We start from the raw sequence: 92,376 nt of genomic DNA, 5'->3' as shown, positions 1-92,376 counted from the left end.
AATGGGGTCAATTTTGCACGCCGAAACACAGTCTTCAGCATGATTCCGATTGGAAACCAACCACGGGACCCGCCAGAGGGGGTTGTCATCTCGCCAGAGGCACCACCTACCAACGTCACCCCGCCAGAGGACGTGGAATAAGCGGGTGGCTAGTCAAGTTAATCATGGCCGCTCTGGCTATGCCGTCCGCCTGTAATGGACCGGCGGCAAATGCACCCCAACAGCAGGAGCGAGCAGCACCATCGCCGCGAAGGTCAGGTAGATCCGCCGCAAGTTCTGGCCTTGTATGCGGTTTATCATCACCATTCCTCCGATTACAGCTTGCGTCTCAGACCGAGATACCGCGATTTCAAGGAACCGCTACTCCGCCCAAACGCTTACCAGCTGGCGCTGTCTCACTGCATGCCTTTGGCGCACGCGTGGGCGAACATATTGAGCCGAGCGTTTCTAGGACTGGCATGTTGACCCGAGGTACATCATGAAGACACTTCTCATATCGACCTTGCTTTTGCTGGCCACCGCCTCTGCCGGCTCGGCCGAGCCTCCGATAACCGAAGAAGCCACTATTGAGCTGATCGGTCAAAAGCTTGCTGAACTGAGCGAGACGAATGAGATGATGGCTTCCGCTCTTGGGACCTCTAACGTGGCGGATCTTACGAAGAAGGCAATCACGACGGTTAAGGAGCTCAAAGAGACACTATCAGCGAACCCCTTCATCCGGGTCGGTGGCTTCACGGTAGGTATCCCCGGCGGCGCATCCGTTGACTTCGAGTTCGTTGACGGAAAATAATCCCTGCCGCTAAACTCTGGCTTGCTTCAGCTTCTGCCCTTTGCAAGAACTTGCGCTTAACGGTTCAGGAGTCTTCCGATGTGGATTATCGTGATGCAGGCGTTGCTAACGCCAATCATCGCGGCTGCAGTTGCATGGATTGCATGGCAGCAATGGCAGACAGCTCGCCACAAGGTCATGTTGGACCTGTTTGATAGACGCTTTGCCGTTTTCATGGACGCACGCGAGATCGTTAGCCATGGCGGGCAGCGGGATCGCCTCAAAGATCCTGGCCTTCCAAACGACATTGTCGCTCGCGGCCGGTTCCTGTTTGGTTCGGAGATACTGGACCAACTCGAAGAGCTACATCGCCTCTGCACCCTCGTCGAAACCGGGGATAAAGAAGCTTTCGGCAGATTGGATCCTTGGTTCAAAGGATTTATCCAGAGCCTGAAGCCATACATGAACTTCGGCGGAATGAAGTCCTGAACTAAGGCAGCCGCCACCAGGTTGGCAACCGATGGGTGGAGCTGTTGGCGCCGCTGAGGTGACCACAGCTGCGAAGGAACGGGGAAAGAAGCTCCTTTGAATGTATTGCCGCCTTCACTCTGTAGAGCATTGTAGTTGCAATACGCCTCTGCGTGGCTCAGACGGCGTGTGCCCAACCTTTTCATTTGCCCAACTGAACCCCATGTCAGAAGCTTCGCATATCTCAGGATTGGCCCCCGAACCAATGACCAAGACAGTCACCGACACTTTGACAGGCATGTACTTCACCCTCGACGATCCCGACGGGAGCTACGCGAGCGGGCAGATCATTCGCCTTGCGGCTGAAGGCGTCTATCTCGTACGGTTCGATGGAAACGAGGTGCCTTTGCCTCTTGAGCTGGTGTCGCTCGGTGAAATGCTGGGAACGACAGAGGAAGAGTACAAACTCTGGCGGTTCTTCGACACGATCGAAGAGAGAGATAAGTGGATCGAGTGGATCGATACACCGTCAACACCCCGTGTCATTTCGCTTGTACGACCCAGTAAGTAGTCTGCCGTGTCCAACTGCTCCGAGGTTCACAAACGACCTGCCCCGCAACTGCTGAAATAGCTCACCATGGGGAACTTCAGTGCCGCGCGCTCGTTTGAGGAGAACTCAAAATCGAGAGGCGGAGGATTTAGTCATGAACCGTAACGTAATCATCGGAATTGTTGTCGTTGTGGTGCTGATCATCGGGGTAATAATGTTCATGCCCGGTTCGAACGAACCTGCTGGCGATGCGTCGGCCCCAGCCACTCCGCCAGCGCCAACTGAAACGACACCACCCGCGACACCGGCACCAGCAAATTAAGAAGACAAAGCAAAAGATACGCTCGCCCGATCTTTTGAGCGAGCTGTCCGTGCTTCCAATCCCTCTATGGCCAAATTGGCGACACTGCCCGCTACCCGGGATGCTCATCAGTTTCTGAAAAGAAGACGCAGTAACGGCCTGCACTGAAAGCATCTGTTTCAGCAAGCCCGGGCCGTCGAGTATTCCCTTTGCTCATTGCAAGGTCCGACTGCACACCCAAATCACGCAGCTGAATATAAGGCCATGGAGCTTGCTCGGCAAGCCTCTATTTCCTTGTCCATAGCTTTCAACTCATTGAGAATGATGAGCACCTGCTGACGGCTTGCGGGCGCCAAGCTCTCGATCGCTGTCTCGGCCATGATCCGAAGGGGGACGTTCTTCCGACGGCCCTTTGGGAATACCAGACCGAGCCGCTTGTTGAGGACGTTGCGGCGAAAGCCTTGAGCAGTAACGAGCCGTTGCTCCCGCTCGCGCTCCCATGTCTGCTGTGCCTGGAAGTCCGCAAACATCAGCGATCCGATGTCTGTATCGCGGAAGGCGATCGGTCCGCGATCTGGCGACGGGCGCATGAAGCACATCACCCCTTCAACGCCCCTCACCTTCTCGAAGTCCCGCTGCGGGATGTTAACGAAGGCGTACCCGACTAGGAGCGGGAAACGCTTCTCGCTCATCCTGTTCGTCCGCTGGTGCTGTGTGATCGTCCAGAAGGAAGGCATGTAGACGTCAATGCCCTCGTTGCGGAGGTTGCGCTCGAGGACGCTTTCGCCCTTCCTCCGTTCGCGGGACGCCTTCTGCTCCTCAGTCTCATCGTTTGCAGGCTCGATGGCCCTCGCCATCCGCTGTGCGCCCGGCACAGCTCGAACCGCATACCAATTAGTGTCCGCCATCATCATTCCCTCGTATGTCGAGCGGCCGCTCGGTTACCTGTTCTGTCCCATGATCGCCTGAGCGGCTGCCGCGGCCTTTCGCTCGTCGCACCTGCCCATCTGGAGGCGCCGGGTTTTGTCGCACCAGTCGCACATTGGCTCGGCGTCGTGTGGAGCATCGCCGGCAGCTGAACCCTTGATGAACTTCGCCTTACGGGTCTCGTAGGCCCCGCAGACGCACCGGACGACCCAGTTCTGACCGTTGGTGGAGATCACTTCAGCCGCGATGCCCATCACCGTCAGCCTGCCGATCCTGATCCCCTTCAGGTCGACGAAGCTGGGCTGGCCGAGCTCGTGCTTGTTCGGCGGGCGGACGGCGATCGGGTCTCCGGAGTGAACCTTCCCGCCGAGCGCCGGCTCCCAGTGGAAGTGCTCTCCCCTCGCTGCCACGCGGCCGGCAACCTTGTCGCCAGGGAGGAGCGGCGCGACGGCATCCATGTCCACGCGAGCAAAACGCGTCATGCCTCACCTCGCATGTGTTTGATCTTCCGAATCGAGTGCAGGACCGTGGTGTGGTCACGTCCTCCAAACCAGCGACCGATCACGGGCAGAGATAAAGTCGGACGCTCTTTCCGGACGGCGTACATCGCGGTCTGACGGGCAAGGCAGAGGCCGCCAGACCGCCTGGAGCTCTTGAGGTCCGCGACGGTGAAGTCCGGAAAGTCCTGCAGCACCTCATCCACAATCTGCCTGATTGAGCGCTGCCGTGTTGCCAGAAGCTGAACCTCGCTTTCCGCCTGCATCGTCCTCATGTGGAGGGCGAACCGATAGGCGACGACGTGCTCGTCGACTACCGTCGGCGCCAACTCCCAGCCAGGACGTGTCCGACCGATGAACCGTGGCCGGGGCACCGGGGCGCTGATCGGAATGGGTTTGGCGGCCGGCTTCACTCTCGGATTGAAGCAGCTCTCGCGAACTGCCGCGGCGTTCGCGAATATGTCTGCCGCTGATGTGAACTCTCGTGCTGTGATCATCTGAAGCTCCTCTCGGATCTGGCCTGCTCGGCGGCGATGTACTGTTCCCGGGTTTGAGGTTTCTGCAGGTGGGCAAAGCCGACTGCTGCCTTAGGAGGAGGTTTGTCTGGAGGTTTCGCCGGCACGTCCTTCCAGCGGTCCTCGGATAGCCACTTGACCGGGTTGCACCACTGGCGATCGTCGGTCTTGGCCGCATAGGCTCGGGCACCAGCGACGATCTCGTCGAGGCTGGCGCGTTTGAGGGCTTTGGAGAAGGCTGATCGAGCCGCAGGCTCTCCGACCTTGTTGGGGTAGGCTGCCCAAAATCGATCGAACCCTGAAGAAGGCTCGGGCGCGCGCGCGTCTTCCGAAGGAAGTCTGGTTATGGTATCTGGAAGATGCTGTGGCGCAGGCATGGCATTTGCCACGCGCGCTTCTTTATCTTTCAATGCCTTAGCTCTTCCACCCTCTGCCCCTGCGGCGCTCCTCGATTGAGATTTACTCTCGCTTTTCTGCAGCTCTTTCGTCAGGCGGTTGTGGCGAATGCTGTCGTCGTCGGTCTCGAAGAACGGCATGAGATCGTCCGAGATCGCCTTCCACTTCTTGAGCGACATGCGGGTAACCCGGGCGAGCTTCGTCTCATCGGCCGGGAGTTTTCCGCCCGCATTCCACATCGCCATCAGCAGCAGCATGTAAGCGCCGATCTGCTCGGTGGAGAGGTGCAGCGTGTCCCCTATAAAGTCGGAGACATAGAGCTGCATGAACGGACGCTCGCTCATGCTGGCCTCCGTGCACGCAAGTCACGCAGGGACGTCCGGAGGCGCCCGTTGTACTCTCGGCGGCGTTGGATGCAGTCACTCTGGCGACGGCGGTCCATCTCAGCACTGATGAAGCGATCGGCTTCATGCTCTGGGATGTCCAGGGCCTCGCTGATGGCGATGGTGTCAGGGCCATAGAGGTCGTAGGCTTCGGAAAAGGTCATGCCGCCTCTCCGAACTTACCCGCTTCATCGCCCCAGACTGTCCAGCCCTTGCGATCGGTGCGGCTGAATAGCTCGAGCCGGTTGGCCTTCGGCATCAGCTTCTCTGCTTCGCGATAGCCCTCCTCCGGCTTGCGGGAATGCTCGCGGACCATACCGGGGAAGGATGAGCGAACAGACCTCGAGGTCTTTGGCTCGCCGCGCTTGCCGATCAGGATTGGCTCGTTGGATGTGCGGAAGATGTAGCCGGTGCCAAAGGCCTGCTTGCCGTGCCGGGTGGTCTTTATCCAAGATCCGGCAGTGGCGAACGTGAAGCCCCAGGCGTTCAACACCTCCAGCGCTTGCGGCAGCATCGGGTTGGTTGCCCATAGCCAGAGGAGGCAGTCCGGGGCAGCGAGATCCAACACCGGCAGAGCCTTGATCTCCTCAAGCGGCATCAGCCTATATTTCGACTGAGTGGACTTGGACTTGTCGCCGTTGTCCGACCACTCCTGCATTTTCCACGGTGGGTCAGCCATGATGAAATCGAAGCTGTGCGGCTGGAGATCTCCGAACGGCCACAGGTCTGCAAACAGCCTCATTCCCGCACCTCCCCCGGAACAGAGCACCAGCAATCTTGTTCTTTCGTCACGCGGCACCGACTGCCCGTACGGAGAGGAGATCTGGAATGCACGGAGTGGACTGGCCGGAGCCTGTGGTGGTGGAGCACAAAATGCCCAACCCCATTGTCGTCTGGAGCATGGCCGAGGCGGTCAACTATCTGATGGGTGACTGGCCCACCAAGGGGGGCGTCCAATACCACGAGGCATTGAGAACCCTTATGGTTGTGCTGGACGGTAGAGGCGAACCGGATGAGGCCCGGGAGGCATTCAAAGCCGCGGTCCTTGAGGCCGGCTACTCGGTGCACGAATAGGGTCATGCGGCGTGCTCCCTCTTGGCCAGGGCCTTGAGGTACGCGCCCTTGATTTCCTCGAACCGAGCGATGTCGTATTCCTTCGCCTCGATCTCGTGATCGGGACGTGGCCGCTTAGAGCGGCGGCCGTGGTCGGCGAGCCAGGCCTCGGCGCTGGCAAGGCGACGGTCGAGCCATGCGATCATTTCGGACGGATCGGTCATGCCGCCTCCTTAACCGTTGGGAAAGGGGCGCCATTGATAACTGCACTGGAAGAGTGTGGGAGGTTCGAATGTCGTTCAGAGTTGGTGAGATCTACAACCGTACAAAGGACATCCACAGTGTCTACAATGGGCAGCGCCGGAGTGGCATCATCACACCTGCAGACGCCCCCGTGATCTTCCTGATCAGCGGCGAAGAAGGACACGAGCACGGTTATGTCGACCGATGGCGTCCTGACGGTGTCTTCGAATATTTCGGCCAAGGTCAAGAGGGACCAATGGAGATGAAGTCCGGTAATCGCGCCATCGTGGAATCTTGGAAGTCGGGGGAGGCCATCCACCTCTTCACATCGGTCATCGGTGGACTGAGGTACGAAGGCGAGATGGTCTATGATCGCCATCACATCCGGCGTGCGCCGGACACCAAAAACAGAATGCGAGATGCGATTGTCTTCGAACTTCGAAGGGTTGGTGATGTTGCCGATCACATCGAAGGAGTTGACCCAATCGTCCCAAACGAGGAGATCGATCTCGAAGAGCTCCGCGTGAGGGCGTACGAGGCCGCAGAGCCAACGCCCGAGCGCGCACCTGAAAGTCGCTCCGTCTTCGCACGAAGCCTGGCTGTTCGCGATTACGTTTTGGCTCGAGCTAAGGGAGAATGCGAACACTGCCGACGCAACGGCCCATTTAAGCGACCTGACGGCACATTCTACATCGAGTGCCACCATGTTCATCGTCTGTCCGATGGTGGTCCCGACAGCCCCCGCAACGTCATTGGCGTATGCCCGAACTGCCATCGCCACGCTCATTTCGCGGCTGATCGCAAAGAGTTCAACCAGCTTCTTATCGATGATCTTCGCAGGGTGGAGCGTCGTCGACGTCCAAAGCGGAAAACTCCTAAGTTCTCTGAGCTGCACTTGGCAGCTGCTTCGTAACTCTGGAAATCGCCATAGAGAAAGGTGGTTGGTCGGCTGCATTGCTGACCTCACATCAAAAGAGGCTGCACGGAGCCGTCGGCGAAGACAGCATCCATTGGCGTGTCGGCGGTCGGCTCATCGCCGTCCCAGCCGTTTGGCCACATGCGGAGAGAAATCAGCTCGCGGATCCGCGCCTCTTCCTCGCGGTTGATAATGTCGACCAGAGGCCTGTCGAGGCGAACCGCCTCGAGGTTGATCTCTGACTGGATGCTAAGAATCCGGTCGAGCGCCATCAGTCTAGCGTTGAAGGTGAGCGGCCCCATGCGCTGCTTGTTCTTCGCAGTGGCGATGTCGCCGTTATCGTCGATGCCGGTCTTCTTCAGCCGGTGACGGGGTTCGCGAAGCTCGCGATAGAGCGGCTTCAACCTGAGCAGCGGCGCAATATAAGACCAGTACGGAACGGCGATAACGGTCATCAGTCCGAGATCGCGAGCGGCAAGTGGGCAGCCAATGCAGCCTGTCCTAGCGTTGATCTCCTGCGCTTCGTCACCGCCATAGGCATCAACGACTGCCGCCGTGTCCCAGGCGCCGTACTCTTCCATTCGAGCGTAGATCTTCAGCCAGTCGAAAACGTTGCAGACCCGCCAGTGCAGGATCGGCGCTAGAGTGGCTATGCGGCCTTTGATGCCTTTTGTCTCAGGTACTACCTGCTGGTACCACCCCTGCCCGCACTCAGCGCCGTCTTTGCCGCATGACATAGCGATGCGGCCATCGCGGATGGCGCTTTCGCCTTGGCGAACTCCGGTGATCATCAGGATTGAGCCGTCGAGCTCGTTGACCCGACGCTCGAGGGCGGCCGTCATCGGCTCGACCTTGATCTGCCTGGTGCACCACCTGAAGGTGTTGTTGTTCGGCGGAGGGACGCCCCGACCCAGCATGTAGACGAGGAAGCGCTGATCCATCGGCGCATAGACCGTTTCGCAGTAGATGCCGCGGGCCCGCAATCTCTCGAGAAGCTTTGTCGCAGCAATCGACAACGGAGTTAGCTCCATGCGGGTGTCGGCATAGAGGACGCTGATCGTCTTGGGCATCGGAAGCCGGCCGGCGTCGATCAGGTGAAGGACCACCGTCAGGGTCGCTGTGCTGTCCTTGCCGCCGGAGAAGGCGAAGACCCAATGGTCGTGCGTCGGCCCATAAGCCTGCATCGACTGGAGCGTCATCTCGACGGCTTCGTCGTAGACGAGGCGTTTGGTGCCCTCGAACAAGGTTGGCTGATGGATGGTCATGCGTCGCCCTCCCCCTTCTCGTCCTTAAGCTCTGGAGCCAGCCAGTATGCGAGCTGCTTCGATGAGCGCATGAGCCAGCGTCCGAGGGCTATGCGCCTGCATTTCCACCAGGAGCGCAGTGGCTCGACCGATCGCTGCATCAAGGTCTCGTGCTTCTTCTCGGCCATATTCGATGCCTGCCTTCATCTCGATTTCGCGCAGTTCTTCTCCGTCGATCGACACACGAGGATCGGCGTACCAGACGTCTCTTGTTCTTGAGACCGACCAGCCCATTTCGCGGGCGGCTACGGTGATGCGACGCTTGACGCTGCCCAGCGAGGGCGGAGCGATCCGCGTCTTCAGTGCTTCTTGGCAAAAATCTACTGTGCTCATTTTCGGATTTTTCCGATGCTTTTTCCGCATTTTTCCGACGACCCCTGTGGTTGGATGCTCGTGTTCAAGGAGCAGGCCTATGGAGTCGAAAGACACTCAGATCGAAAAACGAGACGGCGGTGATCGCCTTGCAGGGCTTTCGCCCGCCGTCTCCGGTCCGCCTGGGCCAACCGTCATTCGGTTCCCTCGCCGACCCTCTACCGCCGCATCGGGAGGGTTGGTCGCTGGTGGCGACCCCTCGCCGCCACCAGCACCGTTCGACCGCCTCGGTGGGAGTGTCCAAGCCGTCGTGATGAGGCTCAAAGGCAATCCTGTGAGGTTGAAGGTGCTGGCCCCGGCCCGGGAGGAGGAGGAAGACCGGGACCAGCGTTGACGGGTGGGAGGAGATCCCCGTCAATCTTGTTTCAGGCCGCGCCCGATTGGATTTCGCTGTGTCGATGGGTGATGTTGAGACCGCCGTCGGAACGCAGGTTCCGGAGCGCTTTGCGCCGGCGGACCTCAGCCTCAGCTTCTTCCATCGATCGGGCGGATACCTCGCCAACCTCGGGATCGATGATGATGCAGGTGCCGTCTTGGGTGATGACCGAGCTCATGCCAGTTCCCTCTCTCGCATCGCGGCTTTGCAGCTATGACAGTGGTTAGATCCATGACCGGCGCAGCTATCTGGCCTGAGACAGTTCGGTCGAAGGATGAAGGTGGTCGACGGGATATGTTCGACGAGCCCATCGGCATTTTGTGTTGCGGCGTGCTTGACGTCGTCTACATGACCGCCTCCTGTGTTGGCGGCGGCGCTGCTTCCATCATCGAGACTTACGCTCGCGGCGCTGGGGGCCTCGGCTTCGCCATGAGCGGCCGGAGCTATGGGGGCGGACGACGACGGTTCAACGTCAGCGACGTTCGCCAGTCGGGCCTTGCCCTTCACTGCAGCGATTGCGTCGTCATCCGATGGGGAATGGGCTGCGGCACTCTCTCCGCCCGTCACGCCTGCCTTTTCGGGGCCGCTGACGTTCACGCCGGGAAACTGCCCGGTCAGAACTGGGATCATCTCAGGTTGCCCCGATACTCCAGCCTCAGCCTCAGTCGTAATGACGTCGACCAGGTCGGACGAGAATGCCTTGTCCTGGGTTACGGTCCTCTCGGATACCGCCTCCGCCGCCTTACGCGGGGATTGCAGAGCCATTGCTGGCTGTCTTTTGGCGACTGGCGCTTCCTCGTCGTCAAAAAGCTCAATCTGCGGGATCATGCCGAGCGCCTGGAGGTAGGTGTCGAGGATCAGCTCCTCTTCCGTCCGCTCCTGCTCGTCCTTCTTGCGAAGAGCGATGACCTTTTTGAGGATCTTCGTGTCAAAGCCCATGGATTTGGCCTCTCCGAAAACATCCTTTATGTCGTCGGCGATGATCTTCTTTTCCTCTTCGAGGCGCTCGATCCGCTCTACGAAGGCTCGGAGTTGATCTCGGGCTACGCCGTGCGCGTCACTCATGCTGCAGTCTCCATCACGGGAGCAAAATCAGTCGGTCGGATGTCTAAGCCGCGATCTTTCGCTGCTTCGAGGATGGCCGGCACATGCCAGTGCGGAACCACGCCGCCGGTCCCGCCTTTGGCCTTCGGCATCCGCCAGCGCATGACGGTATGCGGCTGGACCCGCGTCACCTCAGCGAGAGGCTTCAAGCCGTTGAACTTCTTGATGATCGTGTTAGCCGGTTCGCATCTCATTCCGGCAATGTATGATAAACGTACAGTAATGGCAATAGCCATTGTACGATTTTGCTAAATGCATGTTTCAGTGCGCTGTGCGAAAATTGTACAATGATTGACGCGCCGAATGACATATACCTGGACTGGATCCGAGACGCCCTGAAACAGCCGGGCAAAACACAGGTGGGCCTTGCTGCTCACCTTGGCATTGCACATCCCCAGATCACCCAGCTCCTAAAGGGAAAGCGCAAGCTCAAGGTTCACGAGATCCCGAAGATTGCCGCATACCTGGAGGTCGACCCGCCGGGGTCCGAGCTGTCACCGTCCACGGCAAAATGGGTGCAGGCGCGCAAGGCTGGCGTTGTGGCGGCCGGCCTGTTCCGAGAAGTCGACGAGTTTGATCAGTCCGAACCGGAAGAGATCAGCGTTCCGCGCGATGAGAACTTCCCGAATGCTCGCCAGCTGACCTTCGAGGTTGAAGGCGACAGCATGAACGAGCTGCGCCCTCGCCCGATTCTTCCCGGCGACACCATTGTAGCCACAGCCTATGAAGACATTGCCGATCGCGTTGTTCTTCGAGACGGGATGGTTGTCGTAGTCCAGCGGTCTCGCGACGGGGGTCAGATGCGGGAATGGTCCGTCAAGCAGATCGAGATATACGAGGACCGGACAGAATTTCACCCGCGATCGAGCAATCCAAAGCACAAGCCGATCATCGTACAACGCCAGTTCGACGCTGACGACGGTGCGTCAGTTGAGGTCATCGCCGTCGTGCGTATGGTGCTGAATACGATGCCAGGATATTGAAGCTGCGTGCGAGCAAAGTAGGGGTACATTCGAGTGGACGAAGACAACAGCTCAATCGACGAAGGCACCGAACAACTTCGGGCTACACTACTGGAGAAGCTCGGGCGATCAAACCGCCCAGCCACTGTAGGTGAGCTGGCCGAGATTTATGCTTACATGCTGCTAATGAACGACGTTGTCTCAGAGCTGTTCGATCTAGGAGCTTCCGACGACTTAGAAGAAAAAATCAATGCCATGCAAAGGCTGAGACCTTTGATATTGGCGATTAATAAAAATTTCGCTGATGCTGTCAAAAAGACGGTGAAGATGCAGACTGACTCCAGCACAACAGAGGGCGGACAGAGCGGTGAATCCTGAATCGGCAGAGATCGTTGATCTTTTGAACCGCTACAAAAGCAAGCTTCCCTCGAAGCTGCGTGATCCCGACAATTACTTGCAACATGGTGGCGGAGGTGGCACATCAGGAGGTATGGACGTAGTTGATGCTAAAATCGCGGCTGCTGAAGCGCGCACCGATGCGAAGTTTGCCGAAATGATGGGGCAACTTTCGCTAATGCGTGCTGAGATAACCGGCCGACTAGATACGATGAATGTCAGGTCCGCGCACGTGGAGAATTCGACGGCTGGGATCAAAATGACGGTCATCCTGACCGCAATTGCCGCGCTCGGCCTGACAGTTGCCGTGATGGCATTCGGCTCTCAATGGTTCTCTCTCGGGATGGATGCTCAGCAGGTCTCACAACGGGCCGCGCAAACCGCAGTAGACAGTTCGAAAACACGTATAGATGACCTCGACAGAAAGCTTGATCAACTGCTGCAAGTGACGCGTCCAAGGCCGACATCACCTTAACAGTAGATATTCACTAAAGCGGCAAGCTAAGCTTCCCCTTTGAGTCAAAAGCCGCGCATGCGATAGAAACCTCCTGCAGCAGCCAGCGCCTTGGCTCCTCGCACATATAGCTCTTACCGTCATCGCCAAGAAAGTTCATGACCGGCAGGACGGAATTCTACGTCGTCTCCCAGTGGTGCGAACGGCCCGATCTTGAAGCTGTAGCCTGGGAGCTTGCGCCCCAGGTAGTCGGCCAGCCCCTCCTTGGCTGCCGCAACCTCGGTTCACCGCTCATACGGCGGCACGATGATGAACTCCAAGATTTCCCTCTCAGTCGGCATAGCCCTTCCCTCCACTGATCGCGAACAGCTTTCCAATCGAGCTGTCGCAATGGACGCAATAGAATTGGACGTTGTCTAGGTAGCCTTCGGCCGCAAGATCCTGCGCGTCGTTCGGCAAATCGACTTCCGCCGGCACCTCCAACAGCTTCGAACTCTCCCGCAGGCAGTTCTCGCAGCGGAGGTGAAGCCGAAGCGGGGGTTGCGATTTCATCATTGCAACAGCCATTTTGTTCTCCTTTCGTTCTTATGAAGCCAGAACGACAAGAGAGAGTCCAGACTGATTCGGCAGTTCGAAAAAGATTCTCTCCCGCCTGCACAGTGTACGTTTTTCATACAGACACTATTGACGCATATGTGTGATTTGCATACATTTGCCTCATCAACCGATGGGGAGCAGCAATGCAGACCACAGCAGACATCACCGCCGACGCACTGAGGATCAACGTCGCTGACCTGAACGAGGTCATCACCAAGATCCGCCGCCTGCACCTTGCTGGCAAGAACGCTCCGAAGGCTTCCGCCCGGTACCTGCAGTACGTCCGCAAGTGCCATGAGCTGCGCGAGGCTGGCATCGCCAAGGCCGCCAAGGGCCCGCTATTCGATCTGATGGACCCCATCCCCTACCGCGACCAACTCGTCGGTTACTCGGCTGAGCAGCGCAAGGCTCTGGAATGGAAGGGTGTCGCCGACGGCTTCCCGTTCTCCGCCTCCGTCCCCTTCCACTACTCGATCGCAGCGGAGTGAACGCCATGAATGACGCACGCGTCTTCGAAGCCCACCATCATGCTCATGGCTTGAGCGATTTCCTTTTCGCTCTCGCATGGTCCGACACAGATCGAGACAAGAAGCTGTTCGAGGCAAAGGCTCGCGGCCACCTCGAAGATATTGCCCGGATCATGGGTTATCGGCTTGAAGCTGCGGCCCCTGCTGCAGTGCCTGTTCTTGAGGCTGCAGAATGAGCGCGCCCTGCACCACCCGCGCCTTCAACGGCTGCGCCTGCCCTACTGGTCAGTGCCGCATCGAAACCCGCCGAAAGGAAGACGAGGCCAAGCTTCGTCGGATCATCGCCAAGCGCAACGCGAACACAGCGCTGATGATGTTCGGCGCCTCGCTCTCGATGGCCGCCGTCATCGCTTCCTTCTTCTTCATCGCCATCCCGGAGAGCCAGAAGCTCGCCCGTGCCAACCAGGAGAACATCTATGTCCAACGATAACGCATGGAAATGGTGGCAGGACGCCCTCGCCGGCAAGCTCGGTCCGATCCACGACAGCGATCCGCAGCAGGGTTACTTCCGCACACGCTTCAAGGATAAGCCCTGGGAGCCCGTCGCGATCTGGTTCGAGGACGGCGAATGGCACGCCATGCGAGGCGAGCGCGCAATCAGCGCTGCTGACATCTGGACCTGGTGCTGCCGGAACCCGATCACCTACGAAGCCTACACCAAGGCCATCGAGGGCGGCGGATGGGACGATGAGCCAGAAGCTCCAGCCATCGGGCATAACCTCCCGGCTGACCCGTTCGAAGCCCTGCAAATCGAGTTCGAAGCCGAAAAGGAGCAGGTCTCTGCATTCCTCAAGAAGCCGATCACAACACAGACCGACGCCGACCGCGCGGCTGTCTGGGCGAAGCGGCTATCGACAATCGCGAAGAAGGCAACAGACCTGCACAAGGTCGAGAAGCAGCCGAGCCTCGACGAGAGCCGGCGCGTCGACGACAAGTGGCGCGGACTTAAGGAGGATCCTGCCGACCTGAGCAAAATGCTCAAGCGTCACATGGATGCCTACCTGCAGGAACAGCAGCGGATCGAACTGGAACGCCAGCGCAAGGCCCGCGAGGAAGCTGACCGCATCCAGCGAGAAGCCGACGCCGCCCGTGTCGCGGCAGAGCAAGCCGCTGCGAAGAACGACAATCAAGAGACGGCAGACGTCGCAGCGATTGCCGAAAAGAACAACCGGATCGCGGAAGCAGAACGTCTTGCCAGACAGGCTGCCGACGCTGAGCGGGATGCTCAGGCTCGAAATGCCAGCGCCGGCCGCACGGGTGCCCGCGTGGCTCTGCGTACCTTCACCTATGCCGAGATCCTCGATTTCGAGAAGCTGCTCCTCGCGCTGAAGGACCGGCCGGAAATCCGCGAAGTTGTCGAGACACTCGCCAACCGCGCCGCCAGATCCGGCGTCGAACTGGCAGGCATGGCAATCCGTTCAGAACAGAGGGCTGCGTGATGACCGAAGCCAATCCCCTCACCGTCGCCGCCGTCAAGTTCAAGTGGCAGAAGGACGACAAGGCCTATGACTACTTCATCCCGAACGGCTTGGCTGCCCTCGTCGAGGTTGGCAGCAAGGTGGTCGTTGAGACCGCGCGAGGCGAAACGACTGTCGAGGTCGTCGCGATCAAGGACGATTCCGAGAAGGCTCAGAAGTCGATCCTTCGTATCGTCGAGCCCGAAGCCACCAGCGAAGGAGAAGCGGCATGAACGCTCATATGCCAGCGCTCTCTGGTGGCGGCCAGGTTATGGCGATCGTTCCTCAGACCTTCGAAGAAACCTTCCGCATGGCGCGAACAGTCGTTGCCTCTGGCCTTGCCCCTTCTGCCCTGATTGGGAAGCTCACCGGTGACGACGCCGCCAGCGCGGTTGCGGTTGCCATCATGTCCGGCGCTGAGCTCGGCCTCAAGCCGATGGTTAGCCTCCGTAGCTTCACGGTCATCAACGGCAAGCCGGCGCTCTACGGCGACGGACTGATCAATGTCGTCCGCATGTCTGGCAAGGTCGCCTACCTTCGCACCGGCTGTGACGAGGTCGGAGGCAAGATGGTTGGCTTCTGCGAGGCAAAGCGCAGCGATACCAGCGAAGAGAAGCGCGTCGAGTTCAGTCAGGAAGATGCTGTTAGGGCCGGTCTGTGGCCGACAAGCGCGACTGTTCGCCGGAAGGTGTGGGAAAACAACCAGCAGGTCTGGAAGGATGTGCCAAACGATACGCCATGGGCTCGCTTCCCGCAGCGTATGCTTGCGTGGCGCGCGGCCGGCTATTGCCTCCGCGAACTGTTCGGCGACGTCCTCGGCGGCATCCGCGACGAATTCGAGGCTCGCGAGATAGCAGAAGCGGAAGGCATGCGCGACATCACGCCGCCAGCTGCCGAAAGCAAGTCGACCCCGCCGAGACCTCCTAAGCCGCCTGCGCCACCATCCGCCAAGACGGTCAACGCCGAGCCGGCTCAGTTCGAACAGCCGCCGGAAAGCGAATTCGACCTTGGCGGCTTCCTCAGCGAGATCGAAACGGCCGTCGCCGGCGCGAAGGATGAAGCCGACGTCGAAGAGATCTGGAATGACTTCGACGCCCCGGCCACTCTTGAGACTGAAGGTCACGCCGACATGATCGACGCGGCATTGTCGATCAAGCGCCGACGGTTGGCGCAGCTATCGCCGTTGAATGGTGGCTGACCATGAGCCAACAACGCCAGAGGTTCATCCTCATCAACGACAAGGTCCGCGCCAACGCCATCGAGGCGATCAAGGCGGCAGAGGAAGGCAGTGCCGTATCTCTTGGGCCGAAGACCCGTAGCGTCGACCAGAACGCCAAATTTCACGCGATCTGCACCGACATTGCCAACTCCGGCCGCAAGTGGGCCGGGAAGGCGAGAGACGCCGAAGCGTGGAAGGTCTTGCTCGTGTCTGGGCATACCGTGGCGACGGCCGGCGAAGTCGAGATAGTGCCCGGCCTTGAGAACGAGTTCGTCACCATCCGCGAGAGCACGGCTCGCATGTCGGTCGGCCGTGCCGCCAGCCTGATCACCTATGCCCTCGCCTTCTGCGACACGCACGGAATCCACCTGACGGAAACGATCCGTGGTGGTTTCTACGAAGGCGCCAATGATCGGAGGGTCGCATGACCAACCGTCAGCAACGTCTCGCCGCGCGTGCGATCGAGCGCAAGGGTCTGAAAGGCGACTGGGGCCCGTGGCGTGTAACCAACTTGCCGGGCGGCATACCCGGCGGCAACGGGTGGTGCAAGCAGGTTCGCCACGTTCAGGCGAACAACCTCTATGTCGTTCTAATCCGCCCGTTCCTCGACGAGCAGGGTAACGAGGTAGATCACCTCGCCATCCGTACCGCCTCGCAGCTGGAACCACCCTGGCGCGACATGCAGCGGATCAAGAACGAAATCTGCGGAGAGGAAGCGACAGCCGTGCAGGTCATGCCGCCGGCGGCTGAGCTCGTCGACGAAGCCAATATGTATCACATGTGGGTGCTGCCGAGCCGCCTCCCCTTCACCCTTGCCCCGCGCAGCAACCTTGAGGTGGCAGCATGATGACCCTCGTTTTCATCCGTCGCGCCCTCGGCCCCTGGCTGGCCTGGAAAGGCGCTCAGTCCAACGCCCGGTTCGTCGCTCGGCAGCGGAGGGCACGCTAATGGCTATGCAGATCCGCAAAGAGGCAGCCATATCGTTCCCGAAGATCAAGCCGTCGAAGAACAAGGGCTATCTCTCGTTCATCCATAAGCTGCCATGCGTGGTGACGGGGCGGTACGGAGTTGAGGCCGCGCACCTGTCGATGGCTGCCCCGCAATTCGGGCACTATGGTCGGGGAAAGGGCCGCAAGGCTCCAGATCGCTGGGTTCTGCCCCTCAGCCGGGAATCCCACTACGAGCAGCATCAGGACGGCGAGGAACGGTTCTGGAGCCGCACCGGCATCAACCCACATATTCTCGCGCTCACCATCTTCGGCCTCTACTCCGACATGGGAGACGATGCGCAGCCTTTTGCGACAGCGATCATCAATCAGGTGCTGGCGAATGCCGGACGCCTTCGGGAAAGGGGACAGCCATGACAGACCGTCAACGAGCGGCCGGAGTGCATGAGAACTTCGCCTCCTGCGATTGCACGAAGGTGGAGCAGGACGAGACTTGCCCTGTCGGCTATCCCTCGCTGCTGTGCGACGTGTGCGACGGGAAGGGAGTTTTGCCGGCCACCCCCGCTCCCCGGTCACATTTGTCAGTGCCCGCCGGCCTTGGAGACGACGTTCATCAACAAAACGCCCACAATGATGAATCCCATCCCGATGACGGCCGCCAGGTCCAGCTTCTGGTGAAACCAGAGTTGGCCGATCAATGCGACCAACACCACCCCGGCACCAGACCAAGTAGCATAGGCGATGCCGATCGGGATTACCTTCAGGGTGAGCGAGAGGAAAAAGAAAGCGATTCCGTAGCCGATCACAACGATCAGGCTCGGAAGCAGCTGTGTGAAACCTTGCGAAGCTTTCAAGGCGCTGGTGGCGACCACCTCACCGACGATAGCAATTCCGAGAAAGACAAAATTCAGCATGGGTGGCTCCGGGTTGGATCCTCCTTTAAGCAACAACCGAAAGGAGGGTCACGCACAACTGTTCGTGATGAACGAGCGCCACCGCCCCAGGCGAATATGCGGTTACCTGCGGACGATGTCGCTGCAACGGGCGGCACCAGTGTCAAAGTACTTGGAGAGATCCGATTCGAACGTATCCTGGGAGACCAGGATGGTGGGAGAGATGGAGGAGGCAACACTGACGGTTGCGACGTGGTTGCCCTGCTCGTCACAGATCTCGATCGTCTGAAGCGTGAGCTCCTCCCCAGCCGCTATATGCTCGGCCACAATGTCCCGAATGGCTTGGCGCGATTCGTCCCTAGCTGCATTGAGATCTACGAAATTGGCACCTTCGAGATCCCGGATAAGGTCATCACGCTCTCTCAGGTGCAGGAAGTATTTCGGCATCAGAGATCCTCCGCATCAACTCTGGCCGAACCGTGCGTTGCTGCCGAAGGTTCCTGTGCAGAAGCGTACATTTCCCAATCCAGTTTGCGACGCTCGGCTGGTCAAACTTCGACGGCCCGAAGGTCGCAAGCATCAGTGTTCGCGGATGTGACGAGCCGGAAGCTCCGGCACCTTCAAAGGGAGGGAGGTTACTCGTGATGCTGCTCCTTAATTTCCTCAGCGTCCTTGAGGATCGCTCGTCCCCAGGTTTCGACCGCTACTGCGAAATCTCGCGAGATGTCGGAAAACTGGCTCAGGCAGACCATCAGAAACTGGTTAGCCCACTCCGGCTTCTCCGTAGGATTGAAGAGGGCGGCAATTTCACCGGTTTCGGGCATAACGAGAAGCACCTGATCCGCCCACTCCCGGCAGTCGCCGACAATTATGGTCAGCGTGGCATCGAACAAATGCTCGCAGTCCGAGATGAGCGAGTTTGTGAAGAACTCCGCCGCTTTCTTCGCCGTGAACATAGCATGCGCAAGGGTTCGGGAGTTGGCAGGCGTCCAAAGCGGCTCGAACTCGTTGGTGAGCTCAACGTTGGGAATCGTTGCAAGGAACCGATTGAGCTGAAGCGGCGTGATATCGATCAGCCGTTCGACTCGCGCAACATCATTCCGCAGCAACTGCCTCATCTCGCGGCGGTGTCGCCGCTCTTGCTCCGCATCCGTCCTACGCATTGCTCGAACCGTGATGTACGCAGCGAATATAGCAAGAGCTCCAGCTATCAGGCCGTTGAATTTGGCCAGCCTGTCGTAGAAGGTGTCTGGCCCTGGGTCTCCGGCAATAACGATAAATACGATAACAAAACTAACCGTCGGCACGAGGTCGAAGAGCATCTCTCTCGTCCGCGCCGGCAATCTAAATCCCTCGTTCTTCATCCTACCGATTATCCTTCGACAGCCGCATGCTGCTACGACAGGAGCGCACGACGGCCATCACGTCAATTACCGCCAACAACAACCCACTTGAGGAACATCACCGCTTTCCACAGGCCCGCTGTCACGCCTCGTTTGGGAGGCGAAAGCAACACGACCAAGTCTCCGCCCGCGCCCCAATTGATTTTGGTTGGGAGTGAGGACGGCGATATTCCGTGTGATCGGTGCTCCGGGACCGGGAACCTTATCAAGGATTGGGACCGCTACGATTCCGCCAAAACAACGGAAGAGATCGAGGACTGCGAAAGCGATTGCCCCGATTGCAGCGGCTATGGACGCTTCAAGGCTGAGGCCCCACCGCCCGCACCGAGGGAGGTGGGGGTGCGGCCTGTGGATAACCGGACTGTGGATAACGGGGAAAGTGGGGACTAATGGCGAAGGAAGCTTACATTCCCACGGGTTGCTGGCCTGCTGTCCTACGGGACGAGCTTGCGGCCGCTTATGCTGGCGAGAAGACGGTTGATGCCTTTATCAGCCGCGTTGGGACGGTCTGGCCGCGCCCGTTCATCGAGACAGGCACCGGCAAAGGAAAGTTCAGGGCGTGGCGGAAGAGCGATCTGGACAAAGCGATCGACCCGGAAAGCGCTCACGGCGGCGGAGATCCGGTTCCGTTGTGATGATACCTGTCGAGATGCCCCGCTACACGTCATTCCGCAAGCTGGCCGATGGTTCCACCGGCTACTATTGGACATGCCCTACCCGCTACCGAAAGCGCAATTGCCCGTATCTATCTGCTGCACTGGGAGCAAACCTGAGCGAAAAAGAGCTGAGGGAGGCCGCAGCACTGTGGAACGAGCGGCTCGACGGATGGCTGAAAGAGCAATCGCCCTTCTACGTCGCCGACACGTCAAAACATGGAACGTTGGAATGGCTGGTCAACGCCTACCTCCGGCACGACGCGTTCCTCGAGCGGGTTGCTGAGTTCAGCCGGCCGGACTACCGCCGGATCCTCGATCGCGTCTGTGCTATCGAGCTCGACGTCCCCGGTGGAAAGAAGATCCGGGTCGGAGATGCCAAGATCAACCTGATCGGCGTCAGCACCGCGACAAAGATCTATGCCGCCTTCCACACAGACCAGGCCGCCGCCCGTACAGCCGAGAAGGCCGTGACCTACTGCAAGGCCATGTGGAAGCGCATGCGGCACCACCACCCGGATCTGTTCCGGGCCGATACGCCGAATCCATGGGAGGGCGTGGTGGTCAAGAAACGGGAGAAGGCCGTGAAAGGGCACGCGGACCGCATGACGGTCTATGCCTTCGCGGAGAAGGCCATCGAGAAAGATCGGGGTGAGCTGGCCGCAGCGGCTGTGCTGGCCTTCGAATGGCTCATGCGCCCATCATCGATCGGGGCCGGGTATGCGGCCTGGAGCGGATACCGGGGCGAGAGCGCGCCGGACAAGATCATCATCGGCCACAGGAAGACCAAGGAGCGCGCTGAGCACCCTCTGGAGTATGTCGACGAGGACGGAGCCGTCGTCGCGCTGTACGCGGAAGCTGAGGCGATTTTGAAGAAAGTGCCGCGGTACGGGCTATCGATCGTCTGCCAGAAGAGCGGGAAGCTCTTCGGAGACGGAAGCCGTCTGTCGCAGGAGGTCAACGAGTTCGCCGGCAAGAACGGATTCCAAGGCTTCACGATCGACAAGGCGCGGCATGGCGGGATGACGGAACTGGAGGAGATGGGCCTCACCGAAGGACAGGGACGCGCCCTGTCGAAGCACCGCACCAGCAGCGCTTATCGAGGCTATGCCAAGGAGACCGAGAAGCGCGTCCTGGAGGCGACGAAGCGCCGGATGGGTGGTTCTGAGGGAACGCAATCCGAACAGGCGTTCAGAACGAAAAAAGGACAGCGTTCAGAATGAACCCTATTGCGCTCTATGTGGATTCGTTCTAAATCGCCGCCACCACACGCTTTTATACCCCCGGACGGCCTCGTGGCGGAGTGGTGACGCAGAGGACTGCAAATCCTCGTACCCCGGTTCAATTCCGGGCGAGGCCTCCAATTTTCCTTCCATTCTCGAACAGACACCGTCGACGACGCACGACAAAGCGCCTGATGCATCGGCATATGTTCTTCGCTGTGCGTGGGAGCTGCCTCATCAGCAAGATGCGTTGCGCTCGGGAGACGCTTGGCTCGAAGCCCGATGCGCCATACGGATTGTTGATGAGGCTACCGGCTTCATGAGAGGTAAGGCATACTGCGGATTGCCTTTCCGGGTGTCAGAGCGGCAAGCGTGGTGGAAATCCGGATGCACCGTGCGTACCTCACCGATCCGCAGATGTCCGGATAGCCAAAGACAGATTGCGCAGAAGGATTATGATGTTCAGATCAACCGGCCCAGGAAGCAAGAAGCCGGACAGAACCGACTCACAGGCCGAACACGCGGACGAGAACGCACCGCGCCTGATGCAGATGGTTCGAGGACATGACCTGAGGAGTGGATGGACCGCGAGGATGTTCACGGCTCTCTGTCTTCTGGGCGCCGTGCCCGGCGCGCATGCCCAGTCTGTTGAAGTGGAGAGCTTCGAGTACCTGTATGCTTCCGGCAGGGTGGTCCGGCTGACGGACATCGGATCGTCCCTGCCCAGCCCCGCGACGGCGTCCAGGCTCCAAACGCAATATCCCGACATCGGCCCGATCCTCCTGTTCTGCACAGAACTCTCGGGTCCGCGCTTCGCCTATTTCGGCGGCGCCTTCTACAAGCTCAATGAAAAAGCGAGGCGGGAAGACGCGCGCGTCGTCACCAACGAAGGCCCGCAGGGGCTTCTGGACATCGACGAGCCACCCTCCCCCCTGGCGGGAGACTTCAGGATGATCCTGAACCTCGTGCGGGATGCGGGCGAAGGCTGCTGACGGCACACCCTGTGCCGTTGCCCTAGAACCGGATGACCGAGACGAACGGGACGGTGGCAATGATGGTGTCGTCTTCCGCGGTGATCTCGAAGGCCCTGCCGTCGATGATCTCGTCGCGCAGAACCGCCTCGGCAACCATTTCCCGGGCAGACGACATGGCTTCCTGCTGGGCGTCCTCGTGACACGCGAAATCGGCGCCCTCGATGTCCCGCTCGAGGACGCCTCCTTCCCGAATATGAAAATAATATCTGGCCATGGTTTCGCAGAACCACGATCCTCTCTGGAGGTTCCTGCGTCGAGGACATCTTTGGAGGCAGCGTCCGATCTAAGTCCTGCTCGCACAGCAGCAGGCAAAACGGCGGATCAGGCGGGCCAGTAGATGTCGGACCGGAAGTCGGGCGGGATCGTTGCCAGCCCGCCCAGCGTCTTGGCGACGAACTCGATCTGGAGGGCGCGGTAGTGAATGTCGCGGGGCATGGGAATGCCGGTTGCCATCTGCCGGCCTCGCCAGCGGTCGTAGCCCAGCCGGCGCAGGCGCCGCTCCGCCTCTCTCTCGACATCGGCCCGCTGTGGCGCCTGCAGTTCGAAATCCGCGTGGAGGGTCGCCAACCCGCCATCGATCACTCTCAGGTTCATGTCCGTCCTCTTCACCCCGAAGGCAGAGTCGGTGATTCGTTGGCGTGGCGGCAATGGCGAGTTCTCACCGGTGAAACTTGCGATGGACCGTAAACCTGCTAAAATCGGGCATCGATCGGCGGGGAGGACTGCGGATCGGCCAATTGCGGAGGAGGAAGCCGCGATGCACTACCTGGAATTCGTGACGGCGCTCAATCCGTTCGTGCTCGCCATTCTGGCGCTCGCGATCGTCTGCGGCTGCTATGATCGGTGGCTCCTGCCGAAGTAGGAGATCGGCAGAAGCCGGTGATCGGCTTTGCCGGAGCCATCAATGCTGCTATTCATCCACTCTCCGGAGACGACAGGAGTGTGGACGTGCAGGACGGTTTGGAATTCAAAGACAGCTCGGCCTCGCTGAGCGAGACGCTGAGAGGCGTGATCTCGAAAATCTCGGGCTCATCCGTGACACTTCGCGCCCTGATGGCGGAGGTCGGCGAGCACGGCCTTCTGCTGATGTGCGCTCTGGCCTCCCTGCCCTTTCTGATCCCGGTTTCGATTCCGGGCGTCAGCACGGTGTTCGGCTTCGCCATCATCCTGATCAGCCTGTCGGTCGCCTTCAATCGGCTGCCCTGGATGCCCCGCCAGATCCTCGACCGGAAGCTGGACACCACCAAGCTGGTCCCGGCGCTGGAGAAGGGCGCCGCTCTCGTGTCGCGGCTCGATGCCTACCTCAAGCCCCGGATGTCGGGATTCGTGGCGGGTGCCGTGATGAACCGCATCAATGGCCTGGCGATTGCGTTCGGCGGTGTGCTTCTGATGTTTCCCCTCGGCCTCATTCCGCTCTCCAACACGCTGCCGGGGATTGCGATTCTGCTGCTGACGACGGGAATGATCCAGCGCGACGGGCTGATCGTCGCGGCCGGATATGGTTTTCTGGCCATCACGGTGATCTATTTCGTGGTGCTCGGCCTGATGGCCTACGGCGCCGGTCAGGGCCTCGCCGCGATGTTCGCCTAGCCGTTTGGCTTTTGGCGGCGGCGCTGCCACCAGATCGTCGCACGCCGCCGCCGGCGCCTGACGAAGTGCAGGTCATGCGACAAGACGATGATGCCGAGCGGCAGCATCCAGAATCCGAGGATCGGCAGGAAGCCGAGGGTGCCGCCGGTGATCAGGCCGGTGCCGATCGCAATGCGCCCGACGCGCGACCGGGGCATGGGTATGTCCCAGGAGCCAAGCGCGAGCTTGCCGCTCTTGGGATCCATCCCGAAGCGCATCGATTTCCGTTTCGTCGTCGTCAAATCCGTCTGCCTCGCAACTCAAGCCGTGCCGGCTCCAGATGGGGCGATATCCCGCGCAAAACAAGCAAGCAGAACTTTTTTAGAAAAAGCGCTTGGCAAACGGTCAAAGCATTTGTATTACCCCGCTCGACGCCGCCACCGAGCGGTTGTTCCCTGGTAGCTCAGCGGTAGAGCATTCGACTGTTAATCGACAGGTCGCCGGTTCGAATCCGGCCCGGGGAGCCATATTTTCTAGAAGCGTCTGTTTCTGTTCAGAAATGCGAGACAGGCGCTTTCTTCCCCACTTCTCCTCCCCACTTTTGATTGATGGCTGCCGGTGCCGGCAGAGCGCGACGGGCCGCTTCTGACCCAATCGCTGTCTCCGCGCATCCCTCGCACGCTCGGCTTCTCTTGGCATCAAACGCCTGCGTCGGCTCCAAACCCTTGGAAACGCGGGCGCGAAACCCACATGGTGTTGCCGAACAGGAGGAATCGAGATGGGCTTATTCGACGGACTGCTCGGCCATGGATCTACGGTAGATCCCGCCGACCTCAACAAACGCCTCGACGGTGTCCTGATCGAGGGCGAGACACCGCAGCTTGCCTTCAAGATCATCAGGGACTTCTTCGTCTTCACCCAGCACCGCGTCATCCTCGTCGACATCCAGGGCATGACCGGCAGCAAGGTCGACTACACCTCGATCCCTTACCGCGCTGTCACACGCTTTGCCGTGGAGACGGCCGGCACGTTCGACCTCGATTCGGAGTTGAAGATCTGGGTCTCGGGCACGAGCGAGCCGATCAGCAAAACCCTGAAGAAGGGAACGGATGTGCGGGGCATTCAGCGGGCGCTGGCGACGGGCGTGCTGCGGTAGGCGGTGCGTCAACTTGTCAGATGTCAAGTTCAAGGGGCGCTCCCCATCTAGCTAAGGCCGCTGGCGCACTCCTCCTCCCAGTGCCCGCGGCATCGATTGGCGCCGCCCTTCCTCCCAAGCCGCCAATTACCATCAAGCCCGGTGCCCCTCCCGCACCGGGCTTTTTTTCACCGAAGCCATGGCGCGCTCCACTGAAGGGGCCGGCACCGTCTCGAACGTGACCGGCCCGGCCATTGTCCGGGCGGACATTTCAGCCTCCTGCAAGGGCCGCCAACGGCAGATGAATGAGCAAGATCTACATTAGCAGGAACAAGTTTCCTCGCTGACGGTTAGATCGCCGTACTCAACATCAGGCCGAATGCACGGCCATCCTCGGAGGAATAAGAATGTTTGCCAAGCTTCTCACCGTCTCTGCCTTCACTCTCGCTCTTGCCTCAGGCGCGCTTGCCCAGACGAACAGCGGCGGGGGAAGTGATTCCAGCGGAGGCTCGACAGGTGGTGGGTCCACCGGTGAGTCTTCCAGCGATACGGGTGGATCCGGAAGCAACAGTGGCTCTACCGATGGTAGCTCCGCCAATAGCGGCACCAACACCAGCAACAGCAACAGCACGTCGACCCGTGACGACGATCGTTGCACCGAAACGAGCGCGGAAAAGACCACGTCCACCCCGAGCGGGACGATCCCGGAAGCAGCTTGCCCCGAGTGATCTGGGGACAGACTGATGTGAAAAGGCCGGTGTCATCACCGGCCTTTTTTCTTTCTCTGGAGACATCCAGACGCAGGAGGAGAGAATTTCCGCGATCGGGTGATAACTGAGACAGCTATTTCTTGTCGCCGACCGCTTGTCCGCAGAGAACACGGAATCTACATCTAGCCCAACAGAAGGCTTCATCATGACCCTCGACACCTCCGTTCTCGGTACCATCGGCAACACACCGCTCATCCGCCTGAAGAAGGCGTCGGAAGAGACAGGCTGCGATATCTTCGGCAAGGCGGAGTTCCTCAATCCCGGCCAATCCGTCAAGGATCGCGCGGCTCTGTTCATCATTCGCGACGCCGAACGCAAAGGGCTGCTCCGGCCCGGCGGCATTATTGTCGAGGGAACCGCCGGCAACACCGGCATCGGCCTGACGCTGGTGGCGAAGGCTCTCGGCTACCGCACCGTGATCGTCATCCCCGAGACCCAGAGCCAGGAGAAGAAGGACGCGCTGCGGCTCCTGGGCGCCGAACTGGTCGAGGTCCCGGCGGTCCCCTACAGGAACCCCAACAACTACGTGAAGGTGTCGGGACGCCTCGCGGAGGAGTTGGCGAAGAGCAATCCCGCCGGTGCCATCTGGGCGAACCAGTTCGACAATGTCGCCAACCGCGAGGCGCATGTGGGGGCAACCTCCACCGAGATCTTCGAGCAGACCGACGGCAAGGTGGACGGCTTCATCTGCGCCGTCGGCTCCGGCGGCACGCTTGCCGGCGTTGCCCAGGGTCTGCGGGCCAGGAAGCCGGGTGTGAAGATCGGCCTGGCGGATCCCGAGGGCGCTTCGCTCTATGAATATTACGCCCATGGCGAGCTGAAGTCGGAAGGCTCCTCGATCACCGAAGGCATCGGCCAGGGCCGCATCACGGCAAACCTGGAGGGCTTCAAGCCCGACTATGCCTATCGCATCTCGGATGCCGAGGCGCTGCCGCTGATCTTCGATCTGGTCGAGCACGAGGGCCTTTGCCTCGGCGGATCATCCGGTATCAACATCGCCGGTGCGATGCGCCTTGCGCGGGATCTCGGACCGGGGCATACCATCGTCACCATCCTGTGCGACTACGGCAACCGCTACCAGTCGAAGCTCTTCAACCCGGACTTCCTGCGCTCCAAGGGACTGCCGGTGCCGGAATGGCTGACGACGAAGACCGAGATCGCAGTTCCGTTCGAGACAGTCTGAGACCCCATGCCCGTTGCTGCCCTCTTCCGAGACGATTTCTACCTGAAGACCGTCGAAGCCACCGTCACCGCCGTCCACGAGGATGGCGGGATAGAGCTCGACCAGACATGCTTCTATGCAACCTCCGGAGGGCAGCCCGGGGACACGGGTCATCTGGAACGCGCGGACGGGACCCGGATCCAGCTCGGACAGACCAGGCACGGCGCCAGCAAGGACATCATCCTCCACGTGCCTCTCGACGGGCAGCCGCAGCCCTTCGTCGGCGAACGGCTCAAGCTCGCCATCGACTGGGATCGCCGCCACCGCCTGATGCGCATGCACACGGCCTGCCATCTCCTGTCCGTGGTCTGCCCGCACCCGATCACGGGCGCTGCCGTCGGCGAAGATGATTCCCGCGTCGACTTCGACATGAGCGAGACGATCGACAAGGACGCGGTGACGGCGCAGCTGATGGCGCTCGTGAATGCGGATCATCCGGTCTATCTCCAGTGGATCACCGACGAGGAGCTTGCAGCCAATCCGGGCATCGTGAAATCGAAGAACGTACGCCCTCCCGTCGGGCTCGGGCGCGTCAGCCTGGTCTGCATCGGCGACAACTCCAGCGTTGACAGCCAGCCCTGCGGCGGCACACATGTGGCCCGGACCGGAGAGATCGGCGCCATCCACATTGCCAAGATCGAAAAGAAGGGCAAGGAGAACCGGCGGTTCCGCATTCGCTTCGGCGAAGCTCCGGCGGAAATCTGACGCCAATCAAATGAGGATGCCCATGACCCAGTCCAGCCGTTTCGTCGTTTCGTCCGAATGGCTCGAGGGGGAGCTCGGCAGCCCCGACCTGCGAATCGTCGACGCCTCCTTCTACCTCCCCGCCCAGAAGCGGGATGCGGACGCCGAGTATGCGGCGGGCCATATTCCGGGCGCCGTCCGTTTCGATCACGACAAGATTGCCGACCATTCCACCGATCTGCCGCACATGGTGCCCTCGCCCGCGGCGTTCGCGGAGGCGGTCGGCAAGATGGGAATCAGCGAGACCGACCGGATCGTCATCTACGATGGACCCGGCATCTTTTCCGCCCCGCGCGGCTGGTGGCTGTTCCGCGTCATGGGCGCCCAGAACGTCTTCGTTCTCGATGGCGGCCTCGATGGCTGGCGGCGCGAGGGCCGACCGCTCGAAACAACCGTTCCAACGCCCGAAGAACGCCTCTTCACGCCGGCCCTGCAGCCGGAAAAGGTCATCGATCTCGACACGATGAGACTGATCGTCGATGCCGGTACCATACAGATCGCCGACGCTCGCGGCGCGGCGCGCTTCGAGGGAACGGAGCCGGAGCCGCGTCAGGGGCTTCGGTCCGGACATATGCCCGGCGCCCGCAACCTGCCGTCCAATCTGTTTTCCGCCGAGGGCAAGCTGAAGCCCGTGCCGGAGCTGCGCGCGATTCTGGAAGGCGCCGGCCTCGATCTCGACCGTCCGGTGGTGACGAGCTGCGGCTCGGGCGTCACGGCCGCGATCATCACGCTTGCGCTCCACTCCGTGGGGCACGAGGACAATGCACTTTATGACGGGTCGTGGACGCAGTGGGGTGGACACTCCGACACGCCGGTCGTCACCGGTCCCGCAGCGGACAGGACCTGAACGCATGGCCAAGATACCCACGCCCCTGACGGCGCATGTCACCCAGCTCGAGATGACGGCGCCGCCCAAGGCCTCGCTTCCGGTGCCCGTGAACCTGCAGACGGCCGTCATCCGGGCGCCGGACATCCCGCTGCATTTCTACCGCTATCTCTACCGGCAGGTCGGCAAGCGCTGGCACTGGTACAACCGGCTGAAGATGACCGACGAGCAGCTTGCAGCCATCATCCACAACCCTCGGGTTTCGGTGACCGTGCTCTACGTCAACGGCGCGCCGGCCGGCTTCTTCGAATTGTCGAAGGAAAACGGTGACTGGACCGAACTCTCCTATTTCGGCCTCTTCGAACATGCCATCGGGCTCGGGATCGGCAAATGGTTCCTGCTGCAGGCGCTCTACGCCGCCTGGCAGGACATGCCGCAGAAGGTGACGGTCACGACCAACACGCTGGATCACCCGCGGGCGCTGCAGCTCTACCAGATGATGGGCTTTCAACCCGTGTCGACCAGCGAAGCCATCGTGCAGCCGATGACCGACAAAGAGCTGTTGAAGGTGCTCGACGGCTAACATCGCAGGAATCGGGTGGCTGGTCCGGTAGCAATCATGATGGATGAGCGGGTCCAACACGGAGACCGCCCATCATGCCCCCGCTGATCTTTACCGCCATGCCCGCCGAACATGCCCATGCGCTGCAGTCCGGAGCCGATGACGCCTATGGGCGCCGGCCGGAGCGGATGGTGTCACCCGGCGGCGGCATGCCGTGCCGCCACTGCCTCGACCATATTGCGGAAGGCGCGGATATGCTCGTTGTCGCCTACCGTCCGTTTCCTGCGCTGCAGCCCTATGCGGAAACGGGGCCGATCTTCCTGCATGCGGAAGCATGCCCGCGTTACGCGGCGACCGAAGTGCCGCCGCCGATCCTCACCACCAGTCCCGACTTCATTCTCCGCGGCTATGGCGCCGACGACCGCATCGTCTATGGAACAGGGGCAGTGACACTTCAAAAGAACATCGTCTCCCGTGCGGATGAGCTGCTGGCGCGGGCGGATGTCGCCTATGTCCATGTCCGTTCGGCGCGCAACAATTGCTATCAGTGCCGGGTAGACCGGGCCTGACCGACGTCAGCCGTTTGAACTCCAACCCGCGATCTGCTGCGGCAGGCAGGGCGGCCGTCATCGCAGCCGCCCTGCCCTCCCCAACCGTCAGGCGACGGCCAGCAGGCTCTCCGGGGCATGCGCCTCATATCCCAGCGCCTCGGCAACCGCCGCATTGGTGACGCGTCCCCGGTGGACATTGAGGCCATTGCGCAGGTGCTTGTCCTCGGCAAGCGCGCGAAGCCCACGGTCCGCCAGCGCCAGGCCGTATTGCAGCGTCGCATTGTTCAGCGCATGCGCCGACGTCACCGGCACCGCGCCCGGCATGTTGGCGACGCAGTAGTGGACGATGCCCTCGACCTCGTAGGTGGGGTCCGAATGGGTCGTGGCATGGGAGGTCTCGAAGCAGCCGCCCTGATCGATCGCGACGTCGACCATGACCGCGCCCTGTTTCATGCCCGACAGCATGTCGCGGCTGACAAGCTTCGGTGCCGCAGCGCCCGGGATCAGCACTGCCCCGATCACCAGGTCGGCTGCAAAGACCTCCTCTTCCAGGGCATCGATGGTGGAGTAGCGTGTGTGGACGCGGCCGTTGAAGATGTCGTCCAGCTGGCGCAGGCGCGGCAGCGAGCGGTCGATGATCGAAACATCGGCCCCCAGGCCGACCGCCATCTTCGCCGCATGCAGGCCGACGACGCCGCCGCCGATCACCGCAACCTTGGCCGGCAGCACGCCGGGCACGCCGCCGAGCAGGATGCCGCGGCCGCCGTTCGCCTTCTGCAGGGCAGTGGCGCCGGCCTGGATGGCGAGCCTGCCGGCAACTTCCGACATCGGCGCCAGCAGCGGCAGGCCGCCGCGCTCGTCGGTCACCGTCTCGTAGGCGACGGCCGTCACGCCGGATGCGAGCAGCCCCTTCGTCTGCTCCGGGTCGGGCGCCAGATGGAGATAGGTGTAAAGGATCTGCCCCTCGCGAAGCTGCGCCCATTCCTGCGGCTGCGGCTCCTTGACCTTGACGATCATGTCCGACCTCTCGAACACTTCCTTCGCCGTGCCGACGATCCGGGCGCCGGCGGCCACATAGGCGCCGTCGTCGGCGCCGATCCCGGCGCCGGCCTTCGTCTCGATCAGCACCTCATGGCCGTGCGCCACATATTCGCGCACCGCGCCCGGCGTCAGGCCGACACGATATTCATGGTTCTTGATTTCCTTCGGGCATCCGACACGCATGCAGCGTTCCTCTCCTCTGATGGCATTCCGCCAGTTGTTCTGAGGATGAAACCAGACCAAAAAACGCAAGCAATGTCCTTGCGAAGGTGGATTGGCTTCCGCCGGATTTTCGTGGATATTTGCAAGGTGACGCCAGCTTTCCGGAGATACTTGCAAGTGCAGCAGCCAGACTCCATCGATCTTGCAATGATGCGGATCCTCCAGCAGGAGGGACGGATCTCCAACGCAGAGCTTGCCCAGCGGGTCGGGCTGTCGCAATCGGCCTGTTCGCGCCGTCTGGCGGCACTGGAGTCCGACCAGATCATCAGCGGTTATCACGCGCGCCTTTCCAACAAGGCGCTCGACTACAAGATGATGGTCATCGTCCATATCTCGCTGTCGGGGCAGTTTGCCAAGACGCTCACCGAGTTCGAAGCGGCGGTGAAGCGTTGCCCCAATGTTCTCGTGTGTTACCTGATGTCCGGCGAATACGACTACATCCTGCGCGTGGCCGCCAAGGATCTCGAAGACTACGAGCGCATCCACCGCGACTGGCTGTCGGCGCTGCCGCATGTGGTCAAGATCAACTCGAGCTTTGCCCTGCGCGAGATCATCGACCGTCCGAACGTGGGGCTCTGAGCACACCCTCACCGCCCGCAGGACCTACAACCGGGCGGCCCGAACATTTTTAGCGGTCGTCGTAGGCCTGTTTCAATTTTTGTCAGTTACCAATCGAGGCAGAAGAACAACAGCAGGTGTGATCCATGCCGTCGCCGATCCTCAGCATGAAGGTGCGTTCCGCGCCACGTCGCAAAACGCGCGTTGCCGGCACGGTGAAATATTTCGGCCAGACCGCCGAGGGTCGGGTCGTCGACCTCTCCGCCGTCGGCCTGGCGCTTGATCTTGCGGGTCCTTTCCACGCTGCAAATGGCAGTCCGGTGAAAATCGAGAGCGAAGAACTCGGCGTTCTGGAAGGTGTCGTGAAGTGGTGCCACGCCGGTCGCCTCGGCATAGAGTTCCGCCCGAATTCGAACGCCGCCGCGCAGGTCTCCGCCTATTTTCGATTCTTCCATCGGGACATCAAACCGATCCTGGCCCGTTAGCCAGCTTACCTTTGCTCCGCCTCGATGCTGAAGTTATAGGGCTTAACATCGCGTGCACCAAAGGATCTGGCGAGGTCGTTCCAGTAGCTCCTGTTCACTCCGACGTCCAATGTCACAGGTCCTTCTCCTGCCACACGGGATGTGTCCAACTGCCTCAAATCCAATTCTGCCGGGTTCGTCGCTGGCCCCTTGAACAGAAGAACCTCAGTATCGTCAGGCACCGAGAGCGCATTCGGCGAAGAGGGCACTAGCGGCTCGATCGCAATCGGCCTTCCGTCTGCCCCCAGGAAGGTAACGGAGCAATCCACGCACGCCTGCCCGGGGAAGCTGCCGTCCAGTTTCAGTTGGACATCTGGAGGTATCGCGCCAGACTGGGCGTGCGCCGTGCCGATAATCCGAAATTGAACTGCGTCGGCCACCTTCAACTGGCTCGGTTCTTGCTGCGCACCGCTCACATAGGTGAGAATGGATGCCGGTGCTCCAAGACCGATCAACAGAGCCTTCTGTGCGCTCTGGCTTTCGTAGACGGCAGCCATCAGCGCTCCGATCACGAAATAGATGATCATCGGCACGCTCGCCACGAGGATGGCGATCCAAATGTTCGGGGCGGTCATGAGCCATATGGCGATTATGCCGTTGTTCCATGCCTGCGACTTCTCCTGCAGGCTCGGCAGCAAGCCGCCAATCCCACCCACCAAGATGATCTTCCACATGACGACCCCCAGTTGCAGTTGACGCTCCACCTTACACAAGGTTGCATAAACCATCAACACACTCATTAGCTGCGCTGCGATGTAGCGGAACTGTCACTTTCCCGGTGTACTTGGCTGTAATTGCGCCTAATCTCGCCTTGGCAAACCGTCCCTACCGGAGTTCCCCATGTCGTCGTCCCCTCTCCTCCCGATCACCCGCCGCTCCCTGCTCGGTGGCCTTGCCGCCACCTCGGCGCTCGTCGTGCTGCATCCCTTTGCGGCACGCGCGCAGGCCAACCAGGCGCATCTGCGGATCATGGAAACCACCGACATCCACGTCCACGTCTTTCCTTACGACTATTACGGCGACAAGCCGAACGACACGATGGGTCTTGCCCGCACCGCCTCGATCATCGATTCGATCCGCGCCGAGGCCGGCAATTCGATGCTGATCGACAATGGCGACTTCCTGCAGGGCAATCCGATGGGCGATTATATCGCCTACGAGCGCGGCATGAAGGAAGGCGACCGGCATCCGGTCGTCAAGGCCATGAATGTGCTCGGCTACGACGCCGGCACGCTCGGGAACCACGAGTTCAACTACGGCCTCGACTTCATGTTCAAGGTGCTCTCCGGCGCCGGCTTCCCTTACGTCTGCGCGAACCTCACCAAGGGCCAGCTGGCCTCCGACCCGAAGCAGGACGACCTGTTCTTCAAGCCCTATGTGATCCTCGAGAAGGAGATCCGCGACGGGTCCGGCGCCACGAGCCCAGTCAAGGTCGGCTTCATCGGCTTCGTGCCGCCGCAGATCATGCTGTGGGACGCCAAGCACCTCGAAGGCAAGGCACAGACGCGCGACATCGTCGAGGCCGCCCAGGCCTGGGTGCCGGTGATGCGCGAGGAAGGCGCCGACATCATCGTCGCGCTGTCGCACTCGGGCATCGACGGCTCGGGCATGAGCGAGCGCATGGAAAATGCCTCGCTCTATCTTGCCGGCGTCGACGGCATCGATGCCGTCTTCACGGGGCACCAGCATCTCGTCTTCCCCGGCCCGAAGGATTTCGAGGGCATTGCCGGCGCCGATGCCGTCAAGGGCACGCTGATGGGCAAGCCCGCCGTCATGGCCGGCTTCTGGGGCTCGCACATGGGCCTCATCGATCTGCTGCTGGAGAAGGACGGCAACAGCTGGAAGATCGTCGACTTCGCCACCGAAGCGCGGCCGATCTACCATCGCGACGCCGATCGCAAGGTCGTCGCCGACGTCAAGGACAAGCCGGAAGTGCTGGCCGCCGCCAAGGAGGATCACGAGGCGACGCTTGCCTATGTCCGCCGCCCGGTCGGCAAGACCTCGGCACCGCTCTATTCCTACTTCGCTCTCGTGGCGGACGATCCCTCGGTGCAGATCGTCGCCAACGCGCAGGTCTGGTACATCAAGGAGATGCTGAAGGACGGCGAATACAAGGACTATCCGGTCCTCTCCGCCGCCGCTCCCTTCAAGGCCGGTGGCCGTGGCGGTGCGGAATACTACACGGACGTCCCGGCCGGCGACATCGCCATCAAGAATGTCGCCGATCTCTACCTCTACCCGAACACGGTACAGGCGGTGCTGATCACCGGCGAGCAGGTGAAGAACTGGCTGGAAATGTCGGCCGGCATGTTCAACCAGGTCGAGCCGGGTGCCAAGGATGCGCCGCTGATCAACTCCGGCTTCCCGTCCTACAACTTCGACGTCATCGACGGTGTCAGCTACCAGATCGACCTGTCGCAGCCGCCCCGCTTCGACAAGGACGGCGCGCTGGTGAATGCGGGCTCGCACCGCATCGTCGACCTGCAGTTTGACGGCAAGCCGATCGATCCGGCGCAGAAGTTCGTCGTCGCCACCAACAACTACCGCGCCGGCGGCGGCGGCAAGTTCCCGGAGATCGCCGGCGACAAGGTGATCTTCGTGGCGCCCGACACCAACCGCGACGTGGTCGTCCGCTACATCATGGATCAGGGCACGATCAATCCGTCGGCGGACGCCAACTGGTCGTTCAAGCCGATGGAAGGCACGACGGCGATCTTCGAGACCGGGCCGAAGGGCCGCGAGTATGCCGCGGAGATCAAGGGTGCGACGATCGAGGACGCCGGCGACGGCGCCGAGGGATTCGCGAAATTCCGTCTGGTGCTCTAGAGCGAGCACCAGACGCCGCAGTTGCAATCCCAAGGCCGCCGTCAGGCGGCCTTTTTCGTCGGGCCTGCCAGCTTCTGCAGAAGCAGTTTCAGCTCCGGCGGCGGTGCCTTCTCAAGGCGACGATAGTCGCTGCCGTCGCGGTTCCTGCGCATCAGTCCGAGATCGACGAGATCGCGGCGCAGGAGCGCCGCATCGCCGAACAGATGAAACCCGTTCAGGAGATCGCCGATCTCACGTTCGGAGAAGCTGCGCTTCGGCGGGATCCGCGACCAAAGCGACCACAGGCAGAGCTCCTGCTGGGAACGCTTGCTCGGCCAGCGGATGATCCGGCCGTCCGTGTCGAACACACGAAGGGTCCTGGCCACGCGCGTCTCGTCGGCCGGCGGCGGCGCTTCAACACCTGCGACACCGTCCGGGAACGCAACTGTCGTTCCGGCGCTGGATCGGAAGTGCTGGTAGTTGCGATAGCCGCCTGCCCTGCTCAACAGGTTGAGCATCTCGACATGGCTCGGGGCATGGTCAAGCCTGGCGATCTGGTCGCGCAGCGATTTGGCGAAGGCCGACAGGTCGGCGACTTCCATCGGGAAGATGGTTCTGGTCATCTCTTATCCTCGACGTGCCGGTCCATTTTAGGTGTCGATGGTCGCCGTCTTGTCGAGCAGGCACGGGATAAGTGCTGATGATCTCTTCTAATGCAGGTTTAGCTTCCCTTGCGGGACGGCGACGCCTCGGTGAACTGCTGACCGGTGGGGGATTTGTAGCCGGACCACCGCCGTCCGTCAATCTGCCGCTCCACCAGCGGCGGCCAGCCCGAGGTTTTAGTCCCTCATAAATCGGAGCGCGTCGCTTAAGTAAAATTTACGTTAGCCCTCCAATGTCGGATCTCGCCACAACAGGGGACGGGGAAATGTTCGGGAACTACTCAGCAGGCAAGTCGCCCAGCGACGATATGGCAGCATTATCCCGCTCTCAGGCGCTGATCTGGTTCAGGCCGGACGGGACGGTCCTCAAGGCCAACGAGAACTTCTGCAAGACGCTCGGCTACGACAGCAAAGAGATCGTCGGGAAGCATCACCGCGTCTTCTGCGAGGACGCCATCCGCAATTCTCCCGACTACGCGCAGTTTTGGCAGGCTCTGGCAGAGGGGCGGTTCCAGCAAGGCCAGTTCCGACGTCAGACCAAGGATGGCAACGATGTCTGGATCGAAGCCAGCTACAATCCCGTCTACCATAGTGGCAAGGTCGTCGGTATCCTGAAGATTGCCTCCGACATCACCACGACCAGGATTGCTGCGCTTCATGACGAGAATCGCCTGCGTGCCATCGACAAGTCCCAGGCCATCATCGAGTTCGAGCCGGACGGCACAATCGTCCAGGTCAACGACAACTTCCTGCACGCCATGGGCTATGCCGCGGCCGAGGTCGTGGCGCAGCATCACAGGATGTTCTGCGACAAGTCGTATGTCTCCTCCGTGGAGTATGCGAAATTCTGGGAGCGCCTGCGGGCCGGCGAATTCATCGCCGACAATTTCGTGCGCGTCGGCAAGGGCGGGCGCCAGGTCTGGATCCAGGCCGCCTATACGCCCGTGTTCAGCTCGCGCGGCGTGGTTTACCGCGTCGTCAAGGTCGCTACCGATATCACCGCCCGCATGGTCGCGGTGGAAACCATCGGCAAGGCGATCTCGCAGATGGCGCATGGCAACCTGACCATCTCGATCGACAAGCCGGTGGACGCGGCCCTGGAGCAGACCCGCGCCGACTTCAACATGGCAGCACGGGCGCTGGAGAAGGCGATGCTTGCCATCCGTGTCTCCGCCGAATCGTTGAATGCCAACGCCAATGTCGTCAACTCGGTGTCCGACGATATCGCCAAGAATGCCGAAAAGCAGGCGGCCTCCGTCGAGGAGACGGCATCGGCGCTGGAACAGATCACCACGACGGTTCGCGACTCCAGCCAGAGAGCGAACGAGGCCAGCCGGCTGGTGGCCGCCACCCGCAGCAGCGCGGAAACCTCCGGAAAGATCGTCCTGCAGGCCACGACCGCTATGCAGGAGATCGCCCAGTCCTCCCGCGAGATCGAGAACATCATCGGCGTCATCGACGGCATCGCGTTCCAGACCAACCTGCTGGCCCTCAACGCGGGCGTCGAGGCCGCTCGTGCCGGCGATGCCGGGAAAGGCTTCGCCGTCGTCGCGCAGGAGGTGCGCGAGCTGGCGCAGCGTTCCGCCAATGCCGCCAAGGAAATCAAGGGGCTGATCTCATCGGCAGCACAGGCCGTGCAGCACGGCGTTTCCCTGGTCGACCAGACCGGGGACGCGCTCAAGCAGATCGTCCTGCAGGTGCAGGAGGTCGACGAGAACGTTCAGGCGATCTCGGTGGCATCCCGTGAACAGGCTCAGGGCATCGGCGAAATCAACAATTCGATCAGCGTGCTCGACCAGGGCACTCAGAAGAATGCGGTCACGGTCGAGGAGGCCAATGCCGTATCGCAGACGCTGGCCCAGGAGGCCCAGAGCCTCTATGCGCTGGTGGCGCAGTTCCAGGTTTCCGGGGAAGAGGTGGCCAACCAGCGCCAGACGTTCCGGCGAGCCGGATAGGCCGTTTGGCAATGTCGCACGGTTGGGCAACCTGTCGCTTGCGACATCCTGTCAGCTCGCCAGATCCACGGTTCTGACCCGTTCCGCAAACGGGCGATCTGCACCGGCGGCATGACAATTCGACAGCGTCGCCCGAAAGGCATCGATCAGCCAGGTCCCCGCGGGGCCTGGCGGATTGGATACCTTGCGAAGCGCATAGATCGGATATTCCCCCTGCTCGTAGGCGTCGAGTTTCAGCGCCACGAGCCGGCCGCTCTGCAAGTCCTCGCGGACCAGCGAAGACGGCAGGCCGCCCCAGCCAAGACCGCCGCGAATGAGCTGATGTTTCGTGGCAATATCGCTGACCCGCCAGGTCTTGTAGGACAGGACGTTGAAATTGCGGCCATCCGTCAGGCCGGACGCATCGGTGACCACCAGTTGCGTCTCCTCGCGGACGTCGGACAGGGTCAGCGGCCGGTCGATCCGCCCCAGGGGATGCTCGGCGGCGGCGACGGGCACCATGTAGGAATGGCCGATCTTTTCCGCGACGATCGTGTCGTCCTGCTTCAGCAGTGCACCGCCCAGTCCGATCCCGGCCCGGCCGGTGGCGACCATGTCCATGACCATGCCGAGTTCGCCAACGTTGAGGTTCAGGGCAACCGTCGGGAACCGCCTGCCGAACTCCCGCAACTCATCGACCACGACCTCGGCCGGCACCATGACGCTGATGGCAAGCGAAAGCTCCGGCTCCAGCCCTTGCTTGAAGCTCTTGGCCCTCGCCCGCATGACCTGCAGGTCGGCGACGATGCGGCGCGCATCCGGCAGCATCGCGCTGCCCGCGTCGGTCAGCCTCGGCTGGCGCAGGCCGCTGCGTTCAAACAGCGGTGCCTCGAGCTGCGCCTCAAGGTTGGCGATCGTGTAGCTGATGACCGATTGCGCCCTGTTCAACGCGCGGGCGGCGGCCGAAAAACTGCCCGTCTCGGCGACGGCGAGAAAGACCTGCAACTGGTCGAGGGTCGGATTGGCATCCATGCATCTATCCAATCAATCGATATGAACCTTCTAGATTATCAAGGTTAAATCGATGGGCGGCAAGACTTATCTGATGGCTGACGGCGACCGATGCGTCGCCCACGACCTCCCAAGTCGACCACCGATCAAGCCAAGGAAGATTGCCATGTCATCCATCCTTCTCGTTACCTCGAGCCCCCGCGACGATTCGCTCTCGACCAAGGTCGCCTCCGCCTTCGTCGACAAGCTGACCGCCCGCAAGCCGGAGACGGCTGTCGTCCATCGTGACCTCGGCAAGAAGCCGATCGCGCACCTCGACACCGTCACCACCTCCGCCATCCGCAAGCAGGCCGCCGACCGCAATCCGGAAGAGGCCGCCGCCGCCGCCGAATCCGACGAACTGGTCGCAGAACTGATGGCGGCCGATACGGTGGTGATCGCCACCGGCCTCATCAACTTCAACATCTATTCGACGCTGAAGTCCTGGATCGACAATGTCGCGCGCGCCGGCATGACCTTCCGTTACACCGCCGAAGGCCCAGAGGGTCTCGCCACCGGCAAGAAGGTCTATATCGTGCTCTCGGCCGCCGGGATCTATTCCGAAGGTCCTGCCATGGGCATGAACCACGCCACCCCCTACCTGAAGACGGTGCTCTCCTTCATGGGCATGACGGATGTCGAGGTGGTCTATGTCGAAGGCACGGCCTTCGGACCGGAAGCCTTCGACAAGGCGCTGGCGGATGCGGACGCGGCGATCTCTCGCCTGGCGCTGGCCGCCTGAGCCTGCCCGTCATTCAGATGCATAAACGGCCGCGGCAATCGCCGCGGCCGTTTTCGTGTGGATCTGCCAAACTTGTAAACGGCCTTAGGCCGAGCGGGACTTCTCGCCGTCGGCAAACAGCGAGGGGCCGTTCTGGTCGATGATCTGGCGCGCCTTGCGGAAGGTGCAGTCGACCGCCTCGTCCATCGAGGTGAAGACGTCGGCACGGATGAAATTGCGCACCAGCACCTCGCCGCCGACCTCCTTCTCGATGCGTCCGGCCAGCCGCAGCTGGTTGCCCTCGCGCAGCGGCGTCGCGAAGATCAGGCAGTCGCCATGGGTCTGGGGCTCGGCAGCGGGGGCCGCCGGAGCCTCCGCCCTGGAGCCGCCGGAGAAGATCGAGAGGATGCCGGAAAGGAAAGAAGCCATATGCGCTACCTATCATGATCGGGGGGTTGGAGAAAGACCTCGGCCGGCGTCACCGGCCGGTGACGCGCCTCAGATGATCAGGTTGGCGAGAATCTCGTTCTCGGTGATGTCCTGGTAGCCGAGGTCGGCGGCTTCGAAACGCGCCAGCAACCCCTCAAAATTGCGGGGGTCCCGGGTCTCGATCCCGATCAGGATCGAGCCGAAGTTGCGGGCCGATTTCTTCAGGTATTCGAAGCGCGAGATGTCGTCTTCCGGGCCGAGCAGGTTGAGGAAGTCGCGCAAGGCGCCGGGGCGCTGGGCCAGCCGCAGGATGAAGTATTTCTTCAGCCCTAGGTGGCGCATCGCCCGCTCCTTGACGTCCGGCAGGCGCTCGAAATCGAAGTTTCCGCCCGAGACCACCGCGACGACCGTCTTGCCTGCCAGGCGCTCGGGGCCGAGCATCTCGAGCGCCGTCAGCGACAGGGCGCCCGCCGGCTCCAGCACGAAGCCCTCGATGTTGAGCATCTCGGTGATCGTCACGCAGATGGCGTTTTCCGGTGCCAGCAGCACCTGCTCGGGCGCAAACCCCTTCAACGCCTCGAAATTCAGATCACCGATCCGGGCCACCGCGGCGCCATCGACGAAATTGTCGACCTTGGAAAGGCGCACCGCCACACCGGCCTCAAGGCTGCGGCGCAGGCTCGGCGCCCCCTCCGGCTCGACCAGCACGAAGCCTTCCGGCGGTATCTCGCCACGCAGATAGCCGGTGATTCCCGAGGAGAGCCCGCCGCCGCCGACCGGCAGGACCATCAGATCGGGCCGCACGCCGTCCGGCAGCTGTGCCATGATTTCGGCGGCGACCGTCGCCTGGCCCTCGATGATGTCGGCATGGTCGAAGGGCGGCACCATGTAGCCGCCGGTCTCCGCCACATAGGCGTTGGCGGCCGCATAGCACTGGTCGAAGATATCGCCGATCAGCCGGATGGTGATGAACTCGCCGCCGAACATGCGCGTCTTGTCGATCTTCTGCTGCGGCGTGGTCACCGGCATGAAGACGACGCCCGGCACCTGGAAATGACGGCAGACGAAGGCAAACCCCTGGGCGTGATTGCCGGCGGAGGCGCAGACGAAGGTCCGGTCCTTGCCGCCGGTTGCCATGACCTTGCGCAGGAAGTTGAAGGCGCCGCGGATCTTGTAGGAGCGCACCGGCGAGAGGTCCTCGCGCTTCAGCCAGACATCGGCGCCGTAGCGGCGGCTCAGATGCTCGTTCAACTGCAGCGGCGTCTCCGGGAAGATCTCCCGCAATGCCACGCTTGCCTCATCCACTGCCACTGTGTTCACGTCTGCTCCGTCCATTGAAATTCCAATGTCTTCCCGCTATGCCATAGCCAACCGCGAGAGACCAAATCATCTTTCGGACCACACGAGCAACCGGGTCACCATTTTGAACGCCAGTCTCCTCCGGCCGGCCATCTATATCGCGGCGCTCTGTGGCCTCTATCTGGCAACGGCCATGTTCCTGCCGGCGATGATGGATCTCTATTACGGGCACGACGACTGGCAGGTGTTTGCCCTCTCGGCCTTCATGGTCGGCGGCATCTCGCTGATGACGGCGCTTGCCACCCGCGGCGCGCCGCCGGTGTTCACCAAGCGGCTCGGCTTCCTGCTCGTCAACCTGCTCTGGGTGATCTTCTCGCTGGTGGGCGCGATCCCGCTCTATCTCGCCGATCACGACCTGAGCTTTGCCCAGTCGATCTTCGAATCGATCTCGGCGATCACCACCACCGGCTCCACGGTCCTCGTCGGCCTCGATGACCTGCCGCCCGGCATCCTGCTCTGGCGCTCGCTGCTGCAATGGCTCGGCGGCATCGGCATCGTCGCACTCGGGCTCTTCGTCTTGCCGTTCCTGCGCGTCGGCGGCATGTCCTTCTTCAAGCTGGAATCCTCCGACACCAGCGACAAGCCCTTCGCGCGGCTGGCGAGCTTCACGCGTGCCTTCATCGGCATCTATGTCGGCATCACGCTGGTCTGCGCCATCTGCTACGCTTGGGCGGGCATGAACCGCTTCGACGCGCTGAACCACGCGCTGACGACGGTCGCCACCGGCGGCTTTTCCACCCACGACGCATCGTTCGGCTATTTCAACAGCATTCCGCTGCTCTGGATCTCGACGGTATTCATGACGATCTGCAGCCTGCCCTTCTCGCTCCTGATCATCTTCGTGGTCCGCCGCCGGCTCGATTCGCTGCGCGACCCGCAGATCATCGTCTTCGTCGGCTATCTCTTCGTGTTCTCCGTGGCGCTCGGCGTCTATCACCACCTGAACAACGACGTCGGCCTCGGCACGGCGCTGGCGCATTCCTTCCACAACATCTCGTCGATCCTCTCGACCACCGGCTATGCCAGCACCGACTACACCGCCTGGGGACCGTTCGCCGTGGCGCTTGCCTTCTTCGCCACCTTCATGGGCGGCTGCACCGGCTCCACCGCCGGCGGCATCAAGGCCTATCGCTTCGTCGTGCTCTTCAACATCGTCGGCACCGGCCTGAAGCGGCTCGTCTATCCGAACGCCGTCTATTCCGTGCGCTACGGCAAGGCGGTGATCGAGCCCGAGGCGCAGCGCGGCATCTTCCTGTTCGTCGCGCTCTACATCTTCCTCTGGGCGGTGGGCAGCCTTGCCATGACGCTGCTCGGCTATGACTTCCTGACCTCGGCCTCCTCGGTCATCACGGCGCTCTCGAACGTCGGCCCGGGTATCGGCGACATCGTCGGCCCCGCCGGCAATTTCTCCACCATCAGCGACCCCGCCCTTTATCTGCTTTCGGTGATGATGCTCGCCGGCCGCCTGGAAATCCTGACTGTGCTCGTTTTGCTCACCCCGCTCTTCTGGCGCCAGTAGGGCGTCCTGACGCAGAGCGGCTGCGTACGGTGATGTCACGGATGGTGCGGACGGCGGGGGTCGAACCCGCATGACCGAGGCCGAGGGATTTTAAGTCCCTTGCGTCTACCAGTTTCGCCACGTCCGCGTCGGTGTTTCAGTAGCTTCCAAGGGCGGGAAATGGAAGGGCCGGGAAGAATGAATTGCTGATACCTGCTTCGGCCGCGGCGATCATACGATCACCGTAGCCCGGTCCGTCACCGCATGAAATGAATGTGTGGCCGCGCGTGATAGGGCGATGCCTCGATCCGGCCGTCGACGCGGAAGACGGTCTTCAGCAGGTCTTCCGTCATCACCTCCTCCGGCGTCCCTGCCGTCACGACGCGGCCCTCCTGCATGATGATCAGCTGGTCGCAGAACATCGCCGCATGGTTCAGGTCGTGCAGCGCGATGATGCTGGTGATCGAGAGGCTGGAGATGAGGCGCATCAGGCTGATCTGGTGCTGGACGTCGAGATGGTTGGTCGGCTCGTCGAGGATGAGTTCCTGCGGCGCCTGGGCCAGCGCCCTGGCGATATGCGTGCGCTGCCTCTCGCCGCCCGAGAGGCTCTGCCAGGGGTCGTTGCGCTTCTGCGTCATGCCGGCACGCTCCAGCGCCTCGGCCACGGCCGCGTCGTCGGCAAGCGTCCAGCCGGAAAACATCGAGCGGTGCGGAAAACGGCCGAGCTTCACCACGTCGACGACCTTGAGGCTGGCGTTCGTGGTGGCATGCTGCTCCACGAAGGCGACGCGACGCGCAATCTGGCGGCGGTCGATGCCTTTCAGGTCCTGGCCGTCGAGCGTGATGCGGCCGGCCTGCGGGCGCTTCAGCCCGGCGAGCAGGCGCAGCAGCGAGGTCTTGCCGGAGCCGTTGGGGCCGAGAAGGCCGAGCATCAGGCCCGGCTTCACCTCCAGCGAGACGCCGTCGATGATCGTCTTCTTGCCGATCCTCCAGACGAGGTTTTCCGCCCTGATGCTCATGATGCGCGCTGGAACCGATAGAGGATGACGGAAAAGACCGGCACGCCGACGAGCGCCGTCACGACGCCGATCGGCAGCACCTGCTGCGGAATGAGCGCCCGGGAGGCGATGTCGGCCAGCACCATGAAGATGGCGCCGAACACGGCACAGGCGGGCAGCAGCCGCACATGCAGCGGGCCGACGACGAAGCGTGCCGCATGCGGCACGACGAGGCCGACGAAGCCGATGGTGCCGACCATGCTGACGATGGTCGCCGTCATCACCGCCGTCAGCGCAAAGAGCGCGATGCGGGTGCGACCGACGTCGACGCCGAGTGCGGCGGCCGATTCGTCGCCGAAGGCGAAGGTGTCGAGCACCCGTGCATAGAAGAGGCAGATGACAAGTCCGAAACCGACGACGACGGAGACCAGAGCGAATTCCGGCCAGCGCACGCCGCCGAAGCTGCCGAGCAGCCAGAACATCACGTCGCGCGCCTGCTGGGCGTTGCCGGAGGTGGTGACCACATAGGAGGTCGCGGCGTTGAAGAGCTGAGAGGCGGCAACGCCGGCCAGGATCGTACGGTCCGCCCCGCCGCGCGTGCCGTTGGACAGGAGCGCCACGAAGAGGAAGGCGGCGAAGGCCCCGGCGAAGGCTCCGACGGAGAGCGTCACCGCGCCAGCCCCGACGCCGAGGATGACGATCGCCACCGCGCCGGTGGAGGCGCCGGCGGAAATGCCCAGCACATAGGGTTCGGCCAGCGGGTTGCGCAGCAGCGACTGCATGATCGCGCCCGAAAGCGCCAGGCCGGCGCCGCAGCACGAGGCGACCAGCGCCCGGCTCAGCCGGTAGTCCCAGATCACCGTCTCATGGATCCGGTTGAGCTCGACGGCGGTCCAGCCGAGGCGGTTGGTCACGGCGGCAAACGTCGTCGACAGCGGGATCGGCAGGTCGCCGATCCCGACGCTGATGCCGACGACGACGGCGATCAGCGCGAGGGACGCCAGAACTGACGCCCCGAGGACCAGCAGGCCCTGTATGGAACGTCCCGTCTCTGTCACTTCAAGAGACCGAGCGCCTTCATCTGCTCGGCCACCTGTTCGGCGCCGTAGATCGTGCGGATCGTCGGGTTCATCGCCTGGCCGTCCATCACCACGATCGCCTTGTTCTTCACCGCCGCGATCTGGCTGACGGCCGGATCGCTGTTCAGGAACGCGATCTTGGCTTCCGGCTTGTCGAGCTCCCAGCGGTTGCGGTCGAGACTGGCGACGACGATGACGTCGGGATTGGCGGCGATGATGCTTTCCCAGCCAAGCGTCGGCCATTCCGCTTCGGAGTCGATGGCGTTCTTGCCACCCAGCACGTCGGCGATGAAGCCCGAGGCGCCGTTCTTGCCGCCGAGATAGGCGTCGGCCGAGGGCGCGGGGCTGGAAAACCAGAAGACGTAGGACAGCGGCTTGCCGTCGGTGGAAACGCCGGCGCGCAAGGCTGCTTCACGGGCCTTGAAGTCCGCGATCAGCGCCTGGCCGCGGTCGGCGACGTCGAAGATCTGCGAGAGCTCGTCGATCTCCTGATAGAGAAGGTCCATGTTCCACAGTTCTTCGCGGCTGCCGTACTGGTCCTTCACCTCCTCCGTGCTGAGGCAGGTGCTGGGCGACAGGTAGGCCGGGATCTTGAGCCGCTCGAAATCCTCGCGCTTGGCGACCTTGCTGGTCGGGCCGATCAGGCTCGGCAGAGCGGCCGCGACGAAGTCGGGGTCCTGTGCCAGGATCGATTCGAAGGTCGGAAACTCCACCGTCAGCAGCGTCACCTTCTCGTTGGCCGCCGCCAGTTGCGGCAGCACCTTGCTTGGCCAGAAGGCGGTGGCGACCATCTTGTCCTCGAGGCCGAGCAGCAGCATGATTTCGGCGCTGTTCTGGCCAAGCCCGACGGCCCGCTCCGGCGCCTTTTCGAAGGTGACCTTCGCGCCGCAATTGTCGAGGGTCAGCGGATAGCTCGTCGGCGCGGCGAGAGCCGGCGCCACGGCAAAACCGAGCGTGATGCAAAGGCTGGAAACGGCGACAATCGATTTGAATGCGGTCACGAGAAACGTCCTTGTATTCGGCCCAGGGGCCTGTCGGAAAAGGCGGTTGCGGTATAACCCTCCTGCCGCGACAAAAACAAGAGGAATACAATCATATATTCATCGCGGCAGGGAGCCTTCCCCGAAAAGCCCGTCCTCGTTCCTTAGCCAGCTTCGCGCAATGTTCCGGGCGTCTTCTGCGGCATCATTTTTTTTGGAGCAGAACGAATGACTTGTGCAGCTGCGGTTTACGCAGAAGACCCAGATCCCGTGTTTGCAGACGATATCCAGCGCTCCGCCTGGGCGATTGCGGCGCGACACCTGACGGCGGGGCAGAAGGATGTCACGAAGATGATTGCCGACGGCATGCAGCAGGAGCGCGCGCGGTGCGTCGACCTCGTCCACGCGGCGCTCGGCGCGGACGCGGACCTCGGCGTCTTCGTCGCAAATCCCCGCTACAACTGGTAGCGCGATGCGGCATCGGCGCACCGGGTGGCAGGCTGCGGCTCCTCGTCCGCAGCGCCCGCACCACGGCAGAGGGCAAAAATGTTCCAACCGTACCGGAAGAGCGGCAACTGCACTCGCGGCCCCGCAGGCCGCATGTAAGATACCTCTGCCCGATTGAGAAAGCCGGGCTTTTTCCCCTTATTGCCCTGTCTCGCGACAGGGCTTTTTTTTCGCATTCTATACGGGTGGTCCGGTTCGGGACGGTGAGGCGTTAGCTGGCGGTCAACCAGAAAAGACAGCCGATCTCGACTTGCCGCTTTTTGACGCCATCTTCCATGGGTCGCGTGGACTGTTTGCGCGGCCGGGAGCCTCGGTGCACTCCCCTGCCCCAAACCGGGGCTCCCGTCAGGCGCAATCGTTGGTGCGGTCCGGTCGCATCGACCGGCGGTCGGTATCGACACAAAAAAACGCGGCCCGGGAGCCGCGTTTCTGAAAGGTTCGTTAGGAGCGATCAGGCGGAAAGCTTGGCTGCCAGCTTTGCCACATAGCCGCCCTGATAGCGGGCGCCGTCGAGTTCTACGGCCGAGGGCTGGCGGGAGCCGTCGCCATCGGTGATGGTGCTGGCGCCATAAGGCGAGCAACCCTTCACTTCTTCGACGCCCGTCTGCCCCTGGAAGGCATAGGGAAGGCCTGCCACGACCATGCCCTGGGCCAGGAAGGTCGGGAGGAAGCCGAGGATCGTCGATTCCTGACCACCGTGCTGGGTGGCGGTCGAGGTGAAGGCGGAGCCGAGCTTGCCGACGAGCTTGCCCTCGGCCCAGAGACCGCCGGTCTGGTCCCAGAAATTGCGCATCTGCGAAGCCATGGTGCCAAAGCGCGTGCCGGCACCGACGATGATGGCGTCGTATTCGACAAGTTCCGCCACGGTGGCGATCTCCGCCTCCTGGTCGAGCTTGTAGTGCGAAGCCTTGGCGAGGTCTTCAGGAACGAGTTCCGGCACCCGCTTGATGGTGACGTCGGCACCGGCAGAGCGGGCGCCTTCCGCAACGGCCTTGGCCATTGTCTCGATGTGTCCATAGGCGGAATAGTAGAGAACCAGTACCTTGGCCATGCTTCGTCTCCGTTCAGGGTTGGTTTTGCAGAAGTGGGAATTGCTCTAGACGCTTCGCGCCGGAACCGCAGCCCCTGCGCTGGTCGACGCAGTGTTCGCATTTAGAAGACGAACACGGTTGATCCGTCTTCGGTTCCGAAACGAAGAAGATTCTCACCGTCGCACGACAGGCTCTTCTGTCCGGACCGAATCGGGCCTAGGACTGTCAGACCCCATGCAGAACATCAGGACACGCCATGTCACAGACTGCCTCCCCGTCCACGGTCGTCACCGCCGCCATGCTCGCCATCGGCGATGAGCTCCTCTCCGGCCGCACCAAGGACAAGAACATAAGCCACCTCGCCGACATGCTGACGCTGGCCGGCATCGACCTGAAGGAGGTCCGCATCGTTTCCGACGAGGAGGAGGCGATCGTCGAGGCGCTGAATGCGCTGCGCGGCCGCTACACCTATGTCTTCACCTCGGGCGGGATCGGCCCCACCCATGACGACATCACGGCCGATTCGATCTCCAGGGCCTTCGGGCTGCCGTGCATTCACGATCCCGATGCGATGCAGCTGCTCGCGGAAATGTACCAGCGCCGCGAGATGGAGTTCACCGAGGCGCGCCAGCGGATGGCCCGCATGCCGAAGGGCGCCCGACACATCGCCAATCCGGTTTCCACGGCGCCCGGGTTCATCGTCGAAAACGTCTATGTCATGGCCGGCGTGCCGCAGGTCTTCCAGGCGATGCTCGACAACGTCCTGCCGGAACTGCGGACGGGATCGAAGATGCTGTCCTGCGCCATCGCCTGCCCCTTCGGAGAAGGCGACATCGGAACGCCACTGGCGGCAATCCAGAAGGCGCATCCGCAGACCAGCATCGGCTCCTACCCCAAGTATGACGGCAAGCGGTTCTCGACCGAAATCGTCGTGCGGGCCAGAGAGCAGGCGGAAGTCGATGCGGCGGTGGCAGACGTGCAGCAGATGGTGCAGGATCTGGAGGAGAAACACCTGGCCCCGAACGGCACCGCGGATGCCTGACGCGTCGTCAACCGGCGGACGAATGGCCGCGGGTTGACCGGCATCAAGGAAGGCGCGAGGCTGCAGGGCCAGATTGGCGCAGACGGACAGGAACAGTTCAGGGGAGAGACCATGACATACAAGACGATCGTCGCCATTCTCGACACGCCGGCGCATGCGGCGCAGATCACCGATTTCGCCTTGTCGGTGGCGGCAGGCTTCGACGCGCATGTGCTCGCCATCCATGCCGAGACGCTGGCGGCCGTGCCGTTGATCGCGCCGATGGAGATCCCCGATCCGGCCGCCATCGAGGCCCTGCAGGCGATGGCGCGGCGGGAAACGGCCGATGTGGAGAAGATCTTCCGGGAGCGGGTCGCCCGCGACACCGTCCCTTCCGACTGGCGCAGCTTCGTCTCGCCGGCCGGCTATGCCTCGTCCTCGGTGCTCGAGACCATCCGGGCCGCAGACCTGATCATCGCCAGCCAGGGCGATCCGGCGAGCGAAAGCCGCTCCGAGCTCGAAAGCCTGCTCTTCGACAGCGGGCGGCCCGTGCTTCTCGTGCCCTACATCATGAAGGTGCCGAAGGCGATCCGGCGCGTGATGATCGCCTGGAACGGCTCCCGCGAAGCGGCGCGCGCCACCTTCGATGCCCTGCCGCTCCTGAAGAAGGCCGACAGCGTCGAGATCTTCTGCGTCGATCCGCCGGAGAGGCCCAACCAGCTTCCGGATATGGCCGGCGTCGAGCTTGCCGCGGCCCTTGCCCGCCACGGCGTCAACGTCACGCTCACCGCTCAGGAAGGCGGCGGGGTGTCGGCGGCGGACGCGATCGAGAACCGGCTGTCCGACAACAGCGTTGACCTTCTGGTGATGGGCGCCTACGGCACGTCGCGGTGGTGGGAAATGCTGTTTGGCGGCGTCACCCGCAGCCTGCTCGAATCGATGACCGCCCTGTCCCTGATGTCGCGGTAACCACCGCGGCCGACAGTCTTGCCTTCGGCGCGGATTCCCGGCTAAGAGCGAGGGCACTTCCTGTGCTCTCGCGAATGGCCCTCTCATGTCTCTTCCAGAAAAAGCCTTCCCCCTCTCCTGGGATCAATTCCACCGTGATGCGCGGGCGCTCGCCTGGCGCCTGGCCGGCATGGGCCAGGAGTTCCGCGCCATCGTCTGCATCACCCGCGGCGGGCTGGTACCGGCTGCCATCATCTCCCGCGAGCTCAACATCCGGCTGATCGAGACGGTGTGCATCGCCTCCTACCACGACTACGTCAATCAGGGCGAAATGAACCTGCTGAAGGGCGTGACACCCGAGCTGTCGGTGAATGGCGGCGAAGGCGTGCTCGTCGTCGACGACCTGACGGATACGGGCAAGACCGCCTCGGAAGTGCGCGGCATGCTGCCGAAGGCGCATTTTGCCTGCGTCTACGCCAAGCCCTCCGGCGTGCCGATGATCGATACCTTCGTCACCGAGGTCAGCCAGGACACCTGGATCTATTTCCCCTGGGACATGGGCTTTGCCTATCAGGAGCCGATCGCCAAGGGCCCCAAGGGCTGAGCCGAGGCCGCGCCGGTCGTTCTTTTTTTGCCTTGTGGGGCGGACGGCCGCCAATCCGGATTCCGCTTGCGAACCAATCTGCAACACCTGCTTCTTGATATGCTCCCGCGTCCTGCGGGGGCTGTGGACGAGGCGGCGCCTCAAGGCCCGTCCGGTTGCAACTGTCGCCCGCAACTGCCTGACTTATCTGATTCTTTTTACTGTCCCCGTTTTCCACAGGCTCACCACACAATATCTTGTGGTTAAAAAAGTATGCCGATCTACGGCTTGACGAATCTGGTGGCGGGGAGGAGATTGGCCGACGTGTTGCAGCGGCGGCGGAACCGGAGCTAACGAGGCCGGTTCTTTCTTCGAGTTCAGACGGAAACGATGGTGGCAGGCGGCTTTGAGGGCCGACCGGCCAAAGCGATTTTCTTTGTCTTTTTTTGATCTGCCAAAGCGCATGGAGCGCTGGTAAAAAGAGGCCGTTAACGCTATATTTAGTGTTGCAGCCGACCATCAACACAAGATACAGGTTGGACATCCCAGATGATTCACCTGGACCACATGATTTCCCCGGCTGCCCATGATGGCGAGCCGCCGGGACGGATATTTGCGCCCTGAGACGGGCCACAGACGAGGGACACAAGGCAATGCGGATCGAACGTCGTTTCACCAAGCCCGGCCAGAGCGCCTATGCGGACATCGCCTTCCGAAAGGGGATCAGCGAGATCCGCAATCCGGACGGCTCGATCGTCTTCCGGCTGGCCGATATCGACGTGCCGGCGCAGTTCTCGCAGGTGGCGACCGACGTTCTGGCGCAGAAGTATTTCCGCAAGGCCGGCGTGCCGGCGCGGCTGAAGAAGGTCGAGGAGAACGACGTCCCTTCGTTCCTCTGGCGTTCCGTCGCCGACGAAAAGGCCCTGAAGGATCTGCCCGAGGAGGAGCGCTACGGTTCTGAAACCGATGCCCGCCAGGTCTTCGATCGTCTCGCCGGCACCTGGACCTACTGGGGCTGGAAGGGCAAGTATTTCACCTCGGAAGAAGATGCCGCCGCCTTCAAGGACGAGCTTGCCTACATGCTCGCCACCCAGCGCGTCGCACCCAACTCGCCGCAGTGGTTCAACACCGGCCTGCACTGGGCCTATGGCATCGATGGCCCCGGCCAGGGCCATTTCTACGTCGACCCCTTCACCGGCAAGCTGACGAAGTCGAAGTCCTCCTACGAGCACCCGCAGCCGCATGCCTGCTTCATCCAGTCCGTCGGCGACGACCTCGTCAACGAGGGCGGCATCATGGACCTCTGGGTCCGTGAAGCCCGTCTCTTCAAGTATGGCTCCGGCACCGGTTCCAACTTCTCCTACCTGCGCGGCGAAGGCGAAAAGCTGTCGGGCGGCGGCAAGTCGTCGGGCCTGATGAGCTTCCTGAAGATCGGCGACCGGGCTGCCGGCGCCATCAAGTCGGGCGGCACGACGCGCCGCGCCGCCAAGATGGTGGTGGTCGACATCGACCATCCGGATATCGAGGAATACATCAACTGGAAGGTCAAGGAAGAGCAGAAGGTCGCAGCGCTCGTGACCGGCTCGAAGATCGTCGCCAAGCACCTGAAGGCGATCATGAAGGCCTGCGTCAACTGCGACGGCGACAACGACGCCTGCTACGACCCGAACCAGAACCCGGCGCTGAAGCGCGAGATCAAGGCCGCCAAGAAGGACCAGGTTCCGGAAAACTACGTCAAGCGCGTCATCCAGTTCGCCCGCCAGGGCTACAAGGACCTCGAGTTCAAGACCTATGACACCGACTGGGATTCGGAAGCCTATCTGACCGTCTCCGGCCAGAACTCCAACAATTCCGTCTCGCTGAAGGACGACTTCCTGCGCGCCGTCGAGAATGATGGCGAGTGGAACCTGACCGCCCGCAAGGACGGCCGCGTGATGAAGACGCTGAAGGCGCGCGAACTCTGGGAGCAGATCTCCTACGCCGCCTGGGCGTCGGCCGATCCGGGCCTGCATTTCAACACGACGATGAATGACTGGCACACCTGCCCGGCGGCCGGCCCGATCCGCGCGTCGAACCCGTGCTCGGAATACATGTTCCTCGACGATACGGCCTGCAACCTCGCCTCGCTGAACCTTCTGCAGTTCAAGGATGCCGGCACCAAGCGCATCAACATCACCGACTACGAGCATGCGGTGCGCCTGTGGACCGTCGTCCTGGAAGTCTCCGTGATGATGGCGCAGTTCCCGTCCAAGGAAATCGCCGAGCTCTCCTACCAGTACCGCACGCTCGGCCTCGGCTATGCCAACATCGGCGGACTGCTGATGTCGACCGGCATCCCCTACGACTCGACGGAAGGCCGCGCCATCGCCGGCTCGCTGACTGCGATCATGACCGGCATCGCCTATGCGACATCCGCCGAGATCGCCTCGGAACTCGGCCCCTTCCCCGGCTTTGCCCCCAACCGCGACAACATGCTGCGCGTCATGCGCAACCATCGCCGCGCCGCCTACGGTGAATCGGCCGGCTACGAAGGCCTCTCCGTCAATCCGGTGCCGCTGATCCATGCGGAAAATCCGGACCAGGATCTCGTCGCCCACGCAAAGGCTGCCTGGGACAAGGCGATCGCGCTCGGCGAACAGCACGGCTACCGCAATGCCCAGACGACCGTGATTGCGCCGACCGGCACGATCGGCCTCGTCATGGATTGCGACACGACCGGCATCGAGCCCGATTTCGCGCTCGTCAAGTTCAAGAAGCTCGCCGGCGGCGGCTACTTCAAGATCATCAACGGTGCGGTTCCGGAAGCCCTGCGCACGCTCGGCTATTCCGAAAGCCAGCTGGCGGAGATCGAGGCCTATGCGGTCGGCCACGGCAACATCAACCAGGCGCCCGGCGTCAACCCCGGCTCGCTGAAGGCCAAGGGCTTCACCGACGAGAAGATCGAGGCGATCAACGGCGCCACCAAGGCTGCCTTCGACATCAAGTTCGTCTTCAACCAGTGGACGCTCGGGGCCGACTTCCTGAAGGAGACCCTGAAGGTTTCCGACGAGCAGCTCGCCGACATGAGCTTCAACCTGCTCGAGCACATCGGCTTCTCGAAGAAGGAGATCGAGGCGGCCAACATCCACGTCTGCGGTGCCATGACGCTCGAAGGCGCGCCCTTCCTGAAGGACGAGCATCTCGCCGTCTTCGATTGCGCCAACCCCTGCGGCAAGATCGGCAAGCGCTACCTCTCGGTCGAAAGCCACATCCGCATGATGGCGGCTGCCCAGCCGTTCATCTCGGGCGCCATCTCCAAGACGATCAACATGCCGAACGAGGCAACCGTCGAGGATTGCGGCGCGGCCTACATGCTGTCCTGGAAGCTCGCACTCAAGGCCAACGCGCTTTACCGCGACGGCTCGAAGCTCTCCCAGCCGCTCAACGCCTCGCTGATCGAGGACGAGGACGACGAGGATGATGCCGTCGACAACCTGATGCAGATGCCGGCAGCCGCTGCCGCCGTCACCGTGTCTGAGCGGATCGTCGAGCGGATCGTCGAACGGCTGGTGCGCGAGCAGGAAAAGCTGCCGACCCGTCGCAAGGGCTATACCCAGAAGGCCAAGATCGGCGGCCACACCATCTTCCTGCGCACCGGTGAATATGACGACGGGCGGCTCGGCGAAATCTTCCTCGACATGAACAAGGAAGGCTCCTCGCTGCGGGCGCTGATCAACAACTTCGCCATCTCGGTGTCGCTCGGCCTGCAATACGGCGTGCCGCTGGAGGAATATGTGGAGGCCTTCACCTTCACCAAGTTCGAACCGGCCGGCATCGTCCAGGGCAATGACGCGATCAAGAACGCCACCTCGATCCTCGACTACGTGTTCCGCGAACTGGCCGTCTCCTATCTCGGCCGCAACGACCTGGCTCATGTCGACCAGTCTGATTTCTCGTCGACCACGCTCGGCAAGGGCTACAAGGAAGGCAAGACCAACCTGGTTTCGACCGGCTGGACGCGCGGCCACAAGCCGACACTCGTCTCCGGCGGCCTGTCGTCGGGCGAACCCAAGGGAGCCGCGACGGCTGCCCCCGCCAAGGCCAGCCATGGCGGCAGCGTCACCTCCTTCTCGGGCTCGGCAGCCCGCAAGCTGGACGTGACTGCGGCGATCTCGACCTCCGAAGTCGTCTCCTTCAAGCGCGACTACGAGGAACGCGCCGCCGAACTGGCCGAAGAGGTTGTCTCCGAGATGTACGAGGAGCTTGCCACGGAAACGCAGCAGGCCTCGACCGCCCTCTTCTCCGACAAGGCGGCCGACGACGCAGCCGCCGCCAAGGCGGAATCCAAGAAGAAGGAAACCGAACGCCGCATGCGCTCGATCGCGCAGGGCTACACGGGCAACATGTGCTCCGAGTGCCAGAACTTCACGATGGTGCGCAACGGCACCTGCGAGAAGTGCGACACGTGCGGTGCCACGAGCGGGTGCAGCTGATCAGCTGAGATTTGAAAAGGATTTCGGCCCGGGGGAAACCTCGGGCCGAAGTGCAAGGCGGAACGAAACGGGAATCGGCTCCTGACCGTAGCTTCGCCAAAACGACGAAGCCGACATCACGTCAATGATGTCGGCTTCGAGATCGCAACAAGCAAAGTGCCTATGCGCGGCAAAGATCTCTCCTCACCCTGTAGCAAGGTGACCTTACGAGGAGTCGGATTGAGAGTCGAGCACATGCAGTGACTTTCAACAGAAGGAAGACAACTTGTCTAAGACACCAACATTCGGTTTCTCCGCATTCCTGCGTCTTATTTCGCTTAATGAAGCTCCTCAAAAAGCGGCGATACGTGAGCGCTACAAACCTTCGAAAGGGAATGGATATGATTTCCATCGAAGCCTTCGCCTCGCACTCCAAAATCTCAATAGCGGCACCCACATAGCAACTGAACTGCTGTCGTCTTTAAGCTCGATCAAGAAGATACCAGAGCGGCATTCTGCCAAGCGCGGAATCATCCGTTACCTTAGATGGCGGAAACTTAACCCCGGACCGGTCACCAACTGCGAGTCCGTCACCGTGGAAAGCCCGGACTCGCTGTTCAAGGTTCGCTTTGACGCGGATTGTGTCGTCAAGATCGACGAACAACGGGTGGCTATTCACATCTGGAACACAAAAGGGACCAAGCTGTCCCGACACCTCGTTCTTGCAGCATTGACATTGGTGCAACGGAACTGGCCTAAAAATACTGACACCGCCGACGACTTTGCAGTGCTGTCACTTCAAGACATGAAGCTTTATCGATGGTCGGACGATCCCAAGACCTATCAAGACTTAGCGGACAAGTTGATGGCCCATCTGGATCGGCTTTGTCGCGCATCGATCAACGAACACGGTGGCACGAGACCGATCACACCGCCAGATCGGCCATCGTCAGAAGTTTGATAGTGGCACATTGGGCAATGCCCTCCACCTCCCCCAAGCGGGGATTTTCCTGGGGAGGGCGCAGTTCCGTTGCCCCTCACCGAGCCCCCTCTTGCGGAAATCTGAGGTTCGGCCCTGATCGGGCCGATTCCTCGATTTCGCTTTCTCCCTCGCAGGGGGTGACTCGGCACCGCACCGACAACAGTCAACATTTCCCCTGTCGATTAATAGCTGCCGTACTCCCGAAAAGCCGCCACACTAGAGCGCACCAAACTACTGGTCATCCGTAGGCGCTCACGCTAAATTTTGAATGGGATGAACAGAAGGCCTTGAGCAATGTGGCCCAACACCGGATCAGTTTTTCGCTGCCTCTGAGGTTTTCAACGATCCCTTCGCTGTCGACACCGAAGTGAGATCGATGGAGTATGGGGAAGTCCGGCGTCGGGTCGTTGGGCTCGCCAATAGTATCCTTTTCACGGTGATCTATACGGAACGCAACGACATCATCCGCATCATCTCCGCGCGAAGAGCATCGCGCGCTGAGCGCCGGGAGTACCAAAATGTCACCTAGAAAAGCCGACGAAACTGATTGGGCCTACCTTGACGCCATGACCGACGCGGAAGCGGAAGCCAATGCGCTGGCCGATCCAGACAATCCGCCGCTGACGCAAGCACAGTTGCGCACCGCGCCGCGCATGCCGCAGGTGAGAGTGATCCGCCGCGCACTCGGCCTGACGCAGGAAGAATTCGCGCTGCGATACGAAATCCCGCTCGGCACGCTGCGCGACTGGGAACAAGGCCGATCCGAGCCGGACCAGCCGGCACGGGCCTATCTGAAAGTGATCGCCAACGATCCGGACGGAACAGCCAATGCACTCCGCAAGGTGCCGGCCTGAGCCGGAAACAGTACCGCGGATGGATGCCCTACCGCACCGACCCTACCAGCATGTCGCCGCGGCTCTCGATGCTCAGCCAGCGGCCGGTATCGCGTGACGACTGGCGCTTGACGTAGACATAGCCGGTCTCGTTCCACCGCCGGACCTTCGGGTCGAGATTGTCCAGGACGAAGTCGCCGTCGGCCGTGCGCACCGTCAGGATCGCATGCCCCTCCCCGTCCGGCTTGCGGACCACCGTGAGGAGAAGATTGGACAGTGAGAAGCCCTTGGCCGCCAGTTCCCTGCGCTTCAGGAGGGCAAAGTCCTCGCAGTCGCCTTCGGTCACCGGATAGGTCCAGACCTCCTCGCGCCCGTAGATCAGCTTGTCGCGCTTGGGCGTGATGCGCGCGTTGACGGAGGTGTTGACGCGCTCGATCGCGGCCCATCGCTCCGGGGTGAGCTTGCGCGGCGGTGCGGACGGCAGGCGCTGGCTGCACTCGGCCCGGTTCAGCTTACAGAACTCGTAGTGCCCGATCGGCTGCGACGTGAGCTTGCCCACCACCATGCTCACGCCGGCACCGGACCCGGACGCCGCCACGCCCGGAAGACACACCACGGCCGCTGCGGCAAGGACCGCCTTCAACACGAGAGAAAGTTTCATCCGCCGTTCCCCTGATTCTTAAAAGAAATCTAAAGGAACGATGACGCTCTCCGCAATTTACGAACTCTTACCTGTTATCTTTCGTGCAGACCGCTATATCCTGGCTGCCAGACGCCGATGGGACGGTGTCGCGCACCGTGCAGATTGCTTAAACATCAACCATGTGATGGGACCGTATCCGACCGCGGCAGGAAATCCGCATGGCTCGGGAAACTTTGGCTTCGCCAGCCGTTTCCACGCCAGAAAACCCATGGAGTGCCCCATGAAGCCGTTTTACCTTCTGACGCTTGCCGCCCTTCTCGCCGGCTGCACGACCGCAAGCCAGCTCGAACCGATCCCCGGGAGCCTGATCTATGGCGGCCAGCCGGAGACGCGGCGCACCAAGGCTCCGATCGGAAGCACCGCCACCCATCGGTTCCGGGATCAGTTCGGCCAGGAATGGCAGGAGCGCTATGTGATCGCGCAGGACCGCTCGCTGCGGCTCGTCGACCGGCAGCGGATCGAATATCCGCTCGACTGACTACCAAGCGGAGGGCGGGACCGGCAAGAAGCCGGCCCCAACGGCCTCAGGGGCCTCAGGGGCCTTCCATGGAGTAGCCGGCACCGCGAACGGTGCGGATGACATCCTGCATGTTGGAGAAGTTCAGCGCCTTGCGCAGGCGCCCGACGTGGACGTCGACCGTGCGTTCGTCGACGTAGATGTCGTGGCCCCAGACGCCGTCGAGCAGCTGCGCGCGGGAATAGACGCGGCCAGGAGACGTCATCAGGAACTCCAGCAGGCGGAACTCGGTCGGCCCCAGGCGCACTTCGCGGCTCTTGCGGTGGACGCGATGGGTCTCCCGGTCGAGCTCGATGTCGCCGCAACGCAGCACGGCCGACAGCACCTCGGGCTTGGAGCGGCGCAGCATCGCCTTCACGCGGGCCATCAGCTCCGGCGTCGAGAAGGGCTTGACCACATAATCGTCGGCGCCGGTGGAGAGGCCGCGGATGCGCTCGCTCTCCTCGCCGCGTGCCGTCAACATCAGGATCGGCAGGCGCTCGGTCTCGCGGCGCATGCGAAGCCGCCGGCACAGCTCGATGCCGGAAACGCCGGGCAGCATCCAATCCAGGATCAGAAGGTCGGGAACACGTTCCTGAAGCCGCATTTCGGCCTCGTCGCCCTTGGTGACCGTCTCCACCTCATAGCCTTCGGCTTCAAGATTGTAGCGAAGAAGCACGCTCAGCGCCTCTTCGTCTTCTACCACCGTAATTCTTGGCTGCATGCGTGTCTCCGTCCGTCCTAATCGTCGCTCAGGATCGTGCTGAGCGTGTTGGACCGATCGTCCTTGGGGCGTTCGCCCTCGGGCTGCTCGCCCGTCGCCATGTAGTAGATGGTCTCGGCGATGTTGGTGGCATGGTCGCCGATCCGCTCGATGTTCTTGGCGCAGAACAGCAGATGCGTGCAGCTGGTGATGTTGCGCGGATCTTCCATCATGTAGGTGAGGAGTTCGCGGAACAGCGAGGTGTAGATCGCGTCGATCTCCTCGTCGCGCTGGCGAATGGCTTCGGCCTTCTCCACCGAACGGGTGACATAGACGTCGAGCACGTCCTTCAGCTGGATCAGCGCCAGTTCCGAAAGATGCTCCAGGCCGCGGGCGAGATTGCGCGGGATGCCGCTCTCCTGAACGGCGATGACGCGCTTGGCGGTGTTCTTGCCGAGATCGCCCACCCGCTCGAGGTCGGCGGCAATGCGCAGCGACCCGATGACTTCGCGCAGGTCGGAGGCCATCGGCTGGCGCTTGGCGATGGTGACGATCGCCTTCTCGCCGATCTCGCGCTCGGCGTTGTCGAGGATGACGTCGTCGGAAATCACCTTCTGGGCGAGAGCCGCGTCCGAGTTCACCAGCGCCCGGACGGCGTCGGCGCACATCTGCTCGGCAAGGCCGCCCATTTCGGAGATGCGGCGCGTCAGAAACTTCAGTTCGTCATCATAGGCGGAGGTAATATGGGTCGATGGCATTATTTGGTCCTCGCTAGCTTCGCGTCAGGCTGCCGAAAGCGGATCAACCGAAGCGGCCCATGATGTAGTCCTGCGTGCGCTGATCGCTGGGGTTGGTGAACATCTTGTCGGTATCGTCCTCTTCCACCAGGTTGCCGAGGTGGAACATCGCCGTGCGCTGCGAAACGCGTGCCGCCTGCTGCATGGAGTGGGTGACGATGACGATCGAATAGTTCGCCCGCAGTTCGTGGATCAGTTCCTCGACTCTGGCGGTAGCGATCGGGTCGAGCGCCGAGCACGGCTCATCCATCAGGATGACTTCCGGGGAAACGGCGACGGCACGCGCGATGCAGAGGCGCTGCTGCTGGCCACCGGAAAGGCCGGTGCCGCTCTCCTGCAGACGATCCTTGACCTCGCTCCAGAGGCCGGCCTTCTGAAGGCTCGCCTCGACGATCTGATCCAGTTCGGCCTTCGAGCGCGCCAGTCCGTGGATGCGCGGTCCGTAGGCAACATTCTCGTAGATCGACTTCGGGAACGGGTTCGGCTTCTGGAACACCATGCCGACGCGGGCGCGCAGTTCCACCACGTCGATATCCGGATCGTAGATGTCCTTGCTGTCGAGGGTCAGCAGGCCGGTGACCTTGGCGCCCTGGATGGTGTCGTTCATCCGGTTCAGGCAGCGCAGGAAGGTGGACTTGCCGCAGCCGGACGGGCCAATCAGCGCCGTTACCGTGTTGTTGCGAACACCGAGATTGACATCGAAGAGTGCACGCTTCTCACCGTAGTAGACCGACACGTCTTTGCCGACCATCTTGTAGTTGACTTCGTTCATCTTTTTTACCAGAGCCTTCTCAGCAGCAGCGTCGGACAACATATTCATATCGTGCTCTCCTTTACCACCGGCGCTCGAAGCGGCGGCGAAGAATTATCGCAATCAGGTTCATGAACAGCAGAAATACCAGAAGCACGATGATGGCGCCGGAGGCGCGTTCGAAGAACGCCGGATCGCCGCGCTGGGTCCAGTTGTAGACCTGGACCGGCAAGGCCGATGCCGGATCGAAGAAGCCCTCGGGCGGACCGGCGGGATATTCGCGCACGAAGGCCACCATGCCGATCAGCAGCAGCGGCGCGGTTTCGCCCAGCGCCTGCGCAAGGCCGATGATGGTCCCGGTCAGGATGCCCGGCATGGCGAGCGGCACGACGTGATGGAAGATCGCCTGCATCTTCGATGCTCCGACCCCAAGGGCCGCATCGCGGATCGACGGCGGCACGGCCTTCAGGGCGGCGCGGGTCGCGATGATGATCGTCGGCAGCGTCATCAACGTCAGCACGAGGCCGCCCACCACGGGAGCAGACTGCGGCAGGCCGACGAAGTTGATGAAGACCGCGAGGCCGAGAATACCGAAGACGATCGACGGCACCGCCGCGAGGTTGGCGATATTCACCTCGATCAGGTCGGTGAGACGGTTCCTCGGCGCAAACTCCTCCAGATAGATGGACGCGGCGACACCGATCGGCAGGGAAAGCACCAGCACGATCAGCATCATGTAGAGCGAACCGAGGATGGCGACGCCGAGGCCGGCGGCTTCCGGTCGCGTGTCGGATGCGTCGGGATTGGTGAAGAAGTCCCAGTTGAAGCGGGTCGTCAGGATGCCCGCTTCCTTCAGCTCGTCGGCCAGCATCAGCTGCTCGGGCGAGACGTTGCGGTCGAGCTCGGCGCTCGCCATCGTGACACGGCCCTTGTAGTAGCCGTCGATACGACCGGAGGCGAGCAGGTTGAACTCCACGGTCTCGCCGATCTGCGAGGGATCGTTGAGCACGTAGCGGCGCAGCATGGCCGGCTCTTCGCCGGAGATCAGGTCGGCGGCGTCATCCGCGTCGATCCCCGTGAGGCCACGCTCCGCCATGGCCGCAGCAAGCGAGTCCTCGATCAGAGGCGCATAGCCGAATGTCGAGACCTTGGAGATCTCCTCGATGTCGCGTGCCCCCGACTTGTCGAGGCGGGCGGGGTCGAGATAGATGTCGAGGGTGATATAGGTCTGGCGGAAGGTCGAAGCGCCGTTCGCGAAGATGGAGACCAGCAGGCCGACCAGCGCCAGGACACCGATGGCGACGGCAATCAGTCCCATCAGCCGGAAGCGACGTTCCGATGCATTGCGGCGGCGGGTCCGCGCCTCGCTGGCAGACGGCGACTTCGCAGGGGTTGCGGCGGTCATATCGGTCATTCGTACTGCTCCCGGTATCTGCGCACGATGTAAAGGGCCAGTACGTTGAGCCCAAGGGTAATCACGAAGAGGGTGAGGCCGAGCGCGAAGGCAACCAGCGTCTCAGGGCTGGCGAATTCGGTATCGCCGGTCAGCTGACTGACGATCTTCACCGTCACGGTCGTCATCGCCTCGAAGGGATTGAGGTCGAGCCTGGCGGCTGCACCGGCACCGAGGACCACGATCATGGTCTCGCCGATGGCGCGGCTTGCGGCCAGCAGGATGGCGCCGACGATGCCCGGCAGCGCGGCCGGCAGGATGACCCTCTTGATGGTCTCCGACTGGGTGGCGCCCAGCGCATAGGAACCGTCGCGCATCGCCTGGGGCACGGCATTGATGATGTCGTCGGACAGCGAGCTGACGAACGGGATGATCATCACGCCCATGACGAGGCCGGCGGTCAGAACCGACGAGGACGAACTCCCCAGCCCGAGCGGCTGCGCGATCCAGTCGCGCAGGAAGGGGCCGAAGGTGATCAGCGCGAAAAGACCGTAGACGATGGTCGGAATGCCGGCGAGCACTTCGATGGCCGGCTTGGCGAAGCTGCGCAGGGTCGAACCCGCGTAATCGGCAAGATAGATCGCGATCATCAGGCCGACCGGGACCGCCACCAGCAGCGCCACCAGCGATACGTAGAGCGTACCCCAAAGCAGCGGCAGGATGCCGAGATCAGAACCGCCGCGGAACTGCGGGTTCCAGACCGTGGAGAAGAAGAATTCGGAGGCCGGATACAGCTTGAAGAAGTTGATGGTTTCGAACACCAGCGAGAAGACGATGCCGACGGTCGTGAGAATGGCGATCGTGGACGAGCCGATCAACAGAGCCTGAACGAAGTTCTCGCTGACGTTGCGGGCGCGCATCCTCGGCTCGATCCGTCTCATCGACCACGCAAGGAGGCCGAGAGCCAGTCCGATGACGGCAACCGTCATCATCAGACGGCCGATATCTGCGCCCTGGCGATAGGCTTTCGCAGCTTCATACACTTCCTGCGGCACATCGCCGGCCAGCGCTACACCAACCTCAGCCATGCGGGCGCGGATCGTGGTGAAGTCGACCTCGCCGCTGTTGAGGGCTTCTTCGCTGAGCTCGGTATTGGCGAGGACGGCATCGAGCCCGCCTGCGATCTGTCGCACGTCCGACATCACGAGGCTCAAGGCCCCGCCCTGCGGGATCACGCTGTCGGGGATCATGTCGCTGACGCGACTTTCGATGATGATCGGCTGCACGAACAGCCAGGCAACCATGAGAAGCAATGCAGGGACGGCAGTGAACAGAGCGACGGTCTGTCCGTAATAGCCCGAAAGAGAGTGAAGCTTCACTCCGCTTTTCGCGGATGCGGCAACGGCTCGACGCCTGCCAAAAAAATAGCCGAGTGCCGCGAGCACCAGGACAACGAGGACAATGCTGCCAACGCTCATCTAGCCCATACCCTTCACAAACGGGAAACTGGCGGCGCAGATGTTGCGCCGCCAGAAGGGATTGCCGAATTAGTTCAGCGAACCCATCGGGGTGCGGTTCTTAACGGCTTCCTGCGTCTTGGCAAGCTCCGGATCGGAAACCAGGCCGTATTCAGCAAGCGGACCGTTCGGGCCGGCGATCTCGTCCGAGACGAAGAACTCTACGTATTCCTGCAGACCCGGGATAACGTCCAGGTGAGCGTTCTTGACGTAGAAGTAGAGCGGGCGCGAAACCGGGTATTCGCCGGCAGCGATCGTCTCGACGGTCGGCTCGACGCCGCCCATGGTGGCGACACGCAGCTTGTCGGTGTTGTTCTGGTAGAAGGACAGACCGAAGACGCCGATGGCGTTCTTGTTGGCGTCGATGCGCGACAGGGTCTCGGTGTAGTCACCGTCGATGTCGACCGAAACGCCGTCCGTGCGGAGCTGCATGCAAGCCTTGGCAGCAGCCTTCTTGTCGCCGGCATTTTCAGCAGCAAGAGCTTCGAACGTGCCGTTCTCCTCGCAGCCCGCTACGATGACCTTCTCGTCGAAGACTTCGCGGGTGCCGTGCTTGGTGCCGGGGATGAAGGCCAGGATCGGCTGCTCCGGCAGGTCGGAACGGATGTCGCTCCAGTTCTTGTTCGGGTTCTCGACGAGCTTGCCGTCCTTGACAACCTTGGCAGCCAGAGCGGCGTGCCAGTCAGCAGGCGTGAAGGCATATTCCGCACCGTTGATGTCGGAAGCGAAGACGATGCCGTCGTAGCCGATGCGAACTTCCTGGATCTCGGCAACGCCGTTGGCCTTGCAGGTGTCGATGTCAGACTGGCTGATGCGCGAGGAGGAGTTGGCGATGTCGATGGTGTTCTCGCCCACGCCTTCGCAAAGCTTCTTGCGGCCTGCGCCAGAACCGCCGGACTCGACGACCGGGGTCGGATGCTCGAAGTTTTCGCCGAAGGCTTCAGCGACGATCGAGGCATATGGCAGAACCGTGGAGGAGCCTGCGATCTGGATCTGGTCACGCGCAGCGGCAACGCCCGAGGTTGCCATCATGATTGCGGCAACCGCGCAGCTTCCAAGATACTTCTTCATGGATTTTCTCCCTAAGAATTCGGATTGACGCTTTGGCGTCGGGTTCCGTCTATAGGGCCTCCATTACAGTTTTGTGACAGTTTCATATCACTTGTCTGACGATCGCGGCAGGCCCCTTCCGCCGCACCCTCCAGGGGCGCGCGCCTCAGCCAAGCCGCGTCGTGGCAACCAGCACCAGCGCCGTTATCCCGATTACCAGACTGGCGCCGACGAGCAGCGCCGGCAGCGGGAGGACCAGTGGCAGACACAGCATGACGACCGCAAAACCCGCGTCGATGGCGAGGTGCGCCGGCATGGTGAGATAGGGCTTCCAGCCCAGTTCGTAATCGGTCATCAGCGCATAGAGAATGGCAAAGGCACCCAATAGGATGAACGCATGGAAGGCAATGCCCTCCACATCGCCGACCATGGCGAGCGTTATCATGCCGATGCCGACCCCATAGTCGGCAATTCCGTGTACCAGCGTCGGTATGAAGCGCATTGTCCTTCTCCCTGCCCCGCAAGCGACGTATCCGCCGCAGGTCCGTCCATGCGGAGGAACGCAGACATAAAAGGGGGCGAACCGCCCCCTTCCCTATGGCTGCCTCTGCAGCCTGTTGCTAGTCCGCAGACGGCTCAGAGCCGGCTTGCCGTCTCCTGCATCCAGGCGCGGTGGCGCTGCTCGTCGGCCAGCGCCTTCTCGAAGAACGCCTTCGACTTCGGCATGGCCTCCTGATGCTGCGACGCACGCTCATAGGCGGTGACGGTGTCGTCTTCGTTGGTCTTCATCGCCTTCAGGATCGCGCCATCGCCCATCATGTCGGCCATGGCGATCTTGCCGGTCGTCAGCATCTGCTTCATGTCGCCCTCGGTCGGCGCGTCGATGGCGAGTTCGCGGGCCATCTCGTTCAGCACGTCGAGATGCTGCAGATGATCCTGGCGGAAGCTTTCCACCTGGCTGCTCAGCGTCTTGTCGTCGAGCCGCTCGATCGTCGATTCATAGGCGGCGATCGCGTCGCGCTCGAGGTAGATCAGGTTGGTGACCAGCTTTTCGATGCTGGATTCATTGCCGACCATGGTGACCATGTCTGTGCTCCTTCGTTTCCGTTGACACAGGCCCTCCAACCAGCCGGCCGCCGCAGCGTTCCAAGGCGGATGCATAAACAACAGCTTTCGGATGAAAAGCCGGTCCGGCGAGCGCCGAAGCGGCGCCGCACGGGCGGCTGCGACATCTCGGTCCGTCGGGCGGGGTAGCAATCGGAGTACGGGAGGCGGGTGACGAAGGAAAAAGCGAGGGCGTCCCGCGTCTGGGCGCGGTCATCCTCGGGCATGCAGATGTGGGTGCGGTGTTCGACAGGCTGCCTCGGTGGAGGCGTCCGCCGGCGACATGCCGGCCGTCCGTGAAGGCGGGCCTCGCCCGGCACCAGGAGCACGGGGCGCAAGCCTTCGTCACGGGATCCACCTCCCCGCGGAGGGGGAGGTGGATTTCTTGGAGGAGATTAGAACCTGTAGTTCACGCCTGCCTTGATCGTGTGGTCGCTGACGTTCGTCTCGGAGGTCGAAACGCCGTTGAAGCTGCGCACGTCGCCTGTGCGGGTGTAGTTGTATTCCACCCGGCCGGAGATCTGCTCGTTGAACTTCTGCTCGACGCCGGCGCCGACCAGCCAGCCCGGCTTCCAGCCGTCGGGGCCCTGGGCGTTGCCGCTGTCGCGCAGGCTCGTCATCGCACCACCTGCGGTGCCGTAGACCAGCGTGTCACCGAGCGGTGCACCGACCTTGGCCTTGGCTGCAATGCGGTGGCGTTCCTTCAGCTGACCGCCGGGAACGTCGACTTCCGTGTCGCCCATGTGGGAGAGTTCCAGTTCGCCGCCGACAACGGCACCGCCCATTTCGGCGTTATAGCCGGCCTGGACGCCGCCCATGAATTCCTTGTCGCCCGAGAACGGGCTCATGCTTTCGGAGCCGGTTCCGGCGTGGAGACCGACGTAGGCACCGGTCCAGCCGCCGGTGGACGCTGCAGGCGCCTCATAGGCCGGAGCAGGATCGGAATAGGTGAGGTCCGCAGCCATGACAGGCGTGGCGGCAAATGCAGCGGCAATCGCCAGGGCGAAGGGCGTCGTGTTCATGAAGGTTACTCCGTACAGCGCCCGCATCTTCTCATGCAGGCAATTACTCAGGTTACAAACTTCCGGCAGCGACCGCCCCAACAGCCCTCGTGGCACCACCGGCAAGCTTCGTTCAATATGTCGGAAATCCTTAAAGGCTTTGTTAATTTTGTCCGTCGCGACGGCCAGTTCTTGAGCGACGCAGGTCACGAAAACGAGAGGATGCGTCGAGGGCCGGGCTTCGCCCGTCCACCTCAGGATGAGGCCCCTTGCGGCACCCGCCTCCGCAAAATCGCACCCCCACCCACCAAAAATCAACCACTTACCCCCATCCAGATTCACCTTGCTCCAACCCGTGCCCATAATCCCCCGTTCCGCTCTCGGATACACCGGCAGGCGTGCCGGCGAGGTGGAGCCGGCGCCGGTGGTGGGGAAACGACGTAAGTCTCCATCCTCGGGGCTCGCGGAAAATGGTCTCCCTCCGGCGACACGGGGAGAGGTGCGGGGTTTCGGACCGGCTCCCGCCTCTTGACGCCCGAAAGAGCGCGCCGGGCGTGCCTGTGCGGCACACAGGGGGGTCGACGAGGATGGTGTCGCCGGACGGTGTGTCCGCCGTCACGACGAGCGTTCGGCGAAGGCGCCTTGAGTGTTGGCGGTAACTCGGTCCGCCCGTGCTTCTGGCAACCAGACGAACACCGCCTCGAAGACCCTTGCAGAGGGACCGAAGTCGCGGGCAACAACCGCCGAACGGGGCGCTGCGAGGTGCCACATAAAACTAACTTACGAGGCAGCTTTCAGCGCCCCGTCCGAACTTGAAAGTCTTGAAGATCGCCAAGGGAGGAGTCTGTCTTGTCATTTGAGCCTTCCGGCTTGCCCCTCACCCGCAAATTCGGATGGACCAGCGCAAGCCCTGACTTATCCACCCATTGCCCGCGCCGGACAGCCCGAGCATCTGTTCACGGGCGTCTTGCGCGGACATGCAGGAAAATCGGCGCTATCCGGGTGTCGGCGACGACCGGTTCGGCGGCGGCGAGTTCTTCGGAGGCCATCGGCTCGCCAAGCGCCTCGATTGCGAGCCCTGCCCCGACGATCATCGAAACCCAACTGGAAAGCGTCCGATGAAAGCGGGGGATGGAAAACAGCGTCACGCCGGCACGTTCCCCGGCGGGGATGGCGGAGAACAGCCAGCGTTCGATGCGGCCCTCTGTCTCGTCGAAATAATCGGCGACCTCCACCGCCACGGCCTCGCCGCGCTCATCCCGGACGTTGCGCCGCTTCGGCGGCACGAAACAGGGATGGAGGATCGAAAACTGCAGGAAGCCACCGGGCTTCAGCACCCGCGCCACCTCCTTCAACACCGTCGGCTGGTCGGCCATGTCCATCATCGACATGAAGGCCGTGACGAAATCGAATGCGTGATCGGGCACCGGCAGCGTCAGCCCGTCTCCGAGCACGTAATCGATGCCGCGCGGATCCGCATCCTCCGCCTCGCGGGCATGACGCAGAAAGGTCGGCGCAATGTCGAGACCCGTCATCGCCGCACCAAGTTCCGCGACCCTGCGCGTGTTGGTCCCCTCGCCGCAACCGAGGTCCAGCCCCGTGAGGCCGGACACCGGTGGCAGCATGTCGAGAAAGGCCGGGGTATTCAACGCATCGCGATAGCGATCGTAGCCAGCCCGGGAGTAGAGCGTCCAGGCTTCGGCATTCCCTTCCCAATGGTGAGCGACAGTCTTGGCGTCCACGAATCGTCCCCCGATGATCTTCGGAAAGGCTTCACGCTGTATCGACCGAGAATGACACAATCACGATGGCACCGCCGGGGCCTTCACCCGCATGGCTCAAGCCATTGGGCGCTTCAGCTCCGGGAGCGCTGCCACCTCGTGGGATGTCGGCTACTGCAGGAAGCGCGGCACCGGCGGGGCATCGGCGGGGACGCCGTTCATCTCCTGCGAAGCGCCGGCCATCGCAGGGCCACCATCGAGGCCTGTCGCCACGACCGAGACGCGGAACATGCCGTCCAGGTTGCGGTCGAAGATGGCGCCGACGACGATGTCGGCATCGTCCATGACCTCGTCGCGGATGCGGCTCGCCGCTTCATCGACTTCAAACAGCGTCATGTCGGCGCCACCGGAGATCGAGATCAGCACGCCCTTGGCGCCCTTCATCGAGATCTCGTCGAGAAGCGGGTTGGCGATTGCCGCTTCCGCGGCAACCAGTGCGCGACCGTCGCCCGAGGCCTCGCCGGTGCCCATCATGGCGCGGCCCATGCCCTTCATCACCGATTTCACGTCGGCGAAATCGAGGTTGATCAGGCCCTCCTTGACGATCAGGTCGGTGATGCAGCCGACGCCGGAAAACAGCACCCGGTCGGCGGTCATGAAGGCGTCGGCGAAGGTCGTCTTGGCATCGGCGATGCGAAAGAGGTTCTGGTTGGGGATGACGATGACCGTGTCGGCGGCGCGGCGTAGTTCCTCGATCCCGGCATCTGCGGTCTTCATGCGGCGATTGCCCTCGAAGGTGAAGGGCTTGGTCACCACGCCGACCGTCAGAATGCCGGCATTGCGGGCCGCCTGGGCGATCACCGGCGCGGCTCCCGTGCCGGTGCCGCCCCCCATGCCGGCGGTCACGAAGCACATGTGGCAGCCCGACAGGTGGTCCATGATCTCGTCGATGGATTCCTCCGCTGCGGCGCGGCCGATCTCCGGCAGCGAGCCGGCGCCGAGACCTTCCGTCACCGTCGTGCCGAGCTGGATCCGCCGCGTCGCCTTGGAGGTGGCCAGCACCTGCGCATCGGTGTTGGCGGCGATGAACTCGACGCCCTCAAGCTCCTCGGCGATCATGTTGTTGATGGCATTGCCGCCGCCGCCGCCCACCCCGATCACGGTGATCTTCGGCCGCATTTCCGTGATCGAGTGCTTCTTGTCTTCCGACATGGACAGGTCCTTTGCGCAGAGTGGTGGTGGCGCGCCGCCCGTGGCGCTGCCGAATCGATTGCAAGAGTAGGCCCGCAACAAGGCAGAGGCTTGGCAAAAGGACAAGATACCGCCGTATTCGCTCCGACCGTGCGACCCGCAGTCCGCGGGCAAAATCAATCACAATCTAAATTAGAAAATTCGACCAAACTAATGATCGGCAACGAACTTCTGGAATGCGCGCAAGAAAAAACCCTGCCGAGGGGAAGCGGCAGGGTCAGGACTGGAGGTCATTTATTGTTTTGCGGCAACGGCAGGGGGGGAGAACGTCGCCTGTTTTTGTCTAGATATGTGCGCGATCGCGATCCTGCCAGTAGCGCAGGCGCATCCGCGGCGCGATCAGCTTGCCGATGAACGGCGAGGCGATGAGGGCGATGACGATCCATGCGGGAAGCAGGAACTTCGCCATCTCGTTCAACGCCGGAACCGAAAGGATGGCTATGGCGCCGACACCGAACAGGACCGCATTCACCATCATGGCCGCAATCACCGTCAGAAATGTCTCTGTCTTGATCCGTCTCATGGTTCATGTCCGTTCGTTGTTTCGCTTACAGAACCCCCAAGACGCGATCCGGTTCCACTTTTCTTTAACCCGCCGATGATAGGCGTTGTGGATTGGAGAATTCACGATCGAGGCAAACCGTGGGAGCACCGTCTTTCCGCTTCAAACACTATGACCTGAAAGGTCAAAGAGCAGGGACTGCCGTGGAGGTCACCCTCAGCGCGGTCAACAACGTCCGCCTGATGACGGCGGCGAACTTCCAGCGCTTCAAGGAGCTGCTCGATTTCAAATATGTCGGCGGCGTCGCCAAGAAGTCGCCGATCCGACTGGTGATCCCCGAAGACGGGCACTGGCACCTGATCGTCGACATGGAAGGTCATCACGGGCTGGCCGATTCCGCGGTCAAGCTTACGCCGCCTCCCGCGGCCGCGCAGCGGCGGGTCTCCTAGGGCTCGCCCCGCTCCTTGCGCAGCTTCGACCACCAGTCGAGGCGCTTGCGGATGTCGCGCTCGAAGCCTCGCTCCGGCGGATCATAATAGACCTGGCGGCCCATCTTCTCGGGGAAATAGTTCTGGCCCGAAAAGGCGTCCGGCTCGTCGTGATCGTAGCGATAGCCGTCACCATAGCCCTCCCCCTTCATCAGCTTGGTCGGAGCATTGAGGATGTGCTTCGGCGGCAGCAGGGAGCCGTTCTCCTTGGCGGCCCGCATGGCGGCCTTGTAGGCGGTGTAGACGGCGTTCGATTTTGGCGCGGTCGCCAGATAGACGCAGGCCTGCGCCAGCGCCAGCTCGCCTTCCGGCGAACCGAGATAATCATAGGCATCCTTGGCGGCATTGCAGACGACGAGCGCCTGGGGATCGGCAAGCCCGATGTCCTCCACCGCCATGCGCACCAGCCGGCGCCCGAGATAGAGCGGGTCTTCTCCGGCATCGAACATGCGGCAGAGATAGTAGAGCGCCGCATCGGGATCGGAGCCGCGGACGGATTTGTGCAGTGCCGAGATGAGGTTGTAGTGCCCGTCCTGGCCCTTGTCGTAGACCGGTGCCCGGCGCTGGACGATCTGCGTCAGGCCGGCCGTATCGAAGATCTCGCCGTCACGGGCGGCCCGCCACACCTCCTCGGCGAGCGTCAGCACGGCGCGCCCGTCGCCATCGGCCATCCGGATGAGGCTGGCGCGGGCATCGTCATCGAGCGGCAGCGGCCTTGCCTCCACCTGCTCCGCCCGCGTCAGCAGCTCCCGAAGGCTGCGCTCGTCATGCGGGCCGAAGGTCAGGACTCTGGCACGCGACAAAAGAGCGGCGTTGAGCTCGAAGCTAGGGTTTTCCGTGGTGGCGCCGACGAGAATGACCGTGCCATCCTCCATCACCGGCAGGAAACTGTCCTGCTGGGCGCGGTTGAAGCGGTGGATCTCGTCGACGAAGAGCAGCGTCTGGCGGCCCTCCATGCGCCGCATGCGCGCCGTCTCGAACACCTTCTTGAGATCGGCGACGCCGGAAAAGATCGCCGAGATCTGCTCGAAGGCGAGCCCCGTCTCGCCCGACAGCAGGCGCGCCACCGTCGTCTTGCCGGTGCCGGGCGGCCCCCAGAAGATCATCGAGCCGAGCGAGCCGGCGGCGATCATCCGCTGAAGCACGCCGTCTGCGCCGGTCAGATGCTCCTGTCCCGTCACCTCCGCCAGCGACTTCGGCCGCAGGCGGTCGGCCAGAGGCCGCCGGCTGGCGACCTCGTCGGGGACCTTCGGCGCAAACAGGTCGCCCTTCATCGGAAGAACTGCCGGATCCGCTGACCGTCCCGCTCAATCTCGACGCGCCAGAAGCCCGGATCCTCGTCCAGCATGTCTTCCATGGCCTCGCTCGACTGCACCGCCACGCCGTTCAGCGACACGATGATGTCCTTCGGCCGGAAGCCGATGCGGCTGCCGGGAGAATTGCGCACGACGTCGACGACCACGACACCTGCCTTGTCGGCCGGCATGCGCAGCTCTGTTGCCAGGCGCGGCGAGAGATTTCCGACGCGGATCCCGGCAAAGGGATTGCGTCCCTCGATCAGCCGCTCGTCGCGGGCGGGCGTTTCCGGTGCGGAATTGAGAGCGATCGTGACCTGCCGGCTGCTGCCGCTCGACTGAACCGTCAGCACGGCCTCGCCGCCCAGTCCGGCCGTCGTCAGGCGGTAGCCGAGGGCATCGGGATGTTCGACCTCGATGCCGTCGACGGCGGTGACGACTTCGCCCGGCCGGATGCCGGCCGCATCGGCCGGTCCGCCCTCGGCGACGCCGACCACCAGCGCACCGCGCGCCGCCTTCAGGCCGAGCGCCTCTGCGACATCGGAGGTGACGGGTTCGAAGCTTGCGCCGATATAGGGACGCTCGAACGAGTTCTCGCCCTCTTCCGCCGCGGCCAGGAACACCTTGACCAGGTTGGCGGGAATGGCGAAGCCGATGCCGTTGGAACCGCCGCCGCGGGAAAAGATCGCCGTGTTGATGCCGATCAGTTCGCCGCTCATGTTCATCAGGGCGCCGCCGGAGTTGCCGGGATTGATCGAGGCATCGGTCTGGATGAAGAAGCCGAAGTCGCCGGGCGTCACCTGGTTGCGGGCAAGTGCCGAGACGATGCCGCTCGTCACCGTCTGGCCGACACCGAAGGGATTGCCGACGGCGAGCACCAGGTCACCCACCTCGACGGCATCGGAATTGCCGATCGGCAGCGCCGGGAAATCTTCGCTCGCCTCGATCTTCAGCACGGCGAGGTCAAGGCTCTCGTCTTTCAGAAGGACCTCGGAGGCATATTCCCGCCCGTCGGCCAGCGCGACCTTGATATCGTCGGCGCCCTCGATGACGTGATTGTTGGTGACCACAAGTCCACCCGCCGAAACAATGACACCGGACCCCAGCGACGACTGCTTCTCGGTGCGGTTCGGCATGCGCTGACCGAAGAACTGCTCGAAGAAGGGGTCGCCCGCAAACGGGTTCAGCCGCTGCACGACGCGTTCCGCATAGACATTGACGACGGCACCCGCCGTCTGCTTCACCAGCGGCGCAAAGGACAGCTGAACCTCCGCCTGACTCTGCGGCACCGCCTTGTCCGTCTGGGCGCCGGCCATGGCCGGGGACAGGAGGCAAAGGGCCAGTGCACTGGCGGCAACGCGTCTCAACATGCTCTGCATGAATTCCTCTTTATGAAAATCCGGAACGATTTGTAACGCGGAACGTCGGAAAGGAAAGCGGGCACGTTGACGCTAATCGTGCACCCGCCCCCTTAGTTGAACCACCGGAGAATAGTGATGCCCTGTTTTCGTTCCCAATATGGCCAAGCGCTTTCGGTCGGCGCAATCGCGCTCGTCCTTTCCTTCTCGACGGGAGGCCTGCCCGGCCGCTCGACGGCAGCGGCTGCGAGCTTCGACTGCGAGAAAGAGGACCTCGCGGCGGACGAGCAGGCAATCTGCGACAACCGGGTGCTCAACGATGCCGACGTGAAGATGGTGACGACCTTCGACATCCTCGCCGGCCTGCTGGCCATGGGCGCCCGCGGCACGATGCAGGACGATCAGACGGCCTGGCTCGCGCGGCGACAGGCCTGCGGCGCAGACGTCGCCTGCATCCAGTCCGCCTATGACGAGCGGATGAAGGTGCTGACAGAAACCTTCAACGGCCTGCCTCGGCCGCAGTAGGTCTACCTCCCGGACCTACTCCGGCAGGATGCGCACGGCGCCCTTGTCGGCGCTGGAGGCGAAGGCGGCGTAGGCCTTCAGGGCCGTGGTGACATTGCGCTTGCGCGGCGCCACCGGCTTCCAGCCGAGCTTGTCCTGCTCGGTACGGCGATGCGCCAGTTCGGAGTCGGGAATCATCAGGTTGATGGTGCGGTTGGGGATGTCGATCTCGATCATGTCGCCTTCGCGCACCAGGCCGATGGCGCCGCCATTGGCGGCTTCCGGCGAGGCGTGGCCGATGGAGAGGCCCGAGGTACCGCCGGAGAAGCGACCGTCGGTGATCAGCGCACAGGCCTTGCCGAGACCCTTGGACTTCAGATAGCTCGTCGGATAGAGCATTTCCTGCATGCCGGGACCGCCCTTGGGGCCTTCGTAGCGGATGACCACCACATCGCCGGCGACGACCTCATTGTTGAGGATCGCCTTCACCGAAGCATCCTGGCTTTCGAAGACGCGCGCCGGGCCGGTGAACTTCAGGATCGACTCGTCGACGCCCGCCGTCTTCACGATGCAGCCGTCCAGCGCGATGTTGCCGTAGAGAACCGCAAGTCCCCCATCCTTCGAGAACGGGTTCTTGACGGAGCGGATGACGCCCTTGTCGCTGTCGGTGTCGAGCTCGTCCCAGCGCGAGGACTGCGAGAAGGCAACCTGGGTCGGGACGCCGCCGGGAGCCGCCTTGAAGAAGGTGCGGACCATCTCGCTGTTGGTGCGGGTGATGTCCCAGCGGTCGATGGCGTCGCCGAGCGTCGCCTCGTGGACCGTCTTGCAGTCGCGGTTGATCAGGCCGCCCCGTTCCAGCTCGCCGAGGATTCGCATGATGCCGCCGGCGCGGTGGACGTCTTCCATGTGGACGTCGCTCTTTGCCGGCGCCACCTTCGACAGGCAGGGCACCTTGCGCGACAGGCGGTCGATATCGTCGAGGGTGAAATCGACGTCACCCTCGTAGGCGGCCGCAAGGATGTGAAGAACGGTGTTGGTGGAACCGCCCATGGCGATGTCGAGCGCCATGGCATTTTCGAATGCTTCCTTGGTCGCGATCGAGCGCGGCAGGACGCTGTAGTCGTCCTGCTCGTAGTGGCGGCGGGCGAGATCGACGATCAGATGGCCGGCTTCGACGAACAGGCGCTTGCGGTCAGCATGGGTGGCAAGCGTCGAGCCGTTGCCCGGCAGCGAGAGACCCAGCGCTTCCGTCAGGCAGTTCATCGAGTTGGCGGTGAACATTCCCGAGCACGAACCGCAGGTCGGACAGGCGGCACGCTCGATCGCCTGGACATCGGCGTCCGACATCGCCTCATCGGCCGCAGCGACCATGGCGTCGACGAGATCCAGCGCCACGGTCTTGCCCTGCAGGACGACCTTGCCGGCTTCCATCGGGCCGCCGGAGACAAAGACGGACGGGATGTTGAGGCGCATGGCGGCGCTCAGCATGCCGGGCGTGATCTTGTCGCAGTTGGAGATGCAGACCATGGCATCGGCGCAATGGGCGTTGACCATGTATTCGACCGAGTCCGAGATGATCTCGCGCGACGGCAGCGAATAGAGCATGCCGTCATGGCCCATGGCGATGCCGTCGTCGACGGCGATCGTGTTGAACTCCTTGGCGACGCCGCCGGCAGCCTCGATTTCGCGGGCGACGAGCTGGCCGAGATCCTTGAGGTGGACGTGGCCCGGCACGAACTGCGTGAAGGAGTTCACCACCGCGATGATCGGCTTGCCGAAGTCGCCGTCCTTCATGCCGGTGGCGCGCCACAGGCCGCGCGCACCTGCCATGTTGCGGCCGTGGGTCGTGGTTCTGGAACGATAGACGGGCATGGTTTTCTTCCTCGATCTTGTATTTCGGGCGCGCTCTGCCACGGCGGCACAGCCCGGTTTTCCCGGCTTTCCTACTCCAAGGGCCCCGAAGTGTCACTATCAGGCGGGGCAAAACCGGTACGCCTGCCGAAGCCTCACGCAAACGTGGGCCGAAGATTTCTGGCCGGCGCTGTGAAACTAATTCGTCTCGCGTTACGTATATCAGACAAAGCCGCTCCGAAGGAGACTGTCATGCCCGTCTATCGCCCGCCTCGTATCGCCGCCTCCGACATCACCCCCCGCGACATCTACATGTCACGGCGCAAGTTCATGGGCACCGCTGCGGCCGGATTCGTGATGGCCGGCGCCGGCTCGGCCCTGGCCGCGCCGCTGACCGCCGCCCCGAGCCGCTTTTCGACCGACGAGACACTGACGCCGAAAGAGGCGGTCACCACCTACAACAACTTCTACGAATTCGGCACGGCCAAGAGCGATCCGGCCCAGAATTCCGGTCAGTTCGAGCCGCTGCCGTGGTCGGTGAAGGTCGACGGCATGGTCGGCAAGCCGCGCGAATTCGGCATCGAAGAGTTGATGAAGATGCAGCTCGAGGACCGGACCTACCGGATGCGCTGCGTCGAGGGCTGGTCGATGGTCATCCCGTGGATCGGCTTCCCGCTGTCGGCGCTTCTCGACCAGGTGGAGCCGCTCGGCAGCGCCAAATATGTATCTTTCGAAACCGTCGTCCGCCCCGAGCAGATGCCGGGACAGACAGGGTTCTTCCAGCCGCTGGAATGGCCCTATGTCGAGGGCCTGCGCCTCGACGAGGCGCGCCATCCGCTGACCATCCTCGCCGTCGGGCTCTATGGCGAAACGCTGCCGAACCAGAACGGTGCGCCGATCCGGCTCGTCGTGCCGTGGAAATACGGGTTCAAGAGCATCAAGTCGATCGTCAAGATCTCGCTCGTCGAGGAGCAGCCGCAAACCACCTGGAAGAATTCGAACGCCCGCGAATACGGCTTCTACTCGAACGTCAATCCGGCCGTCGATCATCCGCGCTGGAGCCAGGCGACCGAACAGCGGATCGGTGACGGCGGCTTCTTCTCCGTCGCCAACCGCCCCACCCTGCCCTTCAACGGCTATGCCGACGAGGTCGCAAGCCTCTATGAGGGAATGGACCTCAAGGCGAACTTCTGATGGCATTGATCCCCACCCTGCCCCGCAAGCTGCACGGGGCGAGCATCTGGGCGCTCTATGTCGTCGGCCTGCTTCCAGCGGTCTGGTACTTCTACCAGGGCGCCACCGGCGGGCTGGGGGTCAACCCGGTCAAGACCTTCGAACACCTGTTAGGGATCTGGGCGCTGCGGTTCCTGATCGCGACGCTCGCCGTCACACCGCTGCGCGACTTCGCGGGCATCAACTGGCTGCGCTATCGCCGGGCGCTCGGTCTCCTGGCCTTCTATTACGTCGCGCTGCATTTCTCCGTCTGGCTGATCCTCGACCGTGGCCTCGACTTCAGTTCGATTGCCGGCGATATCGTCAAGCGACCCTATATCACCATCGGCATGGTCTGCCTCGTCTCGCTGGTGCCGCTGGCGCTGACCTCCAACAGCTGGTCGATCCGGCGCCTCGGCCAGCGCTGGAGCAAGCTCCACCAGCTGATCTATCCGGTGGCGCTGGGCGGCGCGCTTCACTATCTCCTCGCGATCAAGTCCCTCACCGCAGGCCCTTTCATCCACATTGCGCTGATCGCGCTACTGCTGCTCTACCGCCCGCTGCGCAAGCCCTTCCTTGCCTGGAAACGCGGCAAGCCGCTCGCGGCGCAACAGAGAGCATCTTCCCGCTAGGACTGTGCCGGACACTGCCGTCGGTGGTGACGGAGAGATCAGGATGCGCCGCGACCCGCCGTGCATCCTCCATCCGGTTCACAGCTTATATGAGCGGGAGCTTTTTCCTGTGCAGTGACCACGTAAAACTTGCGGACACTTCCGATCCGGCTGTTGTATGGTAAGCAAAGCCATACCCCCATGCCCCTTCTCTTCGGAAGTACTCCATGACCAGAGATCTGATCTTCATCGGTCCTTTGCCGCCCCCGGTACATGGACAGGCTATCGCGACGCGGACTGTTCAGGAGCAGCTTCTGACCGCAGGACTGCAGATCGAAACGCTGAACCTCGGCGTCGAAAGCAGAGGATCCACCGCCGCCCTGATGGTGCGCCGGGGCTGGGCCCAACTGCGGGCGATCATAGCCTGCATCACAGGGCGCCAGCCCAGCGTCTACATTTCCGTCGGCGCCAACAGGGGCATGTATCTGACGGCCTTGATGGCGCTTGCGGCCCGCGCCACCGGCAAGACCGTCGTGCTCCACCACCACACCTATGCCCATATCGGCCAGGAAGTACCGAGGATGAAGATCCTTCTGGCGCTTGCCGGAAAGGCGGCCTGGCACATCACCATCTGCCCGGCAATGAGCGCACAGCTGAAGAAGGTATACCCTCAAGTCTTGAAGACGCTCGAATTCAGCAACATCGGTTCCGTCGACACCGATCTGCTGACGCTGGCGCGGGAAGACAGAACCGAGGTGACGCTCGGGTTCATGAGCAATCTCACGGCCGAGAAAGGCGTCCATCACGCCATCGCTGCGTTTCGCGAGGCGCTCGCCGCCGGCCACGCGCAGCGGCTGGTTCTTGCCGGGCCCTGCAACGACGAGGCATCCCGGCAGGCCGTCGAGGCGGCCCTCGAGGAGATGGGCGACAGGCTCGTATACCTGGGCCCGGTCTACGGGCACGAGAAGGTCTCGTTTTTCGAGATGATCGACATCTTCCTCTTCCCGTCCACCTATGCCAACGAAACCCAGGGGATCGTCAACCTGGAGGCGCTGGCAGCCGGCCTGCCGATCGTGGCGTTCGGCCTCTGCTGCATTCCATCCGATCTGGACGTTGACTCGTGCATCGTCGTTGATCCGCACGAGGGACCAGCCGGTTTTGCCGATGCGACACGGCGGATGGCGGGCCAACTCGGTCAGCAGTCCAGGCACGCGCTAGCGCAAGCCTCGCGGGCCCAGTTCGGGCGGCTGCAGTCCCGGCATGCGGCCGAGAGGAGCGCCTTGTACGATCTCCTCGCCGGCGTGAGGCCCGAGGGGCGGACTTCATCTGCTGATTAACGCCAGTGGTGCGGCTGGTTTGGCAGGGTCCCGACCGGCGGCTTTAAATCCATGACGACAAAACGCGAAAGAGCCGGGTGTCGCCACCCGGCTCTTTCAATCTGTCGCATCCGAAATCCGCAGATTATGCGGCTTCGGCGGCTTCCATTTCAGCCGCATGGCGAGCCTTGTCGGCTGCGCCCTTGGCGTTGACGTCGCGCTCGACGAACTCGATGACCGCGAGCGGTGCATTGTCGCCCTGGCGGAAGCCAGCCTTCATGATACGCAGGTAGCCGCCATTGCGGGTTGCGTAACGCGAGGCGATTGTGTCGAACAGCTTGCGGACGGCGTCCTGATCCTGGATCTGCGAGATCGCCTGACGGCGAGCGTGCAGGTCGCCGCGCTTGCCGAGCGTGACAAGCTTTTCGACGATCGGACGAATTTCCTTGGCCTTCGGCAAGGTGGTGACGATCTGCTCATGCGTGATCAGCGAGGCAGCCATGTTGGCAAACATGGCCTTGCGGTGGCTGGCAGTGCGGTTGAGCTTGCGACCGGCTTTCTGGTGGCGCATCTCTGGTCTCCTTTACTTGCAGGCATCCGCCTGCAGTCTAATGGTTAGTACTGGTCTTCGTAACGCTTGGCGAGGTCTTCGATATTTTCCGGCGGCCAGGCGGGAACTTCCATACCGAGATGGAGGCCCATGGATGCCAGAACTTCCTTGATCTCGTTCAGCGACTTGCGACCGAAATTCGGAGTGCGCAGCATTTCCGCCTCGGTCTTCTGGATGAGATCGCCGATGTAGACGATGTTGTCGTTCTTCAGGCAGTTCGCGGACCGGACGGAAAGTTCCAGTTCGTCGACCTTCTTGAGGAGCGCCGGGTTGAACGCCAGTTCGGTGACCGATTCCTCTTCGGCTTCCTTCTGCGGCTCGTCGAAGTTGACGAAGACCGAGAGCTGGTCCTGCAGGATACGGGCAGCAAAGGCAACAGCATCTTCGCCCGTGACCGAGCCATCGGTCTCGATGGTCATGGTCAGCTTGTCGTAGTCGAGAACCTGGCCTTCGCGGGTGTTTTCCACCTTGTAGGACACTTTCTTGACCGGCGAGTAGAGGCTGTCGACCGGGATGAGGCCGATCGGAGCGTCTTCAGCACGGTTGCGATCGGCAGGAACGTAACCCTTACCGTTGTTGACCGTGAATTCCATGCGGATCTCCGCGCCCTCGTCGAGGGTGCAGATGACGTGGTCAGGGTTCAGGATCTCGATGTCGCCGACCGTCTGAATGTCGCCGGCCGTCACGGAACCTGGACCCTGCTTGCGCACAACCATGCGCTTTGCGTCGTCGCCATCCATCTTGATGGCGATTTCCTTGATGTTGAGCACGATGTCCGTCACATCTTCCCGGACGCCCGGGATGGAGGAGAATTCGTGCAGAACGCCGTCGATCTGGACGGCGGTGACAGCAGCACCGCGCAGCGACGACAAAAGCACCCGGCGCAGAGCGTTGCCGAGCGTCAAGCCGAAGCCCCGCTCAAGCGGTTCTGCGACGAGGTTCACCTTCGTGCGACCGGACGAGGTGAACTCCACCTTGTTCGGCTTGATCAGTTCCTGCCAGTTCTTCTGGATCATGTTTTAAACCTTCCGTTCGTTGCCACCATCCAATCGTGGCAACCGAGCATGAGAAGCACCGAGCGAGACAAGGCCCTTCGGCGGTACGGCAAAACCGCCAGACTTCGAGAACGAAGTGAGGCGGCATTACACAAGTTCAATGCAGCCTGGCTGAACCGCCGGCGCATCCGCTGATTAGACGCGGCGCTTCTTGCGCGGACGGCAACCGTTGTGCGGGATCGGGGTCACGTCACGGATCGAGGTGATCATGAAACCGGCGGCCTGCAGAGCGCGCAGAGCCGATTCACGACCGGAGCCCGGACCGCAGACTTCGACTTCCAGCGACTTCATGCCATGTTCCTGGGCCTTCTTGGCGCAGTCTTCGGCAGCGATCTGTGCGGCGAACGGGGTCGACTTACGCGAACCCTTGAAGCCCTTCGCGCCAGCCGACGACCAGGCAATCGCATTGCCCTGCGCGTCGGTGATGGTGATCATGGTGTTGTTGAAGGTCGAATTGACGTGGGCAACGCCCGACGTGATGTTTTTGCGTTCGCGACGGCGGACGCGTGTGGCTTCCTTGGCCATGGTCTTCCTTTCGTTGATCTCGTCACCGCCGTAGTTCCAGCGGCTCCACCGGAGCCAGGCTTGCGCCCGGCACCAAACTCAAAAAGAGGCCAGCGAGCGAGCGCCAGCCTCTCCCACCCGGAGAACCGGGAAATTACTTCTTCTTACCAGCAATCGCCTTTGCCGGACCCTTGCGGGTGCGGGCATTGGTGTGCGTGCGCTGACCGCGGACCGGAAGGCCACGACGGTGGCGCAGGCCACGGTAGCAACCAAGGTCCATCAGACGCTTGATGTTCATCGAGGTTTCGCGACGCAGGTCGCCTTCGACCTGGTAATCGCGGTCGATGGTTTCGCGGATCTGCAGAACTTCTGCGTCCGTGAGCTGATGAACGCGACGTTCAGCCGGAATACCGACCTTCTCGACGATTTCCTGTGCGAACTTCGGGCCGATCCCGTGAATATACGTGAGCGCAATAACAACGCGCTTCGCAGTCGGGATGTTGACGCCAGCGATACGTGCCACGCCTATTCTCCTTCGTTCCAGTTGCCATCCGGCAAGTGGTACTTCTTCCATGAGAGCAGCCGCAAGACGGCCGCCAGTTCAAACGATTATCCGAAACAGTCAAACGACCGACCCGGATACCCTTCTCGGGAGATCCGCACCGATCGCATATGCTGTAGCGAGTTGGCGCGGGGTTTAACGGAATCGGTCAAAAATAGCAACCGGCTCCGCCAAGATTCTTTAACAAGCCACCGCCCCTCTCAAAGAGCGGCGAGGATCTTCTCTATGTCTGCCGTCACGGCATCCATTTCCGCCATGCCGTCGACGGTCTGCAAGCTGCCCTTGGCATAGTAGTAGCCGATGAGCGGCGAGGTTTCCTTGTAGTAGACCTCGAGACGCTGCGTCATCGTTTCGGCATTGTCGTCCGGGCGGCGCTTGAAGTGCGTTGAACCGCACTTGTCGCAGACGCCTTCTACTGCCGGCTTCTTGTCGGTGTCGTGATAGACCGTCCCGCACTGTGCGCAGGAATAGCGGCCGGAGACACGACGAACCAGTTCCTTGTCGTCGACCTTCAATTCGATGATGGCCGACAGACCCAGTCCCTTGTCCTTCAGCATCTTCTCGGTGGCATCGGCCTGGACGAGAGTCCTGGGGAAGCCATCGAGAATGAAGCCATTGGCACAATCGGGCTGATCGATTCGCTCGGACACGATGGCGATGACGATGTCATCCGAGACCAGCTTTCCGGCGTCCATGACTTCCTTGGCACGCTTGCCGACGTCCGTCTGTGCCGCCACGGCTGCCCGCAGCATGTCGCCGGTGGATAGCTGCGGAATTCCGTGCTTATCCACGATCCGCTGGGCCTGGGTCCCCTTCCCCGCGCCCGGCGGTCCCAAAAGTATCAGTCTCATCGTCCCCTCTTTCCTCCACGCAGTTTCGACTTCTTGATCAACCCCTCGTACTGCTGAGCAATCAGGTGACCCTGGATCTGTGCGACCGTATCAAGCGTAACACTGACCACGATCAAAAGCGAAGTACCACCAAGGGCTAATGGTACCCCCGTACGGGCAATCAGCAGCTCAGGCAGGATGCAGACGAAGACGAGGTAGACCGCGCCGATCACTGTGATTCGGGTCAGGACGTAGTCGATGTAGTCGGCGGTGCGTTCGCCCGGACGAATGCCCAGGATGAAGCCGCCATGCTTCTTCAGGTTATCGGCGGTGTCCTTCGGGTTGAAGACGATCGCCGTATAGAAGAAGGCGAAGAAGGCAATCAGCATGCCGTAGAGCACCATGAACGCCGGCTGACCGTGACCAAGCGCGGCGATCACCGTCGTTGCCCAGCTCGGAAGCTCGGCACTGTTTGCAAATCCCGCAGCCGTCGCCGGCAGAAGGAGAAGCGACGAGGCAAAGATCGCCGGGATCACGCCTGCGGTGTTGAGCTTCAGCGGCAGATGCGAGGTGTCGCCCTGGAACATGCGGTTGCCCACCTGGCGCTTCGGATACTGGATCAGAAGCCTGCGCTGGGCACGTTCGACGAAGACGATCAGCGTGATGACACCGATCGCCACCAGAATGACCAGGAGAATCAGCGCCGTCGACAGAGCGCCGGTCCGGCCGAGTTCCAGCGTACCTGCAAAGGCGGTCGGCAGACCTGCAGCAATGCCGGCAAAGATGATCAGCGAAATACCGTTGCCGATGCCGCGGGCGGTGATCTGCTCACCGAGCCACATCAGGAACATGGTACCGCCCAGAAGCGTCACGACGGTGGTGATGCGGAAGAACCAGCCCGGATCGAGCACCAGGCCATTGCCGCTCTCGAGGCCTGCGGCAATGCCGTAGGCCTGCAGCGTGCCGAGCAGGACGGTGCCGTAGCGGGTGTACTGGTTGATGACCTTGCGGCCCTGCTCGCCTTCCTTCTTCAGCGCTTCCAGCGAGGGAACGACCGAAGTCATCAGCTGCACGATGATCGACGCAGAGATATAGGGCATGATGCCGAGCGCGAAGATCGCCATGCGCTCCACGGCGCCGCCGGCAAACATGTTGAAGAGACCGAGGATACCACCGGACTGGCCCTGGAAGGCCGCGGCATAAGCCTCCGGGTTGAGGCCGGGCAGCGGAATATGCGTGCCGAGGCGATAGACGAGGAGAGCTGCCAGCGTAAACCACAGCCGCTTCTTGAGATCCTCCGCCTTGGCGAAGGTCGAAAAATTGAGGTTGGAGGCAAGTTGTTCCGCTGCAGAAGCCATGCATTTCTCCGCCTGACCAATTCCGGCGGCGGGAAGGCGCCAAGCCCGGAAAGCAGTCTGAATTCAGTTGATGAAAACGGGCGGGAGCGCGGGACGCAACCAGTGCCTCACCCTGTTTTCCGTATGGTTCCGGAAAGCGCGACCGTAGCGGCCGGTCCCAGAATCGTGAGGCTCACATATGGGAGCAAAATCGCCCGGTGTGAAGCACGCCGGGCGATTTATACGGCTTATTCGGCAGCAGGAGCTTCCGGAAGCTTGATGGTGCTGCCGGCCTTCTCGATCTTCTCGACGGCAGCCTTGGAGGCACCGGCGGCTTCGATCGTGACCTTGGCCGTCAGTTCGCCATCCGACAGGATGCGGACGCCGTCGCGCGGGCGACGGATCACGCCGGCAGCCTTCAGGGCCGCAGCGTCGATCGTTGCCTTGGGGTCGAGCTTCTTGGCATCGATCGCCGTCTGGATGCGACCGAGCGATACGGTCACGAAGTCCGACGAGAAGATGTTGTTGAAGCCGCGCTTGGGCAGGCGACGATAGATCGGCATCTGGCCGCCTTCGAAGCCGTTGATGGACACGCCGGAGCGAGCCTTCTGACCCTTCACGCCGCGACCACCGGTCTTGCCCGAGCCCGAGCCGATACCGCGACCGACGCGCTTGCGGTTCTTCGTCGAACCTTCGTTGTCTTTGAGTTCATTCAGTTTCATGATGACTTCCCCCGTCTCACTTCTCGTCGACGACGCGAACGAGATGCTGGACAGCACGGATCATACCACGAACCGAAGGCGTATCCTCCAGGGTGCTGACCCGGTGCATCTTGTTGAGGCCGAGACCGATCAGCGTTGCGCGCTGTACGGCCGGGCGGCGGATGGGGCTACCGATCTGCTCGACCGTAACCGTCTTGTTGGCTTCTGCCTGAGTAGCTTTCTTGGCCATGATCGCTCTCCTTATTCTTCCGAAGCAATGCCGGAAGCGGCGCGACGAGCCTGAAGCGTGGCATACTTGAGGCCGCGCTGTGCTGCGACGTCCTTCGGATGCACCTGATGCTTCAGGGCGTCAAAAGTGGCGCGAACCATGTTGTACGGGTTCGACGAACCGGTCGACTTCGCAACAACGTCGCTGACGCCGAGTGTTTCGAAGACGGCGCGCATCGGGCCACCTGCGATGATGCCGGTACCGGCCTTGGCGGCACGCAGCAGGACCTTGCCGGCGCCGTGGCGGCCGTTGAGGTCGTGGTGCAGCGTACGGCCGTCGCGCAGCGGTACGAAGATCAGGTCGCGCTTGGCGGATTCAGTCGCCTTGCGGATGGCTTCCGGCACTTCACGTGCCTTGCCGTGGCCGAAGCCGACGCGGCCCTTCTGGTCGCCGACAACGACGAGAGCAGCAAAGCCGAAACGACGGCCGCCCTTGACGACCTTGGCGACGCGGTTGATCGCGACCAGCTTGTCGACGAATTCGCTATCGCGCTCGTCACGGTTCTGGCGATCGTCGCGAGAACCTCTTCTTTCTTGTGCCATTGTCCTTTTCCTTTTTCTTTTCCGGGTGCAATCGGCAGATTACAGGGCGATCCGGTTCAGGATCGGGTGCGGAGAAACCGCGTTTGCCCGGCCCCGCTTGCGCGAGGCCGGGCAAATTCCTTAGAAGCTCAGTCCGCCTTCGCGGGCAGCTTCTGCCAGGGCCTTGATGCGGCCGTGATAGATGAAGGCGCCGCGATCAAACACGACTTCCTTTACACCGGCCTTCGTCGCCCGTTCCGCCACCAGCTTGCCGACGGCGGTCGCTGCTTCAACGTCAGCGCCGGTCTTGAGCTTCGAGCGCAGATCCGAGTCGAGCGTGGAGGCGGCTGCAAGCGTGCGGCCGGCCACGTCGTCAATGACCTGGACATAGATGTTCTTCGACGAGCGATGAACCGACAGGCGCGGACGGCCGTTGGCAACCGCCTTAATCTGGCGGCGCACGCGGCTCGCGCGCTTTGCAAGTGCTTGTTTCCTGCTAGCCATATCGCGTGATCCTTACTTCTTCTTGCCTTCCTTGCGGATGATCCGTTCCTCGGCGTACTTGACGCCCTTGCCCTTGTAGGGCTCCGGACCGCGGTATTCGCGGATTTCCGCTGCAACCTGACCGACCTGCTGCTTGTTAATGCCGGTGACGATGATTTCCGTCGGCTTCGGCACGGCAATCGAAATCCCCTGCGGGGGTTCGTAGACAACGTCATGGCTGAAACCGAGAGCCAGCTGCAGGTTCTTGCCCTGCAGGGACGCACGGTAACCGACGCCATTGATCTCGAGCTTGCGCTCGAAACCGTCCTTCACGCCCTTGAAGATGTTTTCAATCATCGTCCGGGACATGCCCCACTTGGAGCGGGCGTCCTTGCTGTCGTTGACCGGGGTCACCGACACGCCGTCGTCATTGTGTTCAACCTTCACTTCGTCGTTTGCAACGAAGAAAAGCTCGCCCTTCGGACCCTTGGCAGTCACTTTCTGGCCATCAACCGTGGCCGTAACTCCAGCAGGAACCGGAACGGGCTTCTTACCGATACGAGACATTTTTTTGTCCTGTCTGTTCGCTATGGAGATCCCTGCCCTGTCTTAGAAGACAGAGCAAAGAACCTCGCCACCAACGTTCTGTTCGCGAGCCTGGTGATCGGCCATCACACCCTTCGGAGTCGAAAGGATGGTGATGCCGAGGCCGTTCGCGACCTGCGGAATGGACTTCACCGAGACATAAACTCGGCGGCCCGGCTTGGACACGCGGCCGATCTCACGGATCACCGACGCGCCCTCGTAGTACTTCAGCTCGATTTCGATCTCGGACTTGCCGTTACCGTAATCGGTCTGGGAATAGCCGCGGATGTAGCCTTCGGCCTGCAGCACGTCGAGAACGCGTGCGCGCAGTCTGGAGGCAGGCGTCGTCACCGAAGTCTTGCGGCGAGCGGCACCATTGCGGATGCGGGTGAGCATATCGCCCAACGGATCAGTCATGGTCATCTAACTGTCTCCTTACCAGCTCGACTTGACGATACCCGGCACTTTGCCGGAATTGCCCAGCTCACGAAGCGCGATACGCGACATCTTGAGCTTGCGATAGAATGCGCGCGGACGGCCAGTGACTTCGCAACGGTTACGAATGCGGGTCTTGGAGCCATCGCGCGGCAGCGAGGCAAGAGTCAGTGTTGCCTGGAACCGCTCTTCGATCGAGAGGCCCTGGTTCATGATGGTTGCCTTCAGGGTCGCACGCTTTGCGGCCTGGTTGGCAACTGTCTTGCGGCGGCGCTTGTTCTTTTCAACTGCGCTAGTCTTCGCCATATCGGAGTTCCTTTTCTACGCTCGTCGTTACGGTTACTGACGGAACGGGAAGTTGAACTCTCTGAGGAGAGCCCGGGCTTCGTCGTCGGCCTTGGCCGTCGTGCAAACGATGATGTCCATGCCCCACATCTGATCAACCTTGTCGTAGTTGATCTCAGGGAACACGATGTGTTCCTTAATGCCCATGGCGAAGTTGCCACGGCCGTCAAAGCTCTTCGGGTTCAGGCCGCGAAAGTCGCGAACGCGCGGGAGCGCGATGTTGATCAGGCGGTCGAGGAATTCGTACATGCGTGCGCCGCGCAGGGTAACCTTGGCGCCGATCGGCATGCCTTCGCGGACCTTGAAGCCAGCGATGGAGTTGCGTGCCTTGGTGATCACGGCCTTCTGGCCGGAGATCGCAGCGAGATCCGCTGCAGCAACGGTGGGCTTCTTGGAATCGGCTGTCGCCTCGCCCACGCCCATGTTGATGACGATCTTCTCGAGCTTCGGGATCATCATCTCGTTGGCGAAGGAGAATTCTTCCTTCAGCGCACCGCGGATGCGGGAAACATATTCTGTCTTGAGCCGCGGCTCATACTTCGCCTCAGCCATCGATCAAATCTCCCGTACGCTTGGCAACTCGCACCTTCTTCCCGTCGACAACCTGGAAGCCAACGCGGGTCGGCTTGCCATCCTTCGCGGCGATCGCGAGGTTCGACAGGTGGATGGATGCTTCCTTGTTGATGATGCCGGCTTCCTGCGTCTGCGTCTGACGCTGGTGGCGCTTCACCATGTTAATACCGCGCACGAGTGCGCGATCTTCCTTCGGCATAACCTGGAGGACTTCGCCGGTACGGCCCTTGTCCTTGCCGGTCAATACGACGACACTGTCGCCCTTGCGGATCTTCTGCATCGGTATCGCTCCCTTACAGCACTTCTGGAGCCAGCGAGATGATCTTCATGTGGTTCTTGGCGCGAAGTTCGCGCGGAACCGGTCCGAAGATACGGGTACCGATCGGCTCTTTCTTGTTATCAATAAGCACCGCCGCGTTGTTGTCGAAGCGGATGACGCTGCCGTCGGCACGACGAATGTCCTTGGCGGTACGCACAACCACCGCCTTCATCACATCGCCCTTCTTCACGCGGCCACGCGGAATAGCTTCCTTGATCGAGACGACGATTACGTCGCCGACCGAAGCGTACTTGCGCTTGGAGCCGCCCAGCACCTTGATGCACATGACACGACGTGCGCCGGAATTATCCGCCACGTCGAGGTTTGTTTGCATCTGAATCATTTCAGGTCGCCTTTTTCTAATGACCGGAACGACCGGGCGCGCGAACGCCCCGATCCGGCTTATGGACAGAATTTCATTGTGCGCGGGACGGATCTTGCCAAGGTGGTTTCCTTAAAAAGGACCTTCCCTGCGCTCAAAGCAAAAGAACGCTCGTTGCCGAGCGTCCTGCGCCGATGGCGTGCTTCATACAGAAATCTGCGCCAGAAGCAAGAGCCTGGCGCAAATGACTGAAATTAAGCCTGGGCGGAAATCACCGTCCAGCACTTATCCTTGGAAATCGGGGCGCATTCCTGGATGGAAACCACGTCACCGACCTTGTACTGATTGTTCTCGTCGTGCGCCTTGTACTTCTTGGAACGGCGAACCGTCTTCTGAAGCAGCGGATGGGAGAATCGGCGCTCGATGCGGACAACAACGGTCTTCTCGTTCTTGTCGGAAACTACGACGCCCTGCAGAATGCGTTTCGGCATATTGTTCTTCCTTTAGGCCTTTGCTTCTGCCGCCTTCTGGCGGGCAATGGTTTTGACGCGGGCGATGTCCTTGCGGACTTCGTTAACGCGCGAGGACTTCTCGAGCTGACCGGTGGCCTTCTGGAAGCGCAGGTTGAACTGCTCCTTCTTGAGGTCGGCGAGCTTGTCCTTGAGCTGGTCGGCCGTGAGGCCGCGAACTTCTTCGGCTTTCATCGTGCCTTCTCCTACTCTGCGATGCGCTGAACGAAGCGCGTCTTAACCGAGAGCTTGGCGGAGCCGAGACGAAGTGCCTCGCGGGCAATCTCCTCGGATACACCGTCGATCTCGAACATCATCCGGCCGGGCTTGACCTTGCATGCCCAGTATTCGACCGAACCCTTACCCTTACCCATGCGGACTTCCGTCGGCTTGGCTGTGACCGGAACGTCTGGGAAGACGCGGATCCACACGCGGCCGGCACGCTTCATATAGCGCGTGATGGCACGACGAGCGGCTTCGATCTCACGAGCGTTGACGCGGTTCGGCTCCTGAGCCTTCAGACCGAACTCACCGAAGGCCAGATCGAATCCGCCCTTGGCAACACCCTTGATACGTCCCTTGAACTGCTTCCGGAACTTTGTACGCTTTGGCTGCAACATTTTCTTACTTCTCCGAGCTTATCTTTCGCCAGCGCTAATCAAGCATTTTCGCGACGACGATCGCCACGGTCGCCACGATCACCACGGCTTGCGGGACCCTGTGCGTCACCTTCGAGAGCGCGGCGTTCGGAAGCCATCGGATCGTGCTCAAGGATTTCACCCTTGAAGATCCAGACCTTGATGCCGCAGATACCGAATGCGGTTTCGGCTTCTGCCGTCCCGTAGTCGATGTCGGCGCGCAGCGTGTGAAGCGGCACGCGGCCTTCACGATACCATTCGGTACGGGCGATTTCCGCACCACCGAGACGGCCGGCGCAGGTGATCCTGATGCCTTCGGCACCAAGACGCATCGCCGACTGAACGGCACGCTTCATCGCACGACGGAAGGCGATACGACGCTCGAGCTGCTGGGCGATGCCCTGGGCAACCAGAGTGGCGTCGACTTCGGGCTTGCGCACTTCAACGATGTTGAGGTGCGTTTCCGAATTCGTCATCGTCGAGATCTTCTTGCGAAGCTTCTCGATGTCGGCGCCCTTCTTGCCGATGATCAGACCCGGGCGCGCCGAGTGGATCGTGACGCGGCACTTCTTGTGCGGACGCTCGATGACCACCTTGGCGATACCGGCCTGCTTCAGCTCGGACATCAGATACGCGCGGATCTTCAGATCCTCGTGCAGCAGCTTGCCGTATTCGGCATTGTCGGCGAACCAACGGCTGTCCCAGGTGCGGTTAATGCCGAGGCGGAAACCGATTGGATTGATTTTCTGACCCATTATGCGGCCTCCCCTTTTTCCTCGACTTCGCGCACGACGATCGTCAGGTGCGCGAAAGGCTTCTCGATGCGAGAAGCACGGCCGCGACCGCGAGCGTGGAAGCGCTTCATGACGATCGACTTGCCGACGTAGGCTTCCGATACGATCAGGGAGTCGACGTCGAGGTCATGGTTGTTCTCGGCGTTGGCGATGGCAGACTCGAGAGTCTTCCTCACCGTGCCGGCGATGCGCTTGCGAGAGAACTCGAGGTCCGCGAGCGCGCGTTCGACCTTCTTGCCACGGATCATGGCGGCAACCAGGTTGAGCTTCTGCGGGCTGACGCGAATGGTGCGGGCAACTGCCTGCGCCTCATTGTCCTTCAGCCGGCGTTCGGTCTTTGCCTTCGCCATGGTTACTTCCTCTTCGCCTTCTTGTCCGCGCCGTGACCATAATAGGTACGCGTGGGCGCGAACTCACCGAACTTGTGACCGACCATGTCTTCGTTGACGCTGACCGGGATGTGCTTGCTGCCGTTGTAGACGCCGAACGTCAGACCGACGAACTGCGGCAGGATGGTGGAACGGCGGCTCCACATCTTGATCACTTCGCTCCGTCCGCCTTCACGAACCTTCTCAGCCTTCTTGAGAAGATAGCCGTCAACAAACGGGCCTTTCCATACTGAACGAGCCATTCCTGACTACCTCTCTTACTTCTTGCGCTGGTGGCGCGAACGCATGATGAACTTGTCAGTCGACTTGTTCGAGCGCGTACGCTTGCCCTTGGTGGGCTTACCCCACGGGCTGACTGGGTGACGGCCACCCGACGTGCGGCCTTCACCACCGCCGTGCGGGTGGTCGACAGGGTTCATGACGACACCGCGGTTATGCGGGGTCTTGCCGCGCCAGCGGGTACGACCGGCCTTGCCGTCGTTGATGTTGCCATGGTCCGGGTTGGACACGGCGCCGACGGTGGCGAGGCACGAGCCCGGAACGAGGCGCTGCTCGCCCGAGTTCAGGCGAAGGATGGCCATGCCCTGGTCACGACCGACGAGCTGCACGTAGGTGCCGGCCGAACGGGCGATCTGACCGCCCTTGCCCGGCTTCATCTCGACGTTGTGCACGATCGAGCCCACCGGAACGTACTGCAGAGGCATGGTGTTGCCCGGCTTGACGTCCACGGCCTTGTCGGACGCGATGACCTTGTCGCCGGCAGCAAGACGCTGCGGAGCGAGGATGTAGGCCAGCTCACCGTCCTCATACTTGATGAGAGCGATGAACGCGGTACGGTTCGGATCGTATTCCAGGCGCTCGACCGTACCCTCGACGTCGAACTTGCGACGCTTGAAGTCGATCAGGCGATAGGTACGCTTGTGACCGCCGCCGATGAAGCGGGCGGTGATGCGGCCGAGGTTGTTACGACCGCCGCTCTTGGAGAGGCCTTCCGTCAGCGCCTTGACCGGCTTGCCCTTGTGAAGGCCAGACCGGTCGACGATGACCAGCTGTCGCTGGCTCGGAGACGTCGGATTGTAGCTTTTCAATGCCATTTTTCTGTTCCTCAGAGACCGGTGGAGACGTCGATCGACTGACCTTCGGCCAGCGTCACGATAGCCTTCTTCACGTCCTTCTGCTTGCCGATGAAGCCGCGGAAACGCTTAACCTTGCCCTTGCGGACCAGCGTATTGACGGCCTTGACCTTCACACCGAAAAGCGCCTCGACGGCAGCCTTGATTTCCGGCTTGGAAGCATCCTTGGCAACGTTGAAAACAATCTGGTTCTGCTCAGATACCAGCGTCGACTTTTCGGTGATCGAAGGAGATACGATCACATCGTAGTGGCGAAGATCGGTCACTTGAAACGCTCCTCTAGAGCTTCAACTGCGGCCTTCGACAGCACGAGCTTGCCGCGACGCAGGATGTCGTAAACATTGATGCCCTGAACCGGCAGAACATCGACGTTCGGGATGTTCTGGGCAGCGAGCTTGAAGTTGTTGTCGAGTTCCGCACCGCCGATGAAGAGCACGTTGGTGAGGCCCATCGACGCGAACGAACCGACAAGCGCCTTGGTCTTTGCTTCGGCGGCAACCAGGTTGTCGATGACGATCAGGTCTTCCGACTTCAGCTTGGCAGACAGGGCGTGACGCAGAGCAAGCGCACGGACCTTCTTGGGAAGATCGTGGGCGTGGCTGCGGACGACCGGGCCGTGAGCCTTGCCACCGCCACGGAACTGAGGTGCACGTGCCGAATGGTGACGAGCGCGGCCCGTACCCTTCTGCTTGTACATCTTGGCACCGGTGCGGGAGACTTCTGCACGGGTCTTGGTCTTGTGCGTGCCCTGCTGCTTCTTGGCGAGCTGCCAACGAACCATACGGGCAAGAATGTCTTCGCGGGGGTCGAGGCCGAAAATCTCATCCGACAGGGAGACCTTGCCGGCGTCTTTTCCCTCGAGGGTCTTGACGTTGAATTCCATGTGCTTGGCTCCCTTACTTCGCGGCCGACTTGATGGCATCGCGAACGACGATCCAAGCGCCCTTGGAGCCGGGAACGGCACCCTTGACGAGGATCAGGCCGCGGTTCTCATCGGTGGAGACGACTTCGAGGTTCTGCGTGGTGACGCGCGTCTGGCCCATGTGGCCCGCCATGCGCTTGCCCTTCCAGACCTTGCCCGGATCCTGGTTGGAACCGGTCGAACCATGCGAACGGTGCGAAACGGACACACCGTGCGTGGCCCGCAGACCGCCGAAGTTGTGGCGCTTCATGGCGCCCGCAAAGCCCTTACCGATCGTCGTACCCGTCACGTCCACCAGCTGACCAGCGGTGAAGTGGCCGGCCGTCAGCTCGGTGCCAACGTCGATCATGTTGTCTTCGGTCACGCGAAACTCGACGAGCTTCGCCTTTGGCTCGACTTCAGCAACGGCAAAATGGCCGCGCAGCGCCTTCGTCGTGTTCTTCACCTTGGCGGTGCCTGCACCCAGCTGAATAGCCGTGTAGCCATTCTTTTCCTGGGTACGCTGGGCAACGACCTGGCACTTTTCGAGCCGCAGTACTGTTACCGGGATATGTTCACCAGCGTCGTTATAGACGCGGGTCATTCCCACTTTCTGTGCAATTACACCCGAACGCATCGGTTAATTCCTTCTCACTCCGCTCGAGACAACCGCCTCAGAGCTTGATCTCAACATCGACACCTGCGGCGAGATCGAGCTTCATCAGCGCGTCTACCGTCTGCGGTGTCGGATCTACGATGTCGAGAAGGCGCTTATGGGTGCGCATCTCGAACTGCTCGCGGCTCTTCTTGTCGATATGGGGAGACCGGTTAACCGTAAACTTCTCGATTCGGGTCGGAAGCGGAACGGGGCCCCGGACACTAGCACCGGTGCGCTTCGCCGTCGACACGATCTCGCGCGTGGAAGCATCGAGAATTCGGTGATCGAACGCCTTCAGGCGAATGCGGATATTTTGGCCGTTCATTCGACGTTATCCTTGTTGTCTGTTACTACGCGTGCCCAACGTAAAGGCACGGGTTGTTCTTTTACCTAAGGCGGACCACCGGTTTCAAAGATCGAGAGGAACACCGCAGGACGGTATCCCTTTCCAGTCTTCGGGCCTTGCGACCCACCTTGATGCTGATTGCAGTTCCCTGCCCCATTCGAAGCAGGGGCAAATCGCGCTTGCGCGCCATTTGCTACATTTTCGTGTCATAAGCAAGCGACGAAACGCCGCTTGCTTAAATCATTGTTCGCTGCAGAGCAGCGAAGCCGGCGCAACCTGCGTCGGCCCCCGCCTTGCGTCGATTAGGCGACGATCGAAGCGACGATGCCGGCGCCGACGGTGCGGCCACCTTCGCGGATCGCGAAGCGCAGCTTTTCTT

The 92,376-nt window shown here is 61.9% G+C and carries 120 protein-coding genes, 3 tRNA genes and 1 pseudogene; 50 read left to right on the top strand and 74 right to left on the bottom strand.

Annotated features, from left to right (window positions below):
- Positions 1-478: 478 nt before the first annotated feature.
- The 3 genes from EO99_RS0119325 (at position 479) to EO99_RS0119315 (ending at position 1,808) form a co-directional block, all read left to right on the top strand.
- Positions 479-790: a hypothetical protein gene (locus tag EO99_RS0119325; RefSeq protein ID WP_029620234.1), complete on the top strand. Its 312-nt coding sequence runs from the start codon at positions 479-481 to the stop codon at positions 788-790.
- Positions 791-868: 78 nt separating this feature from the next.
- On the top strand, positions 869-1,258 hold the full coding sequence (locus EO99_RS0119320) for a hypothetical protein (RefSeq protein ID WP_029620233.1): 390 nt from the start codon (positions 869-871) through the stop codon (positions 1,256-1,258).
- Positions 1,259-1,502: 244 nt separating this feature from the next.
- A complete protein-coding gene (locus EO99_RS0119315) occupies positions 1,503-1,808 on the top strand; it encodes a hypothetical protein (protein WP_029620232.1) in 306 nt (101 codons plus the stop codon).
- 522 nt (positions 1,809-2,330) lie between these two features.
- Here EO99_RS0119315 and EO99_RS0119310 read toward each other — a convergent pair.
- Genes EO99_RS0119310 through EO99_RS0119285 form a run of 6 tightly spaced genes read right to left on the bottom strand, consistent with a single transcriptional unit; the run spans position 2,331 to position 5,548 of the window.
- On the bottom strand, positions 2,331-3,002 hold the full coding sequence (locus EO99_RS0119310) for a transcription termination/antitermination NusG family protein (RefSeq protein WP_051679962.1): 672 nt from the start codon (positions 3,000-3,002) through the stop codon (positions 2,331-2,333).
- Between the two features lie 27 nt (positions 3,003-3,029).
- Complete coding sequence (locus EO99_RS0119305) at positions 3,030-3,497, bottom strand: hypothetical protein (RefSeq protein ID WP_029620230.1); 468 nt, start codon at positions 3,495-3,497, stop codon at positions 3,030-3,032.
- Positions 3,494-4,009 carry a helix-turn-helix domain-containing protein gene (locus EO99_RS0119300; RefSeq protein ID WP_029620229.1) on the bottom strand — a complete coding sequence of 172 codons (516 nt, stop codon included), beginning with the start codon at positions 4,007-4,009 and terminating at the stop codon, positions 3,494-3,496. The genes EO99_RS0119305 and EO99_RS0119300 overlap by 4 nt, the downstream gene beginning before the upstream one ends.
- A complete protein-coding gene (locus EO99_RS0119295; protein WP_029620228.1) occupies positions 4,006-4,767 on the bottom strand; it encodes a YdaU family protein in 762 nt (253 codons plus the stop codon). Before EO99_RS0119295 ends, EO99_RS0119300 begins: the two co-directional genes overlap by 4 nt.
- Entirely contained in the window at positions 4,764-4,970 is a 207-nt protein-coding gene (locus EO99_RS25920) for a hypothetical protein (protein ID WP_037112474.1), read from the bottom strand. Before EO99_RS25920 ends, EO99_RS0119295 begins: the two co-directional genes overlap by 4 nt.
- Positions 4,967-5,548, bottom strand: coding sequence for an MT-A70 family methyltransferase (locus EO99_RS0119285; RefSeq protein WP_029620227.1), 582 nt, complete (start codon positions 5,546-5,548; stop codon positions 4,967-4,969). Before EO99_RS0119285 ends, EO99_RS25920 begins: the two co-directional genes overlap by 4 nt.
- An 86-nt stretch (positions 5,549-5,634) precedes the next feature.
- On the opposite strand from EO99_RS0119285, the gene EO99_RS0119280 reads away from it, so the two are divergent.
- Positions 5,635-5,880 carry a DUF982 domain-containing protein gene (locus EO99_RS0119280; protein WP_029620226.1) on the top strand — a complete coding sequence of 82 codons (246 nt, stop codon included), beginning with the start codon at positions 5,635-5,637 and terminating at the stop codon, positions 5,878-5,880.
- A gap of 2 nt (positions 5,881-5,882) precedes the next feature.
- On the opposite strand, the gene EO99_RS0119275 is transcribed toward EO99_RS0119280, so the two are convergent.
- Complete coding sequence (locus EO99_RS0119275; protein ID WP_029620225.1) at positions 5,883-6,083, bottom strand: hypothetical protein; 201 nt, start codon at positions 6,081-6,083, stop codon at positions 5,883-5,885.
- A 68-nt stretch (positions 6,084-6,151) separates the two neighbouring features.
- Here EO99_RS0119275 and EO99_RS26860 point away from each other — a divergent pair, with 68 nt between their 5' ends.
- On the top strand, positions 6,152-7,015 hold the full coding sequence (locus tag EO99_RS26860) for an HNH endonuclease (protein ID WP_077067122.1): 864 nt from the start codon (positions 6,152-6,154) through the stop codon (positions 7,013-7,015).
- A 50-nt stretch (positions 7,016-7,065) separates the two neighbouring features.
- On the opposite strand, the gene EO99_RS0119265 is transcribed toward EO99_RS26860, so the two are convergent.
- The 5 genes and pseudogenes from EO99_RS0119265 to EO99_RS0119245 form a co-directional block, all read right to left on the bottom strand.
- On the bottom strand, positions 7,066-8,283 hold the full coding sequence (locus EO99_RS0119265; protein WP_029620223.1) for a phosphoadenosine phosphosulfate reductase domain-containing protein: 1,218 nt from the start codon (positions 8,281-8,283) through the stop codon (positions 7,066-7,068).
- A 24-nt stretch (positions 8,284-8,307) separates the two neighbouring features.
- Positions 8,308-8,655, bottom strand: coding sequence for a hypothetical protein (locus tag EO99_RS26855; protein ID WP_156034902.1), 348 nt, complete (start codon positions 8,653-8,655; stop codon positions 8,308-8,310).
- Positions 8,656-9,059: 404 nt separating this feature from the next.
- Positions 9,060-9,248, bottom strand: coding sequence for a hypothetical protein (locus EO99_RS0119255; RefSeq protein WP_029620222.1), 189 nt, complete (start codon positions 9,246-9,248; stop codon positions 9,060-9,062).
- A gap of 644 nt (positions 9,249-9,892) precedes the next feature.
- A pseudogene (locus tag EO99_RS28310) lies at positions 9,893-10,135 on the bottom strand (DUF2312 domain-containing protein); the annotation flags it as partial.
- Positions 10,132-10,410 (bottom strand): hypothetical protein, encoded by a 279-nt coding sequence (locus tag EO99_RS0119245; RefSeq protein WP_077067120.1) that lies wholly within the window; start codon positions 10,408-10,410, stop codon positions 10,132-10,134. The pseudogene EO99_RS28310 and the gene EO99_RS0119245, both read right to left, overlap by 4 nt.
- Positions 10,411-10,461: 51 nt before the next feature.
- Here EO99_RS0119245 and EO99_RS0119240 point away from each other — a divergent pair, with 51 nt between their 5' ends.
- The 3 genes from EO99_RS0119240 to EO99_RS0119230 are packed head-to-tail and all read left to right on the top strand — an operon-like array spanning position 10,462 to position 12,007.
- Positions 10,462-11,157, top strand: coding sequence for a LexA family protein (locus EO99_RS0119240; RefSeq protein WP_029620219.1), 696 nt, complete (start codon positions 10,462-10,464; stop codon positions 11,155-11,157).
- 33 nt (positions 11,158-11,190) lie between these two features.
- Positions 11,191-11,514 (top strand): hypothetical protein, encoded by a 324-nt coding sequence (locus tag EO99_RS0119235; protein WP_029620218.1) that lies wholly within the window; start codon positions 11,191-11,193, stop codon positions 11,512-11,514.
- On the top strand, positions 11,504-12,007 hold the full coding sequence (locus EO99_RS0119230) for a hypothetical protein (RefSeq protein WP_156034900.1): 504 nt from the start codon (positions 11,504-11,506) through the stop codon (positions 12,005-12,007). Before EO99_RS0119235 ends, EO99_RS0119230 begins: the two co-directional genes overlap by 11 nt.
- Positions 12,008-12,316: 309 nt before the next feature.
- On the opposite strand, the gene EO99_RS0119220 is transcribed toward EO99_RS0119230, so the two are convergent.
- Positions 12,317-12,553, bottom strand: a complete 237-nt coding sequence (locus EO99_RS0119220) for a hypothetical protein (RefSeq protein WP_029620216.1) — start codon at positions 12,551-12,553, stop codon at positions 12,317-12,319.
- A 173-nt stretch (positions 12,554-12,726) separates the two neighbouring features.
- Here EO99_RS0119220 and EO99_RS0119215 point away from each other — a divergent pair, with 173 nt between their 5' ends.
- The 9 genes from EO99_RS0119215 (at position 12,727) to EO99_RS0119170 (ending at position 17,150) form a co-directional block, all read left to right on the top strand.
- A complete protein-coding gene (locus tag EO99_RS0119215; protein WP_029620215.1) occupies positions 12,727-13,071 on the top strand; it encodes a hypothetical protein in 345 nt (114 codons plus the stop codon).
- A 5-nt stretch (positions 13,072-13,076) separates the two neighbouring features.
- Entirely contained in the window at positions 13,077-13,286 is a 210-nt protein-coding gene (locus tag EO99_RS0119210; protein WP_029620214.1) for a hypothetical protein, read from the top strand.
- The gene (locus EO99_RS0119205; RefSeq protein WP_029620213.1) at positions 13,283-13,540 is read left to right on the top strand and encodes a DUF350 domain-containing protein; all 258 of its coding nucleotides are present in this window, start codon (positions 13,283-13,285) and stop codon (positions 13,538-13,540) included. The genes EO99_RS0119210 and EO99_RS0119205 overlap by 4 nt, the downstream gene beginning before the upstream one ends.
- On the top strand, positions 13,527-14,549 hold the full coding sequence (locus EO99_RS0119200; RefSeq protein ID WP_029620212.1) for a hypothetical protein: 1,023 nt from the start codon (positions 13,527-13,529) through the stop codon (positions 14,547-14,549). Before EO99_RS0119205 ends, EO99_RS0119200 begins: the two co-directional genes overlap by 14 nt.
- On the top strand, positions 14,549-14,800 hold the full coding sequence (locus EO99_RS0119195) for a primosomal protein N' family DNA-binding protein (protein WP_029620211.1): 252 nt from the start codon (positions 14,549-14,551) through the stop codon (positions 14,798-14,800). Before EO99_RS0119200 ends, EO99_RS0119195 begins: the two co-directional genes overlap by 1 nt.
- A complete protein-coding gene (locus tag EO99_RS0119190; RefSeq protein WP_029620210.1) occupies positions 14,797-15,765 on the top strand; it encodes a recombinase family protein in 969 nt (322 codons plus the stop codon). The genes EO99_RS0119195 and EO99_RS0119190 overlap by 4 nt, the downstream gene beginning before the upstream one ends.
- Positions 15,766-15,767: 2 nt before the next feature.
- A complete protein-coding gene (locus tag EO99_RS0119185; RefSeq protein ID WP_029620209.1) occupies positions 15,768-16,214 on the top strand; it encodes a recombination protein NinB in 447 nt (148 codons plus the stop codon).
- Entirely contained in the window at positions 16,211-16,633 is a 423-nt protein-coding gene (locus tag EO99_RS0119180; protein ID WP_029620208.1) for a DUF7694 domain-containing protein, read from the top strand. The genes EO99_RS0119185 and EO99_RS0119180 overlap by 4 nt, the downstream gene beginning before the upstream one ends.
- A gap of 100 nt (positions 16,634-16,733) precedes the next feature.
- The gene (locus EO99_RS0119170) at positions 16,734-17,150 is read left to right on the top strand and encodes a DUF968 domain-containing protein (RefSeq protein WP_029620207.1); all 417 of its coding nucleotides are present in this window, start codon (positions 16,734-16,736) and stop codon (positions 17,148-17,150) included.
- Between the two features lie 164 nt (positions 17,151-17,314).
- Here EO99_RS0119170 and EO99_RS0119165 read toward each other — a convergent pair whose 3' ends face one another.
- The 3 genes from EO99_RS0119165 to EO99_RS0119155 all read right to left on the bottom strand — a co-directional run bounded on the left by EO99_RS0119165 (position 17,315) and on the right by EO99_RS0119155 (position 18,948).
- Positions 17,315-17,647 (bottom strand): DMT family transporter, encoded by a 333-nt coding sequence (locus EO99_RS0119165; protein WP_029620206.1) that lies wholly within the window; start codon positions 17,645-17,647, stop codon positions 17,315-17,317.
- 102 nt (positions 17,648-17,749) lie between these two features.
- A complete protein-coding gene (locus EO99_RS0119160) occupies positions 17,750-18,073 on the bottom strand; it encodes a DUF6894 family protein (RefSeq protein ID WP_051679961.1) in 324 nt (107 codons plus the stop codon).
- Between the two features lie 188 nt (positions 18,074-18,261).
- Positions 18,262-18,948, bottom strand: coding sequence for a hypothetical protein (locus EO99_RS0119155; protein WP_156034898.1), 687 nt, complete (start codon positions 18,946-18,948; stop codon positions 18,262-18,264).
- 470 nt (positions 18,949-19,418) lie between these two features.
- On the opposite strand from EO99_RS0119155, the gene EO99_RS0119150 reads away from it, so the two are divergent.
- The 4 genes from EO99_RS0119150 (at position 19,419) to EO99_RS0119135 (ending at position 21,897) form a co-directional block, all read left to right on the top strand.
- Positions 19,419-19,664 carry a hypothetical protein gene (locus tag EO99_RS0119150; RefSeq protein ID WP_051679960.1) on the top strand — a complete coding sequence of 82 codons (246 nt, stop codon included), beginning with the start codon at positions 19,419-19,421 and terminating at the stop codon, positions 19,662-19,664.
- A gap of 14 nt (positions 19,665-19,678) precedes the next feature.
- Complete coding sequence (locus EO99_RS0119145; RefSeq protein ID WP_156034896.1) at positions 19,679-20,905, top strand: hypothetical protein; 1,227 nt, start codon at positions 19,679-19,681, stop codon at positions 20,903-20,905.
- Positions 20,906-20,971: 66 nt separating this feature from the next.
- Positions 20,972-21,045 (top strand) — tRNA-Cys (locus EO99_RS0119140).
- Between the two features lie 453 nt (positions 21,046-21,498).
- Positions 21,499-21,897 (top strand): hypothetical protein, encoded by a 399-nt coding sequence (locus tag EO99_RS0119135; protein ID WP_029620201.1) that lies wholly within the window; start codon positions 21,499-21,501, stop codon positions 21,895-21,897.
- 22 nt (positions 21,898-21,919) lie between these two features.
- Here the strand turns inward: EO99_RS0119135 and EO99_RS0119130 are convergent, their stop codons facing one another.
- Together EO99_RS0119130 and EO99_RS0119125 are read right to left on the bottom strand one after the other, a co-directional pair.
- Positions 21,920-22,153: a DUF6894 family protein gene (locus EO99_RS0119130; protein ID WP_029620200.1), complete on the bottom strand. Its 234-nt coding sequence runs from the start codon at positions 22,151-22,153 to the stop codon at positions 21,920-21,922.
- Between the two features lie 107 nt (positions 22,154-22,260).
- Positions 22,261-22,533, bottom strand: coding sequence for a hypothetical protein (locus EO99_RS0119125; RefSeq protein ID WP_029620199.1), 273 nt, complete (start codon positions 22,531-22,533; stop codon positions 22,261-22,263).
- A gap of 354 nt (positions 22,534-22,887) precedes the next feature.
- Between EO99_RS0119125 and EO99_RS0119115 the strand changes: the two genes are divergently transcribed.
- The gene (locus tag EO99_RS0119115; RefSeq protein WP_029620198.1) at positions 22,888-23,529 is read left to right on the top strand and encodes an exopolysaccharide biosynthesis protein; all 642 of its coding nucleotides are present in this window, start codon (positions 22,888-22,890) and stop codon (positions 23,527-23,529) included.
- On the opposite strand, the gene EO99_RS0119110 is transcribed toward EO99_RS0119115, so the two are convergent.
- The gene (locus EO99_RS0119110) at positions 23,526-23,786 is read right to left on the bottom strand and encodes a hypothetical protein (RefSeq protein WP_029620197.1); all 261 of its coding nucleotides are present in this window, start codon (positions 23,784-23,786) and stop codon (positions 23,526-23,528) included. The genes EO99_RS0119115 and EO99_RS0119110 overlap by 4 nt on opposite strands.
- Before the next feature lie 174 nt (positions 23,787-23,960).
- On the opposite strand from EO99_RS0119110, the gene EO99_RS0119105 reads away from it, so the two are divergent.
- The 8 genes from EO99_RS0119105 to EO99_RS0119070 all read left to right on the top strand — a co-directional run bounded on the left by EO99_RS0119105 (position 23,961) and on the right by EO99_RS0119070 (position 29,336).
- A tRNA-Asn gene (locus EO99_RS0119105) sits at positions 23,961-24,035 on the top strand.
- A gap of 251 nt (positions 24,036-24,286) precedes the next feature.
- A complete protein-coding gene (locus tag EO99_RS0119100) occupies positions 24,287-24,664 on the top strand; it encodes a PH domain-containing protein (protein WP_029620196.1) in 378 nt (125 codons plus the stop codon).
- Between the two features lie 386 nt (positions 24,665-25,050).
- Positions 25,051-25,371 (top strand): hypothetical protein, encoded by a 321-nt coding sequence (locus EO99_RS27865; protein ID WP_077067119.1) that lies wholly within the window; start codon positions 25,051-25,053, stop codon positions 25,369-25,371.
- 187 nt (positions 25,372-25,558) lie between these two features.
- Complete coding sequence (locus EO99_RS0119090; RefSeq protein ID WP_029620195.1) at positions 25,559-26,596, top strand: cysteine synthase A; 1,038 nt, start codon at positions 25,559-25,561, stop codon at positions 26,594-26,596.
- Positions 26,597-26,602: 6 nt separating this feature from the next.
- Positions 26,603-27,340 carry an alanyl-tRNA editing protein gene (locus tag EO99_RS0119085; protein ID WP_029620194.1) on the top strand — a complete coding sequence of 246 codons (738 nt, stop codon included), beginning with the start codon at positions 26,603-26,605 and terminating at the stop codon, positions 27,338-27,340.
- A gap of 22 nt (positions 27,341-27,362) precedes the next feature.
- Complete coding sequence (gene sseA / locus EO99_RS0119080) at positions 27,363-28,226, top strand: 3-mercaptopyruvate sulfurtransferase (protein ID WP_029620193.1); 864 nt, start codon at positions 27,363-27,365, stop codon at positions 28,224-28,226.
- A gap of 4 nt (positions 28,227-28,230) precedes the next feature.
- Positions 28,231-28,788, top strand: coding sequence for a GNAT family N-acetyltransferase (locus EO99_RS0119075; protein WP_029620192.1), 558 nt, complete (start codon positions 28,231-28,233; stop codon positions 28,786-28,788).
- 74 nt (positions 28,789-28,862) lie between these two features.
- Complete coding sequence (locus tag EO99_RS0119070; RefSeq protein WP_029620191.1) at positions 28,863-29,336, top strand: DUF1203 domain-containing protein; 474 nt, start codon at positions 28,863-28,865, stop codon at positions 29,334-29,336.
- 87 nt (positions 29,337-29,423) lie between these two features.
- Here the strand turns inward: EO99_RS0119070 and ald are convergent, their stop codons facing one another.
- Positions 29,424-30,542: an alanine dehydrogenase gene (ald, locus tag EO99_RS0119065; RefSeq protein ID WP_029620190.1), complete on the bottom strand. Its 1,119-nt coding sequence runs from the start codon at positions 30,540-30,542 to the stop codon at positions 29,424-29,426.
- A gap of 156 nt (positions 30,543-30,698) precedes the next feature.
- Between ald and EO99_RS0119055 the strand changes: the two genes are divergently transcribed.
- Positions 30,699-31,160, top strand: coding sequence for an Lrp/AsnC family transcriptional regulator (locus tag EO99_RS0119055; protein WP_077067118.1), 462 nt, complete (start codon positions 30,699-30,701; stop codon positions 31,158-31,160).
- A gap of 125 nt (positions 31,161-31,285) precedes the next feature.
- On the top strand, positions 31,286-31,624 hold the full coding sequence (locus tag EO99_RS0119050) for a PilZ domain-containing protein (RefSeq protein ID WP_029620189.1): 339 nt from the start codon (positions 31,286-31,288) through the stop codon (positions 31,622-31,624).
- A gap of 5 nt (positions 31,625-31,629) precedes the next feature.
- Here the strand turns inward: EO99_RS0119050 and EO99_RS0119045 are convergent, their stop codons facing one another.
- The gene (locus EO99_RS0119045) at positions 31,630-32,391 is read right to left on the bottom strand and encodes a hypothetical protein (protein ID WP_156034894.1); all 762 of its coding nucleotides are present in this window, start codon (positions 32,389-32,391) and stop codon (positions 31,630-31,632) included.
- Between the two features lie 112 nt (positions 32,392-32,503).
- Here EO99_RS0119045 and EO99_RS0119040 point away from each other — a divergent pair, with 112 nt between their 5' ends.
- Positions 32,504-34,489 carry a bifunctional 2',3'-cyclic-nucleotide 2'-phosphodiesterase/3'-nucleotidase gene (locus EO99_RS0119040; RefSeq protein WP_029620187.1) on the top strand — a complete coding sequence of 662 codons (1,986 nt, stop codon included), beginning with the start codon at positions 32,504-32,506 and terminating at the stop codon, positions 34,487-34,489.
- A 41-nt stretch (positions 34,490-34,530) separates the two neighbouring features.
- On the opposite strand, the gene EO99_RS0119035 is transcribed toward EO99_RS0119040, so the two are convergent.
- A complete protein-coding gene (locus EO99_RS0119035) occupies positions 34,531-35,091 on the bottom strand; it encodes a DUF2087 domain-containing protein (protein ID WP_029620186.1) in 561 nt (186 codons plus the stop codon).
- A gap of 347 nt (positions 35,092-35,438) precedes the next feature.
- Here EO99_RS0119035 and EO99_RS0119030 point away from each other — a divergent pair, with 347 nt between their 5' ends.
- Positions 35,439-37,085, top strand: a complete 1,647-nt coding sequence (locus EO99_RS0119030) for a methyl-accepting chemotaxis protein (protein WP_235776873.1) — start codon at positions 35,439-35,441, stop codon at positions 37,083-37,085.
- Between the two features lie 51 nt (positions 37,086-37,136).
- On the opposite strand, the gene EO99_RS0119025 is transcribed toward EO99_RS0119030, so the two are convergent.
- Positions 37,137-38,096 (bottom strand): LysR family transcriptional regulator, encoded by a 960-nt coding sequence (locus EO99_RS0119025; protein WP_029620184.1) that lies wholly within the window; start codon positions 38,094-38,096, stop codon positions 37,137-37,139.
- Positions 38,097-38,241: 145 nt separating this feature from the next.
- On the opposite strand from EO99_RS0119025, the gene EO99_RS0119020 reads away from it, so the two are divergent.
- Positions 38,242-38,856, top strand: a complete 615-nt coding sequence (locus EO99_RS0119020; protein WP_029620183.1) for an FMN-dependent NADH-azoreductase — start codon at positions 38,242-38,244, stop codon at positions 38,854-38,856.
- 84 nt (positions 38,857-38,940) lie between these two features.
- Here EO99_RS0119020 and EO99_RS0119015 read toward each other — a convergent pair whose 3' ends face one another.
- Both EO99_RS0119015 and ilvA read right to left on the bottom strand, forming a co-directional pair.
- Positions 38,941-39,264 carry an HlyU family transcriptional regulator gene (locus tag EO99_RS0119015; RefSeq protein WP_029620182.1) on the bottom strand — a complete coding sequence of 108 codons (324 nt, stop codon included), beginning with the start codon at positions 39,262-39,264 and terminating at the stop codon, positions 38,941-38,943.
- A 69-nt stretch (positions 39,265-39,333) separates the two neighbouring features.
- Entirely contained in the window at positions 39,334-40,584 is a 1,251-nt protein-coding gene (gene ilvA / locus EO99_RS0119010; RefSeq protein ID WP_235776872.1) for a threonine ammonia-lyase, read from the bottom strand.
- 103 nt (positions 40,585-40,687) lie between these two features.
- Here ilvA and EO99_RS0119005 point away from each other — a divergent pair, with 103 nt between their 5' ends.
- Positions 40,688-42,142, top strand: coding sequence for a TrkH family potassium uptake protein (locus EO99_RS0119005; RefSeq protein WP_029620180.1), 1,455 nt, complete (start codon positions 40,688-40,690; stop codon positions 42,140-42,142).
- A 42-nt stretch (positions 42,143-42,184) separates the two neighbouring features.
- Here the strand turns inward: EO99_RS0119005 and EO99_RS0119000 are convergent.
- From EO99_RS0119000 to EO99_RS0118985, 4 genes are all read right to left on the bottom strand, one after another.
- Positions 42,185-42,269 (bottom strand) — tRNA-Leu (locus EO99_RS0119000).
- A 109-nt stretch (positions 42,270-42,378) separates the two neighbouring features.
- Positions 42,379-43,140, bottom strand: coding sequence for an ABC transporter ATP-binding protein (locus EO99_RS0118995; RefSeq protein WP_029620179.1), 762 nt, complete (start codon positions 43,138-43,140; stop codon positions 42,379-42,381).
- Positions 43,137-44,177, bottom strand: coding sequence for a FecCD family ABC transporter permease (locus EO99_RS0118990; protein WP_029620178.1), 1,041 nt, complete (start codon positions 44,175-44,177; stop codon positions 43,137-43,139). The genes EO99_RS0118995 and EO99_RS0118990 overlap by 4 nt, the downstream gene beginning before the upstream one ends.
- A complete protein-coding gene (locus EO99_RS0118985; RefSeq protein WP_029620177.1) occupies positions 44,174-45,199 on the bottom strand; it encodes an ABC transporter substrate-binding protein in 1,026 nt (341 codons plus the stop codon). The genes EO99_RS0118990 and EO99_RS0118985 overlap by 4 nt, the downstream gene beginning before the upstream one ends.
- Before the next feature lie 249 nt (positions 45,200-45,448).
- Between EO99_RS0118985 and EO99_RS0118980 the strand changes: the two genes are divergently transcribed.
- On the top strand, positions 45,449-45,646 hold the full coding sequence (locus EO99_RS0118980; RefSeq protein WP_029620176.1) for a hypothetical protein: 198 nt from the start codon (positions 45,449-45,451) through the stop codon (positions 45,644-45,646).
- A gap of 490 nt (positions 45,647-46,136) precedes the next feature.
- Here EO99_RS0118980 and wrbA read toward each other — a convergent pair whose 3' ends face one another.
- On the bottom strand, positions 46,137-46,736 hold the full coding sequence (wrbA, locus tag EO99_RS0118975) for an NAD(P)H:quinone oxidoreductase (RefSeq protein ID WP_029620175.1): 600 nt from the start codon (positions 46,734-46,736) through the stop codon (positions 46,137-46,139).
- 236 nt (positions 46,737-46,972) lie between these two features.
- Between wrbA and EO99_RS0118970 the strand changes: the two genes are divergently transcribed.
- The 7 genes from EO99_RS0118970 to EO99_RS0118945 all read left to right on the top strand — a co-directional run bounded on the left by EO99_RS0118970 (position 46,973) and on the right by EO99_RS0118945 (position 55,555).
- Positions 46,973-47,758, top strand: a complete 786-nt coding sequence (locus EO99_RS0118970) for a competence/damage-inducible protein A (RefSeq protein WP_029620174.1) — start codon at positions 46,973-46,975, stop codon at positions 47,756-47,758.
- Between the two features lie 111 nt (positions 47,759-47,869).
- Positions 47,870-48,706 carry a universal stress protein gene (locus EO99_RS0118965; RefSeq protein WP_029620173.1) on the top strand — a complete coding sequence of 279 codons (837 nt, stop codon included), beginning with the start codon at positions 47,870-47,872 and terminating at the stop codon, positions 48,704-48,706.
- Positions 48,707-48,791: 85 nt separating this feature from the next.
- Entirely contained in the window at positions 48,792-49,289 is a 498-nt protein-coding gene (gene gpt / locus EO99_RS0118960; protein ID WP_029620172.1) for a xanthine phosphoribosyltransferase, read from the top strand.
- A 632-nt stretch (positions 49,290-49,921) separates the two neighbouring features.
- A complete protein-coding gene (locus EO99_RS0118955; protein ID WP_029620171.1) occupies positions 49,922-53,740 on the top strand; it encodes a vitamin B12-dependent ribonucleotide reductase in 3,819 nt (1,272 codons plus the stop codon).
- Between the two features lie 265 nt (positions 53,741-54,005).
- Complete coding sequence (locus EO99_RS27605) at positions 54,006-54,680, top strand: hypothetical protein (RefSeq protein ID WP_156034892.1); 675 nt, start codon at positions 54,006-54,008, stop codon at positions 54,678-54,680.
- Between the two features lie 397 nt (positions 54,681-55,077).
- On the top strand, positions 55,078-55,230 hold the full coding sequence (locus tag EO99_RS28305) for a BrnT family toxin (RefSeq protein WP_235776871.1): 153 nt from the start codon (positions 55,078-55,080) through the stop codon (positions 55,228-55,230).
- Between the two features lie 37 nt (positions 55,231-55,267).
- On the top strand, positions 55,268-55,555 hold the full coding sequence (locus EO99_RS0118945; RefSeq protein WP_081852126.1) for a helix-turn-helix domain-containing protein: 288 nt from the start codon (positions 55,268-55,270) through the stop codon (positions 55,553-55,555).
- Positions 55,556-55,583: 28 nt separating this feature from the next.
- Here the strand turns inward: EO99_RS0118945 and EO99_RS0118940 are convergent, their stop codons facing one another.
- Complete coding sequence (locus tag EO99_RS0118940; RefSeq protein ID WP_029620169.1) at positions 55,584-56,195, bottom strand: transglutaminase-like cysteine peptidase; 612 nt, start codon at positions 56,193-56,195, stop codon at positions 55,584-55,586.
- 262 nt (positions 56,196-56,457) lie between these two features.
- On the opposite strand from EO99_RS0118940, the gene EO99_RS0118935 reads away from it, so the two are divergent.
- Positions 56,458-56,715: a hypothetical protein gene (locus tag EO99_RS0118935; protein ID WP_029620168.1), complete on the top strand. Its 258-nt coding sequence runs from the start codon at positions 56,458-56,460 to the stop codon at positions 56,713-56,715.
- 55 nt (positions 56,716-56,770) lie between these two features.
- Here EO99_RS0118935 and phoB read toward each other — a convergent pair whose 3' ends face one another.
- The 12 genes from phoB to EO99_RS0118875 all read right to left on the bottom strand — a co-directional run bounded on the left by phoB (position 56,771) and on the right by EO99_RS0118875 (position 68,544).
- Positions 56,771-57,457 (bottom strand): phosphate regulon transcriptional regulator PhoB, encoded by a 687-nt coding sequence (phoB, locus tag EO99_RS0118930; RefSeq protein WP_029620167.1) that lies wholly within the window; start codon positions 57,455-57,457, stop codon positions 56,771-56,773.
- 17 nt (positions 57,458-57,474) lie between these two features.
- Entirely contained in the window at positions 57,475-58,194 is a 720-nt protein-coding gene (gene phoU / locus EO99_RS0118925; RefSeq protein ID WP_029620166.1) for a phosphate signaling complex protein PhoU, read from the bottom strand.
- Between the two features lie 43 nt (positions 58,195-58,237).
- Positions 58,238-59,053, bottom strand: a complete 816-nt coding sequence (gene pstB, locus EO99_RS0118920; RefSeq protein WP_029620165.1) for a phosphate ABC transporter ATP-binding protein PstB — start codon at positions 59,051-59,053, stop codon at positions 58,238-58,240.
- A gap of 13 nt (positions 59,054-59,066) precedes the next feature.
- Positions 59,067-60,302: a phosphate ABC transporter permease PstA gene (pstA, locus tag EO99_RS0118915; protein WP_404820886.1), complete on the bottom strand. Its 1,236-nt coding sequence runs from the start codon at positions 60,300-60,302 to the stop codon at positions 59,067-59,069.
- A 92-nt stretch (positions 60,303-60,394) separates the two neighbouring features.
- Positions 60,395-61,855 (bottom strand): phosphate ABC transporter permease subunit PstC, encoded by a 1,461-nt coding sequence (gene pstC, locus EO99_RS0118910; RefSeq protein ID WP_029620163.1) that lies wholly within the window; start codon positions 61,853-61,855, stop codon positions 60,395-60,397.
- 69 nt (positions 61,856-61,924) lie between these two features.
- Entirely contained in the window at positions 61,925-62,965 is a 1,041-nt protein-coding gene (locus EO99_RS0118905; RefSeq protein WP_029620162.1) for a substrate-binding domain-containing protein, read from the bottom strand.
- A 145-nt stretch (positions 62,966-63,110) separates the two neighbouring features.
- Positions 63,111-63,446, bottom strand: coding sequence for a hypothetical protein (locus tag EO99_RS0118900; protein ID WP_029620161.1), 336 nt, complete (start codon positions 63,444-63,446; stop codon positions 63,111-63,113).
- A gap of 134 nt (positions 63,447-63,580) precedes the next feature.
- Entirely contained in the window at positions 63,581-64,030 is a 450-nt protein-coding gene (locus tag EO99_RS0118895) for a DUF2383 domain-containing protein (protein WP_029620160.1), read from the bottom strand.
- Between the two features lie 413 nt (positions 64,031-64,443).
- Positions 64,444-65,070, bottom strand: coding sequence for an outer membrane protein (locus EO99_RS0118890; RefSeq protein WP_029620159.1), 627 nt, complete (start codon positions 65,068-65,070; stop codon positions 64,444-64,446).
- 935 nt (positions 65,071-66,005) lie between these two features.
- Positions 66,006-66,791, bottom strand: a complete 786-nt coding sequence (locus EO99_RS0118885; RefSeq protein ID WP_029620158.1) for a class I SAM-dependent methyltransferase — start codon at positions 66,789-66,791, stop codon at positions 66,006-66,008.
- A 150-nt stretch (positions 66,792-66,941) separates the two neighbouring features.
- Positions 66,942-67,982 carry a cell division protein FtsZ gene (gene ftsZ, locus EO99_RS0118880; RefSeq protein ID WP_037112451.1) on the bottom strand — a complete coding sequence of 347 codons (1,041 nt, stop codon included), beginning with the start codon at positions 67,980-67,982 and terminating at the stop codon, positions 66,942-66,944.
- 322 nt (positions 67,983-68,304) lie between these two features.
- Positions 68,305-68,544, bottom strand: coding sequence for a hypothetical protein (locus EO99_RS0118875; protein WP_235776870.1), 240 nt, complete (start codon positions 68,542-68,544; stop codon positions 68,305-68,307).
- A 119-nt stretch (positions 68,545-68,663) separates the two neighbouring features.
- On the opposite strand from EO99_RS0118875, the gene EO99_RS0118870 reads away from it, so the two are divergent.
- Positions 68,664-68,972, top strand: a complete 309-nt coding sequence (locus tag EO99_RS0118870; protein ID WP_029620155.1) for a DUF1883 domain-containing protein — start codon at positions 68,664-68,666, stop codon at positions 68,970-68,972.
- Here EO99_RS0118870 and EO99_RS0118865 read toward each other — a convergent pair.
- Positions 68,969-70,285, bottom strand: a complete 1,317-nt coding sequence (locus EO99_RS0118865; protein WP_029620154.1) for a replication-associated recombination protein A — start codon at positions 70,283-70,285, stop codon at positions 68,969-68,971. The genes EO99_RS0118870 and EO99_RS0118865 overlap by 4 nt on opposite strands.
- Positions 70,282-71,685, bottom strand: coding sequence for a DegQ family serine endoprotease (locus EO99_RS0118860; RefSeq protein WP_029620153.1), 1,404 nt, complete (start codon positions 71,683-71,685; stop codon positions 70,282-70,284). Before EO99_RS0118860 ends, EO99_RS0118865 begins: the two co-directional genes overlap by 4 nt.
- A gap of 117 nt (positions 71,686-71,802) precedes the next feature.
- Between EO99_RS0118860 and EO99_RS0118855 the strand changes: the two genes are divergently transcribed.
- Positions 71,803-72,189 carry a lysozyme inhibitor LprI family protein gene (locus EO99_RS0118855; RefSeq protein ID WP_051679958.1) on the top strand — a complete coding sequence of 129 codons (387 nt, stop codon included), beginning with the start codon at positions 71,803-71,805 and terminating at the stop codon, positions 72,187-72,189.
- A 15-nt stretch (positions 72,190-72,204) separates the two neighbouring features.
- Here EO99_RS0118855 and ilvD read toward each other — a convergent pair whose 3' ends face one another.
- Entirely contained in the window at positions 72,205-74,040 is a 1,836-nt protein-coding gene (gene ilvD, locus EO99_RS0118850; protein WP_029620151.1) for a dihydroxy-acid dehydratase, read from the bottom strand.
- 231 nt (positions 74,041-74,271) lie between these two features.
- On the opposite strand from ilvD, the gene msrP reads away from it, so the two are divergent.
- The 3 genes from msrP (at position 74,272) to EO99_RS0118835 (ending at position 77,179) form a co-directional block, all read left to right on the top strand.
- Positions 74,272-75,213, top strand: coding sequence for a protein-methionine-sulfoxide reductase catalytic subunit MsrP (msrP, locus tag EO99_RS0118845; protein WP_029620150.1), 942 nt, complete (start codon positions 74,272-74,274; stop codon positions 75,211-75,213).
- Positions 75,213-75,863 carry a protein-methionine-sulfoxide reductase heme-binding subunit MsrQ gene (gene msrQ, locus EO99_RS0118840; RefSeq protein ID WP_029620149.1) on the top strand — a complete coding sequence of 217 codons (651 nt, stop codon included), beginning with the start codon at positions 75,213-75,215 and terminating at the stop codon, positions 75,861-75,863. The genes msrP and msrQ overlap by 1 nt, the downstream gene beginning before the upstream one ends.
- A 206-nt stretch (positions 75,864-76,069) precedes the next feature.
- Entirely contained in the window at positions 76,070-77,179 is a 1,110-nt protein-coding gene (locus tag EO99_RS0118835) for a glycosyltransferase family 4 protein (RefSeq protein ID WP_029620148.1), read from the top strand.
- 124 nt (positions 77,180-77,303) lie between these two features.
- Here EO99_RS0118835 and rplQ read toward each other — a convergent pair whose 3' ends face one another.
- The 28 genes from rplQ to EO99_RS27600 form a co-directional block, all read right to left on the bottom strand.
- A complete protein-coding gene (gene rplQ / locus EO99_RS0118830; protein ID WP_029620147.1) occupies positions 77,304-77,729 on the bottom strand; it encodes a 50S ribosomal protein L17 in 426 nt (141 codons plus the stop codon).
- Positions 77,730-77,773: 44 nt separating this feature from the next.
- Entirely contained in the window at positions 77,774-78,784 is a 1,011-nt protein-coding gene (locus tag EO99_RS0118825; protein ID WP_029620146.1) for a DNA-directed RNA polymerase subunit alpha, read from the bottom strand.
- Between the two features lie 174 nt (positions 78,785-78,958).
- A complete protein-coding gene (rpsK, locus tag EO99_RS0118820; RefSeq protein WP_007766864.1) occupies positions 78,959-79,348 on the bottom strand; it encodes a 30S ribosomal protein S11 in 390 nt (129 codons plus the stop codon).
- Between the two features lie 133 nt (positions 79,349-79,481).
- On the bottom strand, positions 79,482-79,850 hold the full coding sequence (rpsM, locus tag EO99_RS0118815) for a 30S ribosomal protein S13 (RefSeq protein ID WP_029620145.1): 369 nt from the start codon (positions 79,848-79,850) through the stop codon (positions 79,482-79,484).
- Between the two features lie 239 nt (positions 79,851-80,089).
- Positions 80,090-80,740, bottom strand: coding sequence for an adenylate kinase (locus EO99_RS0118810; protein WP_029620144.1), 651 nt, complete (start codon positions 80,738-80,740; stop codon positions 80,090-80,092).
- Positions 80,737-82,077 (bottom strand): preprotein translocase subunit SecY, encoded by a 1,341-nt coding sequence (gene secY / locus EO99_RS0118805; protein ID WP_029620143.1) that lies wholly within the window; start codon positions 82,075-82,077, stop codon positions 80,737-80,739. The genes EO99_RS0118810 and secY overlap by 4 nt, the downstream gene beginning before the upstream one ends.
- Before the next feature lie 227 nt (positions 82,078-82,304).
- Positions 82,305-82,778 (bottom strand): 50S ribosomal protein L15, encoded by a 474-nt coding sequence (rplO, locus tag EO99_RS0118800; protein ID WP_029620142.1) that lies wholly within the window; start codon positions 82,776-82,778, stop codon positions 82,305-82,307.
- A 16-nt stretch (positions 82,779-82,794) separates the two neighbouring features.
- Positions 82,795-83,007: a 50S ribosomal protein L30 gene (gene rpmD / locus EO99_RS0118795; protein ID WP_029620141.1), complete on the bottom strand. Its 213-nt coding sequence runs from the start codon at positions 83,005-83,007 to the stop codon at positions 82,795-82,797.
- Positions 83,008-83,018: 11 nt separating this feature from the next.
- Entirely contained in the window at positions 83,019-83,588 is a 570-nt protein-coding gene (gene rpsE, locus EO99_RS0118790; protein ID WP_029620140.1) for a 30S ribosomal protein S5, read from the bottom strand.
- A 120-nt stretch (positions 83,589-83,708) separates the two neighbouring features.
- Entirely contained in the window at positions 83,709-84,071 is a 363-nt protein-coding gene (gene rplR, locus EO99_RS0118785) for a 50S ribosomal protein L18 (protein ID WP_029620139.1), read from the bottom strand.
- A gap of 12 nt (positions 84,072-84,083) precedes the next feature.
- Entirely contained in the window at positions 84,084-84,617 is a 534-nt protein-coding gene (gene rplF / locus EO99_RS0118780) for a 50S ribosomal protein L6 (RefSeq protein WP_029620138.1), read from the bottom strand.
- Positions 84,618-84,659: 42 nt separating this feature from the next.
- Complete coding sequence (gene rpsH / locus EO99_RS0118775) at positions 84,660-85,058, bottom strand: 30S ribosomal protein S8 (protein WP_029620137.1); 399 nt, start codon at positions 85,056-85,058, stop codon at positions 84,660-84,662.
- A 12-nt stretch (positions 85,059-85,070) separates the two neighbouring features.
- Positions 85,071-85,376: a 30S ribosomal protein S14 gene (gene rpsN / locus EO99_RS0118770; RefSeq protein ID WP_029620136.1), complete on the bottom strand. Its 306-nt coding sequence runs from the start codon at positions 85,374-85,376 to the stop codon at positions 85,071-85,073.
- Between the two features lie 33 nt (positions 85,377-85,409).
- Positions 85,410-85,967: a 50S ribosomal protein L5 gene (rplE, locus tag EO99_RS0118765; protein WP_037112439.1), complete on the bottom strand. Its 558-nt coding sequence runs from the start codon at positions 85,965-85,967 to the stop codon at positions 85,410-85,412.
- A complete protein-coding gene (rplX, locus tag EO99_RS0118760; RefSeq protein ID WP_029620134.1) occupies positions 85,960-86,268 on the bottom strand; it encodes a 50S ribosomal protein L24 in 309 nt (102 codons plus the stop codon). The genes rplE and rplX overlap by 8 nt, the downstream gene beginning before the upstream one ends.
- A gap of 13 nt (positions 86,269-86,281) precedes the next feature.
- Positions 86,282-86,650 carry a 50S ribosomal protein L14 gene (gene rplN, locus EO99_RS0118755; RefSeq protein WP_029620133.1) on the bottom strand — a complete coding sequence of 123 codons (369 nt, stop codon included), beginning with the start codon at positions 86,648-86,650 and terminating at the stop codon, positions 86,282-86,284.
- Positions 86,651-86,883: 233 nt separating this feature from the next.
- Positions 86,884-87,120 (bottom strand): 30S ribosomal protein S17, encoded by a 237-nt coding sequence (gene rpsQ, locus EO99_RS0118750; RefSeq protein ID WP_029620132.1) that lies wholly within the window; start codon positions 87,118-87,120, stop codon positions 86,884-86,886.
- 12 nt (positions 87,121-87,132) lie between these two features.
- Positions 87,133-87,333, bottom strand: a complete 201-nt coding sequence (gene rpmC / locus EO99_RS0118745) for a 50S ribosomal protein L29 (RefSeq protein ID WP_016553554.1) — start codon at positions 87,331-87,333, stop codon at positions 87,133-87,135.
- 11 nt (positions 87,334-87,344) lie between these two features.
- Complete coding sequence (gene rplP, locus EO99_RS0118740; protein WP_029620131.1) at positions 87,345-87,758, bottom strand: 50S ribosomal protein L16; 414 nt, start codon at positions 87,756-87,758, stop codon at positions 87,345-87,347.
- A gap of 38 nt (positions 87,759-87,796) precedes the next feature.
- Complete coding sequence (gene rpsC, locus EO99_RS0118735; protein WP_029620130.1) at positions 87,797-88,531, bottom strand: 30S ribosomal protein S3; 735 nt, start codon at positions 88,529-88,531, stop codon at positions 87,797-87,799.
- Positions 88,531-88,920 (bottom strand): 50S ribosomal protein L22, encoded by a 390-nt coding sequence (rplV, locus tag EO99_RS0118730; RefSeq protein ID WP_037112434.1) that lies wholly within the window; start codon positions 88,918-88,920, stop codon positions 88,531-88,533. Before rplV ends, rpsC begins: the two co-directional genes overlap by 1 nt.
- A gap of 2 nt (positions 88,921-88,922) precedes the next feature.
- Complete coding sequence (gene rpsS / locus EO99_RS0118725) at positions 88,923-89,201, bottom strand: 30S ribosomal protein S19 (RefSeq protein WP_029620128.1); 279 nt, start codon at positions 89,199-89,201, stop codon at positions 88,923-88,925.
- A 15-nt stretch (positions 89,202-89,216) separates the two neighbouring features.
- Positions 89,217-90,053 (bottom strand): 50S ribosomal protein L2, encoded by an 837-nt coding sequence (gene rplB, locus EO99_RS0118720; protein ID WP_029620127.1) that lies wholly within the window; start codon positions 90,051-90,053, stop codon positions 89,217-89,219.
- An 11-nt stretch (positions 90,054-90,064) separates the two neighbouring features.
- Positions 90,065-90,358 (bottom strand): 50S ribosomal protein L23, encoded by a 294-nt coding sequence (locus EO99_RS0118715; protein WP_029620126.1) that lies wholly within the window; start codon positions 90,356-90,358, stop codon positions 90,065-90,067.
- On the bottom strand, positions 90,355-90,975 hold the full coding sequence (rplD, locus tag EO99_RS0118710) for a 50S ribosomal protein L4 (RefSeq protein ID WP_029620125.1): 621 nt from the start codon (positions 90,973-90,975) through the stop codon (positions 90,355-90,357). The genes EO99_RS0118715 and rplD overlap by 4 nt, the downstream gene beginning before the upstream one ends.
- Before the next feature lie 13 nt (positions 90,976-90,988).
- Positions 90,989-91,630, bottom strand: coding sequence for a 50S ribosomal protein L3 (gene rplC / locus EO99_RS0118705; RefSeq protein WP_029620124.1), 642 nt, complete (start codon positions 91,628-91,630; stop codon positions 90,989-90,991).
- Positions 91,631-91,667: 37 nt separating this feature from the next.
- The gene (gene rpsJ / locus EO99_RS0118700; RefSeq protein WP_003547547.1) at positions 91,668-91,976 is read right to left on the bottom strand and encodes a 30S ribosomal protein S10; all 309 of its coding nucleotides are present in this window, start codon (positions 91,974-91,976) and stop codon (positions 91,668-91,670) included.
- A gap of 323 nt (positions 91,977-92,299) precedes the next feature.
- Positions 92,300-92,376 (bottom strand): EF-Tu C-terminal domain-related protein (locus EO99_RS27600; RefSeq protein ID WP_156034904.1); only part of this gene is annotated, 77 nt, incomplete at its 5' end.

This window comes from Pseudorhizobium marinum (genome assembly GCF_000705355.1).
Classification (GTDB): Bacteria; Pseudomonadota; Alphaproteobacteria; order Rhizobiales; family Rhizobiaceae; genus Neorhizobium; species Neorhizobium pelagicum.
The sequence above is the reverse complement of the archived record's forward strand: the minus strand, read 5'-3'. Positions and strand labels throughout refer to the sequence as shown.

Coding starts and splice junctions, on each gene's coding strand:
- EO99_RS0119325 (WP_029620234.1), top strand. CDS start 479: ATGAAGACACTTCTCATATCGACCTTGCTTTTGCTGGCCACCGCCTCT.
- EO99_RS0119320 (WP_029620233.1), top strand. CDS start 869: ATGTGGATTATCGTGATGCAGGCGTTGCTAACGCCAATCATCGCGGCT.
- EO99_RS0119315 (WP_029620232.1), top strand. CDS start 1,503: ATGACCAAGACAGTCACCGACACTTTGACAGGCATGTACTTCACCCTC.
- EO99_RS0119310 (WP_051679962.1), bottom strand. CDS start 3,002: ATGATGATGGCGGACACTAATTGGTATGCGGTTCGAGCTGTGCCGGGC.
- EO99_RS0119305 (WP_029620230.1), bottom strand. CDS start 3,497: ATGACGCGTTTTGCTCGCGTGGACATGGATGCCGTCGCGCCGCTCCTC.
- EO99_RS0119300 (WP_029620229.1), bottom strand. CDS start 4,009: ATGATCACAGCACGAGAGTTCACATCAGCGGCAGACATATTCGCGAAC.
- EO99_RS0119295 (WP_029620228.1), bottom strand. CDS start 4,767: ATGAGCGAGCGTCCGTTCATGCAGCTCTATGTCTCCGACTTTATAGGG.
- EO99_RS25920 (WP_037112474.1), bottom strand. CDS start 4,970: ATGACCTTTTCCGAAGCCTACGACCTCTATGGCCCTGACACCATCGCC.
- EO99_RS0119285 (WP_029620227.1), bottom strand. CDS start 5,548: ATGAGGCTGTTTGCAGACCTGTGGCCGTTCGGAGATCTCCAGCCGCAC.
- EO99_RS0119280 (WP_029620226.1), top strand. CDS start 5,635: ATGCACGGAGTGGACTGGCCGGAGCCTGTGGTGGTGGAGCACAAAATG.
- EO99_RS0119275 (WP_029620225.1), bottom strand. CDS start 6,083: ATGACCGATCCGTCCGAAATGATCGCATGGCTCGACCGTCGCCTTGCC.
- EO99_RS26860 (WP_077067122.1), top strand. CDS start 6,152: ATGTCGTTCAGAGTTGGTGAGATCTACAACCGTACAAAGGACATCCAC.
- EO99_RS0119265 (WP_029620223.1), bottom strand. CDS start 8,283: ATGACCATCCATCAGCCAACCTTGTTCGAGGGCACCAAACGCCTCGTC.
- EO99_RS26855 (WP_156034902.1), bottom strand. CDS start 8,655: ATGAGCACAGTAGATTTTTGCCAAGAAGCACTGAAGACGCGGATCGCT.
- EO99_RS0119255 (WP_029620222.1), bottom strand. CDS start 9,248: ATGAGCTCGGTCATCACCCAAGACGGCACCTGCATCATCATCGATCCC.
- EO99_RS0119245 (WP_077067120.1), bottom strand. CDS start 10,410: ATGGCTATTGCCATTACTGTACGTTTATCATACATTGCCGGAATGAGA.
- EO99_RS0119240 (WP_029620219.1), top strand. CDS start 10,462: ATGATTGACGCGCCGAATGACATATACCTGGACTGGATCCGAGACGCC.
- EO99_RS0119220 (WP_029620216.1), bottom strand. CDS start 12,553: ATGGCTGTTGCAATGATGAAATCGCAACCCCCGCTTCGGCTTCACCTC.
- EO99_RS0119215 (WP_029620215.1), top strand. CDS start 12,727: ATGCAGACCACAGCAGACATCACCGCCGACGCACTGAGGATCAACGTC.
- EO99_RS0119210 (WP_029620214.1), top strand. CDS start 13,077: ATGAATGACGCACGCGTCTTCGAAGCCCACCATCATGCTCATGGCTTG.
- EO99_RS0119205 (WP_029620213.1), top strand. CDS start 13,283: ATGAGCGCGCCCTGCACCACCCGCGCCTTCAACGGCTGCGCCTGCCCT.
- EO99_RS0119200 (WP_029620212.1), top strand. CDS start 13,527: ATGTCCAACGATAACGCATGGAAATGGTGGCAGGACGCCCTCGCCGGC.
- EO99_RS0119195 (WP_029620211.1), top strand. CDS start 14,549: ATGACCGAAGCCAATCCCCTCACCGTCGCCGCCGTCAAGTTCAAGTGG.
- EO99_RS0119190 (WP_029620210.1), top strand. CDS start 14,797: ATGAACGCTCATATGCCAGCGCTCTCTGGTGGCGGCCAGGTTATGGCG.
- EO99_RS0119185 (WP_029620209.1), top strand. CDS start 15,768: ATGAGCCAACAACGCCAGAGGTTCATCCTCATCAACGACAAGGTCCGC.
- EO99_RS0119180 (WP_029620208.1), top strand. CDS start 16,211: ATGACCAACCGTCAGCAACGTCTCGCCGCGCGTGCGATCGAGCGCAAG.
- EO99_RS0119170 (WP_029620207.1), top strand. CDS start 16,734: ATGGCTATGCAGATCCGCAAAGAGGCAGCCATATCGTTCCCGAAGATC.
- EO99_RS0119165 (WP_029620206.1), bottom strand. CDS start 17,647: ATGCTGAATTTTGTCTTTCTCGGAATTGCTATCGTCGGTGAGGTGGTC.
- EO99_RS0119160 (WP_051679961.1), bottom strand. CDS start 18,073: ATGCCGAAATACTTCCTGCACCTGAGAGAGCGTGATGACCTTATCCGG.
- EO99_RS0119155 (WP_156034898.1), bottom strand. CDS start 18,948: ATGCTCTTCGACCTCGTGCCGACGGTTAGTTTTGTTATCGTATTTATC.
- EO99_RS0119150 (WP_051679960.1), top strand. CDS start 19,419: ATGGCGAAGGAAGCTTACATTCCCACGGGTTGCTGGCCTGCTGTCCTA.
- EO99_RS0119145 (WP_156034896.1), top strand. CDS start 19,679: ATGCCCCGCTACACGTCATTCCGCAAGCTGGCCGATGGTTCCACCGGC.
- EO99_RS0119135 (WP_029620201.1), top strand. CDS start 21,499: ATGTTCACGGCTCTCTGTCTTCTGGGCGCCGTGCCCGGCGCGCATGCC.
- EO99_RS0119130 (WP_029620200.1), bottom strand. CDS start 22,153: ATGGCCAGATATTATTTTCATATTCGGGAAGGAGGCGTCCTCGAGCGG.
- EO99_RS0119125 (WP_029620199.1), bottom strand. CDS start 22,533: ATGAACCTGAGAGTGATCGATGGCGGGTTGGCGACCCTCCACGCGGAT.
- EO99_RS0119110 (WP_029620197.1), bottom strand. CDS start 23,786: ATGCGCTTCGGGATGGATCCCAAGAGCGGCAAGCTCGCGCTTGGCTCC.
- EO99_RS0119100 (WP_029620196.1), top strand. CDS start 24,287: ATGGGCTTATTCGACGGACTGCTCGGCCATGGATCTACGGTAGATCCC.
- EO99_RS27865 (WP_077067119.1), top strand. CDS start 25,051: ATGTTTGCCAAGCTTCTCACCGTCTCTGCCTTCACTCTCGCTCTTGCC.
- EO99_RS0119090 (WP_029620195.1), top strand. CDS start 25,559: ATGACCCTCGACACCTCCGTTCTCGGTACCATCGGCAACACACCGCTC.
- EO99_RS0119085 (WP_029620194.1), top strand. CDS start 26,603: ATGCCCGTTGCTGCCCTCTTCCGAGACGATTTCTACCTGAAGACCGTC.
- sseA (WP_029620193.1), top strand. CDS start 27,363: ATGACCCAGTCCAGCCGTTTCGTCGTTTCGTCCGAATGGCTCGAGGGG.
- EO99_RS0119075 (WP_029620192.1), top strand. CDS start 28,231: ATGGCCAAGATACCCACGCCCCTGACGGCGCATGTCACCCAGCTCGAG.
- EO99_RS0119070 (WP_029620191.1), top strand. CDS start 28,863: ATGCCCCCGCTGATCTTTACCGCCATGCCCGCCGAACATGCCCATGCG.
- ald (WP_029620190.1), bottom strand. CDS start 30,542: ATGCGTGTCGGATGCCCGAAGGAAATCAAGAACCATGAATATCGTGTC.
- EO99_RS0119050 (WP_029620189.1), top strand. CDS start 31,286: ATGCCGTCGCCGATCCTCAGCATGAAGGTGCGTTCCGCGCCACGTCGC.
- EO99_RS0119045 (WP_156034894.1), bottom strand. CDS start 32,391: ATGGTTTATGCAACCTTGTGTAAGGTGGAGCGTCAACTGCAACTGGGG.
- EO99_RS0119040 (WP_029620187.1), top strand. CDS start 32,504: ATGTCGTCGTCCCCTCTCCTCCCGATCACCCGCCGCTCCCTGCTCGGT.
- EO99_RS0119035 (WP_029620186.1), bottom strand. CDS start 35,091: ATGACCAGAACCATCTTCCCGATGGAAGTCGCCGACCTGTCGGCCTTC.
- EO99_RS0119030 (WP_235776873.1), top strand. CDS start 35,439: ATGGCAGCATTATCCCGCTCTCAGGCGCTGATCTGGTTCAGGCCGGAC.
- EO99_RS0119025 (WP_029620184.1), bottom strand. CDS start 38,096: ATGGATGCCAATCCGACCCTCGACCAGTTGCAGGTCTTTCTCGCCGTC.
- EO99_RS0119020 (WP_029620183.1), top strand. CDS start 38,242: ATGTCATCCATCCTTCTCGTTACCTCGAGCCCCCGCGACGATTCGCTC.
- EO99_RS0119015 (WP_029620182.1), bottom strand. CDS start 39,264: ATGGCTTCTTTCCTTTCCGGCATCCTCTCGATCTTCTCCGGCGGCTCC.
- EO99_RS0118995 (WP_029620179.1), bottom strand. CDS start 43,140: ATGAGCATCAGGGCGGAAAACCTCGTCTGGAGGATCGGCAAGAAGACG.
- wrbA (WP_029620175.1), bottom strand. CDS start 46,736: ATGGCCAAGGTACTGGTTCTCTACTATTCCGCCTATGGACACATCGAG.
- EO99_RS0118970 (WP_029620174.1), top strand. CDS start 46,973: ATGTCACAGACTGCCTCCCCGTCCACGGTCGTCACCGCCGCCATGCTC.
- EO99_RS0118965 (WP_029620173.1), top strand. CDS start 47,870: ATGACATACAAGACGATCGTCGCCATTCTCGACACGCCGGCGCATGCG.
- gpt (WP_029620172.1), top strand. CDS start 48,792: ATGTCTCTTCCAGAAAAAGCCTTCCCCCTCTCCTGGGATCAATTCCAC.
- EO99_RS0118955 (WP_029620171.1), top strand. CDS start 49,922: ATGCGGATCGAACGTCGTTTCACCAAGCCCGGCCAGAGCGCCTATGCG.
- EO99_RS28305 (WP_235776871.1), top strand. CDS start 55,078: ATGGAGTATGGGGAAGTCCGGCGTCGGGTCGTTGGGCTCGCCAATAGT.
- EO99_RS0118945 (WP_081852126.1), top strand. CDS start 55,268: ATGACCGACGCGGAAGCGGAAGCCAATGCGCTGGCCGATCCAGACAAT.
- EO99_RS0118940 (WP_029620169.1), bottom strand. CDS start 56,195: ATGAAACTTTCTCTCGTGTTGAAGGCGGTCCTTGCCGCAGCGGCCGTG.
- EO99_RS0118935 (WP_029620168.1), top strand. CDS start 56,458: ATGAAGCCGTTTTACCTTCTGACGCTTGCCGCCCTTCTCGCCGGCTGC.
- phoB (WP_029620167.1), bottom strand. CDS start 57,457: ATGCAGCCAAGAATTACGGTGGTAGAAGACGAAGAGGCGCTGAGCGTG.
- phoU (WP_029620166.1), bottom strand. CDS start 58,194: ATGCCATCGACCCATATTACCTCCGCCTATGATGACGAACTGAAGTTT.
- pstB (WP_029620165.1), bottom strand. CDS start 59,053: ATGAATATGTTGTCCGACGCTGCTGCTGAGAAGGCTCTGGTAAAAAAG.
- pstA (WP_404820886.1), bottom strand. CDS start 60,302: ATGGGACTGATTGCCGTCGCCATCGGTGTCCTGGCGCTGGTCGGCCTG.
- pstC (WP_029620163.1), bottom strand. CDS start 61,855: ATGAGCGTTGGCAGCATTGTCCTCGTTGTCCTGGTGCTCGCGGCACTC.
- EO99_RS0118905 (WP_029620162.1), bottom strand. CDS start 62,965: ATGAAGAAGTATCTTGGAAGCTGCGCGGTTGCCGCAATCATGATGGCA.
- EO99_RS0118900 (WP_029620161.1), bottom strand. CDS start 63,446: ATGCGCTTCATACCGACGCTGGTACACGGAATTGCCGACTATGGGGTC.
- EO99_RS0118895 (WP_029620160.1), bottom strand. CDS start 64,030: ATGGTCACCATGGTCGGCAATGAATCCAGCATCGAAAAGCTGGTCACC.
- EO99_RS0118890 (WP_029620159.1), bottom strand. CDS start 65,070: ATGAACACGACGCCCTTCGCCCTGGCGATTGCCGCTGCATTTGCCGCC.
- ftsZ (WP_037112451.1), bottom strand. CDS start 67,982: ATGTCGGAAGACAAGAAGCACTCGATCACGGAAATGCGGCCGAAGATC.
- EO99_RS0118875 (WP_235776870.1), bottom strand. CDS start 68,544: ATGAGACGGATCAAGACAGAGACATTTCTGACGGTGATTGCGGCCATG.
- EO99_RS0118865 (WP_029620154.1), bottom strand. CDS start 70,285: ATGAAGGGCGACCTGTTTGCGCCGAAGGTCCCCGACGAGGTCGCCAGC.
- EO99_RS0118860 (WP_029620153.1), bottom strand. CDS start 71,685: ATGCAGAGCATGTTGAGACGCGTTGCCGCCAGTGCACTGGCCCTTTGC.
- EO99_RS0118855 (WP_051679958.1), top strand. CDS start 71,803: ATGCCCTGTTTTCGTTCCCAATATGGCCAAGCGCTTTCGGTCGGCGCA.
- ilvD (WP_029620151.1), bottom strand. CDS start 74,040: ATGCCCGTCTATCGTTCCAGAACCACGACCCACGGCCGCAACATGGCA.
- msrP (WP_029620150.1), top strand. CDS start 74,272: ATGCCCGTCTATCGCCCGCCTCGTATCGCCGCCTCCGACATCACCCCC.
- msrQ (WP_029620149.1), top strand. CDS start 75,213: ATGGCATTGATCCCCACCCTGCCCCGCAAGCTGCACGGGGCGAGCATC.
- EO99_RS0118835 (WP_029620148.1), top strand. CDS start 76,070: ATGACCAGAGATCTGATCTTCATCGGTCCTTTGCCGCCCCCGGTACAT.
- rplQ (WP_029620147.1), bottom strand. CDS start 77,729: ATGCGCCACCAGAAAGCCGGTCGCAAGCTCAACCGCACTGCCAGCCAC.
- EO99_RS0118825 (WP_029620146.1), bottom strand. CDS start 78,784: ATGATCCAGAAGAACTGGCAGGAACTGATCAAGCCGAACAAGGTGGAG.
- rpsK (WP_007766864.1), bottom strand. CDS start 79,348: ATGGCCAAGGAAGCCACACGCGTCCGCCGTCGCGAACGCAAAAACATC.
- EO99_RS0118810 (WP_029620144.1), bottom strand. CDS start 80,740: ATGAGACTGATACTTTTGGGACCGCCGGGCGCGGGGAAGGGGACCCAG.
- secY (WP_029620143.1), bottom strand. CDS start 82,077: ATGGCTTCTGCAGCGGAACAACTTGCCTCCAACCTCAATTTTTCGACC.
- rplO (WP_029620142.1), bottom strand. CDS start 82,778: ATGAAACTGAATGAACTCAAAGACAACGAAGGTTCGACGAAGAACCGC.
- rpmD (WP_029620141.1), bottom strand. CDS start 83,007: ATGGCCAAGAAAGCTACTCAGGCAGAAGCCAACAAGACGGTTACGGTC.
- rpsE (WP_029620140.1), bottom strand. CDS start 83,588: ATGGCACAAGAAAGAAGAGGTTCTCGCGACGATCGCCAGAACCGTGAC.
- rplR (WP_029620139.1), bottom strand. CDS start 84,071: ATGGCTAGCAGGAAACAAGCACTTGCAAAGCGCGCGAGCCGCGTGCGC.
- rplF (WP_029620138.1), bottom strand. CDS start 84,617: ATGTCTCGTATCGGTAAGAAGCCCGTTCCGGTTCCTGCTGGAGTTACG.
- rpsH (WP_029620137.1), bottom strand. CDS start 85,058: ATGACCATGACTGATCCGTTGGGCGATATGCTCACCCGCATCCGCAAT.
- rpsN (WP_029620136.1), bottom strand. CDS start 85,376: ATGGCGAAGACTAGCGCAGTTGAAAAGAACAAGCGCCGCCGCAAGACA.
- rplE (WP_037112439.1), bottom strand. CDS start 85,967: ATGGCTGAGGCGAAGTATGAGCCGCGGCTCAAGACAGAATATGTTTCC.
- rplX (WP_029620134.1), bottom strand. CDS start 86,268: ATGCAGAAGATCCGCAAGGGCGACAGTGTCGTCGTATTGACCGGCAAG.
- rplN (WP_029620133.1), bottom strand. CDS start 86,650: ATGATTCAGATGCAAACAAACCTCGACGTGGCGGATAATTCCGGCGCA.
- rpsQ (WP_029620132.1), bottom strand. CDS start 87,120: ATGCCGAAACGCATTCTGCAGGGCGTCGTAGTTTCCGACAAGAACGAG.
- rpmC (WP_016553554.1), bottom strand. CDS start 87,333: ATGAAAGCCGAAGAAGTTCGCGGCCTCACGGCCGACCAGCTCAAGGAC.
- rplP (WP_029620131.1), bottom strand. CDS start 87,758: ATGTTGCAGCCAAAGCGTACAAAGTTCCGGAAGCAGTTCAAGGGACGT.
- rpsC (WP_029620130.1), bottom strand. CDS start 88,531: ATGGGTCAGAAAATCAATCCAATCGGTTTCCGCCTCGGCATTAACCGC.
- rplV (WP_037112434.1), bottom strand. CDS start 88,920: ATGGCGAAGGCAAAGACCGAACGCCGGCTGAAGGACAATGAGGCGCAG.
- rpsS (WP_029620128.1), bottom strand. CDS start 89,201: ATGGCTCGTTCAGTATGGAAAGGCCCGTTTGTTGACGGCTATCTTCTC.
- rplB (WP_029620127.1), bottom strand. CDS start 90,053: ATGGCATTGAAAAGCTACAATCCGACGTCTCCGAGCCAGCGACAGCTG.
- rplD (WP_029620125.1), bottom strand. CDS start 90,975: ATGGAATTCAACGTCAAGACCCTCGAGGGAAAAGACGCCGGCAAGGTC.
- rplC (WP_029620124.1), bottom strand. CDS start 91,630: ATGCGTTCGGGTGTAATTGCACAGAAAGTGGGAATGACCCGCGTCTAT.
- rpsJ (WP_003547547.1), bottom strand. CDS start 91,976: ATGAACGGCCAAAATATCCGCATTCGCCTGAAGGCGTTCGATCACCGA.